This window comes from Chlamydiota bacterium (assembly GCA_016178055.1).
GTDB lineage: Bacteria > Auribacterota > JACPWU01 > JACPWU01 > JACPWU01 > JACOUC01.
In genome coordinates this window covers 1-88,767 of record JACOUC010000034.1, presented here as the reverse complement: position 1 = coordinate 88,767, position 88,767 = coordinate 1, and the positions used below count along the sequence as shown (strand labels likewise).

At 40.8% G+C, this 88,767-nt stretch carries 85 protein-coding genes, 1 tRNA gene and 1 pseudogene; 67 read left to right on the top strand and 20 right to left on the bottom strand.

Features of this window, described 5'->3' with window-relative positions; translation table 11 throughout:
• The 17 genes and pseudogenes from HYS07_04520 to HYS07_04440 all read left to right on the top strand — a co-directional run.
• On the top strand, positions 1-2,802 hold a 2,802-nt coding region (locus HYS07_04520; protein ID MBI1870440.1), incomplete at its 5' end, for a hypothetical protein.
• A gap of 145 nt (positions 2,803-2,947) precedes the next feature.
• Positions 2,948-3,717 (top strand): annotated as a pseudogene (locus HYS07_04515) (ATP-binding protein).
• An 82-nt stretch (positions 3,718-3,799) separates the two neighbouring features.
• Positions 3,800-4,180, top strand: a complete 381-nt coding sequence (locus HYS07_04510; GenBank protein ID MBI1870439.1) for a hypothetical protein — start codon at positions 3,800-3,802, stop codon at positions 4,178-4,180.
• A gap of 143 nt (positions 4,181-4,323) precedes the next feature.
• Positions 4,324-5,313, top strand: a complete 990-nt coding sequence (locus tag HYS07_04505; protein MBI1870438.1) for an AAA family ATPase — start codon at positions 4,324-4,326, stop codon at positions 5,311-5,313.
• A 173-nt stretch (positions 5,314-5,486) separates the two neighbouring features.
• Positions 5,487-6,371 (top strand): DUF58 domain-containing protein, encoded by an 885-nt coding sequence (locus HYS07_04500; GenBank protein ID MBI1870437.1) that lies wholly within the window; start codon positions 5,487-5,489, stop codon positions 6,369-6,371.
• Positions 6,372-6,434: 63 nt separating this feature from the next.
• Positions 6,435-7,310: a hypothetical protein gene (locus HYS07_04495; GenBank protein MBI1870436.1), complete on the top strand. Its 876-nt coding sequence runs from the start codon at positions 6,435-6,437 to the stop codon at positions 7,308-7,310.
• Positions 7,300-8,292, top strand: a complete 993-nt coding sequence (locus HYS07_04490) for a VWA domain-containing protein (GenBank protein ID MBI1870435.1) — start codon at positions 7,300-7,302, stop codon at positions 8,290-8,292. The genes HYS07_04495 and HYS07_04490 overlap by 11 nt, the downstream gene beginning before the upstream one ends.
• Before the next feature lie 177 nt (positions 8,293-8,469).
• A complete protein-coding gene (locus HYS07_04485) occupies positions 8,470-9,513 on the top strand; it encodes a VWA domain-containing protein (GenBank protein ID MBI1870434.1) in 1,044 nt (347 codons plus the stop codon).
• Positions 9,510-10,400 (top strand): tetratricopeptide repeat protein, encoded by an 891-nt coding sequence (locus HYS07_04480; protein MBI1870433.1) that lies wholly within the window; start codon positions 9,510-9,512, stop codon positions 10,398-10,400. The genes HYS07_04485 and HYS07_04480 overlap by 4 nt, the downstream gene beginning before the upstream one ends.
• Positions 10,401-10,417: 17 nt before the next feature.
• Complete coding sequence (locus HYS07_04475; GenBank protein MBI1870432.1) at positions 10,418-12,241, top strand: protein BatD; 1,824 nt, start codon at positions 10,418-10,420, stop codon at positions 12,239-12,241.
• Entirely contained in the window at positions 12,238-13,008 is a 771-nt protein-coding gene (locus HYS07_04470) for a hypothetical protein (protein ID MBI1870431.1), read from the top strand. The genes HYS07_04475 and HYS07_04470 overlap by 4 nt, the downstream gene beginning before the upstream one ends.
• On the top strand, positions 13,008-13,628 hold the full coding sequence (locus tag HYS07_04465; protein ID MBI1870430.1) for a site-2 protease family protein: 621 nt from the start codon (positions 13,008-13,010) through the stop codon (positions 13,626-13,628). Before HYS07_04470 ends, HYS07_04465 begins: the two co-directional genes overlap by 1 nt.
• Before the next feature lies 1 nt (position 13,629).
• The gene (gene thiD, locus HYS07_04460) at positions 13,630-14,370 is read left to right on the top strand and encodes a bifunctional hydroxymethylpyrimidine kinase/phosphomethylpyrimidine kinase (protein ID MBI1870429.1); all 741 of its coding nucleotides are present in this window, start codon (positions 13,630-13,632) and stop codon (positions 14,368-14,370) included.
• A gap of 81 nt (positions 14,371-14,451) precedes the next feature.
• Positions 14,452-14,922: an HIT domain-containing protein gene (locus HYS07_04455; protein ID MBI1870428.1), complete on the top strand. Its 471-nt coding sequence runs from the start codon at positions 14,452-14,454 to the stop codon at positions 14,920-14,922.
• 77 nt (positions 14,923-14,999) lie between these two features.
• A complete protein-coding gene (locus HYS07_04450) occupies positions 15,000-15,182 on the top strand; it encodes a hypothetical protein (GenBank protein ID MBI1870427.1) in 183 nt (60 codons plus the stop codon).
• A 120-nt stretch (positions 15,183-15,302) separates the two neighbouring features.
• Positions 15,303-15,509, top strand: a complete 207-nt coding sequence (locus tag HYS07_04445; GenBank protein MBI1870426.1) for a tetratricopeptide repeat protein — start codon at positions 15,303-15,305, stop codon at positions 15,507-15,509.
• A gap of 113 nt (positions 15,510-15,622) precedes the next feature.
• The gene (locus HYS07_04440; protein MBI1870425.1) at positions 15,623-16,171 is read left to right on the top strand and encodes a lytic transglycosylase domain-containing protein; all 549 of its coding nucleotides are present in this window, start codon (positions 15,623-15,625) and stop codon (positions 16,169-16,171) included.
• Positions 16,172-16,198: 27 nt separating this feature from the next.
• Here the strand turns inward: HYS07_04440 and HYS07_04435 are convergent, their stop codons facing one another.
• The 4 genes from HYS07_04435 to HYS07_04420 form a co-directional block, all read right to left on the bottom strand.
• Entirely contained in the window at positions 16,199-18,088 is a 1,890-nt protein-coding gene (locus tag HYS07_04435) for a type II secretion system protein GspD (GenBank protein MBI1870424.1), read from the bottom strand.
• Positions 18,089-18,273: 185 nt separating this feature from the next.
• Positions 18,274-18,906, bottom strand: a complete 633-nt coding sequence (locus tag HYS07_04430) for a hypothetical protein (protein ID MBI1870423.1) — start codon at positions 18,904-18,906, stop codon at positions 18,274-18,276.
• Positions 18,860-19,726, bottom strand: coding sequence for an AAA family ATPase (locus HYS07_04425; protein MBI1870422.1), 867 nt, complete (start codon positions 19,724-19,726; stop codon positions 18,860-18,862). Before HYS07_04425 ends, HYS07_04430 begins: the two co-directional genes overlap by 47 nt.
• Positions 19,727-19,804: 78 nt before the next feature.
• On the bottom strand, positions 19,805-20,479 hold the full coding sequence (locus HYS07_04420) for a hypothetical protein (GenBank protein ID MBI1870421.1): 675 nt from the start codon (positions 20,477-20,479) through the stop codon (positions 19,805-19,807).
• 160 nt (positions 20,480-20,639) lie between these two features.
• Here HYS07_04420 and HYS07_04415 point away from each other — a divergent pair, with 160 nt between their 5' ends.
• From HYS07_04415 to HYS07_04370, 10 genes are all read left to right on the top strand, one after another.
• A complete protein-coding gene (locus HYS07_04415) occupies positions 20,640-22,118 on the top strand; it encodes an AAA family ATPase (GenBank protein ID MBI1870420.1) in 1,479 nt (492 codons plus the stop codon).
• A gap of 289 nt (positions 22,119-22,407) precedes the next feature.
• Positions 22,408-25,458, top strand: coding sequence for a preprotein translocase subunit SecA (secA, locus tag HYS07_04410; GenBank protein MBI1870419.1), 3,051 nt, complete (start codon positions 22,408-22,410; stop codon positions 25,456-25,458).
• A 211-nt stretch (positions 25,459-25,669) separates the two neighbouring features.
• Positions 25,670-27,079: an apolipoprotein N-acyltransferase gene (gene lnt, locus HYS07_04405; GenBank protein ID MBI1870418.1), complete on the top strand. Its 1,410-nt coding sequence runs from the start codon at positions 25,670-25,672 to the stop codon at positions 27,077-27,079.
• Positions 27,080-27,245: 166 nt separating this feature from the next.
• Positions 27,246-28,353, top strand: a protein-coding gene (gene prfB / locus HYS07_04400) for a peptide chain release factor 2 (GenBank protein ID MBI1870417.1) whose coding sequence is annotated in 2 segments (ribosomal slippage) — positions 27,246-27,314 and positions 27,316-28,353 — 1,107 coding nt in all. Because the reading frame shifts where the segments join, the coding sequence is not laid out codon by codon here.
• A 273-nt stretch (positions 28,354-28,626) separates the two neighbouring features.
• The gene (locus tag HYS07_04395; GenBank protein MBI1870416.1) at positions 28,627-29,196 is read left to right on the top strand and encodes a type II secretion system protein; all 570 of its coding nucleotides are present in this window, start codon (positions 28,627-28,629) and stop codon (positions 29,194-29,196) included.
• 9 nt (positions 29,197-29,205) lie between these two features.
• A complete protein-coding gene (locus HYS07_04390) occupies positions 29,206-29,778 on the top strand; it encodes a type II secretion system protein (GenBank protein MBI1870415.1) in 573 nt (190 codons plus the stop codon).
• A 303-nt stretch (positions 29,779-30,081) separates the two neighbouring features.
• Positions 30,082-30,615, top strand: coding sequence for a type II secretion system protein (locus tag HYS07_04385; GenBank protein ID MBI1870414.1), 534 nt, complete (start codon positions 30,082-30,084; stop codon positions 30,613-30,615).
• Positions 30,616-30,848: 233 nt separating this feature from the next.
• Entirely contained in the window at positions 30,849-31,055 is a 207-nt protein-coding gene (locus HYS07_04380) for a hypothetical protein (protein MBI1870413.1), read from the top strand.
• A gap of 1 nt (position 31,056) precedes the next feature.
• On the top strand, positions 31,057-31,473 hold the full coding sequence (locus HYS07_04375) for a hypothetical protein (protein MBI1870412.1): 417 nt from the start codon (positions 31,057-31,059) through the stop codon (positions 31,471-31,473).
• Positions 31,458-33,293 carry a tetratricopeptide repeat protein gene (locus HYS07_04370; protein ID MBI1870411.1) on the top strand — a complete coding sequence of 612 codons (1,836 nt, stop codon included), beginning with the start codon at positions 31,458-31,460 and terminating at the stop codon, positions 33,291-33,293. Before HYS07_04375 ends, HYS07_04370 begins: the two co-directional genes overlap by 16 nt.
• Before the next feature lie 155 nt (positions 33,294-33,448).
• Here the strand turns inward: HYS07_04370 and HYS07_04365 are convergent, their stop codons facing one another.
• Positions 33,449-34,045, bottom strand: a complete 597-nt coding sequence (locus HYS07_04365; GenBank protein ID MBI1870410.1) for a hypothetical protein — start codon at positions 34,043-34,045, stop codon at positions 33,449-33,451.
• A gap of 166 nt (positions 34,046-34,211) precedes the next feature.
• On the opposite strand from HYS07_04365, the gene HYS07_04360 reads away from it, so the two are divergent.
• The 10 genes from HYS07_04360 to HYS07_04315 all read left to right on the top strand — a co-directional run bounded on the left by HYS07_04360 (position 34,212) and on the right by HYS07_04315 (position 43,658).
• The gene (locus tag HYS07_04360) at positions 34,212-35,519 is read left to right on the top strand and encodes a glutamate--tRNA ligase (GenBank protein MBI1870409.1); all 1,308 of its coding nucleotides are present in this window, start codon (positions 34,212-34,214) and stop codon (positions 35,517-35,519) included.
• 35 nt (positions 35,520-35,554) lie between these two features.
• Positions 35,555-36,157: a CDP-alcohol phosphatidyltransferase family protein gene (locus HYS07_04355; protein MBI1870408.1), complete on the top strand. Its 603-nt coding sequence runs from the start codon at positions 35,555-35,557 to the stop codon at positions 36,155-36,157.
• Positions 36,158-36,208: 51 nt separating this feature from the next.
• On the top strand, positions 36,209-37,564 hold the full coding sequence (der, locus tag HYS07_04350; protein MBI1870407.1) for a ribosome biogenesis GTPase Der: 1,356 nt from the start codon (positions 36,209-36,211) through the stop codon (positions 37,562-37,564).
• 109 nt (positions 37,565-37,673) lie between these two features.
• Positions 37,674-38,867, top strand: a complete 1,194-nt coding sequence (locus tag HYS07_04345) for a deoxyguanosinetriphosphate triphosphohydrolase (protein ID MBI1870406.1) — start codon at positions 37,674-37,676, stop codon at positions 38,865-38,867.
• Between the two features lie 63 nt (positions 38,868-38,930).
• Entirely contained in the window at positions 38,931-39,161 is a 231-nt protein-coding gene (locus HYS07_04340) for a hypothetical protein (GenBank protein ID MBI1870405.1), read from the top strand.
• The gene (locus HYS07_04335) at positions 39,154-39,489 is read left to right on the top strand and encodes a type II toxin-antitoxin system PemK/MazF family toxin (protein ID MBI1870404.1); all 336 of its coding nucleotides are present in this window, start codon (positions 39,154-39,156) and stop codon (positions 39,487-39,489) included. Before HYS07_04340 ends, HYS07_04335 begins: the two co-directional genes overlap by 8 nt.
• Before the next feature lie 5 nt (positions 39,490-39,494).
• Complete coding sequence (gene nagA / locus HYS07_04330; GenBank protein ID MBI1870403.1) at positions 39,495-40,610, top strand: N-acetylglucosamine-6-phosphate deacetylase; 1,116 nt, start codon at positions 39,495-39,497, stop codon at positions 40,608-40,610.
• Between the two features lie 92 nt (positions 40,611-40,702).
• Positions 40,703-41,134, top strand: a complete 432-nt coding sequence (locus tag HYS07_04325; protein MBI1870402.1) for an NYN domain-containing protein — start codon at positions 40,703-40,705, stop codon at positions 41,132-41,134.
• Positions 41,135-41,235: 101 nt separating this feature from the next.
• Positions 41,236-43,077, top strand: coding sequence for a glutamine--fructose-6-phosphate transaminase (isomerizing) (glmS, locus tag HYS07_04320; protein MBI1870401.1), 1,842 nt, complete (start codon positions 41,236-41,238; stop codon positions 43,075-43,077).
• A gap of 290 nt (positions 43,078-43,367) precedes the next feature.
• Positions 43,368-43,658: a transposase gene (locus HYS07_04315; protein ID MBI1870400.1), complete on the top strand. Its 291-nt coding sequence runs from the start codon at positions 43,368-43,370 to the stop codon at positions 43,656-43,658.
• Between the two features lie 160 nt (positions 43,659-43,818).
• Here HYS07_04315 and HYS07_04310 read toward each other — a convergent pair whose 3' ends face one another.
• Positions 43,819-44,031 (bottom strand): hypothetical protein, encoded by a 213-nt coding sequence (locus tag HYS07_04310; protein MBI1870399.1) that lies wholly within the window; start codon positions 44,029-44,031, stop codon positions 43,819-43,821.
• A gap of 363 nt (positions 44,032-44,394) precedes the next feature.
• On the opposite strand from HYS07_04310, the gene rlmN reads away from it, so the two are divergent.
• Together rlmN and HYS07_04300 are read left to right on the top strand one after the other, a co-directional pair.
• On the top strand, positions 44,395-45,468 hold the full coding sequence (gene rlmN / locus HYS07_04305) for a 23S rRNA (adenine(2503)-C(2))-methyltransferase RlmN (protein ID MBI1870398.1): 1,074 nt from the start codon (positions 44,395-44,397) through the stop codon (positions 45,466-45,468).
• 154 nt (positions 45,469-45,622) lie between these two features.
• Complete coding sequence (locus tag HYS07_04300; GenBank protein ID MBI1870397.1) at positions 45,623-46,885, top strand: class I SAM-dependent RNA methyltransferase; 1,263 nt, start codon at positions 45,623-45,625, stop codon at positions 46,883-46,885.
• A 9-nt stretch (positions 46,886-46,894) separates the two neighbouring features.
• On the opposite strand, the gene HYS07_04295 is transcribed toward HYS07_04300, so the two are convergent.
• A complete protein-coding gene (locus tag HYS07_04295; protein ID MBI1870396.1) occupies positions 46,895-47,209 on the bottom strand; it encodes a hypothetical protein in 315 nt (104 codons plus the stop codon).
• 90 nt (positions 47,210-47,299) lie between these two features.
• On the opposite strand from HYS07_04295, the gene HYS07_04290 reads away from it, so the two are divergent.
• Complete coding sequence (locus tag HYS07_04290; protein ID MBI1870395.1) at positions 47,300-48,331, top strand: zinc-binding dehydrogenase; 1,032 nt, start codon at positions 47,300-47,302, stop codon at positions 48,329-48,331.
• A gap of 72 nt (positions 48,332-48,403) precedes the next feature.
• Here the strand turns inward: HYS07_04290 and HYS07_04285 are convergent, their stop codons facing one another.
• The gene (locus tag HYS07_04285) at positions 48,404-48,682 is read right to left on the bottom strand and encodes an HU family DNA-binding protein (protein MBI1870394.1); all 279 of its coding nucleotides are present in this window, start codon (positions 48,680-48,682) and stop codon (positions 48,404-48,406) included.
• 173 nt (positions 48,683-48,855) lie between these two features.
• Here HYS07_04285 and HYS07_04280 point away from each other — a divergent pair, with 173 nt between their 5' ends.
• Complete coding sequence (locus HYS07_04280; GenBank protein ID MBI1870393.1) at positions 48,856-49,449, top strand: HAD family phosphatase; 594 nt, start codon at positions 48,856-48,858, stop codon at positions 49,447-49,449.
• Positions 49,450-49,513: 64 nt separating this feature from the next.
• On the opposite strand, the gene HYS07_04275 is transcribed toward HYS07_04280, so the two are convergent.
• Positions 49,514-49,933 (bottom strand): hypothetical protein, encoded by a 420-nt coding sequence (locus HYS07_04275; GenBank protein ID MBI1870392.1) that lies wholly within the window; start codon positions 49,931-49,933, stop codon positions 49,514-49,516.
• Positions 49,934-50,217: 284 nt separating this feature from the next.
• On the bottom strand, positions 50,218-51,267 hold the full coding sequence (amrS, locus tag HYS07_04270) for an AmmeMemoRadiSam system radical SAM enzyme (protein ID MBI1870391.1): 1,050 nt from the start codon (positions 51,265-51,267) through the stop codon (positions 50,218-50,220).
• Between the two features lie 271 nt (positions 51,268-51,538).
• Between amrS and HYS07_04265 the strand changes: the two genes are divergently transcribed.
• From HYS07_04265 to HYS07_04225, 9 genes are all read left to right on the top strand, one after another.
• Positions 51,539-51,856 (top strand): hypothetical protein, encoded by a 318-nt coding sequence (locus tag HYS07_04265; protein MBI1870390.1) that lies wholly within the window; start codon positions 51,539-51,541, stop codon positions 51,854-51,856.
• 111 nt (positions 51,857-51,967) lie between these two features.
• A complete protein-coding gene (locus HYS07_04260) occupies positions 51,968-53,206 on the top strand; it encodes a tetratricopeptide repeat protein (protein MBI1870389.1) in 1,239 nt (412 codons plus the stop codon).
• A 140-nt stretch (positions 53,207-53,346) separates the two neighbouring features.
• Positions 53,347-53,580 (top strand): hypothetical protein, encoded by a 234-nt coding sequence (locus HYS07_04255; protein MBI1870388.1) that lies wholly within the window; start codon positions 53,347-53,349, stop codon positions 53,578-53,580.
• 83 nt (positions 53,581-53,663) lie between these two features.
• Complete coding sequence (locus tag HYS07_04250) at positions 53,664-54,749, top strand: 6-phosphofructokinase (GenBank protein MBI1870387.1); 1,086 nt, start codon at positions 53,664-53,666, stop codon at positions 54,747-54,749.
• Between the two features lie 215 nt (positions 54,750-54,964).
• On the top strand, positions 54,965-55,108 hold the full coding sequence (locus HYS07_04245; protein ID MBI1870386.1) for a hypothetical protein: 144 nt from the start codon (positions 54,965-54,967) through the stop codon (positions 55,106-55,108).
• Positions 55,109-55,344: 236 nt separating this feature from the next.
• Positions 55,345-56,571, top strand: a complete 1,227-nt coding sequence (locus HYS07_04240) for a nucleoside-diphosphate kinase (protein MBI1870385.1) — start codon at positions 55,345-55,347, stop codon at positions 56,569-56,571.
• Positions 56,568-57,749 (top strand): pyridoxal phosphate-dependent aminotransferase, encoded by a 1,182-nt coding sequence (locus HYS07_04235; GenBank protein ID MBI1870384.1) that lies wholly within the window; start codon positions 56,568-56,570, stop codon positions 57,747-57,749. The genes HYS07_04240 and HYS07_04235 overlap by 4 nt, the downstream gene beginning before the upstream one ends.
• Positions 57,750-57,893: 144 nt before the next feature.
• On the top strand, positions 57,894-59,129 hold the full coding sequence (gene icd / locus HYS07_04230; protein MBI1870383.1) for an isocitrate dehydrogenase (NADP(+)): 1,236 nt from the start codon (positions 57,894-57,896) through the stop codon (positions 59,127-59,129).
• Positions 59,130-59,265: 136 nt separating this feature from the next.
• Positions 59,266-59,339 (top strand) — tRNA-Asp (locus HYS07_04225).
• A 199-nt stretch (positions 59,340-59,538) separates the two neighbouring features.
• Here HYS07_04225 and HYS07_04220 read toward each other — a convergent pair.
• Together HYS07_04220 and cobA are read right to left on the bottom strand one after the other, a co-directional pair.
• Positions 59,539-60,372, bottom strand: coding sequence for an MBL fold metallo-hydrolase (locus HYS07_04220; GenBank protein ID MBI1870382.1), 834 nt, complete (start codon positions 60,370-60,372; stop codon positions 59,539-59,541).
• 99 nt (positions 60,373-60,471) lie between these two features.
• Positions 60,472-62,028 carry a uroporphyrinogen-III C-methyltransferase gene (gene cobA / locus HYS07_04215; protein MBI1870381.1) on the bottom strand — a complete coding sequence of 519 codons (1,557 nt, stop codon included), beginning with the start codon at positions 62,026-62,028 and terminating at the stop codon, positions 60,472-60,474.
• Positions 62,029-62,267: 239 nt separating this feature from the next.
• On the opposite strand from cobA, the gene HYS07_04210 reads away from it, so the two are divergent.
• The 3 genes from HYS07_04210 to HYS07_04200 are packed head-to-tail and all read left to right on the top strand — an operon-like array spanning position 62,268 to position 64,093.
• The gene (locus HYS07_04210; GenBank protein MBI1870380.1) at positions 62,268-63,446 is read left to right on the top strand and encodes a Fic family protein; all 1,179 of its coding nucleotides are present in this window, start codon (positions 62,268-62,270) and stop codon (positions 63,444-63,446) included.
• Positions 63,447-63,471: 25 nt separating this feature from the next.
• Positions 63,472-63,684, top strand: a complete 213-nt coding sequence (locus tag HYS07_04205; GenBank protein ID MBI1870379.1) for a hypothetical protein — start codon at positions 63,472-63,474, stop codon at positions 63,682-63,684.
• Complete coding sequence (locus tag HYS07_04200; GenBank protein ID MBI1870378.1) at positions 63,626-64,093, top strand: nucleotidyltransferase; 468 nt, start codon at positions 63,626-63,628, stop codon at positions 64,091-64,093. The genes HYS07_04205 and HYS07_04200 overlap by 59 nt, the downstream gene beginning before the upstream one ends.
• Here the strand turns inward: HYS07_04200 and hemC are convergent.
• From hemC to HYS07_04180, 4 genes are all read right to left on the bottom strand, one after another.
• Positions 64,079-65,014 carry a hydroxymethylbilane synthase gene (hemC, locus tag HYS07_04195; protein ID MBI1870377.1) on the bottom strand — a complete coding sequence of 312 codons (936 nt, stop codon included), beginning with the start codon at positions 65,012-65,014 and terminating at the stop codon, positions 64,079-64,081. The genes HYS07_04200 and hemC overlap by 15 nt on opposite strands.
• A complete protein-coding gene (locus HYS07_04190) occupies positions 65,015-66,064 on the bottom strand; it encodes a glutamyl-tRNA reductase (GenBank protein ID MBI1870376.1) in 1,050 nt (349 codons plus the stop codon). It abuts the gene before it with no gap.
• Positions 66,065-66,215: 151 nt separating this feature from the next.
• A complete protein-coding gene (gene ccsA, locus HYS07_04185; protein MBI1870375.1) occupies positions 66,216-66,770 on the bottom strand; it encodes a cytochrome c biogenesis protein CcsA in 555 nt (184 codons plus the stop codon).
• Positions 66,761-67,402, bottom strand: coding sequence for a bifunctional precorrin-2 dehydrogenase/sirohydrochlorin ferrochelatase (locus HYS07_04180; protein MBI1870374.1), 642 nt, complete (start codon positions 67,400-67,402; stop codon positions 66,761-66,763). The genes ccsA and HYS07_04180 overlap by 10 nt, the downstream gene beginning before the upstream one ends.
• 87 nt (positions 67,403-67,489) lie before the next feature.
• On the opposite strand from HYS07_04180, the gene HYS07_04175 reads away from it, so the two are divergent.
• Both HYS07_04175 and HYS07_04170 read left to right on the top strand, forming a co-directional pair.
• Positions 67,490-68,716, top strand: coding sequence for an N-acetylmuramoyl-L-alanine amidase (locus HYS07_04175; protein MBI1870373.1), 1,227 nt, complete (start codon positions 67,490-67,492; stop codon positions 68,714-68,716).
• Positions 68,717-68,807: 91 nt separating this feature from the next.
• Entirely contained in the window at positions 68,808-68,975 is a 168-nt protein-coding gene (locus HYS07_04170) for a hypothetical protein (GenBank protein ID MBI1870372.1), read from the top strand.
• Positions 68,976-69,143: 168 nt separating this feature from the next.
• Here the strand turns inward: HYS07_04170 and HYS07_04165 are convergent, their stop codons facing one another.
• A complete protein-coding gene (locus tag HYS07_04165; protein MBI1870371.1) occupies positions 69,144-71,912 on the bottom strand; it encodes a hypothetical protein in 2,769 nt (922 codons plus the stop codon).
• A gap of 263 nt (positions 71,913-72,175) precedes the next feature.
• Here HYS07_04165 and HYS07_04160 point away from each other — a divergent pair, with 263 nt between their 5' ends.
• Positions 72,176-72,406 carry a hypothetical protein gene (locus HYS07_04160; protein ID MBI1870370.1) on the top strand — a complete coding sequence of 77 codons (231 nt, stop codon included), beginning with the start codon at positions 72,176-72,178 and terminating at the stop codon, positions 72,404-72,406.
• Positions 72,407-72,483: 77 nt separating this feature from the next.
• On the opposite strand, the gene HYS07_04155 is transcribed toward HYS07_04160, so the two are convergent.
• Positions 72,484-73,089 (bottom strand): HAD family phosphatase, encoded by a 606-nt coding sequence (locus HYS07_04155; GenBank protein ID MBI1870369.1) that lies wholly within the window; start codon positions 73,087-73,089, stop codon positions 72,484-72,486.
• A gap of 353 nt (positions 73,090-73,442) precedes the next feature.
• Between HYS07_04155 and amrB the strand changes: the two genes are divergently transcribed.
• The 7 genes from amrB to HYS07_04120 all read left to right on the top strand — a co-directional run bounded on the left by amrB (position 73,443) and on the right by HYS07_04120 (position 82,217).
• Positions 73,443-74,882, top strand: coding sequence for an AmmeMemoRadiSam system protein B (gene amrB / locus HYS07_04150; protein ID MBI1870368.1), 1,440 nt, complete (start codon positions 73,443-73,445; stop codon positions 74,880-74,882).
• 151 nt (positions 74,883-75,033) lie between these two features.
• Entirely contained in the window at positions 75,034-75,435 is a 402-nt protein-coding gene (locus HYS07_04145; protein ID MBI1870367.1) for a hypothetical protein, read from the top strand.
• Complete coding sequence (locus tag HYS07_04140; GenBank protein MBI1870366.1) at positions 75,432-76,082, top strand: nucleotidyl transferase AbiEii/AbiGii toxin family protein; 651 nt, start codon at positions 75,432-75,434, stop codon at positions 76,080-76,082. The genes HYS07_04145 and HYS07_04140 overlap by 4 nt, the downstream gene beginning before the upstream one ends.
• 54 nt (positions 76,083-76,136) lie before the next feature.
• Complete coding sequence (locus HYS07_04135; GenBank protein ID MBI1870365.1) at positions 76,137-78,623, top strand: leucine--tRNA ligase; 2,487 nt, start codon at positions 76,137-76,139, stop codon at positions 78,621-78,623.
• Between the two features lie 161 nt (positions 78,624-78,784).
• On the top strand, positions 78,785-79,372 hold the full coding sequence (locus HYS07_04130) for a helix-hairpin-helix domain-containing protein (GenBank protein ID MBI1870364.1): 588 nt from the start codon (positions 78,785-78,787) through the stop codon (positions 79,370-79,372).
• Positions 79,369-79,992: a hypothetical protein gene (locus tag HYS07_04125; GenBank protein MBI1870363.1), complete on the top strand. Its 624-nt coding sequence runs from the start codon at positions 79,369-79,371 to the stop codon at positions 79,990-79,992. Before HYS07_04130 ends, HYS07_04125 begins: the two co-directional genes overlap by 4 nt.
• Before the next feature lie 2 nt (positions 79,993-79,994).
• The gene (locus HYS07_04120) at positions 79,995-82,217 is read left to right on the top strand and encodes a ComEC/Rec2 family competence protein (GenBank protein ID MBI1870362.1); all 2,223 of its coding nucleotides are present in this window, start codon (positions 79,995-79,997) and stop codon (positions 82,215-82,217) included.
• 73 nt (positions 82,218-82,290) lie between these two features.
• Here the strand turns inward: HYS07_04120 and HYS07_04115 are convergent, their stop codons facing one another.
• Both HYS07_04115 and HYS07_04110 read right to left on the bottom strand, forming a co-directional pair.
• Positions 82,291-83,715, bottom strand: a complete 1,425-nt coding sequence (locus HYS07_04115) for a SpoIIE family protein phosphatase (protein MBI1870361.1) — start codon at positions 83,713-83,715, stop codon at positions 82,291-82,293.
• A gap of 42 nt (positions 83,716-83,757) precedes the next feature.
• Positions 83,758-84,258 (bottom strand): STAS domain-containing protein, encoded by a 501-nt coding sequence (locus HYS07_04110; GenBank protein ID MBI1870360.1) that lies wholly within the window; start codon positions 84,256-84,258, stop codon positions 83,758-83,760.
• Between the two features lie 206 nt (positions 84,259-84,464).
• Between HYS07_04110 and HYS07_04105 the strand changes: the two genes are divergently transcribed.
• From HYS07_04105 to HYS07_04090, 4 genes are all read left to right on the top strand, one after another.
• A complete protein-coding gene (locus HYS07_04105) occupies positions 84,465-86,021 on the top strand; it encodes a tetratricopeptide repeat protein (GenBank protein MBI1870359.1) in 1,557 nt (518 codons plus the stop codon).
• A 217-nt stretch (positions 86,022-86,238) separates the two neighbouring features.
• Positions 86,239-86,634 carry a hypothetical protein gene (locus HYS07_04100; GenBank protein MBI1870358.1) on the top strand — a complete coding sequence of 132 codons (396 nt, stop codon included), beginning with the start codon at positions 86,239-86,241 and terminating at the stop codon, positions 86,632-86,634.
• Between the two features lie 12 nt (positions 86,635-86,646).
• Positions 86,647-87,696, top strand: coding sequence for a glycoside hydrolase family 3 protein (locus HYS07_04095; protein ID MBI1870357.1), 1,050 nt, complete (start codon positions 86,647-86,649; stop codon positions 87,694-87,696).
• A 173-nt stretch (positions 87,697-87,869) separates the two neighbouring features.
• The gene (locus HYS07_04090; GenBank protein MBI1870356.1) at positions 87,870-88,616 is read left to right on the top strand and encodes an MBL fold metallo-hydrolase; all 747 of its coding nucleotides are present in this window, start codon (positions 87,870-87,872) and stop codon (positions 88,614-88,616) included.
• Positions 88,617-88,767: the final 151 nt, after the last annotated feature.

The following is an 88,767-nucleotide window of genomic DNA, read 5'->3' as shown; positions in this document are numbered from 1 at the left end:
GAAAAAGGCAATCTCTCCTCAGAAGAATTTGATCAATGGGAAAAATCAGTTCCCCATTTAAAACCGGTGATTCAATCCCTAAGGGAAAAACATAAGGGCGTTCGGAATTCAGGTTTCGATCCAGAATTGATGAATCATTTAAAGGAAATTCGGCAACTCTTGAATTCAGGAGGGACGATTCAAAAACTTACCAAAGCCTATTTAAAAGAATCCCTAGGCGATGGCTATGAAGAGTTTCGGGGTTTGCTTGAAAAGTATGCGGGAAGTGATAAGCGTCATGAAAGAAGTAGTGTTAGTTTTTTGGGATATAGACATCTTGGGCTCATGGGCCAGGTTGCTGGAGTAACCCCTGATAGAGCACATTCGGTTAGAGGAGGGAGAGGAGTAACTGACGGGTCTCGTTCACTTATCAAAGGAAAGAGCCGTAGAAGTTCTTCTGGATTCTCTAGAATTTCGGTGATGGCTGGACTTTTCGTGGCTGCGTTATCAGCTGCAGTTTTGTTTTTAGGAAGAGTAGAGGCTGGTTCACGACCCGTCCAAGTAAAACCAGTTTCAGGTTCTAAGGTTCAGGTTTTGAATAAAGATCAGCAGAGTGCTCTTACCAGAATTGAAGAGGCCCATCGAAAAATGCCGAGCTCTGACGCGAAGAAAGAAGTTTTTAAATTGATTCAACAAATTAAAAGTGGAGGCGTGGATATTGAAGTTGTTAACGAGGCCCAATCGGATTTAGTCTACCATAGTTCTTTAAGTGAATTGGAAAAGCCCATTTTAACGGTGAATAGCCGTCATAATAGTCGGTCGATTTATTTTACCATCATAGCCTTGTCTCATGAAGCCCGTCACTTAAATCATTTTCTCCACTTAAAGGAAGGAAATGTCGTCATTCGACAAATTGTTTCAGCTTCGGTGGATGGCGCAATTAAGGAATATGAAAAGGCTTTGGAAGACAAATCTTTTTTACAGAATTCTCGAATTTTGGCTCAGGGAAAGATCTCTTCAACCGAGTTAAGGAGCAGGTTGCAAAAGGCCTTAGATAACCTCATCGATTTAAGAGATCATTACCTTTTGAAAGTTAAAGGGATGAATAAGTATTATGAAATCTATGAAGAATTGGATAGCAACTATCTTACACCTATATATTCTCTAAGGCATATCGCTTTAGGATTGGACGCGTCACAATTTTCGAGGCAAACATGGTTGATTCAGATTCGTGAGGATGCTCAGCTCAGGTATCTTTATCAAAGGCTTTTTGCAATACGATTTTGGACAGAGATCGATGCCTCCACTTCAAGTCTAGATTTTATGGTGAATGTTGCGAACAAAAATCCATCATTTATGACTGAAGTGAGAAAGACTCCTAAAGAGGATGTTGAAGTGTATGAGAGAGACATTAGGGCTGTTGAAAAAATTGGTCTCGCCAATGTGGCCTTTAATTATGTAATTTCTTATCCTTTACTTAAATCGGATCTGTACCTCTGGATACAAGATGCGATTGAAACAGGAACGTTATCCTCTGGCGTTTTTAACGCTCAGGGAGAGATTGATACCGCGGATGCGCGAAAGGCTATTCCCTTCGCTCTAGAAAATCCCTTATCCAAAGAATGGATGCAAAAATATGGGCCTAAAGAAAGTGGAACTAAGCTTCATTCATCCGCTTTGGCTTCTTTGATCAGCTTGAGCATAGGGTACTATGCCTTGGGGCTGATATCGGCTCAGGCGTTTGCCTATCTTGTTCTTGGAATTACTGCAGTTTTCATTTTATTGAGAGGAGCTAGTGTAGTGGCAAGGTTTTTCCCCATAGAATTTTATAGGTCTATAGAAGGATTTGGACGAGGAACGCTTTGGTTTTTAAGAGAGAGAGGGCGCTTTATAGGGAGGACGGAGCTAGACCGGTTTGGGGAATGGTTCAAAAACCAATTGCATTTTTCGGGAGGAGAAACACTCGATCAATATCTTGAGGACAATTTAGAAGTTATAAGCCTTTTGAGAAGGTTGGGGGCTGTTGTTGAAGATTATAGGGGAGAGAGAAGTTCTTTGGGGAGACCCCTTTCTGATGAGGACTTGACCAACTTGATTCAGGCGCTAGGGGTTCGGGTTGAGCAATATAGAGGGGGCCAGGCTAGAACATGGATTTTAGAGATTAAAATGGGTCGTGCAAAAAGAGAGATTTACGCAAAGGCACTGGATCGATCCAAAGCGATTAAAGAACCTGTTTATGTTCTTGTGGATGTAGCGTGGCTCATGGAAGGAAGTCGTGCCAGAGAGATTTTAGATTTGGCAAGAGAAGCGGCGAGAGCAAGTCATCAGAACATGGAGTTTATATTTTTTGGAAATACGAGTATGTCAGAAGCTAGTTTGGAAGAACTCAAAAGAACTCTGAAGATTCAGGAAAAAATGTTGAGAATTGAGAGCGGCAAGGATCTTATCGAACAAGTGAGAAGAATTCATGAAGAAAGTCATCCGGAAATGGATTTTTCTTTTCAAAATCAAATGCGTGTGATCGGTTGGGACGAACACTGGGTTCTTTATGGTCCTGAGCTTGTTCGAGCAGGTGTTCGAGCTGTGCATGGCGATCAAAATTTTGAGAAAGATCAATGGGAGCAATTGGCTCTGATTGTATTTTGTTCCAATGATCGTGAAGCTCTTTTAGAAGCGATGCAGGATATGGGAATGAGCAAGGATGAGGCACTAGAGCTTATTCCAAAAGAGGGTGGAGTTCCTCCCCTTCCATTGATAAAATCTCTCAGCCAGAGTTTGGAAATCACTCGAGAGGGTTTGGATGTTTCCAAGAAATCGATGTGACAACGGAATCGATAGATATTATCGAATAGAAGTAATTTACATGACTGTACAATTTACTTGAAAGTATTTTGTAGTGGTATACAATTTACTTATAAACTCAAAAGAAAGATATGATCAGACGATTCGGGAAGATCTTTGTGAGAAGATGGTGTTTCTGGGTGGACCTCGGCAGGTAGGTAAGACCACTTTTGCACGAGATATTGTTGGATCCCATTACGCCTCACAATATTACACCTGGGACAGGCTGGCTGAAAGAAAAGAGGCCCTCAATGGGATATGGCCCCCCGATATGGAGCTCATTATTCTGGATGAGTTTCATAAATATCCGCGGTGGAAAAATTGGGTCAAGGGGGAGTATGACACTCACAAAGAAAAATACAAATTTCTTCTGACAGGGAGTGCCCGTCTGGATATTTACCGAAGGGGAGGTGACTCGCTTCAAGGTCGTTACCATTACCATCGCCTTCATCCTTTTTCTGTAGCAGAACTTCTAAAAAAGACCCCCTCTTTCAAACCTCCGGATGAACCGATGATCCCTGAAAAGGGTTTGGGCCTAGAGATAGAACGGTCAGTCACTGGCTCGATACCTGTGAAAATTTTTATTATTGCTTTCGGTTGTCTCCCTATCAGTCTAAAAGGATTGCAAGTGTGAGGAAAGAGAAGAAGCTTTATCTTTGGGACTGGAGTCACTTGAAAAAACCAGGCGCTCGCCTAGAAAATCTTGTCGCCTCCCATCTTCTGAAAGTCTGTCATTATTGGCATGACTGTGAAGGGTGGGATGTAGAGCTTTTTTGTTTTCAAGACAAACTCAAAATACCCTTTTCGTATCAGGTCACCCAGAATGGTGAGAAGGACTTCTTAAAAGATGGGATTAGGATATTGCCTGTCCAAAAATTTCTAGCGGCTTGGGTATAGAGGTTGTTTCGAATGCAGTGCTCATAGCTCTTGACAAGCTATTTGAATTTTGATAGGGTCTGGCTTGATAAAGGGGAGGTTTTTGATCGTGCTAAAAATCCGTGTTGACCACCTTGTTGAGCTTCAAAAACTCGACTTTGAGATCAGTTCTATCCTTAAAGACGCCTTCGAACTTGAGAAAAAACCTAAAGCCAGTGAGAAAAGTCTCCTTAAGAAATTGGAGGGGATGAAGAAGGAACGGATTCATCTTACCAAAACATTAGACTCCCTCATTGTCAAAAGGTACGAGCGATTAAAAGGAAATAAGAGCGATTCTAATGCTGTTGTCCCTGTCATTAAGGCTGTCTGCCAAGGATGTTTTATAGGGGTCTCGACTTCAACCTACGCGGAGATTCAAAGAAAAGATGTAGCGGCTAACTGTGATCATTGCGGACGATTTATTTATTACCAAGCTGCCAGTTAATGAATGACTTCCCCAGAATAACCTTTTATTCCCTCAATATTTCAATCCTGTTGAAATATTTTTCCCCTCAATTTTGTTCAAAATACTAGAATGAACCTCAAATCTTAGATTATTTTATTCATCAAAATCATGAAGGAGGGTCTGTGAATTTTAATATCAAAGAAATCAATGAGAAGATTCAACAAGAGGGTGTGATCGTTAAACAGATTGTGGCTGAAGTAGGTAAGGTGATTGTGGGACAGGATTATTTGATTGAACGGCTTCTGATTGCTCTTTTAGCCAATGGGCATGTTTTGATTGAAGGAGTTCCAGGTCTTGCGAAGACACTTTCAGTTAAGACCCTTGCCCAAACCATTCAAGCCAAATTTCAAAGAATTCAATTTACGCCAGATCTTTTGCCTGCCGATTTGCTTGGAACCCTGATTTATGATCCGAAAAACAGTCAATTTATAACTAAAAAAGGTCCCATTTTTTCTCAACTTATTTTGGCCGATGAAATTAATCGGGCTCCAGCCAAGGTTCAAAGCGCATTACTCGAAGCGATGCAGGAAAAGCAGGTGACTTTGGGTGAAAATACATTTCCTTTGGAGGAACCATTTCTCGTTTTAGCGACTCAGAACCCCATTGAGCAAGAAGGGACTTATCCGCTTCCTGAAGCTCAGGTCGATCGATTTATGTTGAAACTCAAGCTTAATTATCCCAGTAAAAAAGAGGAGCGAGAGATTCTGGAAAGGATGACGACCGGGCAAAAAATTTCTGTGGGAGAGATCATCAATACACAGGACATTCTGAAAGCGCGGTCCGTGATTTACATGATTTATATGGATGAAAAAATTAAAAATTATATTCTGGATATCGTTTATGCGACACGCTCACCTGAAGAACATAAACTCGGCGATTTAAAAAAATTAATTGCCTATGGTGCCTCGCCCCGAGCAACCATTTACTTGACCCAGGCAGCGAAGGCCTATGCCTTTTTAAAGGGTCGCGGTTATGTAACTCCAGATGATATCAAGGCCATTGGGCCTGATGTTCTGCGGCATCGGCTCATTACAACCTTTGAGGCCGAATCGGAAGAAATTACCTCGGACAGTATCATTAAGAAAATTTTTGAAGAAATTGAAGTGCCGTGAAAAGATAATTTAAAATTCAAAATGCAAAAATCAAAATGACAAGTCAAAATGTAAAAATCATCTCTATATCCTAACTTGTGAGCCATTTTGAATTTTGATCTGTCATTTTGATGTTTGATTTTTGATTTTTGATATTAATTCATGCGAGTGAATAAATGTTTATGGTGAAAACGATGAATCCAGAACCTATCGATATTCTTAAAAAAGTTAAGCGCTTAGAAATTAAGACGCGGCGTTTGGTCAATGAGGTTTTTTCGGGTGAATATCATAGTGTTTTTAAAGGACAGGGGATTGAATTTTCAGAGGTGAGAGAATATATCCCTGGAGACGATATTCGATCGATTGATTGGAATGTGACGGCAAGGATGGGGCATCCTTATGTTAAAAAGTTTATGGAGGAGCGTCAGCTGAATGTTTTATTGATGGTTGATTTGAGCGGTTCTCAGAATTTTGGGAGTGGGGATCGTTTGAAAAGTGAGGTGGCCGCCGAGCTTGCGGCACTCATTGCTTTTTCAGCCATTCGCAATAATGACCGTGTGGGCCTTCTGATCTTTACCGATCAGATTGAGAAATATCTTCCGCCTAAAAGGAATAAGCGTTACGGAATGCGGATGATTCGAGAGATTCTTTTCTATAAACCCAAAGGGAAAAAAACAAATATTGCGAAGGCTTTAGAGTATGTCGCAAAGGTTTTACCGAAACGTTCAGTCGTTTTTCTCATTTCGGATTATTTAGATACCTCCTTTGAGAAGCCTTTGAGGATTACAGCTAAAAAACATGATTTAATTGCTTTAGAGCTTTTTGATCAACATGAGGAGAAAATACCATCCATAGGCCTTTTAAGGCTTGAAGATCGTGAGACAGACCAGATGTGTCTTGTCAATACTGATTCAAAGGCTGTTTCCCTTTTGATAGAGGACGAGAAAAAAAAGAGGAGTCAATCTCTTAAAAAACTTTTTCAATCCAATCGAGTGGATCATGCCAGAATCGAGACGCAGACCTCTTATGCCAAATCTCTCAATCAATTATTTAAAATGAGAGAAAGAAGGGCCAGGTGATCTATGAGGGGGAAAAGGATATGGCTTTTGATTCTCTTTTTATGTTTATGTTGGGAAAGAGGCATGTGGGCTGAAGAAACTGTTCATGTCGATGCCCTGATGGATAAAAATAAAGTTTTCATTGGAGAAGAGATTCATTTAACCTTAGCGTTGGAACGACCGATCTCTTCTCAAGTCAAACCCCCTGCCATTGAGAAATACACGCAACCTTTTGAAATAAAGGATTTTCATGTTTCAGAAAAGAAACTCAAAGGGGATAGAGTTCGGACAATTTTAAGTTACACCTTCCTTCCTTTTCAAACTGGAAAATTTAATTTGGGACCCATTTTGATTGAATATATACCTCAGGGCGCTCCGGAAGAGGAACTAAAAACTCAAGCGCTTTCGCTCGAGGTCAAGAGCTTGATGAATCCCAAGGATGAGAATTCGGACATTCGAGGGGCAAAACCTTTACTTCTTTTGGAACGCCATTTTTTATGGCTTTATCTTGCGATCGTGATTGTTGCGTTTTTAGGAGTGGGTGTTTTCTTTTGGATTCGAAAAAAAATAAGTCATCCCTTAAAAGTTCTTTCGACATCGATCTCCCTTTTAAGTCCCAGTGAAGAGGCTCTGAAGCGTTTGGAGGAACTTGCTCATTCTGATGCATTTAGAGAAGCAAGGATTAAAGAGGTCTATTCACAATTGTCGGATATTTTGCGCCATTATTTGGGTCGTAGATTTTTCTTAAATATTTTAGAGATGACCACCTTCGAGTGTTTGAAAGAATTGAAATCTAAAAAACTTTCTAGCGAAGTCATGAATAAGATCAGAGATCTTTTGAATGAGGCTGATCTTGTCAAATTTGCAAAATATATTCCGGATAGGTTAGAGCTAACTTTACGGCTTCAGCAGGGGATTGAGCTGGTAGACGTGACAAAGGAAATTTCACATGCGTCTTGAATCCCCGTGGTTTCTATTCTTATTTTTAATTTTGCCCTGTCTTTATTTCTATCAGAAAAAATGGGGAAAACATTTAAAGGCGGCTCTTTTCTATTCTGATGTGAGAGGAATTCAAGGAGGTCTTTCTCACTGGAAAGTCAAACTTGTAAAGGGGGCTTTGATTTGGAAAGGGTTGGCAGTGGTACTCGTTATAGTGGCGCTTGCAAGACCTCAATCAGGAGAGTCTTACGAGGAATATTCGACAGAAGGAATTGATCTTATGCTTGCGATTGATGTTTCAGGGAGTATGTTGGCAGAGGATTTTCATCCCAAAAATCGTGTCGAAGTCGCGAAGGAAAGGGCCAAGGAATTTATTAAAAGTCGCCGTGGAGATCGAATGGGAGTTTTAGTTTTTGGCGAGGATAGTTTTACACTTTGTCCGCTGACTTCGGATGATTCTTTTCTCCTGAAGCGGGTGGATGAAATCAAGGTGGGGATTGTTCCTGAAGAAAAGACGGCCATGGGTATGGGAATTGTCAATGGATTAAACCGTTTGAGAAGGTCTTCAGGAAAAAGCAAGGTGATGATTCTTTTAACCGATGGGGTGAATAATGCGGGAAAGATTGATCCCCTGACGGCAACTGAAATGGCAAAGGCCCTGGGTGTGAAAATTTATACGATTGGAATTGGTAGGGAGGGGTTGGTTCCTGTTCCCATCAATGATCCCATGTTGGGAAGAACTTATGCTCAGATGAAAACGGAAATTGATGAGGAAGTGCTCAAGAAAATTGCCGACCGAACGGGAGGACTCTATTTTAGGGCCACTTCTGAAGAGGCTCTTAAGAAGATTTACGAGAAGATTAACACAATGGAAAAAACGGAAAGCAAGACGAAAATTTATACAAATTATCGAGAGCTCTTTCCATTGTTTCTTTGGCCTGCGTTAGTGATTTTTTTGGTTGATAGATTATCAGCACGGAGTTGGTTGAGGGTGCTGCCTTAGAGATGGTTCAAAGTTCAAAAAAAGACTGCTCGAGGCTGGAAGCTCGACCCCAAGTCATCCGACGGGGCAGGAGCTCGAGGCAAAAACAGAAAGCGAGCTAGACGCTAGAGGCTGGAAGCTAGAAGAGAAAGAAGGAAATCAAGTCGAAGGTTCAAAGCTCAAAGAGGGGTGATGTGAATGAAATTTGCGGATTATAAAATTTTATATTTATTGTGGATTCTTATTCCCATGGCCGTTCTCTTTTTTTGGGATGAATCCTGTAGGAAAAAGTGTTTAGGCCGTTTTGCAAAATCGAGAACGCTTCTCCTCCTTACAGATTGTGTCAGTTCAAAAAGGAGGAAAATGATAAAAACGCTGGAATGGTTTTCAATTTTGCTGATTTTGATCGCCTTGGCACGACCCTTATTAGGTAAAGGAGAAGAGCGTGTTCAAAGAAAAGGGATGGATGTAGTGATTGCAGTTGACACATCTGCCAGTATGTTAGCGGAAGATTTTCTACCGAATCGTCTCCAGAAGGCGAAGCAAGAGTTAGTCGATCTTTTAGAGCAAATGGCGGGAAACCGTGTTGGCTTAATTGCATTTTCTGGAGATGTTGCGACCCTTTGCCCTTTAACCTTTGACGTTGCGGCTCTAAAAATTTATTTAGAAATTTTAGATATAGAGTTGATAGGTCATCAAGGGACGGCCATTGGAAAAGTGATTAAACAAGCATTAACCCTTTTTGATCAAGGAAAATCGAGCGGAAAAGCGATCATTCTTTTAACAGATGGAGAGGATCAGGAAACGGGGCCTTTAGAAGCTGCTTTAAAAGCCCACGACAAGGGCATTCACATTTACACCATTGGAATTGGGGCGCTTAGCCCAGAGCCTATTCCGGTGTTTGATGAATCAGGGAAGAGGGTGGGGCATAAGCGAAATTTAAAAGGAGAGGTCATTCTTACCAAACTGAATGAAGGAATACTCCAGGAAATTGCTGGAAAAACAGGAGGGAAATATTTTCGTGCAACCTCAGGGGGAATGGAAATTAAAGAAATTTTTAAAGAGGTGAATAGGCTAGAAAGAGGTGAGCTTGGAGAGGCTGTTGTTACTCAGTATGAAGAACGATTTCAGGGCCCTCTTTTGATGGCAATTTTTTTGATAATTTTATGTGATTTAATCGGAGAGCGAAAAGGATCTTTTAGACAGGTCAAAAATGAATGGTTGAAAAGGAGGGTAGCGTGAAAAAAATTGGGTTGCTCATCTTCATGCTTCCTTTTTTAATGGGTCTTTCTCGTTATCAATTAGCGAGAGAAGGAAATGAGGCCTATCAAAAGGGACAATATGATGAGGCTATTCAAAGGTATCAGGATGCCCTTAAAAAGAGCGAAGATAACCTGAGTATTTTATTTAATTTGGGCAATGCCTTTTACGCGAAGAAGGCTTTTGATGAGGCTCAAAATTATTATGAGAAGTCTCTTTCTTCTCAAACAAAATATCTTTCGACAAAATCCATTTCCAATTATAGTCTTGGAAATTGTGCTTTTAAAAAGGGGGATTATGCTCAGGCTTTAGAGTGGTATAAAAAAGCCATCAAAGAAGATCCAAAGGATTTAGATTCTAAATATAATTATGAAGTGACATTGAAAAAAGTCGAGGAGAAGCAAAAACAAAAGAAAGACGAAAAGAAACAAAAAGAAGAAGAGCAAGAAGAACAACAGAAATCAGGTGATAAAAAAGAGGGGGAGCAAGATCAGGAAAAAAAAGGGGAAGAGAAAGAAACTCAAGCTGGGAAGGAAGGAGGAGAAAAAAATGAGGAGAAGGATGCAGTAGAAAATAAAGAGGATGAAGAATCTTCCCAGGAGAAAAAAGGAGAGGTTCAAGCAAAGAAGCAAGATGAACAAAAGTCAGACGAAAAGAAGGAGCAGTCTTTCTCTAATGAAAAAGAGGGAAGCCAAAATGATACCTCCGCGGTTTCTTCCGAAAAAAGTCAGGAAGGGAAGAAAGATGGAATGAAAAAAGAAGAGGCGATTCAGATTTTGGATGTGATGAATCAGGAGAAGAAGGATTTAATCTGGAATTTAACAAAGACAGAATCTTCAGACGAGTCAGACAATGGGAATGATTGGTAAAACCTATGCGAAAATGGATGATTGTTTTTTTTATTTTTTGGACAGGATATGCCGGGTCATCTGATCAAGACGTGATTGATGCAACGGTTGATCGGCATCGAATTCCTCTGAATGAAAGCACCGTTTTAACCATTACTGTTACAGGTTCAAATATTGAAAAACCCATTATTCCAGATTTGCAGGGTTTAGTTGCCCATTCAGCGGGTCAGTCCCAAAATATTACCATTATCAATGGCAAAATGGCTTCATCTGCGTCCTATACCTATATTTTAGAGCCTCAGTCGCTGGGAAAATTCACCGTTCCTCCCATTCAAGTTAAACAGGATCAGAAAGTTTATCAGACTTCACAGATAGAGATTGAAGTGGTTCAGGCGGTAGAGGAGAAAGGAGGGGGGCCTTCTCACAGGAGACCTCTTCCGATGGGGGAAGTTCCTGCTTCTAGAGAGGAAGAAAAGGCTCAGAATTTAATTTTTACGAGAGCTGAAGTTAATTTGAATGAAGTTTATGTGGGTCAACAAATTATGTTCTCTTTTAAATTATATCGTAAGGTTAATTTTTTGGGTCAACCGGCTTATGCCCCACCCAATTTTTCCGGATTTTGGGTAGAAACGATTCCTTCTGAAAAGACCTATTATGAGGTGGTTGATGGGGAAAAATATCTTGTTTCAGAATTAAGAACGGCCCTTTTCCCAACCACATCGGGTGATTTAACCATTGGCCCAAGTGAACTTAAATGTCAGATTCCATCAGGACGTAGGAGGAGTGCTTCTTCATTTTTTGATGATGACCCCTTTAAATTCTTTGATTCGGATCCCTTTCAAATGTTTGAGGGAAGACGATTAAATTTGAAAACAGATCCTATCGTGGTTAAGGTAAAGGAGCTTCCAAAGGAGGGACAACCTCCCGATTTCTCAGGGGCTGTAGGGGAATTTAACATGAAGGCAGATGTTGACTCACCTAAGGTGAAAGCAGGAGAGCCCATCACCCTTTCGATTACTTTAGAAGGGGAGGGGAATATTGGAACATTGACTGAACCCCATCTTGATTTTGGAGATGCTTTTCGAATATATGATTCGGGACATTCGGAAGATATTAAAAAAGATCAGGACCCAATTCATGGTAAAAAGGTTGTAAAAAAAGTTGTAATTCCAACGCGAGAAGGACACCATGAAATTCCAGGTGTTTCGTTCTCTTTTTTTAGTCCTGAGAAAAAATCTTATCAGACCCTTCGTACTTCTGTGATTCCTATACAAGTAGAGAAGGGAAAAGGGGATCTTTCACCACAACTTTCTCTCAAGGAAGAAACTAAAAATGATTTTAAGATGCTTCAAAAAGATATTCAATTTATTAAAACTGATTTTAATGCTTTCACCCATCGACAGAGGGTGCCTCGCTCAAAAATGATGGTTGCTAGTTTAGGGTTTCCACTTTTTTTTCTAATGATTTCCTTTTTGGTTTGGTTAAGGCGTAATTTCGTAGCCCGAAATTTTGAAGGGGTGATGGTTCAGCGGTCCTATCGATCGGCGCTTAGAAAGTTGAAAGCCCTTCGTCGCTATAGGGGAGATAAAAATGCGAATGAATTTTACGCAGGGATTGAACAGGTTTTGACCGATTATCTTTCAAAGAAGTTGGGTTTGGCTCTTCAAGGATATCGTTGGGATGAAATAAAAATTCAATTAGAAAAGCGAAAGGCTGATGAATCCCTTTTGAAATTGATGGAAGAGATGTTTGAAAAATCGAATTTAGGGCGTTTCACTCCGATGGAAAAGTCAGGGTTAGCTCAAGAAGAGATTCTTAAAGAACTTAAAAATATTTTGGCTCAGTTAGAGAAAAAAATATGAAAAATTTTATACAGAGATTCCTCTTTCTCGTCGTTATTTATTTTCAATTTGTGCCTTTCTCAATTCAGGCGAGTTCATTTTTTGAAACACTTTTTAAGGAAGGCCAAAAGGCTTACACAGAAGGGGATTTTAAAAAGGCCCTTAGCAATTTCAAAAAAATAGAAAAGGGCGGTTTTAAATCTAGCGAAATGGATTACAATATGGGCAATTGTTATTTTAAATTAGGAAAATTAGGAAGAGCGATTCTTTTTTATGAGCGTGCCCTTCGATCGAGTCGAAGGGATCAGGAAATAAGGCTTAATCTTGAATTTGCACATAATCTTCTCCAGGATAAAATGGCTCCTTCTCCCCACATGTTTCTTCTTCAGCCCTTTGAGTGGATTGCCAAGCGTTTAAGCCTTTGGGAACTCGTGCTCATCAATGTTATTTTTGGGTGGTTTATTTTGATGAATCTTTCATTCATTTTTTTGATCCCTAAAGTCCGATCTAAACTTTGGATGACAGCGGGAGTGCTTGCGTTATTTCAAGTGATATTTCTTACTTCTTGGTATATTGTTCGTCGGGATGAAGTGATGCACCCCAAGGGAATTATTTTGATAAAAGAGGTGCAGGTTTTAAGCGGTCCTGGGAAGTCGTTCCCGGTCAGTTCTAAAATTCATGAAGGATTAAAAGTGATGATCGAGGCTCAACAAGGTGAATGGTCAAAGATTGAACTTCCCAATGGTTGGATAGGTTGGGTAAAGTCAAAAAGTTATGGGAGGATTTAGTGGAAATTATCTTGCAGCTTTTTCTTCTTTTTTTGTCGATTGTATTGCATGAATGTGCCCATGGATGGGTTGCTTTATTGAGAGGGGATCGAACGGCCAAGAACGAAGGACGTTTGACGCTGAACCCACTTCCGCATATTGATCCTTTTGGAACGGTCGTTCTTCCATTGCTTCAGGTGCTGTTGACGGGAAGAGTATTTTTTGGCTATGCAAAGCCTGTTCCCATCAATCCCTCTGCCATGAAAAATCCCAGGCGAGATATTTTATGGGTAGGATTGGCAGGGCCTTTGATGAATTTTATTTTAGGAGGGGTTGCAGGAACTCTCGTTCATTTTCATGTTAATCAGCATCTTGTTTTACCAGGAGCTCTCTTTCATAGTCTTCTTATTTTTTGTGTCATTAATCTTTGGCTGGGTCTTGTCAATCTGGTGCCTGTTCCCCCTTTAGATGGTTCTCGAATTTTGGCAGGACTTTTGCCTCGTAGAACTCTTCCTCATTGGATGACCTTTGATAAAATAGGTTTTTTTATTCTACTTCTTTTAATGGGAACAGGATTTTTTGATAAGGTTATTGCTCCTGTGCTGGATGCTCTAGTTCAGTGGGTAACAGGATTGAGGTAAAATGAAGCAGGTGCTGACCATTGCAGGGTTTGATCCTAGTGGTGGAGCAGGGATTCAGAGAGATCTTGAGACTTTTAGGGCCCATGGAGTCGAGGGAGTTTCAGTCATTACCGTTGTGACTTCGCAGGTTCCTTCAAAATTTAACCATCTTTATATTCTTCCTAAAAAAATTATTTCAAATCAGCTTTCCCTTCTTTTAGAGACTTATCCGATGAGGGTTGTCAAGACAGGTCTTCTTTATAAAAAAATGGTTGTGGACCTTGTTTCAAAGAAAATGGCAGAATATTCTGATGTAAAATTAGTGATTGATCCCATGATGGTTTCTTCTACCGGAAGACTTTTACTTGAACCTAAGGCCCATTCCCCTCTCAAAAAAATGATGGCCCAAGCTTTTCTGGTCACTCCTAACCTTCATGAAGCCTCTGTTTTGGCTGGGTTTGCGGTCACCCAGATTGCTCACATGAAAAAAGCAGCTCAAGCAATATTCCGTTTTGGATCAAAATATGTTTTAGTCAAAGGAGGTCATTTAGAAGGGGAACCGGTTGATATTCTTTACGATGGAAAAGATTGCTTTGAATTTCCTCATCAAAGAATTTTGGGGAAAGGTTTTCATGGTTTGGGTTGTCGATTTTCAGCAGCATTGACCGCACTGATTGCAAAAGATATTCCTCTTCCAGAGGCCATTCCCCAAGTGCAAGATTTTATGGAAAAGGAGATTATGAAACTTGTGACAACCGATTGATGGATATGCTATCGTAGTGAACATTATGAAATGTGGATACTGTTTCACTCACAACTCACCACTTACCACTCACAACTAATGATGAAGCATTTATGGGCACCCTGGCGTCTCAGGTATATTAAGCATATTCCTGAAAAGGGGTGTATTTTTTGTAAAAAGCCCAAAGAAAGAAAAGATAAAAAAAATCTTATTCTTGCGAGAGGAAAATTTAGTTTTGCGGTCTTAAATCTTTTCCCTTATAGCAGTGGGCATTTTATGGTTACGCCCTATCGGCACTTGGGCGATGTGTCCTTGCTCGCTCCGGAAGAAATTCAGGAAATGTTTCAATACATTAATCAGTTTAAAAAAATTCTGATCAAAAAAATGAAGCCTCACGGATTTAACATTGGAATGAATTTAGGACGAGTGGGAGGCGCTGGAATTGTTAATCACGTCCACATACATGTTGTTCCCCGTTGGAGTGGAGACACGAATTTTATGCCGGTGTTGACGGATACAAAGGTATTACCTCAGTCTCTAAGTGATACTTATGATATGTTGATAGACTGCTGAAAAAGGCCATTTTCTGCGTTACATGCTGCGCTTCCTTGTCGACGTACCATAAAACGTACGTCTCCGCGGTCGCTTGCATGCGCCTTGAAACTGGCTCTTATGGAGGGGCTGTCGAAAGGGCTGAGAGGTTTGCTGGAAAAGGCGAGTATAAAAAAGCGTATGAAGTTCTTCTTAAATCGGTCGATAAAAAAGATGAAAGAATTGAAAAGCTTAAAAGCCTCATCCATTTTTATCGAGAAAAAGTGAAGAGTTTACAATGAGCCGTTCAATCTTCGTCCACTCCCTATGAAGAGAGTGAAGCTGCTCATCGAGCCTGGAGAGAGGCGTTAGATGAGCAACACACGGCTATTTTTAAGAAATTTGGTAAGGAAAAAGAAGAAATGTTAGAGGAGGCAATTGAGAAATACAGGAAAATCGTTGTATCTTATCCTTTGAGTCCAGAGGCTGAACAGGCTCAATTCCAGATTGCCAAAATCTATGATAAGTTTTTGAAGGAAGCACGCAAAGCTGAAAGCGAATATCAAAAATATATCTTGCGATACCCTCAAGGAAAGTTCGTTAGTGATGCAAGAGAGAAAATTAAGTGAATGCTACCAACTTGGAGTAATCTATTAAACAGTTACATAGCTTATAAAGGATTCTTTTTCCTATCGACTGTGGACTATTGACCGTCGAGCGTTGACTATCTTTGTGTTCAATCATGAAAACATACATTCGCCTTTTGATTATTTTGATGGTTATTTATGTGTTGGGCTTTCCTTTAGTTTTTGGGCTTATTAAAGCAAGAAAACACCTTTTTCCTGTTTCCTACCGATCGCTTATTTGCCAGGTTGCACGGGAATATCATCTTGATCCTTTATGGGTGGCAGCTCTTATTTATGCGGAGTCCGGTTTTAGAGCGAATGCTGTTTCAAAATCGGGTGCGATGGGTTTAATGCAATTGATGCCTGAAACCGCTCGAGATCTTGCCCACGAAAAAAAACTAAAAGAATTTAAAGTTGAAAATTTAATGGATTCTAAGACCAATGTTCAATTAGGATGTCTTTATTTAGAAAAATTAAAGGGTGAATTTAAAGATTTAGAAAAAGTTTTAGTGGCTTATAACGCTGGCAGAATCAATGTGTTACGATGGCAAGAGGGCGAGGATATGCTTTCAAAGGCCTATCCTGAGACACGCAAATACGTCACAAAAATTCATCGGGTTTTTTGGATTCTGAAATTTTTGGATGGGATTTACAAGTTTGAGTAAATCCCCACTCTATAAGCGAACGAGACTCTATTTTGCAGTCACAAAATCCTTAATATCATCAATAAACCCAGGTTCATGTGGGTCCTCTTTAAATGTTTTCTTAAACCGATCTTGCTCGTCCGTTTGAACATCGCCTGTGATAATCTTGGGTGTAAGAAAAATAACTAATTCTGAGCTGTCGACTGTATTTTCAATTTTCTTAAAAGGAATACCAAGAATAGGAATACTCCCTAAAATAGGGATCTTACTGACTTCTTTATGAACAGAACGATCGATCAATCCTCCAATCACAATGGTCACACCATCCTTGACCATCACACGGGTTTTGGCGTTCGAAGTTCTAACAATGGGAATTCGGTTCCCTGAAGAGGTTACAAGAAAACTGGCAACTGAACTGACCTCAGGTTCAATCTCCATGGTCACGAAACCATCTTCGTTAATGCGAGGTTTTACTTTCAAGATAACACCCACTTGAATGAAATTTACATTTTCTGCGGTTGTCGCGTTGGTGGTGTTTTGAACCACGGTGTTGGTGACATAGGCCTCGTTTGTTCCCACTTGAATTTTTGCTTCTTCATTGTTTAAAACGGTAATTCTGGGGGTTGATAGGATGTTGACATCCCCAGTCCTTTTGAGAAGATCCAAAACAGCTTGATAGGGATTTCCTAAACCATCATTCCCTCCCTTACCCAATCCTTGAAGTAAAAGCCGTGCGCCTGGGTGGTTTGCTATTCTTTGGTCAAAGGGCGGAATACGTGTGGGAACTCTTTGTTCAAAGGCTTCTACCTGACCCGTGTCTAATTGTGGAATTTCAGAAAGGACTTCAAATCCAGAAGAAAGATTGAGATTAAATGCATGATCGGCAAGCGTGGTTGCAATAAACTCCCAGTTAATTCCAAATTTAAAGTTTTTGTTGAGTCTCACTTGTACCACTTGGGCTTCAATGAGGACTTCTCGATGTTTTTCATCAAAGGCATCGATAATTTTTCTCATGCGCTCCATTTTTTCGGGCAAGTCTGTAATGGCAATTTTATTGGTTCTTTCATCGGCTCGGATATACCCAATTCCTTCAGTGATTTCCTTTTCAATTTTTTCTTTAACCTCATCAAATTTCCCGTACTTAAGGTTAAAAACTTCTGTTTTAACATAGGGAGCAGTATCGTATTCTTTGATGATGCGGGCTATAATTTCAGATACTCCCACAACATCCGTCACAACGACCTTGCTTGTTGCTGGATCAATTTGAATGCTTCCTCGTTTGCTTAAGAAAGGTTTTAGTTTTTCTTCAATGACTTTGGGCTCTGCGTGAGCCAAAGTATAGACTTCTGTTTTGAGGGGGACATCCAGGGCTTTGATGGTTTGGGAAATCAGATTTAGGCTCTCTTCTGTATCTACCACAATGATGGAGTTTGCATTTTCATCTGTAAAGACTTTACCAATACGAGATTTCATGCCTTCAACAACAGGTTTCAAAAGTTCCGCCTTGGTTTGAAGAAGAGAAAAAACCCTTACTTTTGTTTGATTGCTGAAGGTTCGTCCAAAAAGGAGTTCATATTCTCGTGTGGTGAAGACGCGAATAATATTGCCATCTCTGACGTAGGCTAAATTATTTGTTTCAATAATCATTTTGAAAGCGGCCCAAATATCGACATTTTCAACAAAAAGAGTGACGCGCCCTCGCACATCGTTACCTGCAATGATATTGAGTTTTCCTTTTTGATTCAGGACATTAAAAACTTCAATAATGTCCATGTTTTTTAATTTCAATGAAATCTTTCCCGGTTCAGAGGGGGCTTTGAGTGGAGCCTCTTCCGCTTGAGTTTCTTGTTTATTTTCTTCTTGGCTTACTTGTTGCCCCTGAAGATTGGAACCCAGAAGAAAAAGAAAAATGATGAAAAGGATGCGGCGACAAATCATAAAAACTCTCCTATGAGTTATTTTGTTAGAACTTCTAAAAAAACTTCTACTTTTGGAGACCTCTCAAAAAGGTCCCAGATGCAAGGCGCCTGCGAGTGAAGAAGGAGGCGTACATTTTCTCGTACGCCGCACGACTGAACGAAGCAGGCAACGCAACAGATGGGCCTTTTTCAGAGGTCTCCTTATTATAAAGTTAGTTGTCCTTCTTCATCTCGATATCGTAAGAGGAGAGATCCTTCTGTGACCTCTACCACTTCGAGCTGGCCAATACGATCTCCCGATTTCACATAATAAACTTGTCCATTGGATTTATCTTCTACAATCCCTTCAGGTTGATCCCCTGGAATGATTCCTGACAAGCTCAAATTTTTTACAAGCTCTGAAAGTCCTACGGACCTTTCTGTCGGAGTCATGACGGGGGGGGGAGGGCCGATGGTTTTGAAAATATCTCTTTTTTCTAAAATTTTTGAATAGGTGTCAAAACTTTCTGCTTGTTGATTCAAATTTGAGGGGAGTTCCAATGATTCAGATGAAGGGATCTTCCTTATGGGCAGTGGGAAAATGGGCTCTCCGATGAGATATTGATATCCTAAAATAGATATTAAAAAGATCACGAGCCCACTGCATGAAAAGGATAGGATTTTAATGGGTTTGACTGAATTGATCGAAGAAGATTTTCGAGACAGATCCCTTTTGGGAAGAGGGATTGGAAGAGTCTCTGCAGACTCTTTTCCTGATAGGTTCTCAGGTTTTGCTTCTCCTCGCCCTTCTTTAATAAGCTTGAGTAACTTCTCTTCCGGAGTAATGTCGCTCGACATTTAAGAATGTACCTTCCTCGTTCACAACCTCTTCGACCAAAGTCTCGTCCACTTGAAAACGTTCATTCATGGCTGTTTTTAACAGGCATTGATGGCAGAGTTGAGTCATTTTTCTTAAAAATCCATTCGAAAATTTCCAAATTTTTTCAATGGCCTCGGGAGTAAAAAGCATCTTCCCTTCAGGCCATCCTGCTTGAATCAAACGATACTGAATAATTTCTTTTGCCTCTTCAAGTTCCAGAGGTCTTAAAACATGTTTAGAAGTAATGCGATCATAAAAATTGGGAAGACTGATTAATTTGGGGACAATCTCAAGTTGAGAAAACAGGATCACTTGAAGAAGCTTCCGATCGTTGGTTTCATAATTGAGAAAAACTCTTAATACTTCAAGAAGTTGTGTCGACAATTTTTGCCCTTCGTCAATGACGAGGACAATCGTTTTTCCTTCGATCATATTTTTTTCATAAAGAAAATTTTCTACTGCCCTCTTAAAATGAAGTGTATTTTGTCTTAAAGGACGAATTTTAAAAAGATCGACCAGCATGCTCAAAAACTGAAATTCTGTCTGAAAACTTGGATCAAAAATCAGATAAAACTCAAAGTCAGAATCCTCATGAAAATTTCTTAAGAGTGTTCGAGCCAGAGTGGTCTTTCCAGTGCCAATGTCGCCTAAAACGATGTTGAGCCCTCTCTTTAATCGAATGGAAATTTCCAGACGGGCCAGTGCCGTACGATGAATCGGAGAACGGTAAAAAAACGTTGGGTCAGGACTTGTTGAAAAGGGTTCTTTCTTTAGGCCAAGAGCCGCAAGATAACTCATAGGTTTTTGTCTTTGTCTTTGGAATTTTAAACATTTTAACGAATCGTAAGAGGAATAACAATAAAACAATGTTACGCCCTAATTTTTTCTTTTTTGTTGAAGGGTGATAGAAATTCCTATCGATTGGTCAGGGGCGAGGGTTCCAACGTCTGCAGAAGGTTCTAGGGTGTATGCTAAACCGCTCGATTCCAAAGAGGATTTAAAATCTTCCCAGCGATCGGAGGGGATATACGACCGCAATTGGTAAATAGGCTTTTCTGTCTGGAAGATAATTTTACAACCGATATTCTCGACAAGCCCCTTGGCTTTGCTCCAGTCCTCCGCCAAAGAATCGGAGTTAATCATCACCACTCGATAAACCTGCCAAGTTTCTTCTGTGCTTGTGACAGAATATCCAGGAAACCCCGTCGAGGAAGGCTCGAAGGGAATTGTAGGAGGAGGTGCTGGAATTGCGGAACCCGTTTCATCCAAAATCCATTCTGGACGTGTGGTAAGGGGAGGTTCTCCTGCCGTTGAAGTTAAATCAGGGTGATTAAGATGGATTATCTTTTTTATTTCTTTGGGCTTGGAAGTGGAAAGGGGTAGAGGGGCTTTAGAAGGCTGCAGAGTCAGAGGAGGTTTCGTTACAAGTAATTTTTTAGGAACAATGGATTGGGGTGGCGCTTGAAGCTCTTTTCCTCTGTGTTTAGCCCAGTAAAGAATGAATATGATCGATATGCAGGCAGTAAGAATAAAAATAAATTTTTTGGCCATTTTAAAATCCATTCTAAAAAAGCATCATACAGTATTGAGCGAACATCGGTCAGTAAAAAAATCTATTTCTTCGATCCGTGTAGGAGGATCATAGATCGGCAAGAAACGTTAAATTTTAATTCTTGCCGATCTATATAATAATTCAACAGATTGGCAAGAATTGATTGACAAGCGATATTTGCCGATCTATACTCAATCTATGTTTGTTGGACGAGAGAATGAATTCAAAATCATCCAGGAGGCAGTCGCCTCAAACCGAGCGGAGTTTGGTATTGTGTACGGGAGGCGCCGCATCGGGAAAAGTGCGCTCTTGATGCAGTTTAAAAAACATAAGAGCGACTTATATTTTGAGGCTTTACAAAAAGTTTCTACCCTCAAACAGATTGATCATTTCACAGACCAACTGGCAAGAGAGACCCACACCCCCAAAATTCTCGCTCGTAACTGGAAAGAAGCCTTTGATGGACTCACCCCTCATATCCAAAGGGGAAGGCATTACATTGTTTTTGATGAATTTCCCTGGATGGCATCAGGCCGTACCGAGCTCGTCTCCATTTTAAAGTTTTATTGGGATATGATTTGGAAAAAAAATCCAAAGCTTACGCTTGTTTTGTGCGGTTCCGTGACAAGTTTTATGCTGAAGCATTTGATTCATTCTCAAGCTTTGCATAATCGAAAGACTTTTGAGATAAAGCTGGAACCTCTTCCTGCCAATGAAGCAGCCTTATTTTTTAAAAAATATCGTTCTAACTTTGAGATGGCCAAATTCCTAATGGTCTTTGGCGGCATCCCTAAATATTTGGAACAACTTGATCCGACTCAATCTTTTACCTCCAACATGGACCGTCTCTGTTTCACAAAAAACTCATTTTTTATGACCGAATTTGAGACTTTGTTTAAAGAACAGTTCAAAGTCATTAAGACCTACGAAACCATCGCAGAGGCTTTAGCAAAACATAGCGATTCAAAAGAAGGCTTGGCAGAGCGAATCCAGATGAAACCCGGGGGCGGCTTATCCGGATATATTCAGGCGCTTGAGCAGGCTGATTTTGTGAAGGTGTTTTCTCCTTTATCCATCAGAGGAGGGGGCGAAAAAACGAAAAAGATTGTGTTATGGGATGAATGGCTTCGGTTCTATTTTTCTTACCTTAAACCAAATAAGCATGTGATAGAAATGAACACGAAGCCGGGTTTATTCCAGCAATTGGCTGGGAAAAGCATTGATACCTACTTTGGACTGGCATTTGAAAGATTATGCATGAAAAACCTTCCGGGATTGTTATCGGCGGCTGGTATCCCGCTGAATGAAATTTTGGGTTATGGCCCTTTTTTCAGGCAGCCTGCCAGAAAGAAGGGTTCGAAGGATGTCGGGTTGCAGATTGATATTCTTGTGCATAGGCAAGGACATGTCTTGACGGTTATGGAGTGTAAATTTTTGACTTCCCCTATAGGTCTTTCCATTGTCCAGGATGTTGAAAGGAAAGTTGCTTTTCTCAAACCCAAGAAATTTTATACCGTAGAAAAAATGCTCGTTTGCACCGGACCCATTACCAGAGACTTGCAGCAGAGTGGATATTTTCACAAGATACTGGATCTCGATGCATTGTTTGCTTCGAAGGCAAAATCTGGGTGTCCATAGAATTTTGAATTTTTGTCTGTCATTTTGCATTTTGAATTTGACCCTCCAATCGTTCTTGAAAATCAAGAGCCTAATTGCTAGACTCGTCCCTTCTGGAATTAAACCCAGATTTTGCAATAGACGCGTGAACCGAGACGCAAGAGCTTGAGCCAGATTGGCCTGAAGAAAACGTAGACATACATTGACAGATGTCTGTCGAGGCTTTCTGAAGGCCAAGGTGGCCAAGATCTTGCGTCGAATTCCGCGGTCTATTGCAAATTCTGGGTTAAATGAACTTGAGGAATAATTTATGCTTCAGTGGATTCTCGGCAAGACCATCGGCACAAAGAATGACCGTGAGGTAGCTCGACTTTGCAAGTGGGCTCTTCTCGTTAATGAAAAAGAAAAAGAATATCAAAAACTCACAGATGAAGAGATTAAAGCCAAGACGATTGAGTTTAGAAAGAGATTGTCTGGGGGGGAATCCTTGGACGATCTTTCTACTGAAGCTTTTGCCGTTGTTAAAAACGTGTGTCGACGCCATGTTGGGAAAAGTTGGGATGTTGTGGGTCATCAGCTCAAATGGGAAATGATTCCTTTTGATGTTCAGCTTGTAGGAGGGAAGGTCCTTCACCAGGGAAAAATTGCGGAAATGGCAACAGGGGAAGGAAAAACTCTGGTGGCTACGCTTCCCGTTTATTTAAATGCGTTAGTCAATCCTGTTCATCTGGTGACGGTAAATGATTATTTGGCTCGCCGCGACTGTGAGTGGATGCGGCCCATTTATGAATTTTTAGGGCTGACGGTTTCCTATCTTCAGAATGATATGGATTTTGAGGCTCGTCGAAAGGTTTATGCCTGTGACATTGTTTATGGCACCAATAGCGAATTTGGCTTTGATTATTTGAGGGATAACAGCATGGCGAGCCGCCAGGAAGAGCAGGTTCAACGCGGCCATTTTTTTGCGATTGTGGATGAAGTCGATAGCATTTTGGTGGACGAAGCCCGAACTCCTTTGATTATTTCAGGTCCCGCATCAGTCTCCACTCACCGCTATGACCAGGTTAAACCCCTTGTTCAAAATCTTTTTCAAAAACAAAGTTTGCTTTGCAATCGTCTCTTAAAGGAAGCTCGCGATATTTTGGATAAAGACGGGGCCACCGATGAAGAAGAAGATGCCGCGGCCATTAAGCTTTTTCAGGTTCTGAAGGGAATTCCTGAGCATCGTCAACTTCTTAAAATGATGGAAGATCCGGAAGTAAGGCGAATGATCGACAAAACAGAACTTCAGATGATGAGTGATCTTCGCAAGGAAGAGCGCTTTAAAGTATTGGAAGAATTATATTTTACGATTGATGAAAAGGGTCACGATGTCGATTTAACGGATCAAGGTCGAAAACTCATTAGTCCTCATGATGCTGATGAATTTGTTTTGCCTGATTTAGTGAATGACCAACAAGACATTGATGCTGATGAGACTTTGACTTCTGAAGAAAAAGAGAGAAAGAAGGAGAAGCTTCAGGTTGAGTATGGTGAAAAAAGTGAAAAAATCCATAATTTGGGTCAACTGCTTAAGGCTTATTCTCTTTTTGAAAAGGATGTTGATTATGTCATTCAAGACAATAAAGTCATTATTGTGGATGAGTTTACAGGTCGTTTAATGCCAGGTCGGCGTTACAGCGATGGACTCCATCAGGCCCTGGAGGCAAAGGAAGGGGTGAGTATTGAACGGGAAACACAGACCTTTGCAACGATCACGATTCAAAATTATTTTAGAATGTATAAAAAGCTCGCTGGAATGACAGGAACCGCTGAGACTGAGGCCAATGAATTTTTTCAGATTTATAAATTGCCGGTCATGGTGATTCCAACCAATGACAAAATTCGCAGAATCGATCATAACGATGTGATTTATAAAACCCGTCGGGAAAAGTTCAATGCCATCATTGATGAAATTACTGAATGCTATCAAGCCAAGCGCCCCGTCTTGGTTGGAACGGTTTCTGTTGAAACCTCTGAAGTTTTAAGCAGACTCCTCAAAAGACGCAGCATTCCCCACTCGGTTTTAAATGCCCGATATCACCAGCAAGAGGCTGAAATTGTTTCAAGGGCGGGACAGCCGGGAGCTGTGACCATTGCGACTAACATGGCTGGACGAGGAACGGATATTAAACTGGGGCCGGGGGTGGTCAAACATTCAAATTGTGCTTTAATTGCCGCTCGTGACGGAAGAGAGGTTTGCCCTTTCATCAATGAATTGGATTGCTATAAAAAAGTTCCTTGCGGCCTTCACGTGATTGGATCCGAGCGGCATGAATCTCGCCGAATTGACCGCCAGCTAAGGGGCCGCAGCGCCCGTCAGGGAGACCCCGGTTCATCCCGATTCTATATTTCTTTGGAAGACGATTTGATGCGTCTCTTTGGTTCGGACCGGATTGCGCGGGTCATGGATAAAATGGGGATTGAAGAGGGACAAGACCTCACTCATCCTCTTTTGAACCGATCGATTGAGACGGCTCAAAAAAGGGTGGAACAGAGAAATTTTGGAGTTCGTAAGCATACCCTTGAATTTGATGATGTGATGAATAAACAGCGTCAGGTCATTTACGATTTTAGGAATCGGGTTCTTCAGTCCGAAAATCTAAAAGAAGATGTCCTCAATATTATTGAAGAGGTTTTGTCCATCAAGGTCGATGAAATTTTTTCCGGGAAGACTGACGAAATTGATTTGGCTGGACTTCTGAAATGGGTGGATTCTAATTTTCCTCTTCACCTTTCAGATCGTATTTCCGAGTTTGAGGAGAAAACAAAGGAAGAAGTAACTCAGACTCTCATTGATGAATTCAAGTCTCTTTATGAATTTAAAGAGAAAATTGAAGAAGAAAGAATGCGCCGTCTCGAACAGGTCGTCCTTCTCAAGGTGATTGACCGTCTGTGGCGGGAGCATCTTTATAATATGGATTCTTTGAGAGAGGGGGTGTACTTAAGGGCTTACGGCCAGAAAGATCCCCTGGTTGAATATCGTGCTGAGGGCTTCAATATGTTTTCTGAAATGATGTATGATATGAAGGCTGAAATTACAAGGGAAATTTTCCGCGTTTCCGCGAGTCCTCAATACTTTGAAAGCGTTATGAAGCGTGTTCCAACAAAGTTGATTCATCAGGAGACTCAGCAATTTCAATCTGCGCCAGTTTCTCAAGGAGCCAATGGAGGATCTTCTCAAGATCAACCCTCATCTGAAGGAATGCCTCTGGTGAATCGCTCATCAGCCCCCATTCGACGGGATCTCCCAAAGGTGGGGCGCAATGATCTTTGCCCTTGTGGAAGCGGTAAAAAATACAAGAAATGTTGTGGAGCGTAAAAACAGTTTAAAGTTAAAAGTTTAAAGTTGAAAACTCTAAACTCTTAGCCGTGGGCTGTTTTTTAGTTTTTTTTCTTTGAACCTTAAACCTTAAACTTTGAACTGTCTTTACTTGAACTGTATTTATCTGTCCTTAATATCTTTTTTTCTTCTTTTTCTTTCCCTTCGTGGAAGTTGCGCCGGAGTCACCGCCTGGATTGCCTTTTTGCCTTTGTTTTATCTTTCCGATAGGGTCAAAACTCCAGAGAAATCGTGCCTCTGGTGGACGCTCACAGGCCTGGCGCTTTATCTGGCATCAGCTGCCTGGCTATCCCAGGTTACCGTCATAGGAACTCTTCTCCTTTCGTTGATTCTCGCCTTTTATTTTGGTGTTTTTGGCTGGTTTTCAAAAAAAATATGTCCCTCTCATCCTCTTGGCTCGATCCTATTTTTATCCAGCCTGTGGTCCTTTCTTGAATATTTGAGAACCTTAGGATCTTTAGGTTTTCCCTGGTTCTTTTTGGGATACTCTCAATCGCAACATCTTCCCTTGATTCAGATGGTTTCTTGGGGGGGAGAAAGCAGTCTTTCATTCTTAATTTTTTTTATTAATCGCTCCCTTTACGAAATTTTATTTCCGAAAAATTTATCCATTTCTAAAAAAATTGTTTTGGGTTTTATTTGTATTATTTTAGTTGCCGGAAACTATTTTTATGGGATGTGGCGACTTGCCAAGGCTCATTCTTTGGAAAGTAAAGGGCCTGTTTTGAAAGTTACAGTGGTTCAGGGGAACATTCCTCAAAGTGAAAAATGGGATATTAAAGAAGAACGTTCGAACTTCCGTCGATATACAAATCTTACTTTAAGAGCTGCAAGATCCCATCCGGACTTGATTGTCTGGCCTGAGACAGCCCTTCCTGGAAATTTAAAGACGGAGAGGCATCTTCAAAGAAAAATGTCTAAACTTGCCCATCAAGTTGGGGCCTATCTTTTAGTGGGGGGAGAAGATGACCGTTTATATCCCCAGAGAGTGGTGACCAATACAGCTTTTTTACTCAATTCTGATGGCCAGATTGTCGGACAATACGATAAAATTCACTTGGTTCCCTGTGGAGAATATGTGCCACTGCGAAAATGGATTCCGTGGGTTGCCAATATGACTTTGGGAGAAATTGATTTCTCTGGGGGACAAAACTTTAAAGTTTTTGAGATTAATGGGATTCATTTCTCGAGTGTGATATGTTTTGAAGATATTTTCCCTGGGCATGTCCGAAAATTTATTTTAAAAGGGGCCGAGCTGATGATTAATTTAACCAATGATGCCTGGTTTGGTATTTCTCGATCGGCCGAAGAACACTTAAACCTTGCCCGTTTTTCTAGTGTCGCGAATGGGGTGGGCCTGGTGAGGGCGACCAATACGGGTGTTTCAGCCTTCATTTCTCCTTATGGGGAAATTTTGGGAAAGGTTCAAAATAAAGAAGGGGACACTTTAGAAATTGAGGGTTTCAAATCTCAGGAAATGAGAGTGGAGCGTGTTAAAACCCTCTATGCCCAATACGGTGACTTTTTTGCATGGATCTATAGTCTAATGGTAGCTCTATTTCTTGTAATATCAAAAATCAAAATCCAAAAATCAAAATGACAAACTAAAATTCAAAATTTATCTGTGTCTTTGTCTTGAAAAATATTTTAATTTTGATTTGTCATTTTGGTTTTTGATGTTTGATTTTTGGATTTTCACTGTTAATTTAATTTTATTGAAAATAACGAAGATTATTTCAAAACTTGAAAGGGGAAGAAAGAGTATGATGCCAAGTGAGATTGCAGACAGAGTAGAAAAGGTGGTCAAGAATTTGGGGGAGCTCAGGAGGTATCTTTGACTACGATCATAAAATAGTGCGTCTAAAATCCCTTGAAGGGGAAATGGCTCTGGAGGATTTTTGGGATCAGGGTGAAAAATCAAAGAAAATTATTGAGGATTTAAAACTCCTTAAATCAAAGCTTGAGCCCGTAGGTCGTTTAGAGAAGGAAGTACATGATCTCCAGGCCATTTTAGAATTGGTGAAGGGGGACGACTCTCCAGAGGCTCATGAATTAAGAGAAGAACTTGAGAAAAGTCTTATTTTAGTTGAAAAAAATCTTTCTGATCTTGAGCTTCGTAATATTTTAGGTGGCCCTTATGATCGTAATCCAGCCATTTTGACCGTTCATTCGGGTGCGGGCGGAACCGAATCTTGCGATTGGGCTGAAATGCTTTTAAGAATGTATCGGCGCTGGATTGAACGTCACGGTTTTAAAGATGAAATTACAGAAATTTTGCCTGGAGAGGAGGTAGGGGTTAAGAATGTGACTTTAATTGTTGAGGGCGATTACGCCTATGGATATTTAAAGGCGGAAAAAGGCATTCATCGCTTAGTCCGGATTTCGCCCTTTGATTCTAATAAACGCCGTCATACCTCGTTTGCTTCTATCGATGTAATTCCTGAAATTACTGACGACATTCCAGTCGATTTAGATGAAAAAGATCTCAAAATTGACACCTTTCGTGCGAGTGGGGCTGGGGGACAACATGTGAACAAGACAGATTCAGCGGTGAGAATCACCCATCTTCCGACAGGGATTGTCGTGAGTTGCCAAAATGAACGCTCTCAACATAAAAATAAAGCGACAGCCTTTAAAATTTTAAGGGCCCGAGTTTATGCTCTGAAGCAAAAAGAACAAGAAGAAAAAATGGCCAAAGTTTATGGTCAAAAAGCCGATATCGCCTGGGGAAGCCAAATTCGTTCTTATGTGTTTCAGCCCTATACCTTAGTCAAAGACCATCGGACAGGGGTCGAAACTTCAAATGGAAATGCGGTCATGGATGGAGAAATTGATTTATTTATTCAAGCGTATTTGAAAAAAGGACCAAATTGAGTTTTTTAATGATAAAAGTAACCCCTCCAACTCCCCTTAAACTAAGGGGAGAGTAAATCGCTCTTTATTTAAGGATATCGAACAGTAACCAGGGGAGTTTTATATTCCCCTCTTAATTTAAGAGGGGTTAGGGGAGTTACAGTCCGGGGAGTTATTCAATACCCCCTCTTTCTTTCAAAGAGGGGTGTGGGGAGTTATTCCTTTAATCTTTGGCATATAAAATGCTAGTTTATGAGTCTGATAAGACTCCTGATTTAATAAGGGGGATGTTTTATGTATAAATATTCCAAAAAACGAGGGTTTACGCTGGTTGAACTATTGGTGGTCATAGCCATTATTGCCATTTTGGCCAGCATGCTCTTGCCGTCCCTTGCCAAAGCCCGCCGCCGGGCAAATCAGGTTAAATGCCTGAACAACCTCCGTCAAATCATCATGGCCATTCATACCTATTCAATGGATTATCGAGAGCTTTTTCCAAACACTGGAGGGACAAAAGATGATAATCATGGAGGTAAGGCATCTTTATGCTTGCTTGCACGGTCTGGGTATTTGCCTATCCCTGCGGCAGGTTCACCAACAGGCCCTTTTCATGGCTCGCCCGTCCTTAGGTGTCCTTCGGGTAATGCTACCGATGATAGTGACTACAGGGGAGTTGATTATCAATATGACAATCTGTTATCTGAATTTAGCTCGAGTGATTCAGCTGTTGCGAACGATGACGATCCAAAGGGGGCGGATGATACTCACCCAGGGAATCACGATGCCCCCAAAGCCTTTAATGTTGTCTACGTAGATGGACATGAGGACAGCGTTACCACCGATCCTGGAAACACAGGCGAATAGAAGCATAATATGTTAAGGCAGATTAATGGTAAGCGACTCAATCGAGGTTTCACTCTTATTGAACTCCTTGTGGTCATGGCAGTTATTGCAATTCTTGCTGGTATGCTACTTCCAGCTTTAGCTAAGGCCCGTCGCCGTTCCAGCCAAACAAAATGTTTAAGTAATCTTCGACAGATCATCATGGCTATTCATACGTATTCCATGGATTATCGTGAAAAATTTCCAACGACTGGAGAGATTGATCAACCGGCCCCAATTAACCCTCTTTCCTACAATGGGAAAAAATCTTTGAATTTGCTTCGAACATTACAATATTTTCCTCAATACAGTAATGTTATGAAATGCCCAGCTGGAGATGCGAAAGAGAATGTGAGTACTTTTGAAGGAGTTGATTATGAATATGATAGAACTTTATCGGAATTTAGTTCGAGTGATTCAGCTGTAGCCAATGATGATGGGGCTCTTGATTTAGGTGGAATGATGAGCAAGGGCAATCATGATGATCCCTTGTCCATTAATGTGGTTTACGTTGATGGTCATGCCAGTGGAACTTCTAAAGATCCTACCAATACAAGCGAATAGAATATTCCCGCTCTTACTTTTTCATAAATAAAAAATCTAAAACGCGTTTTTTAAGCTCTTTTTGAGCGAAAACCACACATTCCTTAAATTCTTAAAATAAAATGTTTTTAAAACACATTAAAATTTATTTTCTATAATTAATTGTAAATAAGGTACTTAAAAATAATTATAAAATATTTTTTTTAAATATTATTTTGGCTTAGGAATTGCTACTATATAGGAATTGCTAATTGACTTAGGCATTGCTGTTAGATGGGTAGGTTAAAGGACTAAATCAATTTTGAACAAAAAGGAGAAAAAGTTATGAAGATTAGGAAAAGTAAAAAAGGATTTACATTAATTGAGCTCCTCGTCGTTATCGCCATCATTGCGATCTTGGCCAGCATGCTCCTCCCAGCCCTAGCCAAAGCCCGTCGCCGTGCAAGTCAGACCAAGTGCTTGAATAATTTAAAGCAGATTATTACATCAATTCATACCTACTCGATTGATTATAGAGAGTTATTTCCTACGACAGGGATTGCTGGTCAAGGGAAGAGCTCTTTAGATCTTCTAAGGACATCTTTATACATGACAGACGTAAATGTTTTTCAATGCCCTTCTACCGGAACAACAATTGCAGCGAGTGCCTTTATTGCAGCGAGTATCCAATATCAGTATGACAATACCTTGAATGAGAATTCTGCCTCAGATTCACCTGTTGCTATTGACCAGGAATTTACTAATGCTGCTGGTGTTACTGTTGTTGGTCCTCATGATGCTCCACGTCCGGCGAACGTAGTTTTCGTTGATGGACACGCAGACTCTACCAGTACGAATCCGTCAGGACCTACAGCTTAATTTTCTTTTTTGTAGGAAGAAAGTTTTTAAAAGAGTGCCCCGACGTTACGTCAAGGCACTTTTTTTTTATTACAAAAATCATGAATGACATTGCTCTTCCTTTCCCATAAAAGAGACAGATTACTATGTTTCTATGTTTCCGTCCGTATTCCCTTGTAATATGTGTAATCACATATTACACTCATATTTGTCTGGTAAGGAGAGCCTAATTTATGCCAAACATGACGTTAGCCATTCCAAAAGAATTAAAACAGCGTATGAGTCATTTTAAAGAGATTAACTGGTCAGAGGTCGCACGAGTTGCCATTTGGGAAAAGACCCGTATCTTGGAAAAAATGAAAGAACTTCTTTCAAAAAGTTCTCTCGGTACGTTGGAGATAGAGAGGAACAGTGTTCAGATAAGGAAACGTGTTTTCAAGAAACATCATAAGGAAGATTAGATTGGAATTAGTTATTGATGCTAATATTCTTCTGGCGTGTTTTAAAAAGGAAGCTTTTACGAGAGAGCTTTTATTGGATGCGCGCTTGAGTCTTTTTGCTCCAGAGTATTTAATTTTTGAAGTATCAAAACACTTAAGAGAAGATGCTTCATTGAGAAGGAGAATTGGTTTAACGATAAAAGAAATAGATCATTTGTTAATTTTGTTAACACAGAATATTAAAACAGTTCCTTATCAATCTTATCAGTCATATTTTTCAAAAGCATTGGTCTTGGCTCCTCACGACGAAGATGCACCCTACTTGGCTCTTGCCCTCTTTCTTAAAATTTCTGTATGGTCGAATGATAAAGGTTTGAAAAATCAGACTGATGTAAAAGTTTATTCGACGACGGAGTTGGCATATTGGTTAAGAAAATAATTTCTACCTCTACGAATCGCCCAAAATATTTTTTTGATAGACTCCCAATCGTTTGTTTAGTATTCCTCGTTCTTTCTATTCCCCTCGCTTACAGTTCCATCACCTATTATCCGACTCAGATTAAAAACTTAGTCTTTGGACTAGGGGGGTGTGTTCTTCTTTCAATTATTTTTTTAAATTTTGATGAGGTTCGAATCTTTAAGATTAGAAATCGATGGATGGATGGTCTTCTTCTTCTGTTTTGGGTGGTGAATGCTGTGAGTCTTTTGATGAGTTCATCGCATCTTTCAGCTATTCCGTATCTTTCAGAATTGGGCCTTCTGATATTCTTTTTTTATGCCTATGCCAGGCTAGCTGAAAAGGGTTTTGCACATTTTTTTATCAAGATCAATAACCTTGCTCTTCTCTTTATTCTTGGAATGGGAATATTTCAAATTCTCTTTCATCAAAGTCCTTGGTTGGGGAATAAGCCAACATCCTTCTTTGGAAATCCAAATTTTTACGGGGCTTATCTTATTGCACTTTGGCCTGTGTTGCTTCTTGGGTTAAGAAATGAAATAAACCCCCTTGCCCCCCTTAAATTAAGGGGGGGGAAAGCGCTGCAATTTATCTCTCTTATTGATCTCATCCTCTTTATGATCAATGCCGTTTTTATCCGCTCCTGGGCGATGGTTTTGAGTTTGGGGCTGAGTATCCCTTTTTTAATTCTTATTCATTTTAAAAATCGTCGATTGCGGTTAGGGACTCTTGGGGTCTACGGAGCTTTTGTCATTTTTATTTTCCAAATTCCCTGGGTTAAAGAATCTTTAGTGACACAAATTGTTCAAGATGTTCGCCCCTTTATTTGGAAGGGGACTCTTCAACTCATTCAAGATCATCCCTTGTTGGGATGTGGACCGGGTCAATATTTTGTCTTTTATCCCCCATACCGGATTCCAGAATATTTTATCAATTCAGAAAGTGTCGATAATACAGATCATGCTCATTCGGAAATATTGGAACTTTTTGCTGAGACGGGGATTATCGGGGTATTGGTTTTTATCCTTTTCTTGCTTTTGCTTGGCATTAAAGCATTTGAAAGGGCAAAGTCTCTAGATCCCTTTTCAAAAAATATTCTTTTTTCTCTTCTTTTAGGAGCCCTGCTTCTTTATTTTGAGAATTTATTTGATGTCAATTTGCGATACTTATCGTCCAAGTTTGTCTTTTGGTCTTTTTTAGGGACCAGTTATGGGCTTTGTTTCCTAGACAAAGGGGAAAAGAAGTCCTTCAGAAAAAATTCATTTGTTCAAAGAATTATCTGTTTTTCAGGTGTGATCGTTTCCGTGACTGTTTTTTACCAAGGATTCTTTCGCCCTTTTCTTTCGGAGGTTTATTTTGAAAAGGGTGTTCAGGCAAGAAAACAGGGTTTTTACGAGAAGGCGCTTTCTTTTTATCAAAAAGCGCTTCAAATAAACCAGCAACATATTGAGGCGAGATACAGGATGGCCTTTTTATATGGTTTGATGGAGAGAAATGAAGAAGCAGCAAAAACTTATGAGAAGGTCATAGAATTTGCCCCGTTTTTTGCTTCAGTCCATGGTAATTTGGGAACGATTTATAGTCGCATGGGGGATTTAGAGAAGGCGGGTCAACATTTGTTGCTTCAGGTCAGGATGAATCCCTATGACCCGAGCCGTTTGTGTAGTCTTGCCTCTGTGGTCCTGAGAACAGGGCAAATAGAAAAAGGGATGCTTATTTTAAAGAGGGTGCTTCTTTTAGACCCTAAGAATGAGTTTGCACACGAAATGATTCAAAAAATAAAAGCAGAGAAATGGGCATAAAAAACAGCCTCTCATGATGGAAGGCTGTTTTTTAAATAATTTAAAACGGATCTGATAATCCCACCACCTGCTATACCATCAATGGGTCCGATTCTATCGGACTGGCCAGAAGAGCCAACAGCAGGTGGTGGGATAAATCCGATCCCTACAATAGCCTACTTTGCTGCCGTATCGGTTGTTACTGGAGATGGTGCTGCACTCTGGGTTTGAAGCGCTGGAAGCTCAGGCTGTTTTGTGATTCCAATAATCGTTGATTTGATTACACTTCCATCTTGCCAATTAAGTCCTTGATCCACAATTTGAACCATAGGAAGTTTGGGCTTATTGAAAAGAGCAAGCTGAACCTTTCCTTCATATTTGGTAGCATCCAGCTTGTCATTAAAGAGCTTTGCTGAAGAGGCAACTTCCTTCATATCTACTTCTTGACGGAGTGCAAAGCCTTCTGGACCTAAACCTGAAGGATTTTTAGGATCAAAGGCCTGGGCTTTCATTCCAAAGATTTTCTCATAATAGGCTAAAACATCATTAAAAGAATCTTTGGTGGTATACACTTTCTGTTCAAATTTGATTCGGCTAGCCTCTGGAACGCCGGCTTGCATTTTGTCTGCACTTTCTTTGGAAAGATTAGTCAAAGTTTCGTCAGGAGTTGCTCCCGGTGGAAGATCTACTCCAAATACTTGTTCAGAAAAACCATGTGAAACAGTTAAAAGAAATAAAGATAATGCAATGGTCGATACCCACTTCTTACTCATGTTTGTTTCCTCCTTGTTTACTGGACATCCTATCATAGGGGGATAGGATGATCAACAATGAAAATATCTTCTATTAGATTTTATATATTTTGCAATGCAAAATGTTCTTATTTCATTTATGATGACAGTTTAAGGAAAATGAGATGTTAGGTGTTAAAGGTCAATGATGGAATCAAAAAATTTTTCACCATCAAAGATTCGTGTTCGGTTTGCACCGAGCCCTACGGGTTTTCTCCATATTGGGGGGGCACGAACGGCCCTTTTTAATTGGCTTTTTGCCCGTCATCTAGGGGGAATTTTCCAGCTTAGAATTGAAGATACCGATCGGACTCGGTCAGAATCCCGTTTCAGGGATGAAATTTTGGAGAGCTTACAGTGGTTAGGTTTGAATTGGGACGAGGGTCCTATTTATCAATCGGATCGATTTCTCCTTTATCGGGATTATGCGGCTCAACTCGTTAAGAAGGGGGCGGCACATGTTTTTGAGGGTGCAACGGTTTTTAAAATGCCTCCGAAAAAAGTTCAAGTTAAAGATCTGGTTTATGGAAATTTAGAATTTGACAACAGCCTCTTGAGCGAATTGGTCATTTTAAAATCGGATGGAACACCGACTTATCATTTTGCCTGTGTCATCGATGATGCGCTTTTAAAAATCACCCATGTCATCCGTGGAGATGATCACCTCTCTAATACGCCCAAGCAATTAGCCCTTTATGAGGCGTTGGAGTTTGCTCCACCTCAATTTGCGCATGTGCCTATGATTTTGGGAAGAGATGGCGAGCGCTTGAGTAAGCGTCATGGGGCGACATCTGTCCTGCAATATAAAGAGGCGGGTTTTCTTCCTCAGACGCTCATTAATTTTTTGGCGCTTTTGGGTTGGTCTCCGGGTCATGACTTGGAACTCATGGAGCGAGATGAACTCGTGAAACTCTTTTCTCTCGAACGTATCAATCGTAAGAGTTCTATTTTTAATTTAGAAAAATTAGAATGGATGAATTCACAGTATCTTCGCAAACTAGGGCCTCAGGCATTTCAGGACTATCTTCTCTTTTGTATTTGCCAGAAGTGGGGAAAGGAGCCGTCTCAAGAAATTTTGAAGGGGGTTGCTAGACTTTTTCAAGAAAGGGTTAAAACCTTTTCAGATTTTTACACGGAATCGTCCTATTTTTTTGAAGATTCTGTGAGTTTAAATTCTGAGGCTTTTCAAAAGTATCTTTCAGATTCATCTGCAAAGGAGAGACTAAAAACATTCAAGGAAAAGCTTCAAGGAGTTACAGAATTTACCTCTGCTCAACTTGAAATAGTTACGAGAGATTTAGCCAAGTCTTTAGGAGTGAAGGCCGGAGATCTTATTCATCCAACTCGAGTTGCCCTGACCGGAAGATCGGTGAGCCCTGGGATTTTTGAAGTGATGAGTTTATTGGGAAAAGAAACAGTTTTGAAGAGACTGGAAGAAGCTATAAAGACAGTTTAAAGTTCAAAGTTCAAAGTTTAAGGGTTCAAAATTCAATGAATGTTGAGTCGATCGTTAAAAAAAGTTCTCTCAATCTTGCCAATCGGATTACGATGGGAAGAATTCTTTTGGTTCCTATTTTTGTTGTTTTGATTTTAAGTTATCGAGAGGCGAAAGAATTGGAAGGGGAGTGGTTGAGGATAACGGCGCTGGTGATTTTTGGTTTAGCCATTATCACGGATGCGGTGGATGGTTTCATTGCCCGTACGCGTAACCAGAAAACAACTTTAGGAACTTTCTTAGATCCTATTGCAGATAAACTGCTTTTGATTTCGTCCATTATTTTACTGACCCTTCCTAATTCATCCTTGGGATATCATCTTCCATTTTGGTTCGCTGTTTTAGCCATATCTCGTGATGCTTTTATTGTATTGGGAGCGATTCTTATTCACATGCTTAATGGAAGTGTTAAGGTTGTTCCAAACCCTTTAGGGAAAATGACCACTTTTTTGCAAATGATTAGCATCGCTTGGATTTTGCTGAAGTTTCCGGGTCCCCAGTGTTGGGTTTGGGCGGCGGCCCTAGCGACTTTTTCGTCTGCCATTGGATATTTTATTTTTGGAAGCCGCCAATTAAATGGAAGCATTAAAATACAATAAGTAGTCGATAGAAATGAGTCGGTAGTAAAAGAACGAATTACATGAGGACGAATGATGCTTAAAAAAAATACCATTGCCATTATTGGTCGACCCAATGTCGGAAAATCGACGCTCTTTAACCGTCTTGTAGGCCATCGGATTTCAATTGTTCATGAAGAATCGGGTGTGACACGTGATCGGGTTCAGACACGTTGTGAATCCAATGGACTTCTCTTTAATTTGGTGGATACCGGAGGTGTGGATCTTCGAGAAAAGGATTCTCTTCATCAACAAGTTCGCGAACAGGTCCGCGAAGCTTTAAAAGAAGCCAGCCTTTTACTTTTTACAGTCGATGTCCAAGAAGGGATCACGTCACTGGATCGAGAGGTGGCCAGGTGGGTTAGAGAATCTGGGAAAAAGGTGTTTTTGGTGGTCAATAAAGTAGATAATCTGAATGAGGAATTGGCCGCTCGAGAGTTTCATCAATTAGGTTTTGAACCGGTGGTGATGATTTCTGCAACCCATGGGCGAGGTATTTCAGAATTAATGGATTTTGTAGAAGAAATATTAGAAAAACCTGAAAAAAGCGATGAGAATAAAGATCAAAAAGTGATTCCTGTTGTTGATGCGATTAAAGTGTCGGTGGTTGGAAAACCCAATGTAGGAAAATCAACCCTGATCAATCATCTTTTTGGAAAAAAACGTTTAATTGTAGATGATGCTCCTGGAACCACACGGGATGCGGTAGATGTCGAGATTGAAATTGGAGGACGACCCTTTGTTTTTGTGGATACCGCCGGGATGCGTAAGAGAAAACAGGTTCGAAGGGGCCCTGAGACTTTCAGTGTCATGCGGGCTTTAAACAGTATTCGCCGGGCTGATCTTTCGGTTTTAGTTTTAGATGGTGCCTCTGGAGTGAGTGCTCAAGATGTCAGGATTTTGGATGAGATTCGTAGAGGCATGAAGGGATGTGTCTTGGCTTTGAATAAATGGGATCTGGTTAAAGAAGCACCTGAAAAAGAATTTTCTAAGATGCTGGTCTCACGGTGGAAGTTTTTGGAGATTTATCCTATGATTTTTTGTTCAGCCTTAACAGGGTTTAGAATCGAAAATTTAATTCAAAAAATTATTCAAGTTTATGACAATGCGCGGGTTCGAATTTCAGAAGACGATCTAGACAAATTTATTCATCGGGCGATAGAGTTTCGTCAACCTCCCAGTGAACAAGGACATGTCCCTCGATTTTTTTCGATGACTCAGGATGGAGTAACCCCCCCTCAATTTAGTATTCAAGTCAATCAGGCAAACTTTGTGAAAGAGTCCTACCGGTTTTTTCTAGAACGAGAGTTTCGAAAAAAATTTGGTTTTGAAGGGGTTCCCATACAATTTACTTATAAATCAAAAATCAAAAATCAAAAATCAAAATGACACATCAAAATCCAAAATGTTTCCCATGTCGTTGCGTTAAAAATATTTGAATTTTGGATCGTCATTTTGCATTTTGATTTTTGGATTTTGGATTTTCAGAGGTTATGATATGACTCGTCAAGAGTATGAAGCCATAGAAGAAAAAATTCTAGCTCCCTATGCACGGAAAAGCGGAGAGACGCCTGGACGGGTGTATGTCGAAGAGGAGCATCCTTTTCGAACGGCTTTTCAAAGGGATCGGGACCGCATTGTTCATTCACGGGCTTTTCGCCGTTTGGAGTATAAGACCCAAGTTTTTGTGAACCATGAAGGGGATCATTATCGGACGCGACTAACGCATACGATGGAGGTTGCTCAGATTGGCCGAAACATCGCTAGGGCTTTATGTTTGAACGAAGATTTAACTGAAGCGATTTGCCTGGCTCATGATGTGGGACACCCTCCCTTCGGTCACAGTGGGGAAAAAGCGCTGGATGTCATGATGAAAGATATTGGGGGATTTGAGCATAATCAGCAGAGTCTTCGAATTGTTGAGAAACTGGAAAGGCGCTACCCCCAGTTTGAAGGACTCAATTTGACTTGGGAGGTTCGTGAAGGGATTCAAAAACATCGTCCAGGTAAAGTCGCAAATCTTTCAAGCCTGGAAGCTCAAATTGCTGATTGCTCTGATGACACGGCCTACCTCTGTCATGACGTCGATGATGGGCTGGCGTCTGAATTATTGAACGAAAAAGATCTTGAGCAAGTCGAATTGTGGACTGATACCTTTCAAAAAGTGAAAAATGATTTTCCGAATGTTGAGAATGAAGTTCGCTGTTATTACACCGTGCGTAATATGATTAATTCCATGGTGACAGATTTGGTTGAAAACAGTGAAAAGATGATTCAATCGGTTGATTTGAAAAGCCCAGATGATTTGAGCCAAGTCAATCGTCGCTTGATTGACTTTAGTCCTTTGATGAGAAAACAAGTGCAGAGTTTAAGGGAGTTTTTATTTAAATTTCTTTATAATCATGTTCTGGTAGAGAAGATGAACACCCGAGCGCATGAAGTTGTTTGCGATCTTTTTAAAATTTATCAGGAGAGTCCTCATCTTCTGAAAGAAACGACTCAAGCAAAATTAAAAGTCACACCCCCTGTCGTTAGCCCTTTGGGCCAATCCGCCAACAGCGGACCTGACTTTGGCAGCATGACGAAGGGGGCTCATCTTTATCAAGTGGTCTGCGATTATATTGCGGGTATGACGGATCGTTTTGCCTTGAACGAGCATAAGCGGCTTTGCGAGTTGGAGGACCGGATTTAATATTTACTATTTAATAAATAGTACTTTTATGTTATTTTGAGAGGATGGAGGTTTTAAGGTGTTATGAAAATGAGGACAGTGACGTTTTTGATGCCTGCTTTCATTCATCAGCAGCTCCGTCTTCTCGTGGGGCCCAAAAAAATGGGACGATTTATTTCTCAAGCTGTTTTAGAGAGGCTTTCCGAGGAACAAAAACAATTGCGCCAGTTTTACATTAAGGCTGAGAAAGACAAGACTCGCAAAAAGGTCATTTCTGAGTGGAGTAGGATAGAAGCGGAACATTGGCATGATTAAATTTCCGAAAAGAGGGGAAGTTTATTGGGTCAGGCTTGATCCTGCTATTGGAAGCGAGATCAAAAAAACGAGACCAGGTCTGATCGTTTCCAATGATGTGGGAAATGAGGTTTCTACGCGTGTGATTGTGGCTCCGATTACTTCTGAGGCTAAGAAGCTTTACCCCTTTGAAGCAGAGATCATTTTGAAGGGGAATAGAAATAAGGTTTTGCTTGATCAGATGAGGACCCTTGACAAAAGGCGATTAGGAGAAAAGATGGCCGAGGTTTCGCTCGATGAGATGGAGAAAGTTGATAAAGCCCTTAAACTTGTTCTTAACTTAGATTAAAGTCCATGCAATCTCGACCTGTTGCCATTGTCGGTGGAAAAATTCTTCAAGGAGATCAGTTTGTTTTCGGAGATCTCCTGGTCAAAAACGGAAAAATTGAGGAAATAAGCCCCAAAATTTCTTCAAGAAAAGCAACTTCAGTTGATGCATCGGGCCTTCGCGTCATTCCGGGTTTTATTGATTTACATCTTCATTGTGATCTGCCGGGAAAATCTAAAGATCCCCGCCAGTATGTTGAGGATATTTCAAGTAGTCATGCCCGTTTTGGGACCACGCGTTTCCTGGCAACATTCTGTACGGCACCTCTTCAAAAATTAAAGAGCTATGGCGATTTGATTAAATCTGTAAAGGGTCGTTTAAAAGGAGCTGAGATTCTCGGATGCCATTTAGAAGGGCCTTTTCTCAATTGTAAACAAGCCGGGGCGCAACCCATTGCTTATATTCGTAAGCCCTCGCTTGCTCTCTTAAAAGAGGTGATACATGCTTTTAAAAATAATCTTTCATTGATGACGCTTGCTCCTGAATTAAAGGGAATAGGAGAGGTGATTGCTTATCTAAAAGATCACCATATTCTTCCATCGATGGGACATACGAACGCGACTTATGAAGAGGCTTCTTGTGGCATTGAGTTGGGGATTCAATATGGAACGCATGTATTTAATCAAATGCCTCGACTTCATCACAGGGAGCTGGGGGCTGTAGGTGCTATCCTTTCAAATAGCAGAGTTTTTGCAGAGGTGATTGCGGACGGGATTCATGTTCATCCGCTCATGGTGAAGTGGCTTCTTCAGATTAAAGGATTAGAAAAATTAGTTTTAGCAACCGATTGTTTTACGCCACTATCCAATGACATAAATCAACCTCCTCCGCGTTTAGAAACCGGGACTTTAGCGGGAAGCGCTCTTTCTCTTCGCCGGGCGATTTTAAATTTGATACAATTTGCCAATGTGGGTGAAGCAAGTGCTATTAACGCTGCAAGTTTAAACCCTGCAAAGGTGCTCGGGATTAATCAGGAATACGGAAGCCTTGAGCCTGGAAAATTTGCAGATATTGTTTTGGTGGACGAAGCCTTTAATGTAAAAATGACAATGGTCGCGGGAAGGATAGTATATAGTAACTAGAAAAGAGAGATTAGTTCGTAATCGAGAAACACAATAACTTTGTTTTTATAGATAGTCAAAATCTCAACTTAGCTATTCGAGAACAAGGATGAATATTAGATTTTCAAAGACTGCGTGTATATTTAAGGGACAAATACAGCATAACCAAATCTTTTTTATTTATAGGGTATCTTCCTGAAAATCAGTCGTTATATAAAAATCTTCAAGACAGCGGATATATTCTTATATTCAAACCAACTTTAAGATATGGAGAAGGTCACATTAAAGGTAATGTTGATGCTGAGCTCGTTTTACATGCAATGATCGAATATAGTCATTATGAAAAAGCCTTGGTTATTACGGGGGATGGAGACTTTTATTGTTTGGTTGATTACTTTAACAAACAAAGTAAATTGCTAAAACTACTAGTTCCAAACGTTAATAAATATTCAAAGTTGCTTAACTCTTTTGCTCCTAATAAATTAGATTTTATGAATAATCTGAGAAATAAATTAGAACACAAAAAAAGAGAGCCAATTGCATAAGGACGAAACCTCATGAACCTGCTCTCATCGTGATTACAAGGCCATTGTAGCAAAGTAGCATGTAATGTCAAGCATTTGAAAAAAATTAATTATGAGTTTTTATGTGTGGAATCATTGGATATATCGGTCATAAAAATGCGGTGCCCATTCTTTTGGATGGGCTTGCACGATTGGAATATCGTGGATATGACTCCTCTGGACTCAGTGTGATGAATGGGAGGGGGAATTTACGGATTCTAAAAAAAGTGGGCCCTCTTGCGAATTTAGTGAAGCTAATAGAGCCCCTTCATCTTGATTCAAGCATTGGCCTGGGACATACCCGTTGGGCAACGCATGGCCGTCCTTTAGATCATAATGCGCATCCCCACGGCGATTGCATAGGTTCAATTGCCGTTATTCATAATGGGATCATTGAGAATTTTCAAGAATTGAAAGAGGCTTTGCAAAAAAAGGGACATCGTTTTTCTTCGGATACGGATACGGAGATGATTGCTCATGAAATTGAAGAAACTTTGGCGAAAGATAAAGTGACCTTAGAGGAGGCCGTCCGGAAGACCCTCCAAAAGCTTAAAGGAACATACGCTTTGGGAGTCATGCATCAAGCCTACCCGGATCTTTTGATTGCAGCACGTAAAGGGAGTCCTTTGGTGATTGGATTAGGGAAAGACGAAAATTTTATTGCCAGTGATGTTTCGCCTTTATTAACAGAGACACGGAAAGTCATTTATCTTCAGGATGAGCAAATGGCTGTCTTAAAGAGAAATGAATGCAAAGTCAAAAATCTTTTAGGCCGTACTGTTCGTTCTAAAATTGATCATGTCTCATGGAATTTGGACCAGGCTGAGAAGGGTGGATTTGAGAAGTTCATGCTGAAAGAAATTCATGAACAGCCAGGGATTTTAAAAAATGTTTGGATGGGGAGAATTGATTTAAAAAAGGGGTCGGTCCGGTTTGAGTCTGAGATTCTGACTTCACTCCAAATCAAGGTTATTCGCCGAGTGATTATTATTGCCTGTGGAACGGCCTATTATGCAGGTCTTTGCGGGAAATATATTTTAGAGCACTACACCAATATTCCTGTCGAGGTTGATTTAGGAAGCGAGTTTCGATATCGGCCGATTAAAGTGAGTCGGGGAACACTCGTGATTGCGGTCAGTCAATCTGGAGAAACGGCAGATACCCTGGCCAGTATTCGTAAGGCCAAAGAACTCGGTTGTCGTGTTCTTTCAATCGTCAATGTCGTCGGAAGTACCCTTACGCGAGAAAGCCATTCCGTGATTTATACTCAAGCAGGTCCTGAAATTGGAGTAGCCTCCACCAAGGCCTATTTGACTCAGCTTGCGGCTTTTTATCTTTTGAGTGTCTATCTGGGCCGGGCCAAACATCAGATGCCGGATGATGTTGCAGAGACTCTTTTATCAGAGCTCGTAAAAATTCCTGATAAAATTCAGTGGGTTTTAGATCATCAAGAGTCGATTAAGGCTTGTGCGAAAAAATATTATCGGGCCAAGAGTTCATTTTATTTAGGACGCGGCTTTAATTATCCGACCGCCTTAGAAGGAGCTCTTAAAAACAAGGAAATTTCTTACAGTCATGCTGAGGCGTATGCGGCTGGAGAGATGAAGCATGGTCCTATTGCCCTTATTGATAAAACTTTTCCTGTCGTATGCATCTGTACCCGAGGAAGTGTTTATGAAAAGATGATTTCAAATGTAAAAGAGATTCAAGCACGGCGTGGAAAACTGATCATCATTGCTAATTCTAAAGATCGTGTTTTAGAAGAATTAGCGGACGATAGAATTGAAGTCCCTGAAACGCTTGAAGAACTCTCACCCCTCGTCAACGTCATTCCTCTTCAGCTCCTGGCCTATTATCTTGCTCTTTATAGAGGCTGTGACATCGATCGACCTCGTAATCTTGCCAAAAGTGTGACGGTAGAGTAAAAAATAGCTGGAGACAGGAGACTGTATTGGGCCCCAAAAACTGGACAACAATGATGCCCTCAACTAGGGTGGGCATAAGGAGGGATCCAGAATGGGGATAAAGAAGAGTCACACGAACGAATTTAAGGCGAAGGTTGTCTTGGCGGCATTGAGGGGGGATCGGACTTTATCTGAATTGACCTCTCAATTTGGCGTACACCCGATTACCATCGGTCTTTACGGATCAGGGATGCCAGTTTACCAACGCCGATTTTACGAGACATCTGCAGAAGCGGAAGATCAAAATCAGCATGGATGGTCGGGGGCGGGCCTTCGACAATATCTTTGTGGAGAGGCTTTGGAGAAGTGTGAAATACGAGGACGTCTATCTCAAAGGGTATCAGACGATGACCGAGGCCGAGGAGGGCTTAAAACGTTATTTCCAGTTTTACACCAACGAGCGATTTCATCAGTCGCTTGGGTATCGAACACCCCGAGCGAGTCTACGTGGAAAAGATAGGATGGAAAGGGGTATCCATCTGTCCACGTTGATTCACAGAAAAGAAAGAAAAAAGAACCAAAAAACAAGTGATAGCAACTAAAAAAAATGTCTAGACAATGGGGTCCACTATAACCTTGCTTTCCCTGGCAACTTTGGGAGGTCTCAACTTTTCAATGGGCCAGAGCGGCGAGTCGTTTTTCGACAATCACCAATCGATTTTCAAGGAGTGTGAATTCTTCGAGGTCGACTTTAACTTTGATTTAGTTTTTAATGATGCGGATATCGGATTCAATACGAGCGTTACTTTCTTCAACTTTGGTGAGTCGGGTTTCAACTTTGGTGAGCCTATTCTCTACCGCTGAGACACGTTCACGCGTATCTGTCACGACTTCTTCGAGTCTGTCGAATCTTGCGTTCGCTTCTTTTCTAAAGCCGGTTAATCCTTCGCCAAAAACCTTAAATTGGCTTCGCATCTCCTCAATGAGGAGGCGTTGTATCGCTGGACTTCTTCTGGAGTGGGAATAGATTTTGGAGACTTTTTCTCGTTCATGAAAAGGATGCTACATCTACAATCAAACGGAGTCAATGGGAATATACGCAGGTGAGTTTTGGAGCGGCGATGATGCTCATGAGGGTTAACCCTAAAACCGAAATTGGCGCGTGAACTCAAGAGCAAGGGCTTGAGCCAGACGTCGTCCTGAGCGAAGCGAAAGGATCCCATTAATAAAAGTCTGTCGCTTCCTATTTCTGTTTTAGGGTTTAGAGAAGCAAAAAAACTTTGTCTGGCCACCAATCTCTGATAGTCTCTCCAAAAGGGTGTACATTAAAAATGAATCATGACTAATCCTAAAAAAACAAAAATTTTTCTATCGGGTCTTCTTTTGGAAGAGCTTCAGGCGCAATGTCTTGCCTGGGGTTTTGAAGCTTACCGGGCTCAGCAGATTTTGGATGGGGTTTATCGCAGAGGGAATAAGGATGTGAGCGAAATTTCAAATTTGCCTAAGAAGTTAAAGGAAATCCTAAAAAGTGAAGTACAAATTCATGATCTTTCGGTGGTGGAACGGGCCCATTCCAAAATGGATCAGAGTGTGAAATATTTGTTTCGGCTTTCAGATGATGAAATGGTGGAAGCTGTATGGATGCCTCAAGCCCGTTTTAAAACTATCTGTGTTTCGACGCAAGTAGGCTGCCCCATGAAATGCAGTTTTTGTGCCAGTGGCCAGGTGAAATTTAAGCGACATCTTGAAACCCATGAAATGGTCGGACAGATTCTGGCCATTGTTGCGGATTTAAAAAAAGGAGAACGCCCTGGGCATATTGTTTTTATGGGGATGGGAGAGCCGCTTCTTAATTTTGACAATTTAGTGAAGACCCTTCAGATTTTAAAAGCCCCTTGGGGATTAGGGATCGGGGCTCGAAAAATAACGGTTTCAACGGTGGGTTATGTCCCAGGGATTTTAAAATGGATTGAGGCAGGAGAGGCGTTAAGTCAAGTACGTCTCAGTATTTCTCTTCATGCCACACAAGATCGGATTCGAAGCCAGATTATGCAGATCAATGATCAATATTCGCTCTCTACGCTAATGGCCGTTTTAAAAAAATATTCTGAAAGCACGAGCCGCCGCGTCACCTTTGAATATGTGCTTTTGAAAGATGTAAATGATCGTGTGAGTGATGCCCGTGCCTTGGCAAGCATGGTCCAAAATATTGCCCATAGTATTAATGTGATTGAATATAATCCGATTGAAGGGACTCAGTTAGAACGCTCTCTCCATGGAGAAAGTTTCGTGGCTGAACTGAGAGCGCTGGGCGTTGCCGTTACTTATCGTCGGAGTAAGGGCCGAGACATTGAAGCTGCTTGTGGGCAGTTGAGAGGAGCCTTCTTAAAGCGGACAAAGGTTGGAGAGTAGTTTCTTATATCAAAAATCAAAATGCAAATATCAAAATGACAAATCAAAGATCGAAATTTTTCACAAAACTAAGCGTAGATACATTTTGGATTTTAATCTGTCATTTTTATTTTTGATATTTGGTTTTTGATTTAAAATTCCATCAGTGAATCCTATGGAAAATCCATCATCAAAATATTGTTTCGGTGATCTCATTGAACTTCAATTGGATTCCATCGCCTTTGGCGGAGAAGCCGTTGCTCGTTTGGACGGTTTAGTTATTTTTGTGGAGGGGGGGATTGATGGAGAGAAGGTTTTAGCGGAGGTGATTCAAGTCAAAAAAAAATTTTTGCGGGCCCGTGTAAAAGAAATTTTAGAGCCTTCTTCGCATCGAATCAAACCTTCCTGCTCTGTCTTTGGTGAATGTGGTGGCTGTCAATACCAGCATATTGATTATCCTCACCAGTTAAAAATAAAAGAGAATCAGGTTCGTGATGCCCTTGAAAGAATTGGACGATTAAAAGATTTTGAAATAGAGCCTATTATTGGTTCTTCTCAGGCTTATGGATATCGTAGTCGGGTGGATTTCCATGTTGTGAGAGATAGAGATGAAATTAAAATCGGCTTTGTGAATCGGTCGAACGAGTCTGTTATTGACGTGGATCATTGCCCAATCACTTCTCCTCAAATTAATCAAGCTTACCAAATGCTCCGTCAAAAAATTCTTAAAGGAGAGGACCATATCCCTGAATGGACTCAAGGGATTAAATTTTGGGAGACTGAAAATGGAGTTGAGGAATTTTTTTTAAGCCATTGTGGGAAAGTAGATTTAAGGGGATTTGAGTTTATTTCTTTAAAGGTGGATGGAAAAACTTTCAAGGTTCCTCCACTCTCTTTTTTTCAAGTGAATTTGGAGACCATTCCTTTTCTGATTCAGTGCGTTCGGGATTTTTTAGAACTTAAAGGGGATGAATTTTTGCTGGATACTTACTGTGGTGTGGGACTTTTCGGTGTTTTTTTAGGTTCTAAGGTTAGAAAATGTGTAGGCGTGGAGTCCGACGAAAGTGCAATTTCCTTTGCTAAAATCAATGCCCAAGAGAATGGACTTTCAAATTGTAAATTTGTTGAAAAAAGTGTAGAGAAATTTTTAAAACAGGGAAAAAAAGATCTCGGGGAGAGTCCCGATCGCATTATTCTTGATCCAACCCGTGCCGGTTGTACCCCAAGTGTTCTAGAATCCCTTGTCACTTTAGGGACTCCTCAGGTGGTCTATGTTTCTTGTAATCCAACCACTCTGGCTCGGGATTTGAGTTTCCTCGTCAAAAAAAGATATCACCTTGACCGTATTCAACCCATTGATTTATTTCCTCAAACCCAACATTGCGAAGTGGTGGTGTCTTTAAAAATCCAAAATTCAAAAATCAAGATCCAAAATTAAGGAATTGATTTATTCCTCTTCTTCCTTCTGCACGAGTGTATTCAAAATGTTTGAAAGATCCACCTTTTGTCCTTCCTGATGAATTTCATAATTGTGGCGGTTAAGCCAGCTTAAGACACCCCTAAGGGAGTCCAAGGCATATTCCCTTTTTTGTTGGCCCAATTTATAAACTTCGTTCAGATTTTCTTTTTGCCAAAAATCTTCGTTTTTCGCATCGTACGCAAGATTGACCTCATAGTCTGTACTTGCTGTAGAGAGTGCAAAAATTTCTTTCAGTAAATCGTCATTCAATTCTAAACTTTGATGCTGCACGGTGTTTTCCATAATCATCTCCTTAATTTTCTCTCATGCTAAAAAAATCAAGTTATCATACAATGCTTCTTGAAAATGATCAACTCATTAGGAGGATATTTTATGAAGGCCGCTATTTTTCATGAACATGGAGGTCCAGAAAAAATTAGTTTCGAGGATGTTCCGGATCCAAAACTGGAAAGAGGGGAGGTCCTCATTCGAGTGAAGGCTTGCTCCTTAAATCATCTCGACATTTGGGTTAGGCAAGGAATCCCTGCTTATAAAATCAGGCTGCCTCATATTTCGGGATGTGATGTTTCAGGAGAGGTTGCAGGCCTTGGAGATGAGGTCAAGGGTATAAAGACAGGAACACGGGTGATTGTTGCTCCCGGTTTAAGTTGCTTTCAGTGTGAATATTGCTTGTCTGGAAATGATAATCTTTGCCAATCTTACACGATTTTAGGGGCTGGAGTTGATGGAGGCTATGCTCAATTTGTGAAGGCCCCTTTTCAAAATGTCATCGGTATTTCTGACTCACTTTCTTTTGAAGAGGCCGCGGCTTTTCCGCTCACCTTTTTAACGGCTTGGCATATGTTAATGACGCGATGTTGCCTCAAAGCAGGTCAAGTCGTTTTAGTTCTTGCGGCTGGAAGTGGCATTGGTTCTGCGGCCATCCAGATTGCCAAATTGGCAGGCGCCCGTGTGATTGCGGCCGCTGGAACAGAGGAAAAATGCGAACGGGCTAAAAAGTTGGGGGCTGATGAAATCATTCTTTATTCCAAGGAAGATTTTTCTAAAAAGGCCCGTGTTCTCACCCATGGACAAGGGGTGGATGTGGTGTTTGAGCATGTGGGAAGAGAAACTTGGGAGAAAAGTGTGACTGCTCTTCGTAAAAATGGAAAATTGGTCACGTGTGGAGCAACAACAGGAAACGAGGTCAAACTCGATTTGCGTTATGTATTCTCACGTCAACTTTCCATTTTGGGATCGATGATGGGATGTCGGAGTGAATTGCTCACCTTGGTTCGTTTAATGGGGGAGAAAAAACTTAAAGCCGTAATTGATCAGATTTTTCCTCTTGCTGAAGCCCGCAGGGCGCAAGAGCGGATGCTCGAAAGAAAAAATTTCGGGAAGATTTTATTGATCCCTGAATAAAGGAGTTGAAAATAAAAAAGACAAAAAAAAAGCCTCCGACGTAATGTCAGAGGCTTTTTTTCTGTCAAAAAATTAAACCGAAGCCTTGAGTGCTTTCCCTGGTCTGAAACCCACGGAGCGGCTAGCTTTGATTTGAATTTGTTCTCCAGTCTTAGGATTGATTCCCTTTCGGGCTTTTCGGTTTTTAACCATAAAGTTTCCAAAACCAATCAACTGAACGGTTTTATCCTTCTTAAGGCCGGTTCGAATGGCTGTCAAGACAGAATCAAGGGCCTTCTCGGCTGCTGCCTTTGAAGGAATTCCCGAATTCTTGTTTTTTACAATTGTTTCTACCAACTCTGCTTTATTCATAATCCTTTGCCTCCGGTTAAATTTTAGGATTGTCAACGCGACGAGATTCTATACGGGTCCTGGGATAATTACCACAATTATTTTTAATCATCAGTTGTAAGGGGTCCAATATCAGTGATAAGTTTAAAAATATTTTTGAGAATCGAGTGGGTGAAAGTGAAAGGGTTTAGGGGATGTCTGGGAAAAATTTTGAGCCTAGAAAATTTAAAGGTATTCTATTCGATCTCGATGGGGTTTTGGTCGATAGCATGCATCTTCACGATCAGGCGTGGCGAGAGGCTTTGCGCTCCGTAGGGGTTAAGGTGGGGATGACCCCTCATCCCGATACCATTCAAAATCTTATTCTCGATAAAGAAAAACGGCTGAAAGAGATGGAAGCCGCCCATCTTTTTCCAGAGGCCCGGATATGCATTGAAAAATTTCATCAGCAGGGCTATCGCTTAGGAATCGTAACGGGTTCTTTTCTTTCCGAAGTCAGGGTTTTCTTAAAAGAAGAGGTGTTAAATTATTTTCGAGGGGTGGTTACCGCCAGTGACGTTCATCACGGTGAACGCCATCCAGAGCCCTATCTCATGGGTTTGGAGAAGTTGGGTTTAAGTTCTGAAGAAGTGATAGTGATTGAAAATGCTCCCTACGGAATCCGAGCGGCGAAGAGCGCAGGACTTACTTGTATTGCCCTTTCAACCTCACTACCAGCCTCTTATCTGTCACAAGCCGATCTTGTTTTATCAAATCTCAATGAAGTGATAGAACTTTTTTTTTCGTGAAACATATTTTGTGAATGAAATGCATTGGTTTTTCCCCTGGTGACTGGTGACAGGCGACTGGCGACTAAATAACAATGAATCTTCCGTCAGATGCAATATCAAGGAAGGTCATGTATCCGATGACACCGTCCAATTTTTTTGTATATTCTGCCTGGAGTCTAAAAAGTTTGACGGATTCTGAGCAACCATAGAATTTGAGAGGGCCTAACTCTTTGGCTCGTTTGAAAAGGTTAGTGGGCTTAGAAATTTTTTCTTCTTCCAAAAAAGTCTGATAGCATTCATTGATTTTTTTATTTGCAAATTGGGGAGGCGCCAAATCCATTTCTTCTTGGACAAAAGAGATTAAAGCTTCATGAGAAAGAAAAATATGAACTTCTCCCCCCATGGCGGTTGTCGTTGCCGCAAGCGTAGCCGCCAAATGCCATTTCTCATAAGAGGCATGTTGAATGAGTAGGGCAAGCTTGGACGGGTTCTTAGGAATCATGGTTTATCATAACATAAACGAGTTGACCCTTGTCGCGAGACTGAAATTAAATCAAATATCAAAAATCAGTCATGAAAATGAGACGTTGTTACTGGCTATTCCCCTCCTTTGTACCCCAAAGGGGAGGAACTCAATTTTCATCCACTTGGGTGGACTGAAAGTTCATGATGACAAGAATCAAAATGACAGATTGAAATCCAAAATTTTGCAACGTCTTAGGTTTTAACTATTTAAATTTTAGTTTGTCATTTTGATATTTGCATTTTGATTTTTGATATTACGACCTACTCCCACACTCCTGGAATCTTAGTTTGACATTGTGGGCATTGGCCATTGACTAGTCGATTTTTAATCACATTAAAACCCAAACGTTCAATAATCGTTGTCTGACAATGAGGGCAATGTGTATTCTCAAATTCTCCAACCTGACCCGGAAGATTCCCAGCATAGACAAAATCAAGTCCGGCTTCTTTTCCAATGTGGGCGGCCCTTAAAAGGGTGGAGGCAGGTGTTCCGTTTCGATCCTGCATTCTGTAGTCTTGATGAAAGGCGGTGACATGCCAGGGAATTTCTTTTGAAATAGAAACAAGAAATTGGGCTATTTTTTTGAGCTCTTGATCGGAATCATTAAATCCAGGAATACACAGAGTGACAACTTCTACCCAAAATCCTTTTTCTTTCAGAAGAGAAATCGTTTTAAGGACTGTTTGGAGCTGCCCTCCGAGTTGGCGATAATGATTTTCGTCAAAACTTTTTAGATCCACTTTATAAAGATCAACCCAGGGACGAAGATAATCAAGCACCCTTTCTGTCGCATTCCCATTTGAGATATAGGCTGTTTTAAGGCCTGCTCGTTTGGCTTCTTTGAAAATGGCGGCAGCCCATTCACTGGTAATCAAGGGTTCATTGTAAGTGCTGGCAATGACAGGGGCTTGATATTTTTGTGTCAGACGGACCAGTTCTTGGGGACTGATGGGATGAGGTGAGGATTCTGCTTGAGGGTCTCTTAAGGCCTGAGAGGTGAACCAATTTTGACAATACGAACAGTGAAAATCACATCCCAGCATTCCAAAGCTTAAGGCAGACGAGCCTGGAAGGGCGTGAAAGAAAGGTTTTTTCTCGATGGGATCATGCTGAAGGGCTCCCACGTAGCCAAAAGGGACATAAAGTTTTCCATCTCGATTGGATCGGACGAGACACACCCCTCGATGGTCGGGGGCGATTTTGCATAAATGACCACAGGCATAACATTGAATTTTTCCATCGGGGAGGAGGCTATAAAGCTCTCCTTCGATGGTGTATTTTGAAAGTGTTTTTTCAAGAGTTTCTGCCATAATGACCTCTTCATCTCAATGTTACACTCTTTCATTTTTAATTTTGAGCTTAAAATACGGCGTAAGATAAGGTTCAAATTTTATCATTCAATTTAGAGCAATATTCCGTTAATATAGAACAGAACGATGAGTTGCTAAATTTAACGTGAGTAATTTAATTGAGAAAGATTTATTCTAACTCATTTATTATAAGTATAATATGACATATTGTTGTTTTAATTTGCAATATGGTATAGTCCTTGCTAATTTAATACCGAGGTTGAGGTGTAATATGATATTAAAAAAATATACGTTGATCTCGGGTGTGGTTCTTTTTTCTCTTCTTTCGATGAAGGCCTTCGCAGACCGCGATTATGGGTATTATTCTGAAAATCGCTATCGAGGAAATCATTCTTACCAAGGAGGTTTTGCAAGCCGAGAAGGAGGAGATTCCTATCGTGGATATTCTTCAGAAGTCTATTATTCGTGTCCTAACGGCGATTATATTTCTGACCGTCCTGGCCAGTGTCCTCTTGACGGTTCGCCCCTGGTTGCTCGAAGATCGACTTCAGGGGCAAGAAATCCCTATGAGAATCCCTACGCTTATTGAATTGAATTGTGTATCATTTTTGTGTTTTAATGAATGAGGAAGATTCAGCAAACGCTTATTTTAATAATTCGGGTCTCTTTTAGATCATGATTTAGGTGAAATCTCCTTCTTGTGAAAATAAAAACGGTTCGTTTTATTGTATCCGTTCTCGTCGGATTAATCCTTTTAACGCTTTCCTATTTTTGGATCAAAACACGTCATCGTGAAGAAGAACCTATTCGTGTTACCTTCGATTTTGGACAACCGCAAAAGAACCGCATTGCTGTTCTTTTCTTTAATAATATGAGTGGAAGTCCGGATGATGAATATTTAAGCGATGGTTTGACTGAAGACATTATTACCCGATTAGCTAAAATCGATGGTTTAAATGTGATGTCGGCTACCGATGTTCAGCGTTTTAAGGGGCGACCCATTACGATTAAAGAGGTTGGGAAGGCTTTGAATGTTGATGCCGTGATGGAGGGGAGTGTTCGCAAAGTGGGTGAGACTCTTTTGGTGACGGCTCAGTTGATTGATGTGGCCACCGGTCTTCATATTTGGGCGGAGCGCTACGAGAGAAAAATTGCCGTGGAGGACATTTTTGGGCTTCAGAATGAATTAGCCACAAAAATCGCTCAAGCGGCTCATTTGAATTTGAATCAGTCGGCGAAAGAGACCTTGACTCAGAGGCCCACGGTCTCGACCGAGGCTTATGAAGTGTATCTTAGGGGAAAATTTTATCATCTTCAAATGACCGTTGAGGGAAATTGGATGGCCATTGAAATGTTTCAGAAGGCGATTGAACTGGATCCTAATTTTGCGATCGCTTATGCAGGGTTAGGAGATGCCTATGCAAATCATTATCATAGGGTCGAACCTCGAGATCGATTTTGGCTGGACCAGGCCTCCACACAAATAAAAAAGGCGTTGGAGATGGATCCGAGTCTACCCGAGGCGCATAAGGCTTTGGGACATTGCTATAGTAATTTGGGAGAGCATGAAAAAGCTGCTGAGGAATATCAAAAGGCTTTGGCGGTGAAACCCAATTACATGGAGGCCCAGATTGGTTTGGGCGAGGCTTATTGTATTCTTGGAAAATATGACGAGGCCCTACACCAGCTTGAGGAGGCGCTTGATCATCACCCTGAATTTTCATACATTTACTATATGATGGGTTGTGTCTATTCAATGAAAAAGGAAAGGGACCAGGCCCTTAGCTGGTTTGGTAAGGCCTTCGAGAGAGGTTTTCGAAATGTTGAATTAATGGCCAGGGATTCTTTCTTAGACCCTTTAAGAGATGATTCCGGATTTAAAAATTTGATGAAAAAATTTCATTTGGAACATAAAAAAAGGGAAGCGAAAGCAGTGTAAGTATGAAAATAGTCTAAGGTCCACAGTCGACGGTCAACGGTCGACAGTTTTAAAGGAAACATTTTTTTCTATGGACTGTAGACCGTAGACTGTGGACTGATCTTCATCATTAAACTTAAGAACGAAGAAAGGAGGGAGCATTGGAATTGGTAGAAAAGGAAAGGGTCGAACCCGAAGGGGAAGGAAAGGGTAAAGAAGAGGATGAGCCCAAGAGTTTTTTTGAAATGGACGACGATCTTTGGGATGAAGATCTTGAAGAAGAGGAATTACGAGAAAAGATTCGAGAGCACAAGCTCAAGTCTATGAGAGAAAAGAAGCGGATGGGCGACAAGAAAGAGGGAGGTAAGGGAGGATTCTATAAGAAGAAGGGATGAAAATGGGTCTACAGTCAACGGTCGACAGTCGGCAGTTGAACCAGACTCAACTGACCCTTTTTTACAGTTAAGGGAAACTTTTATTGAAAAAAAGAATCGGTGTTTTAACAGGAGGAGGCGATTGTCCTGGCTTGAATGCCGTTCTTCGAGTGATCACAAAGACCGCCATTCAGGATTTTGGAATGGAGGTCTATGGCTTTGAAGATGGCTATGCAGGCCTCGTTGAAAATCGGTTTCGTCCTCTTTCAAGCTGGGATGTTTCTGGAATTTTGACTCTAGGAGGGACCATTCTTGGAACTTCCAATCGAGCCAACCCGTTTAAATATCCTATTCTCAAAAAACAGAAATTGACTTATCGCGATCTTTCCAATCAAGCCCTCCGTCATTACAGAAAATTGGGATTGGAGGCCATCATCGCTATTGGAGGGGATGGAACTTTAAGTATTGCATCCCATCTCATGAAAATGGGTTTTAACATGGTGGGCGTTCCTAAAACCATTGACAATGATTTGAAGGGAACGGATTTTACTTTTGGTTTTGATTCTGCTGTAGCGATTGTCACAGAAGCGATGGATCGAATCCATACCACAGCAGAAAGTCATCATCGCGTGATGATTGTAGAAGTAATGGGTCGTTATGCGGGTTGGATTGCTCTTTATGGAGGGATGGCGGGAGGAGGGGATATTATTTTGATTCCTGAAATTCCATTTGATTTTAAAAAAGTTTTTAGCAAGATCAAGGAGCGGCATAAAATGGGCAAAAATTTTAGCATCGTGGTCGTTGCCGAAGGGGCTTATCCCTTTCGGGGTCATCAGATTGTTAAGCAGAAAGTGAAGGGAAGTCCTGATCCTATTCGTCTGGGAGGGATTTCAGCTCTTCTTTCAGAGAAAATAGAAAAGAAAACAGGATTTGAATCTCGTTTTACAGTTTTGGGCCATTTGCAAAGGGGGGGATCCCCAACCGCCTTTGACCGAATCTTGGCAACCCGATTTGGCTACGAGGCACTCCAATTAATTGTGAAGGGGGATTTTGGAAAAATGGTTGCTCTTCAGGGAAATGAAATTGAGTCTATTCCCATCGAACAAGCGATTGGAGATTTGAAAAAAGTCCCACTGGATCATCCCCTTATTAAGGTGGGTCGATCTCTCGGAATCTCATTTGGGAATTAATGTGAAGAATTCTTGTGAAATCCGTTTATGGATAATCGGGAGTATCTATACGGATAATCTAGATAATCAGGATATATAGATCAACTTATTTTTTGCTCGGCTTTATTATTTGACAAGATTGGGAAGAAAGAGCTAGCATTGAGAAAAAGAAGATCGAGTTTAGGAAGAGGGATTTTAATAAATGTAGGGGAAGACCATTAAAAGGGAGGGTTCGCATGGAAGGCTATTGTGTGAAGTGTAAGGCAAAAAAAGAAATGGTATCAGCAAAAGAAGTAGAAATGAAAAACGGTCGAAGGGCGATGCAGGGAAAATGCCCAACGTGTAATACAGGGATGTTTAAGATTCTTGGGAAGAAGTAAAAGGTAAAACGAAGACATTCAATCAATGCGTACAGCGGTCAGCACTAAACCGCTGGTAAGGTTTTATTAACACATCTTTTTTGTTGGCGGCTGTACGCTCCTTTTCCTTAGGCTTGTCTGTTCAGTTTTTGTCCTATCTCATTAAACTCCACAATTTTGATTTTTGATATTTGATTTTTGATTTTCATTACTGATATAATCCTCCACAATTCCATTTAAGAAGGAGTTTTATTCTCATGGCAAAAGAATTAGCATATGTTTTGGTGACCCCGTATACCATTTTGAAATCTCGTACGGGTGGGATCGTTGCCCGTCTTTTAGCTCGGGCAGAACAGGAATTGGTGGCGGTACGGATGTTTGCACCCAGTCAGAAATTGGTTGAAGAATATGCAGCGCTTCTTCGAAATCAAGATGTTCAGGATGAAGTGGATATTCGGGTAGGTCGTCATAAGGAAGTTCTTCGGGATTTGATTTCTCAATATGTGCTTGATAATTTTTCTCCAGATCCCGAGACGGGTCAACGGCGCAGGGTGATTATGCTTCTTTTTTACGGAGAGAATGCGGTTCAAAAGATTCGCGATGAAGTGGTGGGGCATATTACTTCTCTTTCGATCAGTGGAGAGACGATTCGAGATACCTATGGAGATTGTTTGATCGATCAGGAGGGAAAGGTTCGTTATTTTGAACCGGCCGTTCTCGTGATTCCGAACCCAAAAGGGGCGAGCGAACAACTTTCGCTTTGGGCAAAATATTCTGATACCGATGGGGGCCTTTTAGAGGATGTCATCCAATATCCTAAGGGGACGAAACCGGAAAAGGTGTTGGTTTTGATTAAGCCTGAAAATTTTCAAAGGCCGACCAGTCGTGTCGGCAATATTATTGATATGTTCTCCAAGACGGGACTTTATATTATTTCGGCCCGTCTCATTCAAATGAGTGTGGCTCAAGCCATGGAATTTTATGGGCCGGTTAAAAAGATTCTTCAAGAGAAATTAAAAGGGGGCGTGGCAGAACGTGTTCAAGCAGGGCTTCAAGAGAAATTTGATTTTAAAATTCCAAATGAAATTTTGGAACATTTGACGAACCAGCTTGCTCCGCTTCATGGTTCTCATGAATTCGATAAAATTGTGAAATTTATGACGGGTTCCGATCCATCAGAAATAACGGATTCTGAAAAGACAAAAGAACCGGGTTTACAAAAATGTTTGGCTTTGGTCTATCAAGGAAAAGATGCTGTTCAAAAGATCAGGGGGGTTTTAGGATTAACCGATCCGAATAAGGCTGCACCTGCGACGGTTCGCAGAGAATTTGGACAGAATATTTTGGTGAATGCAGCCCATGCCTCTGATTCGGTCGAAAATGCTGAGCGTGAGATTAAAATTGTGAAAATTGCGGAAAACGATATTCGACCGATGGTCGAGCGTTTTCTAGGTGGAAAAATGTTAGAGGGAGTAAGGTCATGAATACCCTTCTTAAAACACATACCGTTTTGGCTAAACGCGTGATGGCGATCAGTGAGTCTGAAACTTTGGCGATCAATGCTCGGTCAGGGGAATTAAAAGCTCAAGGTGTGGATGTGGTGAGTTTTGCGGCTGGAGAGCCGGATTTTGATACTCCTGATCATATTAAGGAGTTTGCGAAGAAGGCCATTGATGAAGGTTTTACAAAATATACGCCTTCAGGGGGAACGCTCGAGCTTAAGAAGGCCATTTGCGAAAAATTTAAGAAAGATCAGAATTTAGACTATGCTCCCGAAAACGTTATTGTTTCTTGCGGGGCGAAACATTCCTTATTTAATGCGATTTTGTCTTTGTGCGATAAGGATGATGAGGTGATTATTCCTGTTCCCTATTGGGTGACCTATCCTGAACTGGTACGGTTGGCCAATGCGACGCCCGTTTTTTTAAGAACTCGGGAGGAAGAGGGTTTTAAGATTAATCCAGTTAATCTTAAAAAGGTTGTGAGTCGGAAGACAAAAGTCATTATCATGAACAGCCCATCTAATCCAACCGGATCTGCCTATACCCAGGATGAATTAAAGGAGATTGCGAAGATTGTATTTTCAGGTGGAGTTTATGTTATTTCCGATGAAATTTATTCAGAGCTGCTTTACGATGAAATGAAGCATACGAGTTTGGCTAATTTTAATAAGGACCAAACCTTGGTGGTGAATGGGGTTTCAAAATCCTATTCCATGACCGGTTGGCGTATCGGTTATTTGGCCGGGCCCAGTCAAATTGTAAGTGCGATGAATCGTTTGCAGAGTCATAGCACATCCAATCCAACGTCCATTTCTCAGAAGGCGGCGGTTGCTGCTTTAAAAGGGACGGATGAATGTGTGAAGAAAATGGCTAAGGCCTTCCAAGAAAGAAGAGACACTATTGTGGATCGGCTGAACCAAATACCCAAAGTACATGTTCGAAAGCCTGAAGGTGCGTTTTATGTTTTTCCGAATGTGGCTCGCTATGGGATTGGTTCAGCGAAACTTTCTCAGCGTTTGCTCGAAGAAGCCCATGTGGCGGTTGTTCCAGGAGCACCTTTTGGGGCGGATGATTATATCCGTCTTTCCTATGCGACTTCGATGGAAAATATTAAAAAGGGTGTGGACAGGATTGAAAGTTTCTTTAGGAAATTTTTTTAAATCCAAAATGCAAAAATCAAAAACTAAAATGACATTGTAAAATTTAAAATTTTACCTTTGCAATAGCACTAGAAATTTTTGGATTTTGATTTGTCATTTTGCATTTTGATTTTCGAATTTTGGATTTTTTGGCGGAGGGTTTCGATGATGCGAAATGACGTGTTAGAAAAAGGTTCTCCCATTGTGAAAGAGGGAGGAAAATTAAAAGTACCCGTTAAGCCGATTATTCCTTACATTGAGGGCGATGGCGTTGGACCCGATATTTGGGCTGCAACTCAACCTGTGTGGGATGCTGCCGTGAAGAAGGCCTATGACGGGAAAAGGGAGATTCAATGGTTAGAAGTTTTTGCCGGTGAAAAGGCAAAGAGCAAAATGAATCATTGGCTTCCTGAAGAAACGCTTCAGACGCTTCGCGAATTTCGGGTAGGGATTAAAGGGCCTCTTTCAACTCCGGTCGGAGGGGGAATTCGTAGTCTGAATGTTACGCTTCGTCAAGAATTAGATCTTTTTGCGTGTGTGAGGCCCGTTCGATATTTTGAAGGGGTCCCTTCCCCGATTAAAAGACCTGAACTCGTTGACATGGTGATTTTTCGAGAAAATACGGAAGATGTTTATGCCGGGATTGAATGGAAGCAAGGGTCCAAAGAAGTAGAGAGAGTGATCCGTTTTCTGAATGAAGAGATGGGTTGTAAAATTCGTCCTGATTCTGGTATTGGCGTTAAACCCATGAGCGTCATGGGCTCCAAGCGTTTAATTCGCATGGCCGTTCAATATGCGATTCGTCACCACAAATCTTCGGTGACGATGGTTCATAAGGGCAACATTATGAAGTTTACGGAAGGGGCCTTTCGAGAATGGGGTTATGAATTGGCTCGGCAGGAATTTTCAGGAGAATTAGTAACCTATGAGGATATTGAAAAAAATTTTGGCGGTAAAAGACCTAAGGATAAAATCTTAATCAATGATGTGATTGCTGATGCGATGTTTCAACAGGTTTTGTTGAGGCCTTCTGACTATAGTGTACTTGCTCTTCCGAATTTGAATGGAGATTATATGTCCGATGCCTTATTGGCCCAAGTGGGTGGATTGGGCCTTGGACCGGGTGCCAATATTGGAGAAGAAGTTGCTGTTTTTGAGGCGACTCATGGTACAGCTCCCAAATACGCAGGCCAGGATAAGATTAATCCTAGCTCTTTGATTCTTTCTGGGGTTATGATGTTGGAATATTTGGGATGGCAAGAGGCAGCTGATTTAGTGGTGAAAGGACTTCGCAAGACCTTTCTTCAAAAGCGGGTTACCTACGATTTAGAACGCCAGATGGAAGGGGCTAAGCTTCTCAAATGCTCTGAATTTGGTCAGGCGATTGTAGAAAATATGTAGTAAATTCAAAAATCAAAGATCAAACATCAAAATGACATATCAAAATCCAAAAATGATCTAATGCTATTGCGAAAAGGAAGTTTTAAATTTTACATTGTCATTTTGCATTTTGGTTTTTGAATGTTGATTTAATGTTGGGGGTGTAGCTCAATTGGCTAGAGCGCTGCCCTGTCACGGCAGAGGTCGCGGGTTCGAGCCCCGTCACTCCCGGATTTTTCTGTAGCTTTAAGTACATTTGTCATTTTTTCTTTCGGAGTTAGAAAATCGTTTTCCGAATCATTTCAATCCAATGAATCTTTTCTGGCAAGGAAACCAGAGCCATAGGCTTCAGTTCCTTGAGCATTCCTTCGTAAAATTTTATTTTGACGCAATCGTCTCAATCGATGAATGGGATAGGGCATACAATTCCTCACTTTCGGAGGTCTCCTACAAAATTCTCCCCTTCTTTATTGACTTTTCCAAAGGGCATTTCAGGATCATGGTACCAGTGAAGAATCCAATCTTCCTGATAGGCCCTCTCTAACCACTTGGTTTTTAATTCACTCACCTCCATCGGGCAAAGGTCATAAGCACAAACAAAAGTTTGGCGAACATGCCAACGGCTCGGGATAAGATCCCCACCACAAAAAAGTGTTTTCCCTTCTGAAAAAATTTTAATCGCCTGATGGCCTTGGCTATGGGCACCCGTCAGCATAATATCGAGACCTTGCAACAACTCTATATCTCCATCAAGCCATTCTACCTGATGATGATCCAAGACAGGCAAAAAATTCTCCTCCCAATACGATCCCCGACTCAAACGCGTAGGATGAATCGCAGCCTCCCATTCTTTTTTCTGAATCAAGTATCGGGCCTTTGAAAACCGCGTCTTTAATTTTCCATTTTCAAAACAAGTAAAGCCTCCTGCATGATCCATATGTAAATGGGTTGGAATGACAAAATCAATCTCCTCAAAACTAAAACCTGCTTTCTTTAAATTTTGTGAAAAAGCTCCATCATCTGATCGACCATAAATTTTCTTTTTCTTGGAATCAAGCTTTGATCCAATTCCCGTTTCAATTAAAATCTTTTTACCTTTCACAACAACCAAAAGGCAATGCGTCCCCCATAAAGCCATGTTATTTTGATCAACTTGAAGAAATTTAGACCAAATCACCTTAGGAACAATGCCAAACATCGTCCCGCCATCCAATTGAAAGAGACCGTCAGAAATAACATAGATTTCAAATTTACCTAGCTTCATAATTAATTTAGAATCCAAAAATCAAAATGCAAAATGACACATCAAAATTCAAAAATATTCTAGCACCCTTGCAAGGGAAGTATTTTAAATTTTGGTTTGTCATTTTGATTTTTGATATTTGATTTCTGGATTTTCATACTCCACCAACGCCTCTACCAAACCTTCAATCGTATGAACCTTTGCTTCAATATCCACCTTTAAACCTAATCCTCGGGCTGTAGCCGAAGTAATGGGACCTATGCTGGCCACCTTAAAATGATTTTTTAAGGATTCAAAATGATTTCCCAAACTCTCAACAAAATTTTTGACTGTAGAGGAACTGGTAAAAGTAACCCAGTCCATTTTAGAATTAAAAATTTCATGGAGGAACGAAGATCCTTCATGGATCGGAGGATAGACTGTTTTATAAAGAATGATATCCGTCACCCAAGCCCCTTCTTTTTTTAATCCCTCAGAAAGAAGAATTCTCGCCCCCTCGGCTCGAGGTAAAAGAAAATTTTGACTTTTAAGATTTCCTAACTCCTTAAAACTTTCTAGCAAGGCCTCCGAAACAAATTCGCGAGGGGTTAAATCAACGCTGATGCTGTATTTTTCAAGCGCTTCACGCGTTACATCACCCATGGCCGCAATTTTGATTCCTTTTAAATCTCGAATATCTTTTAAATGAAGCTTCAAACGTTCTAAAAAAATATTGACCGCATTGACACTGGTAAAAACAATCCAGTTAAATTTTGCTAAATGAAAAATCGCCTGGTCGATCGGAGCCCAATTTTCAGGGGGAACCACCTGAAGCACGGGAAACTCAATAGGGTCTGCCCCCAATTTTTCTAGAGTATTAACCAATGTACTGGCTTGTTCTCTTGAGCGGGTGACTAAAATCCTTTTCCCAAAAAGAGGTCCCTTTTCAAACCAGTTAAGCTTTTCCCGAAGTCTAACCACTTCTCCAACAATAAAAATAGAAGGCGCCTCTAACCCAGCCTCTTTTACCTTTCCAACGACATCGGACAAATTTCCTACAACTGTTTTTTGCCTTGGAAGCGTCCCCCACATAACCATGGCACAGGGAGTTGAGGTGGGCCGTCCATTCCGAATAAGCTCGTGAACAATATGTTGTAGTTGAGAAACCCCCATTAAAAAAACCAGTGTACCTAAACCAGTCGAAATTTTAGACCAAGGGATCTGACTCTCTTCCTCTCTTGAATTTTCATGACCTGTCAAAAAACCTACTGATGAAGTAAAATCTCGATGCGTTAAGGGAATCCCTGCATAGGCTGGAACTGCAACTGCAGAGGATACGCCGGGAACCACCTCCCAATCAATTCCTTGATGGGTTAGAAATAAAGCCTCTTCAGCTCCTCGGCCAAAAATAAAGGGATCTCCCCCTTTCAATCGAACGACCGTTTTCCCTTGATGAGTCTTTTCAATTAAAATCGCTTCAATCTCTTTTTGAGAAACGGAAACTTCCCCACCTCTTTTCCCAACAAAAATAAGTTCGACACTGGAAGGAGCATTACGAATAATATTCTCAGAGACCAGAGCATCATAGACAAGAACGTCTGCCTCTTGGATGAGATGAAGTGCCTTCACAGTCAAAAGCCCTGGATCTCCTGGCCCCGCCCCGACAAGATAGACTTTACCTTTTTTTTCTTGAGTCATGAGAAATACACCCTTGAATCTAGAATTTTTTTGTACAAAATCGAGATTAAGATTACCATTCTTTCATTTGGCAAAACATGTTTTTCAACTGCTGGCAATGTAAAATACACAAAGATTATACAGTAGAGGGATGCAGATATTAAATTGACCACCCATACAAAATGGACTAAAATTAGAGACAAAATTATAGACTTATTTTATATAACAAAGCTATTATAAATAGGTAATATAGGACAAATATGGAGACATATAAAGAGACACATCCTTGGTTAAAGTTTTACATAGATTTGAGAACGGCCTCTCCCAAATTGTGGTTGCTTCTTGGAGAAGCACAGTCAAAATGCGCACATATTGCAGGCGTTCCTCTTCGCCCAAATACAGCAGAAAAACTTTATCAACTCTATCTAGCCAAAGGAGCCCTGGCCACTACAGCGATTGAAGGCAACACTTTATCAGAAGAAGAAGTTCTTCAGCATCTTGAAGGTAAACTAAAGCTACCTCCATCTCGCGAATATTTAGCTCAGGAGATCGACAACATTCTTGAAGGATGTAATCAAATCTTGGAAGAAATTCGGCAAGGTCGCCAGCTGGCGCTCAGGCCTGAAACAATCAAGGCATTGAACAAAATTGTTTTAAACAAACTAAACCTCGCAGCAGAAGTTATTCCTGGTGAATCGAGAAAACATCAAGTTGGCGTAGCCCGTTACAAAGGGGCTCCGGCTGGAGAATGTGAACTTTTACTTCAAAGATTATGCGATTGGCTCAATGGAGAAAATTTTAAAGCACCTCAAAATATGGAAATTGTGTACGCTATTTTGAAAGCTGTCTTGTCACATCTTTATCTGGCCTGGATTCATCCATTCGACGATGGTAATGGAAGAACCGCACGACTTGTCGAATTTCAGATTTTGATTAGTTCAGGGGTGCCTGCACCTGCCGCGCATCTTTTCAGCAATCATTACAATCAAACAAGAACTGAGTATTACCGTCAACTGGACTATGCAAGCCAATCTGGAGGAGATATTCTTCCTTTCATTGAATATGCAGTTCAAGGTTTTGTAGATGGTCTAAAATCACAGCTTGAACGTATTCGCGATCAGCAATGGGATGTGGTCTGGCGCAATTACGTCCACGAATCTTTTCGTGATAAAACGTCTCTGGGTGACGTCCGTCGTCGCCATCTCATATTAGATCTATCTTTGACAGAGGGTCCTATTCCTTTTGATAGATTGACTGAGGTAAGCCCCCGGGTAGCCGCATCCTATGCAAGAAAAACTACAAAAACATTATCACGGGATATCAATGAACTGCGTCTAATGGGTTTGCTAGCCAAGGGAAAAGAAGGATACCGAACACGCAAGGAAATGATCTTGGCATTTCTACCCCCAAAAGCTGAACGTGTTCAGCCAGAAATATGATACCATCCTTACAATGAATCCGAAGATGAAGAAAAGAAGAATGATGATGAGCCGATTGGTTCCATTAAAAGAGGCCCGTCGTGATTTTGATCTCCTCTTCTGGAAAAGGATCGGTACCCAGGGAAAATTTGAGGCCGCTTGGAATATGGTATGCGATCTAGCCAACTGGAAGCCAGGTTATGCCCATCAACAGAGACTTCGAAGAACTGTTGCATCTCTTAAACTCCGCAAAGGCTAAATACTTGGTTGTAGGGGCTTATGCCGTGATTGTTTATACGGAACCTCGCTACACCAAGGATTTGGATATTTGGATTAAACCTGACTCAGATAACGCCGAAAAAGTCTATAAACTACTTGAAAAATTTGGTGCTCCTGTTGGAAATTTATCACTGGATGATCTTTGTAATGTTAAAATGGTCTATCAAATTGGGATGGAGCCAAACAGAATCGATATTTTGATGGGAATTGGTAAGCTTCCATTTGAAGAGGCTTGGAAAAGGAGAAAACAGGTCTTTTATGGAAAAGAAAAAATTCATTTGATCAGCCTAAAAGATCTGATTCAAGCTAAAAAAGAAGCCGGTCGTCCTCATGATAAAATTGATTTAGAAGCCCTCGTTCAAGTTTTTAAAAAATCAAAAAAAAGATGAATCACGGCTCCTATGAATCATTTTACTTGCCCCTTCTTCCAACATCGATTGGGCCAATTGTTTTCCTAATTTTTCAAAATCACTTTTATTTCCAAAAATTTTTTTACGAATTATTTTTTTCCCATCAGGCGTGGCTACAAGTCCCTCAAGAGATAATTCATCACCCGCTACCTCTCCATAGGCTGCAATCGGAAGACGACATCCTCCCCCTAAGCAATCTAAAAAAGCCCGTTCGGCCCCCGTAGCACAAAAAAGATCCTCATCCTGAAGAGGGTTCAATAGTTCTTGCGCCTCACGGTCATCCTTTCGAATTTCAACCGCTAAGGCTCCTTGACCTACGGCCGGAAGCATTTCTTCAAAAGCGAATTCCTGGGTGATCCATTCTTCCAGCCCTAAACGTATCATTCCAGCTTTTGCAAGCACCACCGCATCGAGAGGACCTTCATAAACTTTTTTAATACGGGTCGAAACATTTCCTCGAATCTCTTCCACTACAAGATCAGGCCGCGTAGAAAGAAGTTGAGAACGTCGGCGAAAACTCGAGGTTCCAACACGAGCCCCTTGTGGAAGATATTCAAAACGGACATGATCTTTGGACACCAAAACATCTTGGGGTGACTCACGAACGGGAACGGCTCCTAAACATAAACCCAAAGGTAATTGGGTCGGAAGATCTTTCAAACTATGAACAGCAAAATCGGCTTCTTTTGATAAAAGAGCCTCTTCTAATTCTTTGGTAAAAACACCTTTTCCACCCATTTCCCACAATTTTTGACTTCTTTGGGTATCTCCTAAAGTTTTGATTATTTTAATCTTAATTTCAAAATCTGGAAAAATTTCCGAAATTTGCTCTTGAACAAATCGAGCCTGCCACAACGCGAGCTTGCTCCCCCGACTTGCAATCACCCAATAGGTCTTCATTTAATTTTTTCCTGATATTCCATTCGATCGAGTGATCATTACCTGATATCGATTCATAAATCGTCCTGTTTCTTCCTCGACCAAAGCATCCGCCTTTTCACATTCCTTCAATCGCTCTTGTAAATTTTTTTCTGCAATCCCCTTTAAATCATCAATATTATAGAGATAAACATTATCCAAGGCGTTGACCTCCGGATCAATATCGCGGGGAACAGCAATATCAATCATAAAAAGCGAATGCTGCCGGCGCCGATCCATCAGTTCAAGAACATCCTCTCGATGCAAAATAAAATGAGGAGCTGCGGTTGAACTGATCAAGATATCAGCCTCAATCCCTTGCGTTTTAATTTCATCGAACCGGATTGCCTTTCCTGAAAACTTTTGAGCCAGGCTTTGCGCTTTTTCAAAAGAGCGATTGGAGGCAATAATTCCTTTCACACCTTTCTCGACCAGTTTACGAACCGTTTGTTCGCTGACCTTACCCGCTCCGACCAGAAGAACCGTTTTTGAAAATAAACTTCCGAAAATTTTTTCTGCAAGTTGGACAGCAACAGAACTTACCGAAAGACTCCCTTCGTGAATCTTCGTCGTACTCTGTAAAAGTTTGGCCACATAAAAAGATTTTTGGAAAAGGGTGTTTAAAATAAGACCTGTTGATTGAATCTCGCTCGCCAACTGATAAGCCTTTTTCACTTGGCCCAAAACTTCTGTTTCTCCAACCACCATAGAGTCAAGCCCTGAAGCCACACGAAACAAATGACGGACAGCATCACGCCCTTCGTAAAAATAAAGGGATTTTTCAAAATCAGGAATGCTCACTTTATGAAATTGCCCTAGAAATTTGGCTAGACTTTCAAGAGAATCAGACCTGTCCCAGACCTTATAAAACTCCACACGGTTACAGGTCGAGAGAACCAACGCCTCTGAGGCAAGGCCCAACTCCCGAATACGTTTCAGACATTCCATGGCCTGAGGCTGGCTAAACGCCAACTTTTCTCGCAAGGCCACATCCGCCGTTTTATGATTAAGTCCAATGACTTGGATATTCATTTTTACCTTTGACTAAAAAAGAGCTAGAAGCTGGAAGCTAGAAGAACAGCTAGACGCTAGAGGCTGGAAGCTAGATGTAAATACGTTATTACTTCTAGCCTTTAGCTTTCAGCCTCTAGCAGTTTTTAATAGCCTTCAACTTCTAGCTTCTTTAAAAGAAGCCATGTCCTTTTGATACATAATTCATGATAAAAAAATTAATAAGAATCAACGCAAAACCAATCATAGAAAGATAAGCCACCTTTCTTCCCCGCCAACGTGTAGCGGAGCGAATATAAAGAATGACGCCATAAATAAGCCATGTTAAAAACGAAAACATGACCTTGGGATCATTATATTTTAAAGACACCTTCCCCCACCAGGCCCAGAAAATACCATTGATTAAACCCAATCCCAAAAGAAGAGTTCCTGCCCAGAGAGAACGAAAACTTATAAGCTCAATATATTCAAGAGGAGGAAGCCGACTCAGAAGAGGAGCTGAAGTCTTCAGTTTCAGCTCCCGTTCTAGAACGAGGTAAAAAAATCCGCTGATGAAGGAAATAGTAAAGGCGGCATAACCCAAAAGCGACAGAAAAACATGTGTCCCAAACCAAAAAGCATTGAAAGAAGGAATGCCTTTATGAAAAGAAGAAGGCAAGATAAGCGCCAAAATTCCTACCACAAGCACAATGACAAGAATAACACCCCCCCAAATTCTCAAGCGCATAAAAATTTCTCTATTTTCTGATTTATCACCTTTTGAATTTCGTTTGCGTTTAAACCTAAACGAATCTGTTCGAGAATATTAGAATGGACCAATTGAGTAAAAAATTCTCTACGTTGCTCTTCTTTGGGGAGACGTTCTTGAATATCCTTGCGTGAGCTTTCCATGGCCTTCAAGAAAAGCGCATATTCTGGACCAAATTCTAATTCAAGATCTTGACGTATCTTTTTCGCCATCGCAGGACTTGCCCCTTCCGTGGAAACGGCAATCACTAATTTACCTCGCCGTAAGATACTGGGCGCAATAAAATTACATAATTCAGGATCGTCCACCACATTGACAAAAAGCCCCCGCTCCTCAGCTTCTCTAAAAATAGCCGCGTTGATCAATCGATCATTCGTTGAAGCAATCACTAAATGAACTCCCACTAAATCATCGGGTTCATAAACCTTTTTTTCCCAAATAATTTTCTCTTTCTTAGCCAAATTCTCAATCTCAGGAATGACCTCCGGCGCATAGACGCAAACCTTTGAACCACAATCAATAAGGGATTCTGCCTTTCTTAAAGCAATAGGTCCCCCACCAAAAATGGCCGATGTTTTCCCTTTCAAATTCAAAAAAACGGGGTAATACATAAATCCCTTTCCTTCTAATGTAGAATTTTCTTATGATATAGTCTTAAAAGATTCGGGTCAAGGAATCTGAAATGATGAAAATAGAGTATGACTTACAATACCGTAAAGCACTTTAAAAAAATTCTCTCTCTTATTCTTTTTGCATCAACCTTTTTTTCCCTCCAGGCTGCTCAAGAGATCAAACCTAAGATCCCCTGGGAACGACTCAAAGTTTACAATCATACCCTCACGGAAAGTGAATTTCGAAGGGCCCTCAAAACACTCTACTCTCCAGATGGAAGCCTTTATGCCTATTTAAAAATAACTCCTTACTATGTTGACATCTTTCGTAATACCCAAAAAACTCGGCCTGCCCTCTTTAGATTACTTCTTGCAAAAAAACATCCATTAAAAAAAATGGTTTCTCAGCATTTAAAAAAAATAAAATCTTCTCTTCCTCTCAATGAACTTCGAATTTTACTTGATCCGGGACACATTGGAGGAGATTATGCGAAGATGGAAGAGCGGGTTCTCCCTGTTGAAAAACATCCTCCCATTAAGGAAGCAGAACTGAATCTCAAAACAGCCCTTCTTTTAAAGAAAAAACTCGTGAATCTGGGAGCTAAAGTTTATCTCACCAAAAAAGATTTTACTCCAGTGACCAAGGCCCGACCCAAAGATTTTCGAAAAATAGTTGAAAAAGAAATTCTCTCCAACCCCTCTTCTGCGAAAGATCCCTCGACTCAAAAAATCCTGATCCAAAAACGAATGGAACAACTCTTTTACCGAACAGCCGAAATTAAGGCCCGGGCTGAACTCGCTCAGAGAATCCATCCTGATTTTACACTCTGCATCCATTTTAATGCGGCTCCCGCTTCCCCTGAAAAACCCTGGGTGGAAGATAACCGCCTGGTGGTTTTTGTTCATGGATGCTACGAATCACAAGAATTGGCTTCAGAAGAAATGCGCTATAAACTTTTTTTAAAACTTCTTGAAAATTCTCGAGAAACGGAAGAAAAATTGGGAGGCGCCATTGCAACAAGCCTCGCGAAAGAAACCTCGCTTCCAGCCGTTCAATATACACCCAGTTCACAATACAAGTGTATCAATGATAACCCTTATCTCTACGCAAGAAATCTTGCCGCCAACCGCCTCTTCCCGGGTCCCGTTATTTATTTAGAGCCCTACTATCAAAACAACCCCTTGGTTCGAGACCGCATTCTTGAAGGGGATTATGAAGGGAAAAAAATGATTCAGGGTAAACCCTACAAAAGTATTTTCCAAGAATATGCAGACGGAGTCGCACAGGGAATTTTAGCCTGGATTTCTCATTAAACCCAGAATTTGCAATAGGCCGCGGAATTTGACGCAAGATCTTGGGCACCTTTGCATTCAGAAATGCCAGCAAAGGAGGCCCGCTGCCTTAATGGCAGACAAAGGGCCGACTGCGCTAGTAGATGTTTCTTTTCCTTATGAAGCGACAGACTTTAAAAAGTATGTCTTAAGTTTCCCCCTTCGGGGACCTTGTCTTCAGGCCAATCTGCCTCAAGCTCTTGCTCTTGAGTTCACGCGCCAATTTCGGTTTCAGGGTTAAATTTTTATTCAATAGAATATCTCGTCTTGTCTATAGGTCATTTTCAGGGTCAATGACCTATAGATAGACAAACTACTTGCTATATACCCATGCATCTTTTTTAGTGCTGGAATCAACGTGTGTCCCTCATATTTTAACCCCTCATAAGCTTCATACCCAACGGGTAAGCTATTTCTTTTTCAGGGTTGTTTTACGAGTTTGAGCCGATGACTTCTTCAGCAAAGTTTTTTTTACCAGAGCATTAGCCGCGGCCTTTTTGATGGACGCGGGGACGGTGAATGTCGCTACCGCATCGTCAAAATCAGCCTCGTTAGTCCCAACGGATCCATTGATGTTGCTGCTCTTTAAGAACACCCTCAACTTTTTGCCGGAAGAGCTGACCGACGAAGTTAAGGAAATGGTTGTCCAACTGGTTGAACTTCCGGACGTTCCTGTTGATAGATATTGGAGAATTTTATTATTACTATCCATCACATAGGCGTAAATATAAGGTTTCCCGCTCGTTGCAGAACCGCTAGCAATGTAGCGGGCTGAAGCCTGTAGCATTACGCTTGTGGTCCCAGTGGGTATGGTTACATCTTGGTAGAGATAATTGGAATAGCTCTTTAGAGCAACATAAGGATTGCTTCCATTGTAAGCGATGGTTCCTCCATAATTGGTCCAATAAGAAGTGTTACCTGTTGAAAAGTCACCATTCTTAAGCGCGTTCGTCGATGTAGGTTTATTAATGGTAACTGCAATCTGCTTTTCCGTAGGGCGATAAGTGTCATCTGCTTTTAGGGTCAGAGTCACTGTGACTGGCAATTGGGAATCTGTGTAGCCTGTATTTGAATAAGTAGGCGTTAAAGTCAAGGTTGAATTGAGTGTGCCTTGTGCTGAAGTTGGATTGACTGCCGCCCACGAGGGAGAACTTTCAATGCTCAGATTGATTGTGTCTACCCCATCTTGATCTGTAACCGTAATGGCTTGAGAAACAGTACTTCCCATCGTCACTTGTAAAGTGCTTGGAATCGAACTATCGAAGGCGGGAGGATTTCCGAAGAGGGAATTAATAGCTGGAATGACTGTGGCATCGTTCATGAAAGTATCTTGAAGCAGGCTCGATTGATAGGTATCCATTAAAGCTGAAGAGACGAGGTTTTCAATCCCCAATGAATTGGTGCTAAATTGCATGTTGATGTCAAAGGTCGAATAGGTTCCATAAGTGCCAAAAAGATAAGTGTATAGATTGTCATAAAAATATCGAAGAACCTGAAAGCCCTTGTTATTGCTTAACACTCCACCATCTTCATCTTTAAATAAAGGAATGGAGCACTGAGCGGTATAAGTTGCGCAGGCATCATTGTAAGTGGATCCCTCTTGAGGAGGGGCTCCCAAAAGGCCTTCATAACTTCCATCAGGTCTTTCAGCTGAAGACAAACCCCAACTTATATCTGAAAATAAATTTTCATATCCGCCGCATTGACTGTGTAAGTCGATGCAATATTGACGATTGGATTCAATTGCCGTTTTTGAATTTTGATTCCAGTTGACTTGACTATAAGAAAGACCCGCTAAATCCGGGCGATCAACGCCCAATCGAGCAAAATCGACCCATGGACTGGCAAAGAAGTAAGTAAACCCGGAACCAAAGTAAGAATTGTAGAGAGAATAACTTGCTCCAGAAGACGAGTTATAGGTCCGATAACTTGTTCTGGAAACATCATAGAAATTATTAATATAACTTTGATTTCCTGGGGATTGTATTAAACCGCACAGGGTAATCATAAAGAGTTCATGGGTATATCGATCCCATTTGTAAGTAGAATAGGTGCTGGTGCTCGGATAATAAGCCATATTCCAATAATAATTTTGTGTTACTCCGTCAGCTTCTGTGAATAATTGAAAAAAGGTAGAATAATCCATTTTGGCTCGGATGCTGTCCGCCTTGGTTTTCACATCTCCACCGAAGTAAGCCCCTGCCGTAATCACTCCAAGCTCAAGAATGGCGTTATCCACTGTAGAGACTTCGCTTCCTGAGTAAGCCGTTCCGTCGGGATTTAAAAAATGATACAAGAGTCCAAATTTTCCATACTTCACAGGATCACTGGATTGTTTGGTTTGAATATCATAGATCTTATTCAAGATAGTTTGAGCACGGGCTTTTGCGTTATCAAAAGTGACCTTATTCCAGTTGGAGTCACTGGCATTGTAGTGCTCGGCAAGAACTACGAGATTAACGAGTCCAAATCCTGTTGCGGCAATGGAGGTAAAAGAGCTGTTATTTACTGAGTCTTTGACAAAACCATCGCTTCCTAGCGTTTGTTCGTAAGCATAAAGGGCGCTCTGAGATTCGATTTTATCAAGTAACTGGTCGTCAGAAAGGGCTGGACCGCTAGAAACAGCGGGCAAAGTGGCTGAGCTAAGGCAGTCGGTCGATAAATAGGCATCCAAGAATTGAAAACCGGCTTTCTCCTTTTGATCTGCAACAACCACGACTTCACTGATGGAATCTCCTGAAAAGGTAAAAGTCGCTTCATAAGTATAATAACTGGATCCGTCTCCGAATTGATCGACATAAATGGCTGTCACAACACTGGCATCAGAGTTTTTAAATTCGATTTTGATTTTTGAAGGGGCACTGTAAGAGCTCATTTTTTTGACTTTGATCTTAATAGAATGGATGGAATCTGAAACCGTGAGGGGAGTATTAAGCACAAAAGCACTTCCACCATAACCATCTGTACAAGAAGAGGAAGTATTGTCATAGACATATTGGTAGCTTCCGTCGGATTGTAAGATAGGGTAACCGCTAGACCAACATCCCCAGTTATAAGGTCCGTTGTATGTGGTGCTTCCAGATGAGGTATGAAGAATCGCTGTATCATCCGCGTGTAAGAATGATGTTAGGATAAAAAATGAGAAAATCGCAAAAAATTTCACCATAAATTTGTTCATTGAATTAAGCCCTCCTTTTTATGATTACAACCTGATGATAGACCCGTAAACTCAATAAAATGTCAAAAAAAAAATTAAAAATCAAGGATTTTAATTAAAAAGGCTTAGAAAATAGCGTATATGCTTCATTTCGGATCATTTCGAATTTTCTGAGATGGAAAATACGATTAAAATTTTTGGCATAGATCTTGCTAAAATACTAAGTCAAATGGAGTACGCATGTTGTTTTTGGCGGTCAATTTAAAAGACAAAGGGAGAAAATTATGAAAAAACTGATGGTGGTATTGGTTGCCCTATTGACTTTAGGGAGCTTGGGTCTCAAGACGGCAGATGCTCATTATTATGGGCGATATTATTATTCAAGATCATGTAACTATGGCTATTATCCAGCCTATCGCTCCTATTACTATGGCCGTCCAGTTTATTATGTCCATAGTTCTTATGATCCTTATACTCATTATTATTACTATGATGACGGATATCCTTGCTGGTAAATGAAGGGTGTTAGTTCTCTGATTCACTCTGATTGCGATCACTCTCGAGTTTCTCTTGGGTGATCGCAATTTAGTTTTTATATTATTTTCAGCTTGCTTAAGAATTCCACAAGTCCTTCGTAGCTTTTATAAAGGTGAGTTTTAAAACCAAGAAGATGGGCGGGGATGATGTTCTTTTCCTGATCATCGATGAAAATACATTCCTCAGGTTTTGCTCGGGCGTATTTCAGGGCTTCAAAGTAAATGCCTGGATGGGGTTTTTTGACCCCCATTTCGCAGGATGGAATGATTCTGTCAATCCAATGAAGAATAGGAAAATTTCCTCGGATAAATTCGAAATGACTTTCGTTGGTATTTGAAACCGCCAAAATCGATATCTTCCATTTGAGAAGTTTGATTAAATTTGAAACGCGTTCGTTTTCCTGAAAAATATTGGAGAAAATAAATTTGAGTTCAGCGATGTCTAATTTTAAATCCATTTCTTTTTGAATGAGTCCCAAAAATTTCTCAGGAGGGGTTTTCCCAAGGTCCAATTCCAATTCTGTATAAAGGTCAAAGACGAGTTTGAAGAGTTTGGATTCTGTTTTGCCCGTTTTTTCTGAAAGTTGCCGTGAGACCCGATGGTTGTCAAAGAATAGAATGACATTTCCAATGTCGAAGAGAATCGCTTTAATGGTTTTCATATTTAAGAGCGATGGTAATAAAATAGATTGCTGAAATCAATAAATCAAGTTGGGGAGAGTAGTTTTGGTATATAATTGTGCGTGGTTAAAGTTTCGTAGTTGCATCATTCTCTTTGGATTAAGCGAGGGGTTAAAAATTAACCATTGTTGTAATAAATTCAAAAATCAAAATGCAAAATGCAAAATGACAAATCAAAAATCAAAATGTAAAAGCACTCCAAAAATTTTAGCGGCAATTTATTTTTAAATTTTGATATGTCATTTTGATTTTTGATTTTTGAATTTTCATGGCTGAACATCGCTAATGAGAATTCACTCTGATAGAGATGAAAATATAAAAGGAGCAATGTTTCATGAGTTCAATTCGAGAGCCTGCGGTGGCGGGTTTATTTTATCCAAACTCTTTGGCTCAATTAAGAGCGGATATTTTATCTTTTTTAGAAAAGGCTGCAGGTATTGCTCTTCATGGAGAATTAGTGGGTCTTATCCTTCCTCACGCGGGTTTTCCTTATTCGGGGCAAATTGCGGCTTGTGGATATCACCTTTTGCAATCTCTAAAGTTGGATGCGGTCATTATCATTGGGCCCAATCACAAAGTCGAAGGTTTTCAAGGGACCTCTGTTTATGCCAAGGGTGGATTTAAGACACCCTTGGGAGTTTTAGAAGTGGATGAAGAGTTGGCTGAAGATATTTTATCGCGTGACAGCGGGGCTGTTTTTAATGAAAAGGCCCATTTAAAAGAACATTCTCTAGAGGTTCATGTTCCTTTCCTTCAGGTGGTCAGTCCTCAAGTGAAAATGGTGCCGATTGTAATGGCAGATTATCAGTGGAAGACGTGCGAACGTTTGGCCCGTGCGGTTGTGAAGGCGATTAAAAAAAGAAAAGAGAAAAAAATACTGCTCATCGCTTCGACGGATCTTTCTCATTATCACTCATACGAAGAAGCCCTAAAAATGGACAAAATAGCAATTCAAGATATTGAAAGCATGGACCCAGGACGGCTTTATATGGATGCGGCCCATCAAGAACGCTCCGAGCTTTGTGGATTTGGGCCTGTTTTAACAACCCTAATTGCATCAAGGGAATTGGGGGCAACGAAGGCAAAAACGTTGGCCTCGGCTAATTCCGGAGATGTGACTGAGGACTGGAGTCGAGTTGTGGGATATGTTTCGATGGCGATCATGAAAGGGGCGATGGAAGGGGAGGAATGGTTTAAAGAGATGGAAGAGGCTTTTCTGGATGAAATAGAAAGAAAGGCCCTGTGCGAATGGTCAAGAAAAACCCTTGAGGCCTATTTTGAGAAAAAATCACCAGCACCGCCGGAGCATTTGAGTTCGAAATTTTTAGAAAAAAAATCTCTTTTCGTGACCTTAAAGAAAAGAAATGAATTAAGGGGATGTGTTGGGTCTCTTTCTCAAGATAAGACGCTTTTGGAAATGATCAAGGAAATGACGCTTTCTGCAGCTTTTCGAGACTCGAGATTTCCACCTCTTCAACAGGAAGAATTAGATAAAACAGCGATTGAAATTTCAATTTTAACAGATCTTGTTCAAATTTCTTCTACCGATTCGATTGAATTGGGGAAGCATGGCATTTTAATTCGAAAGGAGAATCATTCCGGACTTTTTTTACCTCAGGTGGCGCTTGAGCAAGGCTGGGATAAGGAAACCTTTTTAACTCATGCGTGTCTAAAGGCAGGTTTGGAAATGGATGCGTGGAAGGAAGGATCGATTATTTCGATTTTTGAGGTATTTAGATTTGGTGAGAATGCTCCTCTTTTGATGAAGAGATAAAGGAATGATTTTTGTATGTTAGATCTTTAGGACAGGAGGGCAACAGTTTAGGGGCCATTTCCCCTCAAGGGCGAATGGAAACTAAACTGTGAGTAATCGCAGCCCGGGTTATTGTTTTGAAAAAGTAATATTTTGTATTACAATATTGTGTATGAAACAAGAGCTCAAAACCGTTCGTTTGACCCAGCAAGAAGAAAAGGAAATGAACCATTTTCTCAAGGCTCATCCTTATATTCGCAACTTCTCTACCCTGGTACGCGCGTCTATTTGGGAATTTTTTAAAAAACATGAATATCGCTTAAACAAGAGCGAAAAGCCTTCATTTCTATGGGAATATGATTTAACCCATGGAGAAATCGTGGAAATCCTGCGAGGGCCCCAAAAGAACCGTCTCTGGCTTGTTGGAAAGATCATTGAACATGGGAAATGGAGCGAAGTAGAGTCTTACTTAACCCTCGAACAAATTGCTTACGATTTTCCCTTGCTACGACTTCCTTCAAAAATAAAAGAACACTGGCGTTATGCACTGGAACGATGGGGGACTCCTCCATGAATGTTTTAACGGAGTTACAACAAAAGGCCCTTAAGGCTTTTTTCTCTGTTTCAGAACTGAAAAAACATTTCTATCTGACAGGAGGAACAGCCCTCTCAGCATTTTATCTGATGCACCGATTCTCAGATGATCTAGATCTTTTTACACACTCAATTGAGATAGACGACATTGAAAGAATTGCAGTAGATGCATGGAAAAACTCTGGACTAAATCCGGTGAAAGAAAGAGGCTCTCCTACTTACAGACGCTTTCTCCTCAATAATGATTTACAAGTGGATTTGGTCAAAGATATTGATTTTAGAGTGGGAACACCGCAACTGCATCAATCATTTATGGTGGACAATCCCAAAAATATTGCGGTTAACAAAGTCACCGCGCTTTACGGACGCTTCGAACCAAAAGACTATGTTGATCTGTATTTTTTAAAATCTCACCTCTCATACAATATTTTAGAGCTTCTTAAATTGGGCATGCAAAAAGACGGAGGGCTTGAACCCTTTCACTGGGCGAGAATTGTTAAAGATGTAGAAAATATCACCGTGCTCCCACGCATGTTGAAACCTTTAGAATTAAGCGAATTGAAGAAGTTCTTCATGCATTTAAGAGAAGAGATTATAGACAGTCTTAAACCTAAAAATTCAACTTAAATATTAGCTTTTCCATTTCATTACATTCTCTAATCCGTTATATTATTCCTCGTTATGTCTAAAACTTATTACGACTTTAAAACGATTGAATCCAAGTGGCAGAAATTTTGGGAAGAGAATCAGTCTTTCCATGTTTCTGAAAAATCCCAGCGTCCGAAATTTTATTGCCTCGTCATGTTCCCTTACCCTTCCGGTCGCATTCATATGGGGCATGTGCGTAATTATGCCATTGGCGATGTGATTGCCCGCTATAAAAGGATGAAGGGATTTAATGTCCTTCATCCGATGGGGTGGGATTCCTTTGGCCTTCCGGCCGAGAATGCCGCGATTAAACACAATGTGCATCCCTCCGAATGGACTTACGACAATATTGCTTTTATGAAAACCCAGTTAAAGAAAATGGGGCTTTCTTATGACTGGTCACGGGAGATTGCGACTTGCAATGAGGAGTATTACGGATTAGAACAAAAATTATTTGTGAGAATGTATGAAAAGGGTCTTGTCTATAAAAGAAAATCTTTTGTGAATTGGTGTCCTGATTGTGAAACTGTTTTGGCGAATGAACAAGTCGTCGACGGGCAGTGTTGGCGCTGTGAAAATGAAGTGGTTCAGAAAGAATTGGAACAATGGTTTTTTAAGATTACGGCTTATGCGGATGAATTATTAAAGGGACTCGAATCTTTACGAGGAGGTTGGCCGGAACGTGTTTTGACGATGCAAAAAAATTGGATTGGAAAATCGATTGGGGTTGAAGTGGCGTTTCCCATTGAGGGGAAAAAAGAATCGCTTAAGATTTTTACAACGCGGATCGATACGGTTTATGGGGTCACTTTTATGAGTATGGCCCCTGAACATCCCCTCGTATTAGAGCTCATTAAAGGGAAGGCTCAAGAAGGTGAGGTGCGAAGTCAAATTGAGCGGTTGAGGAAACAAGATCGACGGGATCGTATGGATGAAACCAGCGAAAAGGAAGGTTTTTTCACGGGGGCATATTGTCTTCATCCTTTGACACAAGAAAAAATTCCGATTTATGTGGCCAATTTTGTTTTGATGGAATATGGAACAGGGGCTGTGATGGCGGTTCCCGCTCATGATCAAAGGGATTTCGAATTTGCAAAAAAATATCGGATTTCGATTAAGGTGGTGATTCAACCCCAAGGGCAGGCGCTCAATTCTGAAATGATGACAGAGGCTTACGTGAGTGAGGGCGTTCAGATTCATTCAGGAGCTTTTGATGGGATGATGAATGACGAAGCACTTGAGAAAATCGCCGATTTTCTCGAAGAAAAGAAAGTAGGAAAAAGGTCTATCCATTATAAATTGCGGGATTGGGGGATTTCCAGGCAGCGTTATTGGGGTTCTCCGATTCCGATGGTGCATTGCTCGAGCTGCGGTACGGTTCCCCTTCCTGAAAAGGATTTGCCGGTTCTTTTGCCCAAGGATGTCAAATTTACAGGGAAAGGGGCCTCGCCTTTGGCTGAACATTTTTCTTTTGTGAATACCCCTTGCCCTAAATGCCATCAACCGGCAAGACGGGAAACGGATACCATGGATACCTTTGTCGAATCCTCCTGGTATTTTGCACGATATACCTGCCCTGATGCTTTGGATCCGCTGGACATTTCGAAAGTAGATTACTGGCTCCCTGTGGATCAATATATTGGAGGGATTGAGCATGCTGTTTTACATTTGCTTTATTCCAGATTCTTTTCGAAAGTTTTAAGAGATTTAGGATTTTTACATGCGGATGAACCCTTTCAAAGATTGTTGACGCAAGGCATGGTGATTAAAGATGGGGCCAAGATGTCCAAGTCTAAAGGGAATGTTGTTGATCCCGATGAATTAATTTCCCAATATGGAGCGGATACGGCACGGCTTTTTAGCCTGTTTGCGGCTCCTCCTGAGAAGGATTTAGATTGGAATGAAGCGGGGGTGGAAGGATCTTTCCGATTTTTGAAGAGGGTATGGAGTAAGGCGAGTGAATTAATAGAAGAAAATGTTAAAATGCCTCTTCCTCCTTCTCTCGATCAAATGAATGAATCTGAAAAGAAGCTTTATCGAAAAATACATCAGACGATTAAAAAAGTTTCTGAGGATATCGAGGATTCGTATCATTTTAATACGGCCATCAGCTCTATTATGGAGTTGGTGAATGAAATTTACCTTTTTGATGCCCAGCAAAATCCGCAAGAAAGCTCGAAAGGTCTTTCTTTTGAGGCTGTTAAGACGGTGGTGATTTTGCTCACACCTTTTTGTCCCCACATTTGTGAAGAGTTGTGGGAAATATTAGGCGAAAAGGGAACTGTTGGGAAATTACCCTGGCCTCATTGGGATGATCAAGCTCTTAAGGAAGAGACCGTTGAAATGGTTGTTCAAATCAATGGCAAGGTGAGGGGTCGGTTTCAGGTTCACGTTTCCTTGGGACAAGCCGAGTTGGAAGCAAAAATTCTTGAGGATGAGAAGCTTAAAAAATTGATTGGGCCGGGTCCTGTGAAGCGATTTGTGCATGTGCCCAGAAAACTGGTTAATGTGATTGTGTAAGATAGGCTGCTGAAAAAGGCCATTTTCTGCGTTGCATGCTGCGCTTCCTTGTCGGCGTACCGAAAAGAGTACGCCTCCTCGGTCGCTTGCATGCGCTCTTCGCTCTGGGACCTTTTTGAGCAGCCTAAAAAATTCAATGAGTAACTGATGGTAGACTAACCATGCTGAATTTAACTCGTCAGGAGCAGACTCTTTTATTTTCCTTGGTGGCGATTTTTGGGTTGGGGATGGGTTTGTTGATTTTAAAGCGTGTGGGGGGGATTGATCTTCTTCATTTTGATAAAAAACCGAAACAGGTTGAGGTTAAAAGTGAGAGAAGAGAGATTTTAGTTTTTATAAAAGGACAGGTTGAAAATCCTGGTGTTTTTCATGTGGCGCTGGGAACGCGTGTGACGGAAGCGATTGAGCAGGCTCATCCCAAAGAGGATGCAGATTTGTTTTCACTTCCTTTGGCTGAGTTTGTCAAAGATGGCGAGACACTGGTGGTCCCTCAAATTGTTTCTTCACAAGAAAAGATGGCTCATTCAGAAGTTTCAACTTCTTCGCCATCTTCTGGACTCAAGGTAAATATTAGGACTGCGGATGAGGCGGCTTTAAACGAGCTCCCAGGAATTGGGCCTGCCCTGGCTTCCCGAATTATTGATTATCGAACCGAGCATCCTTTTCTTCAGGTGGAGGATCTTTTAAAGGTTCCTGGAATTGGGAAAAAGAAATTTGAGGCGATTAAAGACAAGGTTTATGTGCAATGAAGAAGACAGAGGACAGAGGACAGAGGGTGGAGGACGGAAGTCAGAAAACAGAAGTCAGAGGACAGAATAAGAAGAGTTTGTTTTCTGTCTTCTGTTTTCTGTTTTCTGTCTTCTGTCTTCTGTCTTCTGTCATGGTGAGTTCTGTAGAGGCTTTAAAAATCTCCGATTTTTATCAGGATGTAAAGGTGGGTCAATGGATTCTCATGAAATCGAGTGATGGTCTTTTGACGAAGACTTCTGTCATTGCAAAAGGGGATGGAAAAATCACTTTAGGCCTTAAGAGTTTTAAGGGTAAGAAAATGAAGGTTGTTTCAGATTCTGAAGAGGTGATTGATGTGAAGAAGGGACAGGTTGTTTCTCTGCGGATTCACGAGGGGGATCGAGTTAAAGAAATTTTTCCTGATCAAACAGAGATGGACGAGTTTTTTCAAATCAACTTTAACCTGATTGGAGAAGGAGCCGTTACCATGGATCAAAAACATTTTGAATGTAAGCGTTATAAAGGAGTTTACAATGATCGGGTTGTTCTTGCTTGGTTGAGTGATGAAGTTCCCATCCTTCATCTGGTCAAGATTCGAATGCAGGGGGTAAGCGTAAAATTGGTTGATTATGGAAAATAGAAATGAAGCGTCCGCTTTTTGCTTTGTCGATTTTTTTAGCCGCGGGTATTTTTAGTGCTTCTTTTGTTCCACTCGGATTTTCCTGGATTCTGTGGGTCATAGGGCTTCTGGCTTTTCCATTATTCTTTTTGCTTCAAAAGAGTTCTTCAAAAACCTTTCAGGTCTATCTTCTATTCTTTCTCTTAGGTTTTTTTCTTTACGATTCTTCGGTGACACCATCCTCTCAGCGTGTGGACCAATTTGATTCACTGAATCAGGAAATCTCCCTTCATGGGAAGGTTTTGGGTCAGATAAAAATTTCAGAAAAAGTTCAATGGATTGTGAAAGCTAGTGAGATTCAAGCGGCAAAGGGCCAGTGGTTAAAAGCACAAGGGAAAGTTTTGGTGAAGGAAAAAGGAAAGGATTTCCTTAAATTTGAAAATGGGGCGGGTGTTCATGTAGTTGGAAAATTAATAGGGTTGCCGCTCTTATTTCCCAACGGGACTGAAAGTTTTTCCATGTGGCTCAGGACCCAAGAAATTGCAATGGTTTTGGATGGGAATCTTGAGCCCTTTTCGGGTCTTGGGCCTTCTTTATGGGAACGATTTTTGAATTGCATTAAATTTTGGTGTAGCGAGAAACTTTCTTTAGGGTTGGATGAAGCCCCCCTTTCCCAAAATTTGCTTCGGGCGATGGTTTTGGGGGATCGAGAAGATTTAGATTTTTTTGTGAAGGCCTCTTTTCTTTATACCAATACGGTTCATATTTTATCCATTTCGGGATTGCATTTGGGTGTGATCTTAATGGCCGTAATGTTTGTGTTGGGCCTTTTTTCATTTTCAAAACGTTGGGTGATGGGGATCACTCTGATCGTTATTTGGATTTATGCGGTAATGACAGGGCTCTCTTATCCCGTTTTTCGGTCTGTCATCATGGCTACATTTTTTTTAGCGGGTCATCTTTTTAGAAAAAAGAATGATTTAGCCAATAGCTTGGGCGCTTCTCTTCTCTTCATTTTGATTCTTCATCCTCTTTCGATTTTTGATCAGGGGTTTCAACTGTCTTTTCTTTGCATGGGTGCTCTTATTTTTTTAACGCCTAGATTAGAGAAGGATTTGGAATTTCTAGGAGGGCTTCCGATTCAAGCTATTCATTTACTTCCCTCAAAAAAGGAAAGATTTTTTGCGAAGAGCCGGCATTGGGTTTTAAAAATTGTGAGTGGATCTCTCGCGGTTTGGCTGGGAGTGTTACCGGTGGTAGCCTATCATTTTCAAATTTTTTCTCCAGTGACTATTCTGGCCAATCTCCTGGTCGTTCCTTGGGTGGGATTGTCGATGAATCTAGGTTTTGCCTCATGCCTTTTAGGATTTATTCCTGGGGTAAGTCTCTCTTTGAATAGTGTGAATGGAATTCTTTTAAATATTTTGATTTTCCTCATGGATTTTCTTTCAAGAATTCCAGGGGCTTGTTTTTTTATCCATCAACCTTCTAAACTCTGGTTTCTTTTTTATTATGGAGTGATCGCTTTAGGTTTTTTAAAGGCTCAAGGCAAAATCAAATTTTTTTATTTTTTACTTGTGGCTTTATCCCTTGTTGCCTTCCTTTTTCAGGTTCCTGATAAAAAATGTTTAAGATTGCAGTTGGTCAATCGAAATGACTTCAAGGCCCAAATGATTCAGTGGCCCAATGGAAGTGGAGCTTTATGGATTAAAGACTCCCTATCCTCCTCTGATCAAAAAGATCAAGGCAAAGTAGAATGGGTAGGGAGGCTGCCCTTCATTTTTAAAACGAGAGATATACAAAATATTTTTTTTAATCAGGAGTTTTGGCCTCATTCAGAGACCTTTTTACAAGCCTTTCCTCAGGCAAAACTTAATCCTTCAATGGAGGAAGTCGAAGAAAATATAAAAGAGGTAAAAAATTTATTTCCGGATAAGAAAAACCTTGATGAGTTTGAATTCCATGATATTTGGTTTCAGTGGATTAATACAAAAGAGGTGCTTCAATCCTTTTTCGAAAGACCTGAAGGGAAAGGGGTTTTGATTCTTTCGGATGGCCCTTATGATTTAGAATCTTTTTTAAAAATATTAGATCGAGGAAAAATTTTGGCTGTTGTCTATGACGAGTCTCTTGATAAGGACCTGATGGAGGCGCTTAGAGAGAGAGGTATTTCAAGCTATTCTATTTCTAAAGGGGAACCCCTCATCTTAGAAACGGATGGAAAATCTCTTTTTATCGTACAATGATGAAAAAATAGTCGTCTGTCAATAAGTGACATTTCTTATACTGGAGACGGGTAACGGGTGACTGGTAACCCGTTTAAAGCACTTTCACGATTGAAAAGGTCATATCATCTCTTTGAGAAATACCACCGGTGAAACGTGCGACTCGACCTAAGATATTTTCTGCAATCTCTTGTGCAGAAAGAGAAGAAGAATGGTGGATCACGTCGGTCAGTGCCTCGTAACCAAATTCCTGTCCAGAGGCATCATGGGCCTCTGTGATTCCATCCGTGTAAAGAGCGAGGACGTCTCCACTGTTTAAAAATAAGACCACTTCCTCTAAAGTGGAAGTGAATAAAGGCCCTTCGTCTATCCCTAAAACAATTCCCTGAGGCCTTAGAAGTTTCACTCGATTATCTTTCTGATCAAATAAAATGATGGGTTCATGCCCTGCCCGGGTGAGGGTTAATTTCCGATTGACTTCATCGAGTACAAGATAGGCAAGGCTGATAAACATATCATGCTGCATGTCTAAAAATAAAAGCCGATTAAGCTCAGCCAGAACATGACGGGGTGAATTTTCTCCTGGGGCGACGCTTCGTAGGATGCTTCGGGCCATGGTCATAATAAGGGCGGCGGGAATACCTTTTCCTGAAACATCCGCAATCACAATGCCATATTTTCCCTCTCCCACCGGGAAAAAATCGTAGTAATCTCCTCCAATTTCTCGAGCGGGGCGGCTCACGCCTGCAAAATCAAATCCAGATATTTTTGGAAAGAGGGTGGGTAAGAGAAGATGTTGAACTTGAGTCGCAGTCTTAAGTTCTTTGTCTAATCTTTCTTTTTCTGCAATGGTCCGGTAAAGTTTTGCGTTATGAATAGACAAAGCCACTTGATCTGAAATGGCTTCGAGGAGAGAAAGATCATTTTCATTAAAATTTTTTTCATCTTCTTTGTTGATGGTCATCATGACGCCGATCATTTCATCTTTAAAAATGAGAGGGACTGCCATCAGCGTTTTTACTTTGAGGAAATCGATCGGGGGTTGTGAAATGCGGGGGTCATCCATTCCATTTTCAATGAGAATGGGAGCTCTTTCTTGTGCGACCCTTCCTACGATTCCCTCGCCGAGGGGAATTCGGATTTTCATAATAAGGTCTTGGAGATACTTGGCCTTGGTGGCCAGTTTAGTAAGAGCGTCTGTTGGAATGGATTCAAAAATGGGAGGAAAAAGTCCATCGACCCTTTTTGCTTTGAGGTGCGTGTGGTCTTCTTCTAAGAGGAAGATGGCGCCTGATGAGGCATTGAGAAGTCTCTTTGCGCAGGTAATAATAGGGTGAAAGAGCTCGTCCAGTTCATGGGCAGAAGTCAGGGCCTCCCCGATTTCACGAATAAAAGTGAGAACGGCTTCTTTTTCCTGAGAAAGGGTTTGGTAAGATGTTTTTAATTGGTTTAAGACAAGTCTAGATCGATAATAGGAAAATAGGGTGACCAGTAGAGCAACCAAAAGAAGAGGTAGCATAGCGTTTAGAATGTGAGGTTAGATCTCCTTAAAGAAAGAACTTTACCCCTTACTGCTTTTTCTGATTTCTTCCTTTAAATATTCATAGACATCTTTAAATCTTATTTTATTTTCTTCTGAAATTTCCATAAGAACGGTGTGGGCATTCAACATTTCCTCGGCTCGTTCTTTCTTGGACGAAGAGGAGGCGGGAAGGGGGTTAAGAGAAGTTGACGTCGAGAAAGGATCGGTGACAATGTTAAGAAAAATATGGATTCCAAGGGTCGTCAATAGTTGCAGATTATGTTCTTCAACATTAAAGAGGGTGAGTTTCTTTTGATATTTGTTTTTGAGTTGAAGGGCTGTTCCAGCAAGAACTCCCATAAAAGTGCTATCCATCGTTTTACATTCTTTTAGGTCGATGAGAAAATCTGTAACTCCCTTTTCAACCATGGTATTCATAAAGTCTTTGAGGACTTGACTGTTGAGAAAATCGCCACGACCTCTGACTTTAACAAAGGCTTTCTCATGCGTGGTCCCTACTTCAATAATACTGGTTTCCATAAGGATGTCGTTTCCTACTGGCGTTTACGATCAAGACATCATAAGATATTTATATTAATAATTGAACACAAAAATGAACAACCATGAAAATGAGTCCATCGTCAACGGTCCACAGTCCGTAGAAATAAATACCTCCTTTAAAACTGTCGACTGTGGACTGTAAACTATTTTCATCTACGAGGTGTGCCTGAAAGCCCAGGGCAACGATGATGAAACAAACCCTATTAACTACTCTAGCATGTTTAGCTCTGATCGGCCAGCTTTCAGCTGAAGAAGTTTCGTCCAATGATTTCTCGCAAGCGAGGACCTTTTTTAGAGAGGGTCAATGGGAAAAGGCTACTCAGCTCTATACGAAGATTATTCAAGAAAATCCTAATGATGAGAAGGCCTATTTTTCTTTAGGAAAAATTTATTTTTCTAAAGGGGATTATGAAAAGGCGATGGAACTTTTTTGGGAAGTTTTGCGCATTAAACCCGATCATCTAGGGGCTCATGCCTGGATAGGGGTATCCTTCATAAGACGCGGTTTTGCTAAAAAAGGTCTTGCCTATATTGAAAAAGCGAAACAGATTAAGCCTGAAAATTGGCAGGTTGAATGGGCTGAGGGAGAGTTTGCCCTTAAAGGAAGAGATTTTAAAGGGGCCTTGAAGAGTTTTAAACAAGCGCTCAGTCATCATCCGAATCATCCACAGATTTATTTGAGTCTGACCTTTACCTATCAAGAGCTTCAGCATTGGAATCAAGCCCTTAAGTTGATTCAAGCCGCTTCTCGTAAGGGGGTCGATCCTACCATTATTGATTTTTCGATGGCGGAATATTCTTTTCACTTAAAGAATTTTGATCAAGCGAGAGCTTCTTATCGCAGAGTTTTGGAAAGAGAGCCAGCAAATTTACAGGCGCTGAAGCGATTGGGAATGATTGAAGAAATGAGTGGAAAATTGGAAGAGGCGATTCAGGATTATGAACATTATTTGGAGAAAAATCCAGCCGACGAGGTTATCTTAAATGCGCTTGGAATGGTTTATTTTAAGAAACGTGATTATGAAAAAGCGCTTCTTTATTTTAAAAAGGTTTGCACGATTAATCCTAAGAATATATGGGGTTTAAATAGTTCAGCGCTTGTTTTACGTCGGTTAGGGAAGATCGATGAAGCGATTGCGATTCATCGGCAGGCCATTGAACTTGACCCAAAAAATGCATCGCTTTATTACAATTTGGGGAATGCCTATTTTGAGAATAAGGATTTTTTGGCAGCGGTGATTGCCTATGAAAAAGGGGTGAAGGTTAATCCAGGTTATCAGAAATTTTTTAGGAAATTGGGTCTTTCTTATTTTCAAATGGGTAATTTGGAGGATGCCTTGAGTTACCTTAATAAGGCCTATTCTCAAAGCTCCTCAGATGCAGGGATTATGGATGAAATGGGCATGGTCTTTATGAAAAAGGGGGATTGGAAAAGTGCCATTGGCTGGTTTCAAAATGCCTTGGATCGTGATGCATTAAAGAGTCTCTTTTATTTCCATCTGGGTCAGGCACTGGTTCGCAGCAATCAATATGAGGAATCCCTCAAAGAATTTCAAAAGGCCTTAGATTTAGATCCCGAAAATCCTCTGATTTATGAAGCGATGGGAATGGTTTGCCAGAATGATCTCAAAGATCGTAAAAGAGCTGAAGGATATTACGAGAAGGCTCTTCAACAAAAAATCAGTGTTTTGGATAGAGATAGAATTAAACGGGCATTGGAAAAGGTGAAATCGCGTAGATAGCTATGAGAATCTAAAAATCAAACATCAAAGATCAAAATGACAACGTAAAACTTAAAATGTCTTCCTTGCAACAGCATTAGAAATTTTGGATTTTGGTATGTCATTTTTCATTTTGGTTTTCGGATTTTAAATTTATTACAGCGAACCCGTGCCTCTCATTTTCATGCATATGAGTGGACAAACGGCTATGATAACAACAATGCAGAAAGGGGGAGTTATGAAATTTCTTATGGTAGGTTTTATTTTGTCAGTCATGCTGATGGGGTGTAGCGATTTTGAAGATCCAACGAAGAAAGCTTCTTTAGAAACCATTGTGGGAGGAGGTCCTTCTCTTAATCAGGGGATGACGAAGGATGAAGTTTTGAATGGTTGGGGAGTTCCTGATGAAAAGAAGCCAATGGGAGAAACCCGTTGGGGAGCTTCTATTGAACGTTGGGCTTATTATGGACGGTTTCCAGATGTTCCTATCGATTATAAATATGTTTCTAAGGGACGGTATCTATTTTTTGAGGGAGATGCATTGGTCAGGTGGGAAGTGATTGAAGAAGAAAAGATGGAAGAAAGAGAAGAGCCCAAGGATAAAAAAGATCATGAGCCCTCAACTAACCCATAGTCTTCAGATTTTATGAAGCGCTTAGATTGCTCAATCCGTAATCCACAATCTGCAATCCAAAATGCTTTTGTGGGTCGTCATCTTGTGATCGGAATTCAAGGGACATCCCTTGATTCAGGTCTAGAAATTTTCTTAAAGAAAATTTGCCCTGCCGGTATTATTCTTTTTTCTAGAAATATTGTCTCCCTTCGTCAACTCAAAAAATTCATCTCTGACTTAAGAGAAGTTTTGGGTGATGTTTTTTTTGTCATTGATCATGAAGGGGGTGTTGTTCATCGATTTTCGGAAGAAGAACCCCAAGCTCATTTACATGTCACTCATTTTCCTGGAAATCTAGATTTGGGAAGAACACAAGGTGTAAATGGGGCTTATCAGCAGGGTCAGGTCATGGCTCAAGAGCTCATTTCTTTAGGAGTGGATGTTAATTTTGCTCCCATGGTGGATGTTTTAACTCCAGCTTCGTCTTCCGTATCAAATTTACGTTTTTTGGGGGAGGACCCTGCTCTTGTTTCGAAATTAGGAGGCGCCTTGATTCGAGGAATGCAAGGCAAAGGTCTTGCGGCGACAGCCAAGCATTTCCCGGGTCTTGGGGGAGCGACCCTTGACCCCCATGATGATCTGCCTTTGATCCATTTCTCACTGGATGAAATGGAACAAGTCCATCTTAAACCCTTTAGAAGAGCGATTAAAAACGATGTTGCTTTTATCATGACGACTCATCTTCATTGTCTTCATTGGGATTCCGATTATCCAGTAACCCTTTCCAAAAAAATAGTTCATGATTTTTTAAGAGAAAAATATGCATTCCACAATGTGATTATTTCAGACGATTTGGAAATGGGGGCGATGACTCGGCGGTTCTCTTTAGAAGAGTCTGTGGTTGGGGCCATTGAGGCAGGACACGATTTGGTAATCATTGGGCATCATTCGGATTTGATTGAGCGAGGCTATGAGGCCCTTTCACGGGCTTATCAAAGCGGAAGATTAAAAGAGGAAAATTTAAGACAAAGTTCTTTAAGAATAAAATCAGTGTTGGAAAAATTAAGAGTAGAAAGAAAATAACAATGAAAAACAAGTCCACAGTCCACGGTCAACAGTCCATAGAAAATAAATAATTCCTTTAAAACTGTCGACCATTGACTGTCGACTGTGGACTCTTTTTTTATCCACTGAGATGGACTAAAATCCATAATGATCACTATGCAATCATTTATTGAGCGGAAGAAGGTCGTTATATGGAACTCATTATTTTGGGATCCGGAACAGGGGTTATTCGTTTAGAAAGAGGTTCGCCAGGATTTCTTCTTAAGACGAAACAGTCTCTTTTTTTGATTGATAGCGGGCCTGGTACTTTGACGCGTATTGTAAAATCAGGGTTTTTGCTCAATGACATTGATGCCATTTTTTATACTCACATTCATCCCGATCACGTCACGGATCTTGTCCCTTTTCTCTTTGCCAGTAAATATGGGTTTCCTTCACGAAAAAAGAAATTAATGATCGTGGGCGGGAGAGGTTTTAAAAAGTTTTTTTTGGAACTTTCAAAAACGTATCGGGGTTGGCTGACTCCCAAATTTCCTCTTGAAGTTCTTGAGGTGCATGAACATATTTTTCGTGTGAGGAAAGTTCGTGTCTGTAGTTCTAAAACAAATCATATTTTTGAAAGTGCTGCTTATCGATTTGAAGAGGATCAAAAATCTATTGTCTTTTCAGGGGATACTGATTTTTCTGAAACATTGGCTCAATGGGCCAAAGGAACGGATGTTTTTTTGCTTGAATGTTCATTCCCAGATTCAAAAAAAGTAAAAGGACATTTGACCCCTCGAGGTGTTGCTCAAATGGCTGCTTTATCCAATCCAGGGAAATTAATCCTCATTCATTTTTATCCCCCTTGTGACAAGGTTAATGTTTTAAAAGAGGTCGAAAAACTCTATAAAGGAAATGTGCTGTTGGGATATGATGGGATGAAAACAACAGTTTAAAGTTCAAAGTCTAAGGTTCAGTGCGCCAAGCAAGCCAACAAAAGCAAGCCGAAATAAGGAGCCTGAGTAAAGGCTAACCACCGACTCAGAACTGAACTCTGCACTTGGAGAGGCAACGAACCGAGTGAAGCCAGAGGGAAGGAGATTGACG

Excerpts from the sequence above, each read along its gene's own strand:
- HYS07_04310 (MBI1870399.1), bottom strand. The coding sequence starts at position 44,031 with ATGCGAAGCCAATTTAAGGTTTTTGGCGAAGGATTAACCGGCTTTAGA.
- HYS07_04240 (MBI1870385.1), top strand. The coding sequence starts at position 55,345 with ATGGCAAAAGAATTAGCATATGTTTTGGTGACCCCGTATACCATTTTG.
- HYS07_04265 (MBI1870390.1), top strand. The coding sequence starts at position 51,539 with ATGATATTAAAAAAATATACGTTGATCTCGGGTGTGGTTCTTTTTTCT.
- ccsA (MBI1870375.1), bottom strand. The coding sequence starts at position 66,770 with ATGCGCTTGAGAATTTGGGGGGGTGTTATTCTTGTCATTGTGCTTGTG.
- HYS07_04210 (MBI1870380.1), top strand. The coding sequence starts at position 62,268 with ATGGAGACATATAAAGAGACACATCCTTGGTTAAAGTTTTACATAGAT.
- secA (MBI1870419.1), top strand. The coding sequence starts at position 22,408 with ATGCTTCAGTGGATTCTCGGCAAGACCATCGGCACAAAGAATGACCGT.
- HYS07_04470 (MBI1870431.1), top strand. The coding sequence starts at position 12,238 with ATGAAAAATTTTATACAGAGATTCCTCTTTCTCGTCGTTATTTATTTT.
- HYS07_04285 (MBI1870394.1), bottom strand. The coding sequence starts at position 48,682 with ATGAATAAAGCAGAGTTGGTAGAAACAATTGTAAAAAACAAGAATTCG.
- HYS07_04485 (MBI1870434.1), top strand. The coding sequence starts at position 8,470 with ATGAAATTTGCGGATTATAAAATTTTATATTTATTGTGGATTCTTATT.
- HYS07_04340 (MBI1870405.1), top strand. The coding sequence starts at position 38,931 with ATGAAAATGAGGACAGTGACGTTTTTGATGCCTGCTTTCATTCATCAG.
- HYS07_04275 (MBI1870392.1), bottom strand. The coding sequence starts at position 49,933 with ATGATTCCTAAGAACCCGTCCAAGCTTGCCCTACTCATTCAACATGCC.
- HYS07_04430 (MBI1870423.1), bottom strand. The coding sequence starts at position 18,906 with ATGTCGAGCGACATTACTCCGGAAGAGAAGTTACTCAAGCTTATTAAA.
- nagA (MBI1870403.1), top strand. The coding sequence starts at position 39,495 with ATGCAATCTCGACCTGTTGCCATTGTCGGTGGAAAAATTCTTCAAGGA.
- HYS07_04135 (MBI1870365.1), top strand. The coding sequence starts at position 76,137 with ATGTCTAAAACTTATTACGACTTTAAAACGATTGAATCCAAGTGGCAG.
- HYS07_04500 (MBI1870437.1), top strand. The coding sequence starts at position 5,487 with ATGAATCCAGAACCTATCGATATTCTTAAAAAAGTTAAGCGCTTAGAA.
- HYS07_04425 (MBI1870422.1), bottom strand. The coding sequence starts at position 19,726 with ATGAGTTATCTTGCGGCTCTTGGCCTAAAGAAAGAACCCTTTTCAACA.
- HYS07_04455 (MBI1870428.1), top strand. The coding sequence starts at position 14,452 with ATGAAGCATTTATGGGCACCCTGGCGTCTCAGGTATATTAAGCATATT.
- HYS07_04300 (MBI1870397.1), top strand. The coding sequence starts at position 45,623 with ATGGAAAATCCATCATCAAAATATTGTTTCGGTGATCTCATTGAACTT.
- hemC (MBI1870377.1), bottom strand. The coding sequence starts at position 65,014 with ATGAAGACCTATTGGGTGATTGCAAGTCGGGGGAGCAAGCTCGCGTTG.
- HYS07_04385 (MBI1870414.1), top strand. The coding sequence starts at position 30,082 with ATGAAGATTAGGAAAAGTAAAAAAGGATTTACATTAATTGAGCTCCTC.
- HYS07_04355 (MBI1870408.1), top strand. The coding sequence starts at position 35,555 with ATGAATGTTGAGTCGATCGTTAAAAAAAGTTCTCTCAATCTTGCCAAT.
- glmS (MBI1870401.1), top strand. The coding sequence starts at position 41,236 with ATGTGTGGAATCATTGGATATATCGGTCATAAAAATGCGGTGCCCATT.
- HYS07_04290 (MBI1870395.1), top strand. The coding sequence starts at position 47,300 with ATGAAGGCCGCTATTTTTCATGAACATGGAGGTCCAGAAAAAATTAGT.
- cobA (MBI1870381.1), bottom strand. The coding sequence starts at position 62,028 with ATGACTCAAGAAAAAAAAGGTAAAGTCTATCTTGTCGGGGCGGGGCCA.
- HYS07_04390 (MBI1870415.1), top strand. The coding sequence starts at position 29,206 with ATGTTAAGGCAGATTAATGGTAAGCGACTCAATCGAGGTTTCACTCTT.
- HYS07_04335 (MBI1870404.1), top strand. The coding sequence starts at position 39,154 with ATGATTAAATTTCCGAAAAGAGGGGAAGTTTATTGGGTCAGGCTTGAT.
- HYS07_04115 (MBI1870361.1), bottom strand. The coding sequence starts at position 83,715 with ATGCTACCTCTTCTTTTGGTTGCTCTACTGGTCACCCTATTTTCCTAT.
- icd (MBI1870383.1), top strand. The coding sequence starts at position 57,894 with ATGATGCGAAATGACGTGTTAGAAAAAGGTTCTCCCATTGTGAAAGAG.
- HYS07_04220 (MBI1870382.1), bottom strand. The coding sequence starts at position 60,372 with ATGAAGCTAGGTAAATTTGAAATCTATGTTATTTCTGACGGTCTCTTT.
- HYS07_04280 (MBI1870393.1), top strand. The coding sequence starts at position 48,856 with ATGTCTGGGAAAAATTTTGAGCCTAGAAAATTTAAAGGTATTCTATTC.
- HYS07_04450 (MBI1870427.1), top strand. The coding sequence starts at position 15,000 with ATGCGCCTTGAAACTGGCTCTTATGGAGGGGCTGTCGAAAGGGCTGAG.
- HYS07_04110 (MBI1870360.1), bottom strand. The coding sequence starts at position 84,258 with ATGGAAACCAGTATTATTGAAGTAGGGACCACGCATGAGAAAGCCTTT.
- HYS07_04200 (MBI1870378.1), top strand. The coding sequence starts at position 63,626 with ATGCCCATCAACAGAGACTTCGAAGAACTGTTGCATCTCTTAAACTCC.
- HYS07_04190 (MBI1870376.1), bottom strand. The coding sequence starts at position 66,064 with ATGAATATCCAAGTCATTGGACTTAATCATAAAACGGCGGATGTGGCC.
- HYS07_04360 (MBI1870409.1), top strand. The coding sequence starts at position 34,212 with ATGGAATCAAAAAATTTTTCACCATCAAAGATTCGTGTTCGGTTTGCA.
- HYS07_04235 (MBI1870384.1), top strand. The coding sequence starts at position 56,568 with ATGAATACCCTTCTTAAAACACATACCGTTTTGGCTAAACGCGTGATG.
- HYS07_04435 (MBI1870424.1), bottom strand. The coding sequence starts at position 18,088 with ATGATTTGTCGCCGCATCCTTTTCATCATTTTTCTTTTTCTTCTGGGT.
- HYS07_04160 (MBI1870370.1), top strand. The coding sequence starts at position 72,176 with ATGAAAAAACTGATGGTGGTATTGGTTGCCCTATTGACTTTAGGGAGC.
- thiD (MBI1870429.1), top strand. The coding sequence starts at position 13,630 with ATGAAGCAGGTGCTGACCATTGCAGGGTTTGATCCTAGTGGTGGAGCA.
- HYS07_04125 (MBI1870363.1), top strand. The coding sequence starts at position 79,369 with ATGAAGAAGACAGAGGACAGAGGACAGAGGGTGGAGGACGGAAGTCAG.
- HYS07_04105 (MBI1870359.1), top strand. The coding sequence starts at position 84,465 with ATGATGAAACAAACCCTATTAACTACTCTAGCATGTTTAGCTCTGATC.
- HYS07_04295 (MBI1870396.1), bottom strand. The coding sequence starts at position 47,209 with ATGGAAAACACCGTGCAGCATCAAAGTTTAGAATTGAATGACGATTTA.
- der (MBI1870407.1), top strand. The coding sequence starts at position 36,209 with ATGATGCTTAAAAAAAATACCATTGCCATTATTGGTCGACCCAATGTC.
- HYS07_04100 (MBI1870358.1), top strand. The coding sequence starts at position 86,239 with ATGAAATTTCTTATGGTAGGTTTTATTTTGTCAGTCATGCTGATGGGG.
- HYS07_04345 (MBI1870406.1), top strand. The coding sequence starts at position 37,674 with ATGACTCGTCAAGAGTATGAAGCCATAGAAGAAAAAATTCTAGCTCCC.
- rlmN (MBI1870398.1), top strand. The coding sequence starts at position 44,395 with ATGACTAATCCTAAAAAAACAAAAATTTTTCTATCGGGTCTTCTTTTG.
- HYS07_04440 (MBI1870425.1), top strand. The coding sequence starts at position 15,623 with ATGAAAACATACATTCGCCTTTTGATTATTTTGATGGTTATTTATGTG.
- HYS07_04165 (MBI1870371.1), bottom strand. The coding sequence starts at position 71,912 with ATGAACAAATTTATGGTGAAATTTTTTGCGATTTTCTCATTTTTTATC.
- HYS07_04120 (MBI1870362.1), top strand. The coding sequence starts at position 79,995 with ATGAAGCGTCCGCTTTTTGCTTTGTCGATTTTTTTAGCCGCGGGTATT.
- HYS07_04395 (MBI1870416.1), top strand. The coding sequence starts at position 28,627 with ATGTATAAATATTCCAAAAAACGAGGGTTTACGCTGGTTGAACTATTG.
- HYS07_04245 (MBI1870386.1), top strand. The coding sequence starts at position 54,965 with ATGGAAGGCTATTGTGTGAAGTGTAAGGCAAAAAAAGAAATGGTATCA.
- amrS (MBI1870391.1), bottom strand. The coding sequence starts at position 51,267 with ATGGCAGAAACTCTTGAAAAAACACTTTCAAAATACACCATCGAAGGA.
- HYS07_04475 (MBI1870432.1), top strand. The coding sequence starts at position 10,418 with ATGATTGTTTTTTTTATTTTTTGGACAGGATATGCCGGGTCATCTGAT.
- HYS07_04175 (MBI1870373.1), top strand. The coding sequence starts at position 67,490 with ATGACTTACAATACCGTAAAGCACTTTAAAAAAATTCTCTCTCTTATT.
- HYS07_04130 (MBI1870364.1), top strand. The coding sequence starts at position 78,785 with ATGCTGAATTTAACTCGTCAGGAGCAGACTCTTTTATTTTCCTTGGTG.
- HYS07_04495 (MBI1870436.1), top strand. The coding sequence starts at position 6,435 with ATGTGGGCTGAAGAAACTGTTCATGTCGATGCCCTGATGGATAAAAAT.
- HYS07_04365 (MBI1870410.1), bottom strand. The coding sequence starts at position 34,045 with ATGAGTAAGAAGTGGGTATCGACCATTGCATTATCTTTATTTCTTTTA.
- HYS07_04315 (MBI1870400.1), top strand. The coding sequence starts at position 43,368 with ATGGATGGTCGGGGGCGGGCCTTCGACAATATCTTTGTGGAGAGGCTT.
- HYS07_04095 (MBI1870357.1), top strand. The coding sequence starts at position 86,647 with ATGAAGCGCTTAGATTGCTCAATCCGTAATCCACAATCTGCAATCCAA.
- HYS07_04170 (MBI1870372.1), top strand. The coding sequence starts at position 68,808 with ATGGCAGACAAAGGGCCGACTGCGCTAGTAGATGTTTCTTTTCCTTAT.
- HYS07_04205 (MBI1870379.1), top strand. The coding sequence starts at position 63,472 with ATGAAGAAAAGAAGAATGATGATGAGCCGATTGGTTCCATTAAAAGAG.
- HYS07_04140 (MBI1870366.1), top strand. The coding sequence starts at position 75,432 with ATGAATGTTTTAACGGAGTTACAACAAAAGGCCCTTAAGGCTTTTTTC.
- HYS07_04420 (MBI1870421.1), bottom strand. The coding sequence starts at position 20,479 with ATGGCCAAAAAATTTATTTTTATTCTTACTGCCTGCATATCGATCATA.
- amrB (MBI1870368.1), top strand. The coding sequence starts at position 73,443 with ATGAGTTCAATTCGAGAGCCTGCGGTGGCGGGTTTATTTTATCCAAAC.
- HYS07_04445 (MBI1870426.1), top strand. The coding sequence starts at position 15,303 with ATGTTAGAGGAGGCAATTGAGAAATACAGGAAAATCGTTGTATCTTAT.
- HYS07_04145 (MBI1870367.1), top strand. The coding sequence starts at position 75,034 with ATGAAACAAGAGCTCAAAACCGTTCGTTTGACCCAGCAAGAAGAAAAG.
- HYS07_04155 (MBI1870369.1), bottom strand. The coding sequence starts at position 73,089 with ATGAAAACCATTAAAGCGATTCTCTTCGACATTGGAAATGTCATTCTA.
- HYS07_04180 (MBI1870374.1), bottom strand. The coding sequence starts at position 67,402 with ATGTATTACCCCGTTTTTTTGAATTTGAAAGGGAAAACATCGGCCATT.
- HYS07_04490 (MBI1870435.1), top strand. The coding sequence starts at position 7,300 with ATGCGTCTTGAATCCCCGTGGTTTCTATTCTTATTTTTAATTTTGCCC.
- HYS07_04090 (MBI1870356.1), top strand. The coding sequence starts at position 87,870 with ATGGAACTCATTATTTTGGGATCCGGAACAGGGGTTATTCGTTTAGAA.